109 protein-coding genes and 4 tRNA genes (2 of these 113 only partly in view) are annotated in these 115,343 nt (G+C 51.4%); 56 read left to right on the top strand and 57 right to left on the bottom strand.

The features are described from left to right. From BM231_RS03595 to BM231_RS03560, 8 genes are all read right to left on the bottom strand, one after another. A protein-coding gene (locus BM231_RS03595) for a Gfo/Idh/MocA family protein (protein ID WP_093516745.1) crosses the window boundary here: on the bottom strand, positions 1–800 show its 5' portion. It extends 193 nt beyond the left edge of the window; only the first 800 of its 993 coding nucleotides appear in the window; it begins with the start codon at positions 798–800; its stop codon lies beyond the left edge, outside the window. A gap of 163 nt (positions 801–963) precedes the next feature. After that, positions 964–1,851: a peptidylprolyl isomerase gene (locus BM231_RS03590; protein ID WP_093516743.1), complete on the bottom strand. Its 888-nt coding sequence runs from the start codon at positions 1,849–1,851 to the stop codon at positions 964–966. Positions 1,852–1,857: 6 nt separating this feature from the next. Further along, positions 1,858–2,571 carry a respiratory nitrate reductase subunit gamma gene (gene narI, locus BM231_RS03585; protein ID WP_063299431.1) on the bottom strand — a complete coding sequence of 238 codons (714 nt, stop codon included), beginning with the start codon at positions 2,569–2,571 and terminating at the stop codon, positions 1,858–1,860. A gap of 2 nt (positions 2,572–2,573) precedes the next feature. Continuing rightward, positions 2,574–3,296: a nitrate reductase molybdenum cofactor assembly chaperone gene (gene narJ, locus BM231_RS03580; protein WP_093516737.1), complete on the bottom strand. Its 723-nt coding sequence runs from the start codon at positions 3,294–3,296 to the stop codon at positions 2,574–2,576. Beyond that, positions 3,293–4,834 (bottom strand): nitrate reductase subunit beta, encoded by a 1,542-nt coding sequence (narH, locus tag BM231_RS03575; protein ID WP_063299433.1) that lies wholly within the window; start codon positions 4,832–4,834, stop codon positions 3,293–3,295. The genes narJ and narH overlap by 4 nt, the downstream gene beginning before the upstream one ends. Continuing rightward, positions 4,831–8,580 carry a nitrate reductase subunit alpha gene (locus BM231_RS03570; RefSeq protein ID WP_093516736.1) on the bottom strand — a complete coding sequence of 1,250 codons (3,750 nt, stop codon included), beginning with the start codon at positions 8,578–8,580 and terminating at the stop codon, positions 4,831–4,833. The genes narH and BM231_RS03570 overlap by 4 nt, the downstream gene beginning before the upstream one ends. A 25-nt stretch (positions 8,581–8,605) precedes the next feature. Then, positions 8,606–9,991 carry a NarK family nitrate/nitrite MFS transporter gene (locus BM231_RS03565; protein ID WP_093516735.1) on the bottom strand — a complete coding sequence of 462 codons (1,386 nt, stop codon included), beginning with the start codon at positions 9,989–9,991 and terminating at the stop codon, positions 8,606–8,608. 62 nt (positions 9,992–10,053) lie between these two features. Next, the gene (locus tag BM231_RS03560) at positions 10,054–11,400 is read right to left on the bottom strand and encodes an MFS transporter (RefSeq protein ID WP_093516734.1); all 1,347 of its coding nucleotides are present in this window, start codon (positions 11,398–11,400) and stop codon (positions 10,054–10,056) included. 235 nt (positions 11,401–11,635) lie between these two features. On the opposite strand from BM231_RS03560, the gene BM231_RS03555 reads away from it, so the two are divergent. The 4 genes from BM231_RS03555 to BM231_RS03540 all read left to right on the top strand — a co-directional run bounded on the left by BM231_RS03555 (position 11,636) and on the right by BM231_RS03540 (position 15,765). Further along, positions 11,636–12,577, top strand: coding sequence for a LysR family transcriptional regulator (locus tag BM231_RS03555; protein WP_093516733.1), 942 nt, complete (start codon positions 11,636–11,638; stop codon positions 12,575–12,577). 314 nt (positions 12,578–12,891) lie between these two features. Continuing rightward, complete coding sequence (locus BM231_RS03550; RefSeq protein ID WP_093516732.1) at positions 12,892–13,776, top strand: bifunctional allantoicase/(S)-ureidoglycine aminohydrolase; 885 nt, start codon at positions 12,892–12,894, stop codon at positions 13,774–13,776. A 6-nt stretch (positions 13,777–13,782) separates the two neighbouring features. Beyond that, positions 13,783–14,289: an ureidoglycolate lyase gene (locus BM231_RS03545; RefSeq protein WP_093516731.1), complete on the top strand. Its 507-nt coding sequence runs from the start codon at positions 13,783–13,785 to the stop codon at positions 14,287–14,289. A gap of 30 nt (positions 14,290–14,319) precedes the next feature. Beyond that, positions 14,320–15,765 (top strand): uracil-xanthine permease family protein, encoded by a 1,446-nt coding sequence (locus tag BM231_RS03540; RefSeq protein ID WP_093516730.1) that lies wholly within the window; start codon positions 14,320–14,322, stop codon positions 15,763–15,765. A 43-nt stretch (positions 15,766–15,808) separates the two neighbouring features. Here the strand turns inward: BM231_RS03540 and BM231_RS03535 are convergent, their stop codons facing one another. Beyond that, positions 15,809–17,005, bottom strand: coding sequence for a Gfo/Idh/MocA family protein (locus BM231_RS03535; RefSeq protein ID WP_093516728.1), 1,197 nt, complete (start codon positions 17,003–17,005; stop codon positions 15,809–15,811). Positions 17,006–17,193: 188 nt separating this feature from the next. Here BM231_RS03535 and BM231_RS27450 point away from each other — a divergent pair, with 188 nt between their 5' ends. Continuing rightward, the gene (locus BM231_RS27450) at positions 17,194–17,325 is read left to right on the top strand and encodes a hypothetical protein (protein ID WP_275507193.1); all 132 of its coding nucleotides are present in this window, start codon (positions 17,194–17,196) and stop codon (positions 17,323–17,325) included. On the opposite strand, the gene BM231_RS03530 is transcribed toward BM231_RS27450, so the two are convergent. The 3 genes from BM231_RS03530 to BM231_RS03520 form a co-directional block, all read right to left on the bottom strand. Continuing rightward, a complete protein-coding gene (locus tag BM231_RS03530; RefSeq protein ID WP_063309277.1) occupies positions 17,322–18,707 on the bottom strand; it encodes a hypothetical protein in 1,386 nt (461 codons plus the stop codon). The two genes, BM231_RS27450 and BM231_RS03530, sit on opposite strands and share 4 nt — an antisense overlap. 56 nt (positions 18,708–18,763) lie before the next feature. After that, positions 18,764–18,853: transfer RNA gene (locus BM231_RS03525), tRNA-Ser, on the bottom strand. A gap of 167 nt (positions 18,854–19,020) precedes the next feature. Then, entirely contained in the window at positions 19,021–21,015 is a 1,995-nt protein-coding gene (locus BM231_RS03520; RefSeq protein ID WP_208860029.1) for a methyl-accepting chemotaxis protein, read from the bottom strand. 583 nt (positions 21,016–21,598) lie between these two features. Between BM231_RS03520 and rplU the strand changes: the two genes are divergently transcribed. The 10 genes from rplU (at position 21,599) to BM231_RS03470 (ending at position 27,493) form a co-directional block, all read left to right on the top strand. Then, on the top strand, positions 21,599–22,174 hold the full coding sequence (rplU, locus tag BM231_RS03515; RefSeq protein ID WP_057461735.1) for a 50S ribosomal protein L21: 576 nt from the start codon (positions 21,599–21,601) through the stop codon (positions 22,172–22,174). Positions 22,175–22,220: 46 nt separating this feature from the next. Beyond that, entirely contained in the window at positions 22,221–22,490 is a 270-nt protein-coding gene (rpmA, locus tag BM231_RS03510; protein WP_057461576.1) for a 50S ribosomal protein L27, read from the top strand. Positions 22,491–22,646: 156 nt separating this feature from the next. Then, entirely contained in the window at positions 22,647–23,252 is a 606-nt protein-coding gene (locus BM231_RS03505; protein ID WP_057461575.1) for a GNAT family N-acetyltransferase, read from the top strand. Between the two features lie 233 nt (positions 23,253–23,485). After that, positions 23,486–24,076: a GNAT family N-acetyltransferase gene (locus BM231_RS03500; protein ID WP_093516726.1), complete on the top strand. Its 591-nt coding sequence runs from the start codon at positions 23,486–23,488 to the stop codon at positions 24,074–24,076. Beyond that, complete coding sequence (locus BM231_RS03495; protein WP_093516724.1) at positions 24,073–24,639, top strand: GNAT family N-acetyltransferase; 567 nt, start codon at positions 24,073–24,075, stop codon at positions 24,637–24,639. Before BM231_RS03500 ends, BM231_RS03495 begins: the two co-directional genes overlap by 4 nt. Beyond that, positions 24,636–25,196 (top strand): GNAT family N-acetyltransferase, encoded by a 561-nt coding sequence (locus BM231_RS03490; RefSeq protein WP_093516722.1) that lies wholly within the window; start codon positions 24,636–24,638, stop codon positions 25,194–25,196. Before BM231_RS03495 ends, BM231_RS03490 begins: the two co-directional genes overlap by 4 nt. A gap of 1 nt (position 25,197) precedes the next feature. Further along, positions 25,198–25,746 (top strand): GNAT family N-acetyltransferase, encoded by a 549-nt coding sequence (locus BM231_RS03485; protein WP_093516720.1) that lies wholly within the window; start codon positions 25,198–25,200, stop codon positions 25,744–25,746. Positions 25,747–25,751: 5 nt separating this feature from the next. Further along, entirely contained in the window at positions 25,752–26,318 is a 567-nt protein-coding gene (locus BM231_RS03480) for a GNAT family N-acetyltransferase (protein WP_093516718.1), read from the top strand. A gap of 9 nt (positions 26,319–26,327) precedes the next feature. Next, positions 26,328–26,873 (top strand): GNAT family N-acetyltransferase, encoded by a 546-nt coding sequence (locus BM231_RS03475; RefSeq protein WP_093516716.1) that lies wholly within the window; start codon positions 26,328–26,330, stop codon positions 26,871–26,873. Positions 26,874–26,944: 71 nt separating this feature from the next. After that, positions 26,945–27,493, top strand: a complete 549-nt coding sequence (locus BM231_RS03470) for a GNAT family N-acetyltransferase (protein WP_208860028.1) — start codon at positions 26,945–26,947, stop codon at positions 27,491–27,493. Between the two features lie 48 nt (positions 27,494–27,541). Here the strand turns inward: BM231_RS03470 and BM231_RS03465 are convergent, their stop codons facing one another. From BM231_RS03465 to BM231_RS03450, 4 genes are all read right to left on the bottom strand, one after another. Then, positions 27,542–28,267 (bottom strand): hypothetical protein, encoded by a 726-nt coding sequence (locus BM231_RS03465; protein ID WP_109316268.1) that lies wholly within the window; start codon positions 28,265–28,267, stop codon positions 27,542–27,544. Between the two features lie 109 nt (positions 28,268–28,376). Further along, a complete protein-coding gene (locus BM231_RS03460; RefSeq protein WP_159437946.1) occupies positions 28,377–28,964 on the bottom strand; it encodes an OsmC family protein in 588 nt (195 codons plus the stop codon). A gap of 100 nt (positions 28,965–29,064) precedes the next feature. Next, positions 29,065–29,697, bottom strand: a complete 633-nt coding sequence (locus BM231_RS03455; RefSeq protein ID WP_093516710.1) for a TetR/AcrR family transcriptional regulator — start codon at positions 29,695–29,697, stop codon at positions 29,065–29,067. Between the two features lie 293 nt (positions 29,698–29,990). Further along, the gene (locus tag BM231_RS03450) at positions 29,991–30,197 is read right to left on the bottom strand and encodes a cold-shock protein (protein WP_057461563.1); all 207 of its coding nucleotides are present in this window, start codon (positions 30,195–30,197) and stop codon (positions 29,991–29,993) included. An 857-nt stretch (positions 30,198–31,054) separates the two neighbouring features. On the opposite strand from BM231_RS03450, the gene BM231_RS03440 reads away from it, so the two are divergent. The 12 genes from BM231_RS03440 to BM231_RS03385 all read left to right on the top strand — a co-directional run bounded on the left by BM231_RS03440 (position 31,055) and on the right by BM231_RS03385 (position 43,657). Then, positions 31,055–31,600: a GNAT family N-acetyltransferase gene (locus BM231_RS03440; protein ID WP_063286535.1), complete on the top strand. Its 546-nt coding sequence runs from the start codon at positions 31,055–31,057 to the stop codon at positions 31,598–31,600. Between the two features lie 276 nt (positions 31,601–31,876). Next, positions 31,877–32,923, top strand: coding sequence for a GTPase ObgE (gene obgE / locus BM231_RS03435; RefSeq protein WP_093516706.1), 1,047 nt, complete (start codon positions 31,877–31,879; stop codon positions 32,921–32,923). After that, complete coding sequence (proB, locus tag BM231_RS03430) at positions 32,923–34,053, top strand: glutamate 5-kinase (protein WP_093516704.1); 1,131 nt, start codon at positions 32,923–32,925, stop codon at positions 34,051–34,053. The genes obgE and proB overlap by 1 nt, the downstream gene beginning before the upstream one ends. 52 nt (positions 34,054–34,105) lie before the next feature. Continuing rightward, complete coding sequence (locus BM231_RS03425) at positions 34,106–35,401, top strand: glutamate-5-semialdehyde dehydrogenase (protein ID WP_093516702.1); 1,296 nt, start codon at positions 34,106–34,108, stop codon at positions 35,399–35,401. Next, positions 35,398–36,063 (top strand): nicotinate-nucleotide adenylyltransferase, encoded by a 666-nt coding sequence (locus BM231_RS03420; RefSeq protein WP_244527135.1) that lies wholly within the window; start codon positions 35,398–35,400, stop codon positions 36,061–36,063. Before BM231_RS03425 ends, BM231_RS03420 begins: the two co-directional genes overlap by 4 nt. 126 nt (positions 36,064–36,189) lie before the next feature. Beyond that, complete coding sequence (gene rsfS / locus BM231_RS03415; RefSeq protein WP_208860027.1) at positions 36,190–36,621, top strand: ribosome silencing factor; 432 nt, start codon at positions 36,190–36,192, stop codon at positions 36,619–36,621. A gap of 156 nt (positions 36,622–36,777) precedes the next feature. Continuing rightward, positions 36,778–37,260 carry a 23S rRNA (pseudouridine(1915)-N(3))-methyltransferase RlmH gene (gene rlmH, locus BM231_RS03410; protein WP_093516700.1) on the top strand — a complete coding sequence of 161 codons (483 nt, stop codon included), beginning with the start codon at positions 36,778–36,780 and terminating at the stop codon, positions 37,258–37,260. Between the two features lie 188 nt (positions 37,261–37,448). After that, complete coding sequence (locus BM231_RS03405; RefSeq protein ID WP_093516698.1) at positions 37,449–38,630, top strand: hypothetical protein; 1,182 nt, start codon at positions 37,449–37,451, stop codon at positions 38,628–38,630. A gap of 296 nt (positions 38,631–38,926) precedes the next feature. Then, positions 38,927–40,303 (top strand): murein hydrolase activator EnvC family protein, encoded by a 1,377-nt coding sequence (locus tag BM231_RS03400; RefSeq protein WP_208860026.1) that lies wholly within the window; start codon positions 38,927–38,929, stop codon positions 40,301–40,303. Continuing rightward, positions 40,300–41,634 (top strand): S41 family peptidase, encoded by a 1,335-nt coding sequence (locus BM231_RS03395; RefSeq protein ID WP_093516696.1) that lies wholly within the window; start codon positions 40,300–40,302, stop codon positions 41,632–41,634. Before BM231_RS03400 ends, BM231_RS03395 begins: the two co-directional genes overlap by 4 nt. Positions 41,635–41,809: 175 nt before the next feature. Beyond that, positions 41,810–43,033, top strand: a complete 1,224-nt coding sequence (locus BM231_RS03390) for a divergent polysaccharide deacetylase family protein (RefSeq protein ID WP_208860025.1) — start codon at positions 41,810–41,812, stop codon at positions 43,031–43,033. Between the two features lie 123 nt (positions 43,034–43,156). Continuing rightward, positions 43,157–43,657: an RNA pyrophosphohydrolase gene (locus BM231_RS03385; RefSeq protein ID WP_093516694.1), complete on the top strand. Its 501-nt coding sequence runs from the start codon at positions 43,157–43,159 to the stop codon at positions 43,655–43,657. A 111-nt stretch (positions 43,658–43,768) separates the two neighbouring features. Here the strand turns inward: BM231_RS03385 and BM231_RS03380 are convergent, their stop codons facing one another. Continuing rightward, entirely contained in the window at positions 43,769–44,086 is a 318-nt protein-coding gene (locus BM231_RS03380; RefSeq protein ID WP_093516692.1) for a DnaJ family domain-containing protein, read from the bottom strand. Between the two features lie 115 nt (positions 44,087–44,201). On the opposite strand from BM231_RS03380, the gene BM231_RS03375 reads away from it, so the two are divergent. From BM231_RS03375 to BM231_RS03365, 3 genes are all read left to right on the top strand, one after another. Beyond that, positions 44,202–44,654, top strand: coding sequence for a MarR family winged helix-turn-helix transcriptional regulator (locus BM231_RS03375; RefSeq protein WP_093516690.1), 453 nt, complete (start codon positions 44,202–44,204; stop codon positions 44,652–44,654). Between the two features lie 57 nt (positions 44,655–44,711). Continuing rightward, a complete protein-coding gene (gene hisC / locus BM231_RS03370; protein WP_093516688.1) occupies positions 44,712–45,767 on the top strand; it encodes a histidinol-phosphate transaminase in 1,056 nt (351 codons plus the stop codon). 132 nt (positions 45,768–45,899) lie between these two features. Continuing rightward, a complete protein-coding gene (locus BM231_RS03365) occupies positions 45,900–46,382 on the top strand; it encodes a helix-turn-helix domain-containing protein (RefSeq protein ID WP_093516686.1) in 483 nt (160 codons plus the stop codon). Between the two features lie 6 nt (positions 46,383–46,388). On the opposite strand, the gene BM231_RS03360 is transcribed toward BM231_RS03365, so the two are convergent. After that, positions 46,389–47,078, bottom strand: coding sequence for a TetR/AcrR family transcriptional regulator (locus BM231_RS03360; RefSeq protein WP_093516684.1), 690 nt, complete (start codon positions 47,076–47,078; stop codon positions 46,389–46,391). A 118-nt stretch (positions 47,079–47,196) separates the two neighbouring features. On the opposite strand from BM231_RS03360, the gene BM231_RS03355 reads away from it, so the two are divergent. Then, positions 47,197–48,111, top strand: coding sequence for an oxidoreductase (locus BM231_RS03355; protein ID WP_093516682.1), 915 nt, complete (start codon positions 47,197–47,199; stop codon positions 48,109–48,111). 97 nt (positions 48,112–48,208) lie between these two features. On the opposite strand, the gene BM231_RS03350 is transcribed toward BM231_RS03355, so the two are convergent. The 3 genes from BM231_RS03350 to BM231_RS03340 form a co-directional block, all read right to left on the bottom strand. Further along, a complete protein-coding gene (locus tag BM231_RS03350; RefSeq protein WP_093516680.1) occupies positions 48,209–48,868 on the bottom strand; it encodes a sulfotransferase family 2 domain-containing protein in 660 nt (219 codons plus the stop codon). Between the two features lie 143 nt (positions 48,869–49,011). After that, complete coding sequence (queG, locus tag BM231_RS03345; protein WP_244527140.1) at positions 49,012–50,106, bottom strand: tRNA epoxyqueuosine(34) reductase QueG; 1,095 nt, start codon at positions 50,104–50,106, stop codon at positions 49,012–49,014. A 59-nt stretch (positions 50,107–50,165) separates the two neighbouring features. Beyond that, positions 50,166–50,858 carry a glutathione S-transferase family protein gene (locus tag BM231_RS03340; RefSeq protein ID WP_057462740.1) on the bottom strand — a complete coding sequence of 231 codons (693 nt, stop codon included), beginning with the start codon at positions 50,856–50,858 and terminating at the stop codon, positions 50,166–50,168. 149 nt (positions 50,859–51,007) lie between these two features. Here BM231_RS03340 and BM231_RS03335 point away from each other — a divergent pair, with 149 nt between their 5' ends. Then, positions 51,008–51,817, top strand: a complete 810-nt coding sequence (locus tag BM231_RS03335; RefSeq protein ID WP_093516678.1) for an undecaprenyl-diphosphate phosphatase — start codon at positions 51,008–51,010, stop codon at positions 51,815–51,817. 48 nt (positions 51,818–51,865) lie between these two features. Here the strand turns inward: BM231_RS03335 and BM231_RS03330 are convergent, their stop codons facing one another. After that, positions 51,866–53,062 carry a DUF8038 domain-containing protein gene (locus BM231_RS03330; RefSeq protein WP_093516675.1) on the bottom strand — a complete coding sequence of 399 codons (1,197 nt, stop codon included), beginning with the start codon at positions 53,060–53,062 and terminating at the stop codon, positions 51,866–51,868. 226 nt (positions 53,063–53,288) lie between these two features. Next, complete coding sequence (locus tag BM231_RS03325) at positions 53,289–54,275, bottom strand: complex I NDUFA9 subunit family protein (RefSeq protein ID WP_093516673.1); 987 nt, start codon at positions 54,273–54,275, stop codon at positions 53,289–53,291. Between the two features lie 230 nt (positions 54,276–54,505). Here BM231_RS03325 and BM231_RS03320 point away from each other — a divergent pair. The 8 genes from BM231_RS03320 to ptsN all read left to right on the top strand — a co-directional run bounded on the left by BM231_RS03320 (position 54,506) and on the right by ptsN (position 60,585). Continuing rightward, positions 54,506–54,592: transfer RNA gene (locus tag BM231_RS03320), tRNA-Leu, on the top strand. A 112-nt stretch (positions 54,593–54,704) separates the two neighbouring features. Continuing rightward, the gene (locus BM231_RS03315; RefSeq protein WP_063309252.1) at positions 54,705–55,325 is read left to right on the top strand and encodes a ribonuclease D; all 621 of its coding nucleotides are present in this window, start codon (positions 54,705–54,707) and stop codon (positions 55,323–55,325) included. 252 nt (positions 55,326–55,577) lie between these two features. Continuing rightward, positions 55,578–56,240: an LPS export ABC transporter periplasmic protein LptC gene (gene lptC / locus BM231_RS03310; protein WP_208860022.1), complete on the top strand. Its 663-nt coding sequence runs from the start codon at positions 55,578–55,580 to the stop codon at positions 56,238–56,240. A 56-nt stretch (positions 56,241–56,296) separates the two neighbouring features. After that, positions 56,297–56,806 carry a lipopolysaccharide transport periplasmic protein LptA gene (lptA, locus tag BM231_RS03305; RefSeq protein WP_208860021.1) on the top strand — a complete coding sequence of 170 codons (510 nt, stop codon included), beginning with the start codon at positions 56,297–56,299 and terminating at the stop codon, positions 56,804–56,806. Positions 56,807–56,825: 19 nt separating this feature from the next. Beyond that, on the top strand, positions 56,826–57,620 hold the full coding sequence (lptB, locus tag BM231_RS03300; RefSeq protein WP_057462735.1) for an LPS export ABC transporter ATP-binding protein: 795 nt from the start codon (positions 56,826–56,828) through the stop codon (positions 57,618–57,620). Between the two features lie 74 nt (positions 57,621–57,694). After that, complete coding sequence (gene rpoN / locus BM231_RS03295; RefSeq protein ID WP_093516667.1) at positions 57,695–59,233, top strand: RNA polymerase factor sigma-54; 1,539 nt, start codon at positions 57,695–57,697, stop codon at positions 59,231–59,233. A gap of 218 nt (positions 59,234–59,451) precedes the next feature. Next, entirely contained in the window at positions 59,452–60,042 is a 591-nt protein-coding gene (gene hpf / locus BM231_RS03290; protein ID WP_084403556.1) for a ribosome hibernation-promoting factor, HPF/YfiA family, read from the top strand. Positions 60,043–60,117: 75 nt separating this feature from the next. Further along, positions 60,118–60,585 carry a PTS IIA-like nitrogen regulatory protein PtsN gene (ptsN, locus tag BM231_RS03285; RefSeq protein WP_057462732.1) on the top strand — a complete coding sequence of 156 codons (468 nt, stop codon included), beginning with the start codon at positions 60,118–60,120 and terminating at the stop codon, positions 60,583–60,585. 152 nt (positions 60,586–60,737) lie between these two features. Here ptsN and BM231_RS03280 read toward each other — a convergent pair whose 3' ends face one another. After that, positions 60,738–60,998, bottom strand: a complete 261-nt coding sequence (locus BM231_RS03280; RefSeq protein ID WP_008548441.1) for a BQ00720 family protein — start codon at positions 60,996–60,998, stop codon at positions 60,738–60,740. Positions 60,999–61,159: 161 nt separating this feature from the next. Next, a complete protein-coding gene (locus tag BM231_RS03275; protein WP_063294901.1) occupies positions 61,160–61,588 on the bottom strand; it encodes an Hsp20 family protein in 429 nt (142 codons plus the stop codon). A 351-nt stretch (positions 61,589–61,939) separates the two neighbouring features. Here BM231_RS03275 and BM231_RS03270 point away from each other — a divergent pair, with 351 nt between their 5' ends. Continuing rightward, complete coding sequence (locus tag BM231_RS03270; RefSeq protein ID WP_093516665.1) at positions 61,940–62,506, top strand: MAPEG family protein; 567 nt, start codon at positions 61,940–61,942, stop codon at positions 62,504–62,506. Positions 62,507–62,611: 105 nt separating this feature from the next. On the opposite strand, the gene hutX is transcribed toward BM231_RS03270, so the two are convergent. From hutX to BM231_RS03210, 11 genes are all read right to left on the bottom strand, one after another. After that, positions 62,612–63,106 carry a heme utilization cystosolic carrier protein HutX gene (gene hutX / locus BM231_RS03265; protein ID WP_093516663.1) on the bottom strand — a complete coding sequence of 165 codons (495 nt, stop codon included), beginning with the start codon at positions 63,104–63,106 and terminating at the stop codon, positions 62,612–62,614. Further along, a complete protein-coding gene (hutW, locus tag BM231_RS03260; protein WP_093516661.1) occupies positions 63,103–64,473 on the bottom strand; it encodes a heme anaerobic degradation radical SAM methyltransferase ChuW/HutW in 1,371 nt (456 codons plus the stop codon). Before hutW ends, hutX begins: the two co-directional genes overlap by 4 nt. A gap of 198 nt (positions 64,474–64,671) precedes the next feature. After that, positions 64,672–65,775: a sn-glycerol-3-phosphate import ATP-binding protein UgpC gene (locus BM231_RS03255; protein WP_093516659.1), complete on the bottom strand. Its 1,104-nt coding sequence runs from the start codon at positions 65,773–65,775 to the stop codon at positions 64,672–64,674. Positions 65,776–65,777: 2 nt separating this feature from the next. Next, on the bottom strand, positions 65,778–66,620 hold the full coding sequence (gene ugpE / locus BM231_RS03250; protein WP_093516657.1) for a sn-glycerol-3-phosphate ABC transporter permease UgpE: 843 nt from the start codon (positions 66,618–66,620) through the stop codon (positions 65,778–65,780). Between the two features lie 10 nt (positions 66,621–66,630). After that, positions 66,631–67,512, bottom strand: coding sequence for an ABC transporter permease subunit (locus BM231_RS03245; protein ID WP_057462725.1), 882 nt, complete (start codon positions 67,510–67,512; stop codon positions 66,631–66,633). Between the two features lie 177 nt (positions 67,513–67,689). Next, positions 67,690–68,997: an extracellular solute-binding protein gene (locus BM231_RS03240; protein ID WP_093516655.1), complete on the bottom strand. Its 1,308-nt coding sequence runs from the start codon at positions 68,995–68,997 to the stop codon at positions 67,690–67,692. A gap of 686 nt (positions 68,998–69,683) precedes the next feature. Further along, entirely contained in the window at positions 69,684–70,172 is a 489-nt protein-coding gene (locus tag BM231_RS03230; protein ID WP_063304302.1) for a fasciclin domain-containing protein, read from the bottom strand. 121 nt (positions 70,173–70,293) lie between these two features. After that, positions 70,294–71,709 (bottom strand): cryptochrome/photolyase family protein, encoded by a 1,416-nt coding sequence (locus BM231_RS03225; protein WP_093516651.1) that lies wholly within the window; start codon positions 71,707–71,709, stop codon positions 70,294–70,296. 258 nt (positions 71,710–71,967) lie between these two features. After that, positions 71,968–72,043, bottom strand: a tRNA-Ala gene (locus BM231_RS03220). A 104-nt stretch (positions 72,044–72,147) separates the two neighbouring features. Continuing rightward, positions 72,148–72,223, bottom strand: a tRNA-Ala gene (locus BM231_RS03215). A gap of 132 nt (positions 72,224–72,355) precedes the next feature. After that, complete coding sequence (locus tag BM231_RS03210; protein WP_093516649.1) at positions 72,356–72,733, bottom strand: TIGR02300 family protein; 378 nt, start codon at positions 72,731–72,733, stop codon at positions 72,356–72,358. 205 nt (positions 72,734–72,938) lie between these two features. Here BM231_RS03210 and aroA point away from each other — a divergent pair, with 205 nt between their 5' ends. The 3 genes from aroA to rpsA all read left to right on the top strand — a co-directional run bounded on the left by aroA (position 72,939) and on the right by rpsA (position 76,816). Beyond that, on the top strand, positions 72,939–74,294 hold the full coding sequence (gene aroA / locus BM231_RS03205; RefSeq protein WP_208860020.1) for a 3-phosphoshikimate 1-carboxyvinyltransferase: 1,356 nt from the start codon (positions 72,939–72,941) through the stop codon (positions 74,292–74,294). Next, complete coding sequence (gene cmk, locus BM231_RS03200; RefSeq protein ID WP_063286511.1) at positions 74,291–74,926, top strand: (d)CMP kinase; 636 nt, start codon at positions 74,291–74,293, stop codon at positions 74,924–74,926. The genes aroA and cmk overlap by 4 nt, the downstream gene beginning before the upstream one ends. A 195-nt stretch (positions 74,927–75,121) precedes the next feature. Then, entirely contained in the window at positions 75,122–76,816 is a 1,695-nt protein-coding gene (gene rpsA / locus BM231_RS03195; protein ID WP_093517072.1) for a 30S ribosomal protein S1, read from the top strand. Positions 76,817–76,978: 162 nt separating this feature from the next. Here the strand turns inward: rpsA and BM231_RS03190 are convergent, their stop codons facing one another. Continuing rightward, positions 76,979–78,181, bottom strand: a complete 1,203-nt coding sequence (locus tag BM231_RS03190) for a GNAT family N-acetyltransferase (protein WP_208860019.1) — start codon at positions 78,179–78,181, stop codon at positions 76,979–76,981. A 445-nt stretch (positions 78,182–78,626) separates the two neighbouring features. On the opposite strand from BM231_RS03190, the gene BM231_RS03185 reads away from it, so the two are divergent. From BM231_RS03185 to lhpI, 6 genes are all read left to right on the top strand, one after another. Beyond that, complete coding sequence (locus BM231_RS03185) at positions 78,627–79,331, top strand: SDR family oxidoreductase (protein ID WP_093516645.1); 705 nt, start codon at positions 78,627–78,629, stop codon at positions 79,329–79,331. An 868-nt stretch (positions 79,332–80,199) separates the two neighbouring features. After that, complete coding sequence (locus BM231_RS03180) at positions 80,200–80,511, top strand: chorismate mutase (RefSeq protein WP_063286507.1); 312 nt, start codon at positions 80,200–80,202, stop codon at positions 80,509–80,511. Between the two features lie 222 nt (positions 80,512–80,733). Continuing rightward, a complete protein-coding gene (gene sppA / locus BM231_RS03175) occupies positions 80,734–81,741 on the top strand; it encodes a signal peptide peptidase SppA (protein WP_208860018.1) in 1,008 nt (335 codons plus the stop codon). After that, positions 81,734–82,036 (top strand): integration host factor subunit beta, encoded by a 303-nt coding sequence (locus BM231_RS03170; protein ID WP_057462715.1) that lies wholly within the window; start codon positions 81,734–81,736, stop codon positions 82,034–82,036. Before sppA ends, BM231_RS03170 begins: the two co-directional genes overlap by 8 nt. Positions 82,037–82,171: 135 nt before the next feature. After that, positions 82,172–82,402, top strand: a complete 231-nt coding sequence (locus BM231_RS03165; RefSeq protein ID WP_063304296.1) for a LapA family protein — start codon at positions 82,172–82,174, stop codon at positions 82,400–82,402. A gap of 43 nt (positions 82,403–82,445) precedes the next feature. Beyond that, positions 82,446–83,408, top strand: coding sequence for a bifunctional Delta(1)-pyrroline-2-carboxylate/Delta(1)-piperideine-2-carboxylate reductase (gene lhpI, locus BM231_RS03160; RefSeq protein WP_093516643.1), 963 nt, complete (start codon positions 82,446–82,448; stop codon positions 83,406–83,408). A gap of 9 nt (positions 83,409–83,417) precedes the next feature. Here the strand turns inward: lhpI and BM231_RS03155 are convergent, their stop codons facing one another. The 7 genes from BM231_RS03155 to BM231_RS03125 form a co-directional block, all read right to left on the bottom strand. Then, a complete protein-coding gene (locus tag BM231_RS03155) occupies positions 83,418–84,056 on the bottom strand; it encodes a trimeric intracellular cation channel family protein (RefSeq protein WP_063309236.1) in 639 nt (212 codons plus the stop codon). A gap of 272 nt (positions 84,057–84,328) precedes the next feature. After that, positions 84,329–84,967 (bottom strand): nucleotide exchange factor GrpE, encoded by a 639-nt coding sequence (gene grpE / locus BM231_RS03150; RefSeq protein ID WP_063309235.1) that lies wholly within the window; start codon positions 84,965–84,967, stop codon positions 84,329–84,331. 203 nt (positions 84,968–85,170) lie between these two features. Further along, entirely contained in the window at positions 85,171–85,491 is a 321-nt protein-coding gene (trxA, locus tag BM231_RS03145; protein ID WP_063286502.1) for a thioredoxin, read from the bottom strand. Positions 85,492–85,603: 112 nt separating this feature from the next. Further along, positions 85,604–89,074 carry a double-strand break repair helicase AddA gene (gene addA, locus BM231_RS03140; protein ID WP_093516641.1) on the bottom strand — a complete coding sequence of 1,157 codons (3,471 nt, stop codon included), beginning with the start codon at positions 89,072–89,074 and terminating at the stop codon, positions 85,604–85,606. Next, positions 89,074–92,196, bottom strand: coding sequence for a double-strand break repair protein AddB (gene addB, locus BM231_RS03135; RefSeq protein ID WP_093516639.1), 3,123 nt, complete (start codon positions 92,194–92,196; stop codon positions 89,074–89,076). The genes addA and addB overlap by 1 nt, the downstream gene beginning before the upstream one ends. 150 nt (positions 92,197–92,346) lie before the next feature. Next, complete coding sequence (locus tag BM231_RS03130; protein ID WP_093516637.1) at positions 92,347–92,793, bottom strand: GNAT family N-acetyltransferase; 447 nt, start codon at positions 92,791–92,793, stop codon at positions 92,347–92,349. Between the two features lie 74 nt (positions 92,794–92,867). Next, the gene (locus BM231_RS03125) at positions 92,868–93,308 is read right to left on the bottom strand and encodes a winged helix-turn-helix transcriptional regulator (protein WP_208860016.1); all 441 of its coding nucleotides are present in this window, start codon (positions 93,306–93,308) and stop codon (positions 92,868–92,870) included. Between the two features lie 136 nt (positions 93,309–93,444). On the opposite strand from BM231_RS03125, the gene BM231_RS03120 reads away from it, so the two are divergent. Further along, entirely contained in the window at positions 93,445–93,822 is a 378-nt protein-coding gene (locus tag BM231_RS03120; RefSeq protein WP_093516633.1) for a VOC family protein, read from the top strand. Positions 93,823–93,994: 172 nt separating this feature from the next. Further along, positions 93,995–95,290, top strand: a complete 1,296-nt coding sequence (locus tag BM231_RS03115) for a glycosyltransferase (protein WP_093516631.1) — start codon at positions 93,995–93,997, stop codon at positions 95,288–95,290. Between the two features lie 366 nt (positions 95,291–95,656). Here BM231_RS03115 and BM231_RS03110 read toward each other — a convergent pair whose 3' ends face one another. The 10 genes from BM231_RS03110 to BM231_RS03060 all read right to left on the bottom strand — a co-directional run bounded on the left by BM231_RS03110 (position 95,657) and on the right by BM231_RS03060 (position 106,977). Next, a complete protein-coding gene (locus BM231_RS03110) occupies positions 95,657–96,391 on the bottom strand; it encodes a nucleotidyltransferase family protein (protein ID WP_093517068.1) in 735 nt (244 codons plus the stop codon). A 31-nt stretch (positions 96,392–96,422) separates the two neighbouring features. Further along, positions 96,423–97,934: a tRNA (adenosine(37)-N6)-threonylcarbamoyltransferase complex ATPase subunit type 1 TsaE gene (tsaE, locus tag BM231_RS03105; protein ID WP_093516629.1), complete on the bottom strand. Its 1,512-nt coding sequence runs from the start codon at positions 97,932–97,934 to the stop codon at positions 96,423–96,425. 250 nt (positions 97,935–98,184) lie between these two features. Continuing rightward, positions 98,185–100,701, bottom strand: a complete 2,517-nt coding sequence (locus BM231_RS03100; RefSeq protein WP_208860015.1) for a PAS domain-containing sensor histidine kinase — start codon at positions 100,699–100,701, stop codon at positions 98,185–98,187. A gap of 317 nt (positions 100,702–101,018) precedes the next feature. Beyond that, entirely contained in the window at positions 101,019–102,419 is a 1,401-nt protein-coding gene (ahcY, locus tag BM231_RS03090) for an adenosylhomocysteinase (RefSeq protein WP_167550257.1), read from the bottom strand. A 176-nt stretch (positions 102,420–102,595) separates the two neighbouring features. Continuing rightward, the gene (locus BM231_RS03085) at positions 102,596–103,048 is read right to left on the bottom strand and encodes an NUDIX hydrolase (protein ID WP_093516623.1); all 453 of its coding nucleotides are present in this window, start codon (positions 103,046–103,048) and stop codon (positions 102,596–102,598) included. A 25-nt stretch (positions 103,049–103,073) separates the two neighbouring features. Further along, positions 103,074–103,358, bottom strand: coding sequence for an HPr family phosphocarrier protein (locus tag BM231_RS03080; RefSeq protein ID WP_093516621.1), 285 nt, complete (start codon positions 103,356–103,358; stop codon positions 103,074–103,076). 6 nt (positions 103,359–103,364) lie between these two features. Continuing rightward, positions 103,365–103,769 carry a PTS sugar transporter subunit IIA gene (locus tag BM231_RS03075; RefSeq protein ID WP_057462958.1) on the bottom strand — a complete coding sequence of 135 codons (405 nt, stop codon included), beginning with the start codon at positions 103,767–103,769 and terminating at the stop codon, positions 103,365–103,367. Between the two features lie 108 nt (positions 103,770–103,877). Then, the gene (locus tag BM231_RS03070; RefSeq protein WP_093516619.1) at positions 103,878–104,372 is read right to left on the bottom strand and encodes an HPr kinase/phosphorylase; all 495 of its coding nucleotides are present in this window, start codon (positions 104,370–104,372) and stop codon (positions 103,878–103,880) included. Then, on the bottom strand, positions 104,369–106,198 hold the full coding sequence (locus tag BM231_RS03065; protein ID WP_093516617.1) for a sensor histidine kinase: 1,830 nt from the start codon (positions 106,196–106,198) through the stop codon (positions 104,369–104,371). The genes BM231_RS03070 and BM231_RS03065 overlap by 4 nt, the downstream gene beginning before the upstream one ends. Before the next feature lie 80 nt (positions 106,199–106,278). Next, complete coding sequence (locus BM231_RS03060) at positions 106,279–106,977, bottom strand: response regulator transcription factor (protein ID WP_037036395.1); 699 nt, start codon at positions 106,975–106,977, stop codon at positions 106,279–106,281. A gap of 424 nt (positions 106,978–107,401) precedes the next feature. Between BM231_RS03060 and BM231_RS03055 the strand changes: the two genes are divergently transcribed. The 4 genes from BM231_RS03055 to BM231_RS03040 all read left to right on the top strand — a co-directional run bounded on the left by BM231_RS03055 (position 107,402) and on the right by BM231_RS03040 (position 112,498). Next, positions 107,402–109,012 (top strand): phosphoenolpyruvate carboxykinase, encoded by a 1,611-nt coding sequence (locus BM231_RS03055; RefSeq protein ID WP_093516615.1) that lies wholly within the window; start codon positions 107,402–107,404, stop codon positions 109,010–109,012. Between the two features lie 199 nt (positions 109,013–109,211). Then, positions 109,212–110,270, top strand: coding sequence for an XdhC family protein (locus BM231_RS03050; protein WP_093516613.1), 1,059 nt, complete (start codon positions 109,212–109,214; stop codon positions 110,268–110,270). 1 nt (position 110,271) lies between these two features. Next, positions 110,272–111,900, top strand: coding sequence for an NTP transferase domain-containing protein (locus BM231_RS03045; protein WP_093516611.1), 1,629 nt, complete (start codon positions 110,272–110,274; stop codon positions 111,898–111,900). Between the two features lie 382 nt (positions 111,901–112,282). After that, entirely contained in the window at positions 112,283–112,498 is a 216-nt protein-coding gene (locus tag BM231_RS03040; RefSeq protein WP_093516609.1) for a hypothetical protein, read from the top strand. A gap of 134 nt (positions 112,499–112,632) precedes the next feature. Here the strand turns inward: BM231_RS03040 and BM231_RS03035 are convergent, their stop codons facing one another. The 3 genes from BM231_RS03035 to BM231_RS03025 all read right to left on the bottom strand — a co-directional run. Next, on the bottom strand, positions 112,633–113,040 hold the full coding sequence (locus BM231_RS03035) for a F0F1 ATP synthase subunit epsilon (RefSeq protein ID WP_093516607.1): 408 nt from the start codon (positions 113,038–113,040) through the stop codon (positions 112,633–112,635). A gap of 79 nt (positions 113,041–113,119) precedes the next feature. Further along, positions 113,120–114,544, bottom strand: coding sequence for a F0F1 ATP synthase subunit beta (atpD, locus tag BM231_RS03030; protein ID WP_057462966.1), 1,425 nt, complete (start codon positions 114,542–114,544; stop codon positions 113,120–113,122). A 25-nt stretch (positions 114,545–114,569) separates the two neighbouring features. Next, positions 114,570–115,343 carry the 3' portion of a F0F1 ATP synthase subunit gamma gene (locus tag BM231_RS03025; RefSeq protein ID WP_057462967.1) on the bottom strand. Its footprint extends 114 nt past the window's final position, so only the last 774 of its 888 coding nucleotides appear in the window; its start codon lies beyond the right edge, outside the window — the gene reads right to left on this strand; the stop codon is at positions 114,570–114,572.

The raw sequence follows: 115,343 nt of genomic DNA, 5'->3' as shown, positions 1-115,343 counted from the left end.
GTAACCGTGAAGATATTCCCCTCAGCTTCCGGTAGCCATGGGTTGGAATTCAACACCAGACTTGCCTTGGAACCAAGCACTGTAAAGCCAGCATGCAGACCGTAGTCTTCTGCCGTGTGAAGCTGGCAGACAACACCGTTATTCAACCGTAACGTCGCTGCAGACTCGCAGATATTCCCGTCCGCACCGCGTCGACCCATCGCCGAAATGTTATAGTTCTCAAAAATATGAGTTGGGAATGCGGTCTGTAAAAGAAGATGCATTAGTGAGGTTGGGTAACAGCCAAGGTTATAAAGTGCTCCCTTGCTGTGCGGGTTCACGAACCTGGCAATTGATGCGCAGTACTGAGCTGTAATCGACTGGATCTCACCCAACTCACCAGAGGCAACCACATCGCGAATAGCTGCTGCAAACGGGTGGTTCAGGTACATCAATCCTTCCACGAAAAACACACCGTTCTCAGCAACCGCTTTCAGCGCCTGATCGGTTTTTTCCATGTCGATAGACAGCGACTTTTCGCAGAGGATTGCCTTCCCCGCATTTGCTGCCTTGATCACATACTCATGGTGAATATGGTTTGGGAGAGCGATGTAAATGATATCAACGGCTTCGTCTTCAATCAGCTCGTTGAAATCATCAAAGGTATGCTCAACATCGTACTTTTCTGCGAAGACTTTCAGAGGCACTTCTGACCGGCCTGCCACGGAATGTATCCGCGTCGATCCTTCCGCTTGTATAGCGTCTGCCATTGTCAGCGAGATGAAGCTTGTTCCGAGAAAGCCCCAGTTCAGTTTCGACATTGTTTTTCTCCAGAACACAGGATCCCGAGAACATCACGGGAAGAACTCCAGAAATAACCCTAATCACATTTAAGGAAGGAGAAAATACCGGAGATCAATAGCTTACTGCTTATCCAAGTTTATCGATAAAAGAGCAGGTACTCTTTGCTAAGTACTTACAATTTTACTGAACCAACGGGCTGTCAGAACCAAGTAAATCAATACCTTTAATCTCAGCAGATCCTGCCAGAATACTGATGTATTGAGAGACTGCTTTAGACCAGCTTGCAGCTTCTAGCCATGCTCGGATGGTTTCCTCAACATGCTCAAATGGCAGGGTGTTCCCTTCAATCTTCCTGTTCAGGAAAATGATGTGGTAGCCAAATTTGGTCTCAACAGGTTCCCCTGTCATCTGGCCTGCTTGCATCGATTGGAGTGCTTTTTCAAACTCAGTTACTGTGCTACCCTTTGTCAGTTGGCCCAGATTTCCGCCGGTTTCTTTTGAAGGGCAAGCGGAATATTCCAGCGCCAGATCTGCAAAGGCCTCTGGTTTATCCTGAAGTAGTTTGATTACATCGTGAGCTCGCGCTTTGGCTATGCTACGGGCAGTGTGTTGGTCTGGCCCAGCTGCAAACAGGATATGGCTGGCCTCGAAGATTGGCTCTGAGCTGAAGCGGTTCTTGTTGTTTTCATAGTAGCGCTGGCACTCATCCGTGGCGGCTGACGGGATATCGACTTCTTGCTCAATCAGCTCTCTGATCGCTGCATCCTCAGGTGTCTCACTTCCGTCATTCATCTGTTCTGGTGCCGCCTGAATGTTCAAAGACCTGGCTTGCTGCAACAGCAACTCTCGGACGACTAACGCTCTGGCGGCAGCTTGCACGGCTTGACCAGGGTTCTCAGCTGGATGGTTTTGGGCTTCTGCCAGAATATTCTGCTCTGAGATCTGAACGCCGTTAACCGACACATCCGTGATGATCGGCTTGCTTTTAGGCGGCACCTTGGTGCTCGGCAGATCCACGTCTGCCGGAGCCCCCTCACTCAGGTTTGGGTTGGTGTAGAGATTGGCCATTTCACCTCACTCAGCAGGATTTCGTGAATTGGTGGAGTTGCGCTCACGCACGATCTGGTAACCAGGACGCCACAAGTATCTTGCCGGAACGCTGAGCATGTGCACCAAGCGCGTGAACGGGAAGATGAGCAAGATCGACAATCCCACAAACAGGTGCAACTTGAAGATCCAGGAAGCATCAGCGACATAGGTTGCTGCATCACCGCGGAACGTGAAGATGCCTTGTGCCCATGTCATCAGTTTGACCATCTCCTCACCATCCAGATGCTGCAAGGAAATCGGAATAGTTGCCAGACCCAACAAGAGCTGGAAACCGAGAAGGCAGATGATGAAGGTATCCATGGCACTGGAGGCTGCCCTCACCCGCGCATCGTAGAGCCTGCGGTGAATGAGCAATCCAGCTCCAACAATTGCCATCAACCCCGCTATGCCACCAACAACAATCGCTAATACCTGCTTTGCGCCATGGCTGATGCCGAGCATTTCGAAGATTGCGATTGGTGTGAGCATTCCAAAGAAATGGCCAAGGAAGATGACGAGTACGCCCACATGGAAGAGTACCGACCCCCAGACCAATTGTTTACGGCGGAGGAGCTGGCTTGAACCAGCACGCCAGCTGTAAGGCTCACGGTCATAACGGATGATTGTGCCTACAATCAAAACCGATAGGGCGATGTATGGATATATTCCGAAGAACAACGTGTTGAAGAAGCCAGACATTTCTAGGTCTCCCCTTGGATGTTCTGTGGCGTTGGATCAGAGGGACGTCTGTCCGCAGCTCTCATTTGCATTCTTAAGCGATCAGGGCCGCAGCTGCCTTCTCCTACATTGCCACCAAATTTGACGACCTCTTCTTGCCAAATGCGATCCATGGCCTCGAGATCATTTGGATCATCTTCGGGCTCTGCAAGAATGTTTGAGAGGAGCTCCTTGGAAGGTGACGCTTTGCTGATTTCAGCAACAGCCCCAAATGCATTGGCGTAGATTGAGCCTTTCTTTTTGAGACGCAAACGAAGGGCTTCGAAGATATGCGCGGTTTGACCAAGCAGTTCCTGCGCCTCAATAAAAGGCTGATGCGCCAAGTATTCGAGGAATAGCGGGATGTAGTCTGGGAGTTCCGTGGTTTCTACTGCGAAACCGTTTGTCAGATACATCTCACGCAGATCGACGAGTGCTTGTCCGCGATCCCTACTCTCACCATGCACATGCTCAAACAAGTGCAGTGAATGTGAACGCGTCCGATCGAACAGGAATACGTACTGTTCCTGTACCTCGTAGAGATCTTTACCAGCCAGATCATCGCAAAGAGTGCAGATCATTTTTTGACCTTTTGCAGAGAGCAAACGGTCTGAGTTTACTGCGTCTTTCAACGCCGGCAGGTCATCTAAAAACTCTTGCGTCGGGTAATTGAGCAGAAGAGAGAGGGTTTTTAAGGAGACTATCATCCGCGCATCTCCTTAAAAATATCCGTTGGTGTTTCGACGGTTTTCTTACGGGATCCACCGAACAGGTCGGTTCCATCACTGCCGCCTGAACAACCATTGCCGAAGGAGAAGCCGCAAGAGCCACGAACATCATAGGCATCCTCGGAAACTTCACGGTGTGTGGTTGGAATGACGAAGCGATCCTCATAGTTGGCAATCGCCATGATCTTGTACATGTCTTCAATCAGTTCTGGTGTAAGGCCAACTTGCTTTGCAATCTCCTCATTGACCACACCATCAATGCTCTTGGAGCGCATATAAGAGCGCATGGCTAGCATGCGTTCTAGCGCCGAGACGACGGGCTGATCTTTGCCTGCAGTAAGCAGGTTGGAGAGGTATCGAACCGGGATACGCATGCTCCGGACATCCGGTAGCTCACCGTCCCATCCAATCTTGCCAGCTTCAGCGGCATTCTGGATTGGCGAGAGAGGTGGGATGTACCAGACCATCGGAAGCGTGCGGTACTCTGGGTGAAGTGGGAAAGCCACTTTCCAGTCGATGGCCATCTTATAGATTGGCGAAGCCTTGGCAGCTTTGAGCCAATCCTCAGGAACACCATCCTTGCGGGCCTGCTCAATCACTTTTGGATCATGCGGATCAAGGAAAACCTTTAGTTGCTCTTCGTAGAGGTCCTTTTCATCCTTTGTAGAAGCGGCTTCCTCAATCTTGTCTGCATCGTACAGGATTACACCCAGATAGCGGATGCGGCCTACGCAGGTTTCTGAGCAGACTGTTGGCTGTCCGGATTCAATGCGCGGATAGCAGAAGATGCATTTTTCTGACTTGCCTGAAGACCAGTTGAAGTAGATCTTCTTGTAAGGACAGCCAGAGACGCACATGCGCCAGCCACGGCACTTTTCCTGATCAATCAAAACGATACCGTCATCTTCGCGCTTGTAGATAGCGCCTGATGGACAAGCTGCAACGCATGTTGGATTGAGACAGTGCTCACACAGGCGCGGCAAATACATCATGAAGGTGTTTTCGAATTCGCCGTAGATTTCCTTCTCGACGCCTTCGAAGTTGTAATCCTTTGAGCGCTTGGAGAACTCACCCCCGAGAATTTCTTCCCAGTTTGGTCCCCATTCGATTTTTTCGATACGCTCTCCAGTGATCGCCGATTTGGGTCGAGCTGTTGGGAACTGAGCGCTTTCAGGAGCGCCCTGCAGATGCTCGTAGTCGTAATCAAACGGCTCGTAGTAGTCGTCGATTTCCGGCAGATCAGGGTTAGCGAAGATCTTCGCAAGAATGCGCCACTTAGCACCCATCTTGGGAATAATCTTACCGTTGCGCTTACGAACCCAGCCGCCGTTCCATTTCTTTTGGTTTTCCCAGTCTTTGGGGTAACCAATGCCGGGTTTGGTTTCCACGTTGTTGAACCAAGCGTATTCAACACCTTCTCGGTTGGTCCAAACGTTTTTACAGGTCACTGAACAGGTGTGGCAGCCAATGCATTTATCCAGATTCAGCACCATTCCAACTTGTGCGCGGACTTTCATTCTGCTGCCTCCTGACCACTGTCATCCAGTGGTTCTTCCATCCAGTTCACTTCTTCCAGTTTGTGAACCACAACGAACTCATCGCGGTTGGAGCCAACCGTTCCATAGTAGTTAAAGCCGTAGGATTGTTGTGCGTATCCACCAATCATATGCGTTGGTTTGGTGACGGTTCTGGTCACCGAGTTATGGATACCACCGCGTTGTCCGGTGAGCTCTGATCCCGGTGTATTCACGATCTTTTCCTGAGCGTGATACATGTAGATCGTGCCTTCCTTCATGCGCTGCGAGACCACCGCACGAGCAACAAGCGCACCGTTGATGTTGAAGACTTCAACCCAGTCATTGTCTTCGATATCAGCCTTCTGCGCATCGACTTCTGAAATCCAGACCACCGGACCACCGCGGTTGAGCGTGAGCATCAACAGGTTGTCGGTGTATGTGGAGTGGATGCCCCACTTTTGGTGTGGGGTGATGAAGTTGAGGACCAACTGCTTTCTGCCGAGAGACTTATCGTCAATCACCGGTTTGACGCCTTTGGTGTCTATCGGCGGCCTGTACACGCAGAAACCTTCGCCAAATGCTCGCATCCAGAGATGATCCTGATAGAGCTGCTGGCGACCAGAGATGGTGCGCCATGGGATCAGCTCATGCACGTTGGTGTAGCCTGCGTTGTAGCAAACATGCTCGGACTCAATGCCAGACCACGTTGGTGACGAGATAATCTTGCGTGGCTGAGCGACAATATCGCGAAAGCGGATTTTCTCCTCTTCCTTCGGTATCGCGAGATGGGTGTGGTCTCTGCCGGTGAACTCAGAGAGAGCAGCCCATGCTTTCACAGCGACTTCGCCGTTGGTTTCCGGGGCAAGTGACAAGACCACTTCGGTCGCGTCGATGTCCGTTTCGATCCTCGCGAAGCCTTTTGTCAGTCCGTCTTCAAGGACCTCACCATTGAGGCCTTTGAGAAGGTCTACTTCGTGTTCGGTATTCCAACTGATGCCTTTGCCTCCGTTGCCGAGTTTATTCATCAACGGGCCAAGAGCTGTGAAGCACTTGTAGATGTTTGGATAATCGCGCTCAACAACCACAACGTTCGGCATTGTCTTACCGGGTTGCGGGTCGATATCGCCTTTCTTCCAATCAGCAACGTCGAATGGCTGGGCGATTTCGCCTGCGGTATCGTGCAGGATTGGGACAAGAACAACGTCCTTTTCCTTGCCGAGAACTTCCTGAGATACCTCAGAAAAGGACTTGGCAATTCCCTTGAAGATCTCCCAGTCACTGCGAGCTTCCCATGCAGGATCTGCTGCGCTGGAGAGCGGGTGAATGAAGGGATGCATATCCGAAGTGTTGAGGTCGTTTTTCTCGTACCATGTAGCTGTTGGCAGAACGATATCCGAATACACGCAGGTGGTGGACATACGGAAGTCGAGCGTGACGAGCAGATCGAGTTTTCCTTCGGGCGCATTGTCATGCCAGACAGCTTCTTTTGCACGCTGACGGCCTTCTTCACCGAGGTCTTTGCCAAGTACACCATGCTCAGTACCAAGCAGATGGCGGAGGAAGTATTCATGGCCTTTACCGGAAGACCCAAGCAGGTTGGAGCGCCAGACGAAAAGGTTGCGAGGCCAGTTGACTTCGTTGTCGGGGTCCTCACAAGACAGTTTGAGGCCACCAGACTTCAGCTCCTGAGCAATGTAGTCTTTAGCTTCTTTGCCGCTCTCTTCTATCGCTTTAGCAACTTGAAGCGAGTTGGTCTCAAGTTGCGGTGCTGATGGCAACCACCCCATACGCTCTGCGCGGATGTTGTAATCAATCAGCGATGCATCCCAATCCCCATCAGGGGCGGTTGGCGACAAGATTTCATCTACCTTGAGCGTCTCATAACGCCACTGATCGGTGTGGGCATAGAAGAACGAAGTGGAGTTCATATGCCTTGGAGGGCGTGTCCAATCCAGTGCGAAGGCAAGAGCTGTCCACCCAGTTTGTGGGCGGAGTTTTTCCTGCCCAACATAGTGGCTCCAGCCACCGCCGGATTGACCAACGCAGCCGCACATCACCAGTAGATTGATAATGCCGCGGTAGTTCATATCCATGTGGTACCAGTGATTCAGACCAGCACCGAGGATGACCATGGAGCGTCCGTTGGTCTTTTCAGCATTGGTCGCAAACTCACGGGCTGTCGTGATGATATGGTCCTTGGGAACACCTGTGATTTGCTCTGCCCATGCAGGTGTGTAAGGCAGCTCCTCATCATAAGACTTGGCCGAGTTTGGATCATCCAATCCGCGATCCAGACCGTAGTTTGCGATGAAGAGGTCGAAGACAGATGCAACAAGCGCTTCACCTTCTGCCAGCTTCACTTTCTTTGCAGGGACTTTGCGTAGCATCACGCTTTCATGGTTGGTTCCTGCAAAATGATCATGCTCGCGATTGCCGAAATACGGGAAAGCAACTTCAGCAACTTCATCATGATCAGCTTTATCAATGAAGGTCATGGCGAGGTCGGTGTCTTTGCCTGCACCGTCCCTCTCTTCGAGATTCCACTTTCCTTTTTCACCCCAGCGGAAGCCGATGGAGCCATGCGGAACCACAATCTTTTTCGACTTGCGGTCTAAGGCGACAGTTTTCCATTCCGGGTTGTTTTCTTCACCCAGCTTGTCTGCGAACTCGGAGGCGCGCAGGAGACGTTCCGGGATGTATTTTCCATCTTTTTTGACGAGGCGAACCAACAAGGGCATGTCGGAGTATTTGCGACAGTAGTCCTCAAAGTACTCTGCTTGCCTGTCCAAATGGTATTCGCGAAGGATAACGTGGCCCATGGCCATTGCCAGTGCGGCATCAGTGCCTTGCTTTGGATGGAGCCAGAGATCAGAGAACTTGGCCGCTTCCGAGTAATCCGGACAGACAACAACTGACTTAGTGCCTTTGTAGCGTACCTCGGTGTAGAAGTGTGCATCCGGTGTACGCGTTTGCGGAACGTTGGAGCCCCACAGCATCAGGAAACCAGCGTTATACCAATCTGCGGACTCTGGGACATCTGTCTGCTCTCCCCAAGTTTGCGGCGATGCAGGAGGGAGATCGCAGTACCAGTCGTAGAATGACATGCATGTACCGCCAAGTAAGGACAAGTAACGCGTGCCAGCTGCATAAGAGATCATAGACATGGCCGGAATTGGTGAAAAGCCAACAACGCGGTCAGGACCCCATTTCTTAGCGGTATAAGCATTCGCCGCTGCGATGATTTCGTTGACCTCTTCCCATGTCGCTCTGACGAACCCGCCATGGCCGCGAACTTTTATATAGTCCGAACGTTTAGCAGGATCTTCCTGAATAGCTGACCACGCAGCGACGGGAGATTTCACCGTGCGTTCTTTGCGCCATAACTTAAGCAGGCGGGAGCGCATGAGTGGATGCTTCACGCGGTTTGCTGAGTACATGTACCAGCTGTAGCTGGCACCACGGGAGCAACCACGTGGCTCATGATTTGGCAAATCCGGGCGAGTGCGCGGATAGTCTGTCTGCTGGGTTTCCCAAGTGACAATTCCGCCTTTGACGTAGATCTTCCAGGAACAGGAACCAGTGCAGTTCACACCATGGGTCGAGCGTACGATTTTGTCGTACTGCCATCGCTTTCGATAGCTGTCTTCCCAATTTCGGTTCTCATTGGTTGTAACACCGTGCCCGTTTGCAAAGGTACCAGTGTCCTGTTTTGCGAAGAAGTTCAGTTTATCGAGTAGTAGAGACATCTGAAATGCCCTTCACGTTATTTGCTTAGCACGGAACGGATGCACCCTTGCGGGTGTAGAAGAACCACGTGATCACCAGACAGATCACGTAGAAGATGCCGAAGGCCCAAAGCGCGGCATCCGGACCACCTGTGTAGGCGATAGAAGTTCCGTAGGCTTTGGGGATGAAGAAGGCACCGTAGGCTGCGATTGCAGAAGTGAAGGCGATGATGGCCGCACTTTCACGTTCTGACTGACGCAGGTGAGCTGTTGCATCCAGCTCTGGCATCAAGAGGCCGACCTGTTGGCGCATGATGGTCGGAATCATCTGGAACGTAGAGGCGTTGCCTACGCCTGTCAGGAAGAACAGTGCCATGAAGCAGGCAAAGAAGCCCCAGAAAGCCCCCGGCTCTGTTTTGATGGACAAGAAGAACAGCACACCGCCAACAGCAACAGCCATGAACAAGAAGGTCCAGAACGTTACGCGGCCACCACCATATTTATCTGAGACCCAACCGGTGCCAGCGCGGGAGAGTGCGCCAACGAGAGGTCCAAGGAATGCGAAGGTGAGTGCGTTTACTTCCGGAAACTGTGTTTTCATGAGCAACGGGAAGCCTGCGGAGTAGCCGATAAAGCTTCCGAAAGTCCCAGTATAAAGAATGCACATGATCCAGTTGTGCGCTCTTGAGAAGATGATGGATTGCTCTTTAAAGCTCGCTTTGGCATCAGCTATATCGTTCATGCCGAGCCATGCAGCCAGCGTGGCGATAATGAGGAATGGAACCCAAACAAAGCCAGCATTCTGGATCCAAAGCTGCGATCCGTCTTCAAGGATTTGGGGAGCGCCACCGATCGCGCCGAAGACACCTGCCGTGATGACAAGTGGTACGACAAACTGCATGACGGAAACCCCGAGGTTTCCGAGGCCTGCATTGAGCGCAAGCGCATTCCCTTTTTCTTTCTTTGGGTAGAAGAACGCGATGTTCGCCATTGAAGAAGCGAAGTTACCACCACCAAAGCCACAGAGCAGAGCTAACAGAAGGAATATGCTGTAAGGCGTGGTGGGGTCTTGAACTGCGTACCCGATGCCCAAAGCCGGAAGAAGTAGCGATGCTGTGGTTAGGGTTGTCCAAAGGCGACCGCCAAAGATCGGGACCATGAAGGAATAAAAGATCCTAAGCGTCGCGCCAGAAAGACCCGGCAAGGCCGCCAGCAAGAAGAGCTGGTCTGTTGTGTAATCAAAGCCAATGGCAGGTAGCCGTGCGACAACAACACTCCAGACCAGCCACACTGAGAAAGCAAGCAAAAGTGCCGGAATAGAGATCCAAAGGTTCCGAGAGGCAATCGCCTTCCCTTTGGTTTCCCAGAATTCCGGATCATCCGGTCGCCATTCAACTAGTGTGTGCCCTTTTTGAGTATTGTTATCAGACATACATTCATTCCTTTTGGCTACATGCCCTCCCCAGACCGAATGTCCAGAAAGGGCTTCGCTGGTTACGGATACTTTTCTGCGCCTGCAGGTCCGTCCGGACCTTCAACCGGCTCGTCCGGGAGATCAGAAAGATCTGTTTCGTCTTGCAATTCTGGATAACGCTTGCGCTCCATCCTGCGGATTGCGACGTGCATCCACACAGTTGAAACCGCAACGATGATGAAGAGAAGCATGAAGGGCGCTGTCCAAACGCCAGTCCAGTCGAGCAGAACTCCAAAGGCAATTGGCAGGAAGAAACCGCCAAGGCCGCCAATCATGCCTACGAGGCCTCCGACAGCACCAACATGGTAGGGGTAATAAACCGGGATGTGCTTGTAGACTGCCGCTTTACCAAGGCTCATGACAAATCCAAGGACGACGGTAACGGAAACGAAAGCGCCCACGCCGAGGCCGAAGTTAAACTCGATTGGGCCGTCAATACCGCTGACAATATATGAGGTTTCTGGATAGCTCAGCAGGAAGAGGCAAAGAAGAGAGACAAAAAATGTGAGGTACATGACAAAGCGTGCACCCCATCTGTCTGACATCCAACCACCCAGCGCTCTGAAAACAGACCCGGGTAGTGAATAAAGGCCAGCGAAAACGCCAGCCGTTGTCAGCTCCAATCCGTACGCCCCGGTGTAGTATCGCGGTAGGAATGACGCGAGCGCAACAAAGGCGCCAAAGACGAAGAAGTAGTAGGTCGCAAAACGCCAAACTTGCAGATTCTTCAACGGAGCGAGCTGTTCTGCTGTAGACACAGCTTGCTTGCCTTCTTTCTTACGCTCCTGCTGAGACGGATCATCTTTACTGAGCAGATAAAACAGAACGGCTGTGACTGCCAAAACAATTGCGTAAACGCGAGCTGTACCTTCCCAGCCAACTGCGACTACCAGAAATGGCGCTACGAAGTTGGTAACAGCTGCGCCGACATTACCGGCACCAAAAATGCCGAGTGCAGTGCCTTGTTTTTCTTTTTCAAACCACTGGGAGACATAGGCTACGCCGATAATAAAAGAGCCGCCCGCCAATCCAAGGCCCAAGGCAGCTAACAGAAACACTTCATAGGTTTGTACTGAGGTGAGCAACCAGACACAGACTGCTGTAATGAGCATCTGCAGTGGGAACATAATTCGTCCACCAAACTGCTCTGTCCATACTCCAAGGAAAATTCTGCTCACAGAACCGGTGAGCACTGGTGTGGCGACCAATAAACCGAACTGAGTATCGGACAACCCAAGTTCGCCTTTAATGCGCACACCGATGATGGAAAAAATGGTCCAAACTGCAAAACAGATAGTAAAAGCAAAGGTGCTGAGACCCAATGCCCTATATTGATCGGAGCGAGTAACACCCTCAAGTGAATGCATAGTATTTGATCCTGAATTCTAGCAGGTAAGACAGTCCACATAGAATCTCAGGAGCTTTAGCACCCAAAAGTAGAGCAACTCATAGAAAGAACAGGATTAAACGAGTAAAATTGAAATACAACTTGGAGTAAAACTATGTTTTATTTCCAACTCACGACGCAATGAAAAACACCTATCCAGACTACTTTGATGCTGGTATGTTTCGTGTAGAGGCGGGGATTTCAAAGTTAAAGCAATGTCTTACATCAACAATGTCAGGATGTTTGTGCGCGTGTTTGAGCTTGGCAGCATGTCTGCCGCGGCAAGAGACATGCATGTTTCTCCTGCGGTTGCTTCCTTCCGTATTGGAGAGCTTGAGAAGCACCTGGGCATTCGCTTGTTTAACCGCACCACTCGCACCATCCAACCTACTGAGCAAGGTAGCATTTTTTACCCCGGTGCCCGTAAGATGCTGGAAGCAATGGAAGAGGCTGAGGCAGCTGTGCAGGAGGTGACGCACACTCCACGCGGCTCAATCTTTGTTTCTGCTCCACTCGGGATAGGGCGGCGTTTGATCGCACCGCTTATTCCTGAATTCCACGATGCTTATCCTGAAATTCATGTTCGCCTCAGGCTTTCAGATCGTCCTCTCAACATTACGGGAGAAGGGTTGGATCTGGCTTTCATCCTGGGACAGTTACCAAACTCTGAAATGAGGCTGAAAAACCTGCTGGACTGTCCTCGGGTACTGTGTGCATCCCCTGACTATTTGAAGCAGCGTGGTGAGCCACTGCAAGGGGCCGATCTCCAGCATGGAAAGCATGATTGTCTTCTGCTCCAGTTTCCCGGTTCCTCTGAAAGCCGATGGACGCTTCAAACTTCTGAGGGCTTACAGAGCTTCACAGTTGGTGGACCTTTCACCTCTGATGACGGCGATGTGTTGGTGAACTGGGCACTCGGCCATCACGGCCTCATCAATGCACCCTTGTTTGATGTTGTCGACCATTTGCTCAGTGGAAACCTTATCGCCGTCTGCACTGCTACCCCTCCCGCTGATGTGCATTTGGCATGTCTTTTTCCGCACAAACGCTATCAAGATCCTAAGATCCGGCTTTTTCTGAATTTCATCAGTGAGCGGTTGAAGGCGTATTTAAAAGACAAGAGTTATCAATACTCTAGTCACCTTCAAAACAAGTAATTCCCGACTGAAAAGTCGTTTATATACCTGTTTCTTTTTCCAGTTATTCGCAAAACACTTTCAAAATAATTTTGATAATCCAACTCATTTATTAGGCTAAACTGATAAATGGGAGGAGTTTGGTGGCCCTGCCAGCTGACGAGCTTTAAGGACACGGTTGATACCAGCACATTTGCCCAGTGTTTCGAACAGTGCCTCGTCGATCCCTAATTCGACGAGTGCACCTCCCCGGCAAGGAATTCAACTTAATTCGGGTTGCTGCACTTACGCGGACTGCAATTGCGTGAGTGTCGTACAAGGAAGTAAACTTACATATGAGTACTCAAACACTGCCACCCCGCATCTTTGATGCACCTTCTGAGGGCATATCACCTTCTTCTTTCTACGCACCTTCGGGAGGCTTGCCTCCACAAACACAAGTAATGACAGACCGGGCAGTGTTTACTAATGCGTATGCCGTTATTCCCAAAGGCGTGATGCGGGACATCGTGACCTCAAATCTACCTTTCTGGGAAAAGACGCGTGCCTGGATTATTGCCCGGCCACTCTCCGGGTTTGCTGAGACGTTTTCGCAGTACATCATGGAAGTTCAGCCAGATGGTGGCTCTCTTAAACCTGAGCCAGATCCTGAAGCGCAGGGCGTGATGTTCGTTGTTCAAGGTGAGATTACGATCACAATGGGCAATGAGGCTTTCACACTTACCGAAGGTGGCTACGCCTATCTGCCTGCTGGTGCCCAATATGAAGTCCGCAACAATAGCTCATTAGCTGCCACTTTCCATTGGGTTCGAAAGCGCTATGAGGCTGTCGAAGGCATTGCAAAGCCCGACGCCCTGTTTACCCATGAAAAGAATGCTGTGGTTGCTCCCATGCCAGATACCAATGGAGCCTGGACGACGACCCGCTTTGTCGACCCCAGTGATATGCGGCACGACATGCACGTGAACATCGTGAACTTTGAGCCCGGTGGCTGCATACCGTTTGCTGAGACCCACGTGATGGAACATGGTTTGTATGTTTTGGAAGGGAAAGCAGTATACCGACTGAACAACGATTGGGTTGAGGTGGAAGCCGGCGACTTTATGTGGCTGCGCGCTTTTTGCCCGCAAGCTTGCTATGCAGGCGGCCCTGGCCGTTTCCGGTACTTGCTTTACAAAGACGTCAATCGACATGCCCAACTTGGCTCGTTCCAGAGGTGATTAGGTATGGGTAATCGAGCCACGACAGAGCAGCGCACAATACGGATTGAGAAACTCACCTCTGAGGTTTTTATGCCGTTTGGTGAACTGATTGAGACCGGTGGGACATCGCCTATCGTAATCAATGAAGGTCGGTGTGAGCGTTTTTCTGATTTGGCTGGTGTTGAGTTTATTGGTGGTCGCGCCGGCGTAAGCCTGTTTCAAGCAGAACTTCGCCGTCTTCCGCACACGCTGACGATGTTGGAGCGCCATCCATTGGGATCGCAATGCTTCATTCCGATGAACCAATCAGAATATCTTGTCATAGTCGCCGCAGATGAAGGTGGACGGCCTTCAACACCACGTGCGTTTATGGCGAGTTCAACCCAGTCCATCAATATCAAACGGAACACATGGCACGGCGTTCTGACTCCCATCAACGGGTCAGGACTGTTCGCTGTTGTCGACCGGATTGGGGACGGAAATAACCTAGAAGAACACTGGCTGAAGGAGGCCTACCTCATAACGGAATAACACTGTGCGTCATTAGTAGGAGGGGACTAAATGACCAGCAATTCCATCGGGACACCAGAACAACTGCATGACCCGAACTACACACCTGCCTTACATAAGGCGGTTCCACTTGGCATTCAGCATGTGCTTGCCATGTTCGTCTCAAACGTTACTCCGGCGATCATTATTGCCGGTGCTGCCGGATTTGGATTTGGCTCTGATGCCGGGGCACAAGGCTTCCCGGACATGACATACATGATCCAGATGTCCATGCTATTTGCCGGAATAGCAACGCTTTTTCAAACAATCGGAATGGGGGCAGTCGGCGCCCGCTTGCCGATTGTGCAAGGCACTAGTTTTGCTTTCATACCCATCATGATCCCACTCGTTGCTGGTAAAGGTGTTGAGGCCTTACCAGCTCTGTTTGGAGGCGTGCTCATTGGTGGTTTGTTCCATGCCATCCTTGGGATGTTTATTGGTCGCATTCGCTTTGCTTTGCCACCGCTGGTGACTGGCCTTGTCGTAACCATGATCGGTCTGGCGCTGGTGAAAGTGGGCATTCAGTATGCTGCGGGCGGTGTGCCTGCTATTAGCAAGCCTGAGTATGGAAGCATGCTCAACTGGTCTGCTGCGCTCATTGTCATTCTCGTCACCCTTGGCTTGAAATTTTATGCCCGCGGGATCTTAGCTGTATCCGCCGTGGTAATTGGGATCCTTGCAGGATACCTTTACGCAATGATGGTTGGCATGGTGACCGTGGACGGTATTGCCGCAAGCGTTGGCCGCTCTGCATCTTTTGCCCTGCCGATGCCGTTTGCCTATGGTTTTGATTTCAGCCTTGCTGCTGTGGTTGGCTTCTGTCTCATGGCATTTGTGAGTGCTGTTGAAACGGTTGGCGATGTCTCTGGCATCACAAAAGGCGGCGCAGGACGAGAGGCGACAGACAAGGAAATTCAAGGCGCGACATATGCCGATGGTTTTGGCACAGCTATAGCCGGTGTTTTTGGCGGTTTGCCGAACACATCCTTCAGCCAGAATGTGGGTTTGATTGCCATGACAGGCGTGATGAGCCGCCATGTGGTGACCATTGGTGCCTTGTTCCTCATCGTGTGTGGACTGATACCCAAGGTTGGAGCGATCATTCGCACAATTCCTATTGAGGTGCTCGGCGGCGGTGTCATCGTTATGTTTGGCATGGTGGTCGCTGCCGGTGTCTCCATGCTCTCCGATGTCAATTGGAACCGCCGGAACATGGTGATCTTCGCGATTGCGTTATCAATCGGCCTTGGTTTGCAGCTGGATCCAAAAGCTGTTCAGTATCTGCCTGACACACTACGCATTTTGATGACGAGTGGCTTGCTTCCTGCAGCCCTGATCGCAATTGTGCTCAATCTTGTATTGCCAGAGGAGCTTTCCGCCGAAGCAACGGAAGAAGTTTCAGGTGGCCTGGCCTCACAAGAGGATGCACCACTAAAACCAGCAGGTTCCCAAGCCTAAAGAAACTCCCCTCGCCGTTCCGCTACAGCGAGGGGAGTGCCTCTTATAGTTTCCGCCATGAACTGCCGCTTTGGGAGCTTTTCACAGCTGTTTCGATGAAGTTCAATCCATCCAGTCCATCAGCTACAGTTGGAAGCAGCTTGCTGCAGTCTGGTGCTGACTGGCCTAAAATGCGCGCAGTCAAAACATCCGCAAATTCGTTATAGATCGTTGCGAAAGCTTCCAGATACCCTTCAGGATGACCACCTGGGATGCGAGAGACTGCATTAGCGGCCTCTCTTGCATCTGGACCGCCGCGTGTGATGCGATAACTTGACTTTCCATAGGGTGAATATACCAAATGGTTCGGGTCAGCCTGCACCCATTCAACGCCGCCTTTGTCTCCATAAACGCGCAGTCTCAATCCATTTTCGTTGCCCGGAGCAACCTGTGACGCCCATAACATTCCTTTGGCACCATTTTCGTAGCGCAGCAGCATCTGCACATCATCATCCAGCACTCTGCCCTCTACAAAGCTTGTTAGTTCCGCCAGCACTTCTGTTGCTTTCATGCCGGATACGAAGGAGGCAAGATTGTAAGCGTGCGTGCCAATATCTCCGATACAGCCGCCTGCTCCAGATCGTTTTGGATCAGTGCGCCAGCTGGCTTGCTTTTGGCCTGATTGCTCAATCGGCTCCGTCAGCCAATCTTGCGGATACTCCACTTGAATCAGACGAATTCTCCCGAGTTCGCCCTCCTCAATCATAGCTTTTGCCTGCCGGACCATCGGGTATCCGGTGTAATTGTGCGTCAAAAGGAAAAGTTTGCCAGTTTCCTCGACCAGTTGAACAAGTTTCTCACTTTCTTCACTGGTGGTGGTCATCGGCTTATCGCAGATGACATGGATACCAGCTTCCAGCATCATGCATGCTGCCGGATAGTGCATATGGTTAGGTGTGACGATTGCAACTACGTCGACCGGATCATCCCGAAGCGGCTCTTTTTGTGCCATTTCTTCAAAGGATGTATAGGCCCGATCAGCTGGGATATAGAGTTCTTCGGCTGATGCCTTTGCTCGCTCAGGATCAGAAGAAAGGGCACCGGCAACAAGTTCATAGCGATCATCCAAACGCGAAGCGATGCGGTGAACTGCACCGATGAATGCTCCCTGACCACCGCCGATCATTCCCAGACGCAGCCTACGCCCCAGTTTTTTCGGAGTATCCAAAACTTGTTGTGGTTCAGCTGCTTCAACGGTCATTATGCATTCTCCATATTTCTCAGGCGCAGATATCGGTTAGCGCATCAGCACCACCAGAACCTGTAGGATCATTAAGTTTGTGATCGTTAATTGCAAATACTCTTTTGCAAAAGTGTTGGCCATTTCAAAGAAACTGCTTCAAAATCTAGACTGATTTGTTGCTGACCTAAGAGAGGTTTGTAGCTCTTATGCCGAACTCATCAGAGACCACTCGAGCCTATTATGAGGAAAATGCAGAGAGCTTTATCGAGCGTACGTTGCATCTGGACATGGAGGAAATTCCCTTCACTGTAGATGAACAGCAAGGGAGGCTGGGTTAGAAAACTTGAAGAAGATTGGTGTCATCAGGGGATGAGAAATAGGATTCGTAGCTCGTCTCCGACACTTCCAGTTCATCAAAAGCATCTGCAGCTTCTTGCGGGCTGTCAATTCGTTTCATTTCCCTACGATGTATAAAGCTTTCCAACAGCTCCCAGCCAGCAAATGGAACCACTAACGTTTTTGCCCCAAACCCCAAACTCTCAACCAATGTAGTGCTTGCAACACCCATTACATATGAAGCCTTCGCCATTAATGCGTAACTGCTGGTGTCCTTATCGACAACCTCCACATTTTCTGGAATGCGACCTACATAATTGGCTAATAATCGCTGAGGTTGTTCAAATGGATGCATTTTGTACTGGAATAATAAGTCTGGACGCTTCAATGCTGTTTCAATAACAAACTCAAACAAGACAAAACTTATCACTTTCTGCGAAAAGGCAACAACCAGATTATCTTGTTTCTTGATATGCTTGTGCTTGTCCAACATTGCCTGCATACGCGTTGATCCTACAGAAACCATTTTCGCATCTTCAGGAAGATGAACTTCTTTTTCCCAGCCGGGACCAAATGTTAAAAGTCGATCTGGGAAGTATGGTACTGACGCTATTTCAGGAAGTGCATATTGACTATGATAATGTCCGATAATTCCGTGCTGGAACTCGCTGGTGGGGACACCCAGATCCTCGCAGGCTGCAAGCAACGCATAATAGTGCTTATTCCAACAAACATATACCGAATGCGTTTTCTTGCGAGCTAACAAAAACTTAAAGAACGCTTTATTTTTTGCAAAACTACTTACTTGGTGCCTAACTAGCTTTGAAATATTTTCTTCTGGGATCTCATAAGTTTCCGATACAAGTTTGCTAAAGGCTACAATTTCCTGCTCAGGAATACTGTAAGAGAAGAACTTAGAGATCCAATCAATTGACGCGGTATCGACTTGTGGAAACGGAAACATCGTGGCAGATGTTTCACCTAATCGCAACGCTGACCCGCCATAATGCTGTTCAATCGGTAACGTGAACCTCTGACTAGCAATAGACTTGCGACCAAATGCCAAAACTAAAACCGGCTTTCGATTCGGAGCGAAAGTTAGAAAGGTAGCTGTCAACAGATTAAATGGAAACTTTACTCGCCGTTTGAAATTTCTTAGATATTTTGATGATTTGCGTTTCAGCTTTTGCATCCGCGTCACGCGTACACGCTGTGTGTCATTTAATATATCTCTCTGTCGCATATAAGACAGAAATAGCTCCCCACGAACAAGGCGCCAAGCGCAAACATTACCAACGCGCAAATCGAACAATCCACTTGTGCGTTCAAGTTCAGTGAACTTTTTATAGGCTTCAGAAAATCTGTTGTCGGGCAGGCAGCTCATTGAATACATTTCCAGAAAAAAACATAATTATAGTAAGGTTTTATGTAAATATACAATGGCGGAGAGTGAGGGATTCGAACCCTCGGAACACTTGCGTGCTCAACGGTTTTCGAGACCGCCCCGTTCGACCACTCCGGCAACTCTCCTAATTGATCCTCGTGGTGAGGATTGCCGGACCATATAAAGAAGCTTTCCCTTCGGCAAGCCCTGCGACCGCTATGCCGCAGATAACTCACAGCTCACGCATCACCTCCCAATAAAAAACGCAGTGAGCGAACTCACTGCGTTGAAATGACTGTCCATTTCTGGAGAATTATGCGGCTTGAACGTTTTCAAGGAAGGCTTTGATCGAGCGATTAAACTGATCAGCTTCTTCAGAGATGCTGTCGGCCTGATTGTTAATGTCTTCTGCCGTTTTGGTGGAGTTCTCAATAGTGCTGGCAACTTCCCCCATTTCGGACTCACCAATACGAGACTGATCAGAAGCATCGGTCACAGAACGCGCGATTTCGCCAACAGTTACAGACTGCTGTTCTACAGCTGCTGCCACTGCTGAAGAGCTGGTGGACAACTTCTCCATCATGCTCGTCACTTTCTCAATGGAACCAACGGCATCAGTAGACACCTGTTGGATCGCATGAATCTGCTGCGAGATTTCTTCCGTCGCCGTGGTGGTCTGGTTTGCCAGGTGTTTCACCTCGGAGGCCACAACCGCAAAGCCTTTGCCCATCTCACCAGCACGCGCCGCCTCAATGGTGGCGTTAAGAGCAAGAAGGTTGGTCTGGTCTGCAATATCCTTGATCAGACTGACAACTTTTCCAATACGGGAGGCAGTTTCAGCCAGCTCCTGAATTGTCTTGGACGTGTTGATGACAAGCCCGCCAACTTCATCCGCAACATCTTTGGAGTTTACGGCTTCAGACGCGACTTCCTTAATGGAAAGAGACATTTCCTCACTGGCAGATGCAACAGTTGCCACTGATGTAGATGCGTGGCTTACCGCATCACCTGCTTTACCAGCTTTATCAGAGACGCTTTCGACTGTGACGTTCAGAGCGAAGGAGGCTTCATGCAATGACTGGATTGCGGAGTTGAAACCGTCACCTGCAGCCGTTGCTGCTTTCTCGAACTCACGCACAAGAAGCGCAACTTTTTGCTCACGCTCCTGGCGGCGCTTGTTGTCTTCATCACGTTCATCGTTCAGCTGATTTCGCTCAATGGCGTTGGCACGAAACACTTCGAGGATCTTCGCCATTTTCGCGAATTCATCCCGGCCTTTGGTGCCTTCAATGTTGATTGAGACATCCCCGTTTGCCAACACGCCCATGGCTGTATGCAGGTTTGCGAGAGGGCGGGAGATACGCCATGCGATGTAGCCAGCAATCATCAGGCCGACAATGCCCATCGCAGCAGCCTGCAACAAGAAGCGCTGCATGCTTGCAGCTGATGCATCGTTGTGAAGTGCCCTTGCTTCGGTCTCACCCGCTATACCAATATCATTAAGCTGTTGCGCAGCTGGGATCATTTCGTCCAACTGCTCCAGAGCGAAGACCATTTCTTCCTGAATGTCAGCATTCAGAGTTTCAATCTGCTCCAGCGTCTCTGTGTAGGTTGCCCAGAGTTCGCTTACTACCTGAGATGTTTCTTCTGGCATTTTCGCTGTTTGAATGACCATGCCAAACTGCTCAATGCGACTTTTGAAGGTGCTCTTTTCAATTTCATATCCGTCAACGCCAATGGTCCATTCCATGGCCTGAAGATCTTTTAGCAAACCAGCAACACGATGCGTGTCTTTGCTGACGTTCAGTTGCCGACGAGCCTTGTTGATTTCGAGCTGCATTGTGGAACTAGCACCCTGGAGGACTGAAATGAGACCTCCATCTGAGCTGGTTCCACGCTCTAGTGTCGCTTCAACCACAGCGCCAAATGTCTCAGAAAATCCGTAGGCATAGCCTTCCAGATTATCATAGAGCTCGTCTTCAATGCCCGGAACGCTTAGTGCGCGTGTTTCTTCAACCAGTACAACAACGCGTTCGCGTGCGTTTGCTGCAATGTCAGATGCTTCTACTTTCGGGTGAAGTAGAAACTCTCCACCAATTGCGCGCATACGATCAACTGCAGCGCTGATCGCCTGTGCGTTTTGCATCAGCAGGTTATAAGTCTGCGTATTTCTTTGAAACTCAGCATTCTGGCTATTCATTTGGGAGAGAAAAATCAGTGCCCCACCCAGCACAAGTATCGGCAACAACCCAAGAGCCATAACTCGAGTTACGACGGAATGTATCCAGGCGAACTTTGGAATGCGCATTTTATGCCCCCCGCACGTATGCGGTTTAATTCATTGGATGATAATGATCGCGAGATTGTCACATACATTCCATATTCGGCGCTCATTTCTCCCCTAAGCACTTGTATGGAACATGCACAAATCTCTTTGCGCTATTGTTGGCTGGCGAAGGTTTATCGATCCTTAAAACAATCATAGAATGAACCTTAAAACGCAGCGTAATAGGTATTTGAACGTAACAATTAGATCGTAGGTATAAATCTGACAGCGCAACCATAGCGCGAATCACTCCTGCATAGGAGCGTTCTTTGACAGTTGAGTATTCGTGATATAAATCTCACCTCTCGTATTTCTAATATAAATGGCGAGATTCTGCGTTGACATTCCAGAATGCCTGCGTATATTCCAGCAGCTCATAAATTGCGGGGAAACCCGTGTTTTCGCGCTGTCCGAGGCAAGACATCGAAACCGCCTTCTGGTTTTTTCAGAGTTTGCGGTCGATCTCCCCGAAACGGGACGTTCCTAGAGCATAAAGGAAACGGTCGACAAAGTTCGCAGTTTGCTGCGACGCCAAAGGGTGCGCTTAGATAAGAAGGACATGCGCATGTTCGCAGTCATCAAAACAGGCGGTAAACAGTACACTGTTGCTGCTGACGATCTTCTGAAGATCGAAAAAGTTTCTGCCGAAGCTGGTGAAACAGTAACTTTTGACGAAGTTCTCATGGTTGGTTCAGATGCTGAAACCACCATCGGTGCACCAACCGTTGAAGGCGCTTCTGTTGTAGCTGAGGTTGTTGAGCAGGGTCGTGATCGTAAGATCATCATCTTCAAAAAACGTCGTCGTCAGAACTCCCGTCGTCGTAATGGTCATCGTCAGGCTTTCACTACTGTGAAAATCACCGACATCCTGACCAGTGGTGCTAAGCCAGCTAAAAAAGCCGCTGCTCCTAAGAAAGCTGCCGCTGCACCAGCTGCTGAAGGCTCCGACGATCTGAAAAAATTGCAGGGTCTTGGCCCAGCAATTGAGAAAAAGCTGAACGCTGCAGGTATTTCTACCTATGCACAGATCGCAGCTCTTTCTGCTGAAGACATCGCCCGCGTTGAAGAAGAAACTGGCACTAAAGGCCGCTTCGAACGTGATAACTGGGTTGCACAGGCTAAGGAACTCGCAGCGAAGTAATTCGCGCAAGTTTCTGTCCTAGAGATTAAACGAGGAGTACTTCGTTATGGCTCATAAAAAAGCTGGCGGTTCATCCCGCAACGGTCGCGACTCAGCTGGTCGTCGCCTTGGTATCAAGAAGTTCGGCGGCGAAGCCGTGATTCCTGGCAACATCATTGCACGTCAGCGTGGCACTAAGTGGCACCCAGGCGCAGGTGTTGGCATTGGTAAAGACCATACCATTTTTGCGACCGTCGAAGGCAAAGTTGCATTCGAAGAAAAACGCAATGGCCGAACATTTATTAATGTGATGCCGGTGGCACTCGCCGCCGAGTAACGCTGACGTGATAATCCAAATCGTCGGCGTCTCATCAGACCCCGACGGATTTGGAAAAATCCGGTTCAGATCGAAAGATCAGAAAAAGGGGAGATGGGACGCCATCTTCCCTTTTTCTTTGCCCAGTGGGATGGGCAGTAGACCGGAGTTAAAACCATGGTAGTTGAATACGAAGAAATCCCAGAAGAAAGCAGTTGCGTTGCGGCCGGGTCGCCGCAGGACACCGCGCGTCTCGTCATCGACCGAGCGCGCAAGGATGATTTGGCTGACATCCTGTTTTTAGCCAACAACCGTCGGATCGCTGAGAAGCTGACGAACATGCCGCATCCATTCACGTATGAAGACGCTAAAGCGCTCGTGAAACGGTGTGATGTGCAGTTGCCGTCTCAAGCGACATTCGCGATCCGCATGAAGAACACTGGCCGTATTATTGGCGCTATCGGGTTCAATCCGCTTGCCGAAGACTTTGGTGCTGTGCACCTGGGTTATTGGGTAGGCGAACCATTCTGGAACCAGGGATATGCGACAGAAGCTGTTCAGTCTGTTATCGAATTTGCGTTTGCTAACGGTGTTAAGGAGCTCTCCGCTTCTTGCCGCGTGAGCAATCCTGCCTCGCACCGCGTGCTGACCAAGTGCGGCTTTAAGCAGGACGGAACGACAAAGCTGCATTCTCTCGGCGCTATGGCCGTGGTGGATGCCACACGCTTTACACTGACCCGCAGCCAATGGATCGCGAATACGCGATGGGGCTCTGCTGGTTAAGTGATGCCAGATCAGCAGGTTGCAATGACAGCAACCTGCTTTCGGCAGCGTGATTGTTGTTTGGCTGTAACGGCTTACCCTCAACCACATAAAACCAGCGGGCTTTAATGTGATCCTGATGCAGTCGCTCTGTCTGCAATCCGGATCATCGGGGCATGCTGCGTTTTACCCTCACTTACCTACTCCAACGAACGATTAGAGAAATATGAGTTTGATTTACAAGGCCTTTTACAATGCTCACTACAACTATAGATACCCAAAGGCTGCAACTGCGCCCGTTCCAATCTGACGATCTCCCTCGCTTTTGGGAGATCGGACCTTCTAACTATGAAATAGCACGCTGGCTCACCGGGTTAACGTGGCCTCCAATCATGATGGAAGCCGAAGCCTTTGTGGAACAAGCGCGCCTTGCAAATGCTAAAACGGACTCATTTCCGTTTGCCATCGACTGTAACGGACAGCTTATAGGTGGCGTTGAAGTCCAAAAACCCGGTGATCTCAAAGAGTTCCCGGAACTGCCAACCATTGGCTATTGGCTTTCCGAAGCTGCACATGGCCAAGGCTATATCACTGAAGCATGTGTTGCTGCGCTGCATTGGGGCTTTGCGCGCGCTGCATGTGACACCTTCGCTGCTCGTGTATTTGCGACGAACTATCCTTCACAGAAGGTATTGAAAAAGCTAGGCTTTGAGCCTGCTGGTGTTTGCCTTCGGTACTCTAAACCTTTGCAACAAGACATTGAGAATATCATCATGCATCTGCCGCGGGATCGGTTTGAGGCACTGCATGGTGATGCGCATGTGATGATGGGAGCAATACTATGACCACTTTTCCTCGTTTGAGAACAGCCAGCCTGACACTTCGGGAATGGAGAGAGACGGATGCGCCGCGCATTGTGGAATTGCTGCAAAATCAGAATGTTACGCGTATGCTGGCGAGTGCTCCGCATCCTTATACCAAAGCGGATGCTGAGGTCTTTCTGCAAAGGTTTATGCCCGGCGACCTTGGCCATGGAGTGAACTGGGCTGTCGAGCTTCAGGGGGAAGTGGTTGGCGGCGTTGGTGCTGGTCATCTTTCCAGAAAGCCAGAGCTCGCCTTTTGGCTTGCGGAAGATCATTGGAAAAAAGGCATTATGTATGAAGCGGTTAGCGAGGTTCTTCGCTACTTACTGCTGGAGCGTGAGCTGCCTTCTATCTTTGCCGATGCGTTTAGCGACAACGCAGGCTCTCAGGCGCTGATCCGAAAGCTTGGGTTTGTTCATACTGGACAGAATGAAGGGCGAAGTCGAGCTCGTCTCGCCGGAAATTATCCGACAGAAGAGTTCCTTATTTCCCCCCTCGATTTTATCGGCGCACAACAAGCCAGAGCGCAGGAGGTAGCGCAATGATCTTTCCGGAATTACAGACCAACCGGTTGATTTTAAGAGCACTTCAGCCGGACGACTATCCGCGGCTGCGGTTCCTGTTCTCTGACTTTGATGTGGCGCGGATGACTGCCAGTTTTCCGCATCCGATCACTGATGAGTGGGCGCATGAGTTTATCACTCGTAACCATTCTAATGATCTGAGCACGGATGTGGTGTGGGCAATTGACAATGGTACCGGCTTCATCGGGTCCATTGGTGCGCACAGGATCGGTAAATCCGCTTCTATGGGCTATGCGCTTGGAAAATACTACTGGCGGCGGGGTTATATGAGTGAAGCTGTGCAAGCCGTTGTAAACTATCTACAAAATGAGCGTTGCGTTGAAAACGTTGATGCGTGCGTTTTTTTGGAGAATCCTGCGTCATTCCGCGTTCTTATGAAGAATGGCTTCGTTCCAACCTCTGTCTGCACGCACTCCTGCGTTTCCAGAGAGGCCGATGAAATAGAGACCCAGAATTTCGAGCTCAAGCTGGCGCAGTCTGCGGAGCAATCACAGTTTGCGGTGGCGGGGATAAGATAGGATGGTTTTTCCAGAGCTGAAAACAGACCGCCTTCGATTGCGCATGATTGAAGACGGTGATCTGGAGCGCCTTGTCCAGCTGGCAAACTCTTATGCAATTGCGAGCATGCTTTCGGGCATGCCGCATCCGTTCACGGAAGAGACTGGCAGGTTCTACATCCATCGCGGCAAGACCAATGATCCTGAGAGTGTGGTGTTGTGGGCCATTGACGACGGGACTGGTCTAATTGGCTGTATCTGGGCAAAGTTTGAGGATGTAACTGGCTGGACCGGTTATTGGATGGGTGAGCCTTATTGGGGGCGTGGTTACATGAGCGAAGCGCTTCGCGCAGTTTTGCGTTTCGGGTTTGAACAGCACTCCATCAGGAGCTTTGAGGCTGGCGTGTTTGCAGACAATCCCGCCTCCTCTCACCTGTTGGATAAGATGGGCTTCAGCAAAGTTGGTGAAGAAACTATCCCCTCCAAAGGCCGCGGTGATACCATGGTTCCACATGTTCGGCTTGCATTGCCTAAGGCCGATTTTGTGGACCTTGCAGAAGCGGAAGGTTGAGCGCCATGACAACACTAAACACCTTCCCCGCTCTTCGCAGCGAGCGGCTTGTTTTGCGGGAGATGCGGGAAACCGACTTGGAGAAGCTTTGTGCGTACCTAGGGGATTTTGAGGTCTCTAAATCTCTGAGCAGTCAACCGCATCCGTTTTTGGAAACAGACGGGCGGGATTATATTGAGCAGGCTCTTGCAAACAACACAGCTGAGAATGTGACCTGGGCGATTGAGCTTGATGGACAATTTATTGGCGGGCTTAAAGCTAAGGAACTGCAAGGTGCTGCGAGCGTTGGCTATTGGCTTGGGCAGGAGTATTGGGGCAAAGGCCTGATGAGCGAGGCTTTGCGTGCTGTCCTTACCTACCTTTTTGAGGACCGAGAGCTGTTTGTCGTGCGCACGGGGGTTTTTAAAGAAAACCCTGCCTCTTTGCGAGTGCTGACCAAGTTGGGTTTCAAGATTACTGGTGAGGCCAAGCACGTCTGCCGCGCGCGGGGCAATGTGGAGCTCGATGAGATCCAGCTGCAAGTGACCGGCAATGACTTTCTTCGACTGACTAATTCAGACGTGATTTCGTGAGTATTCAAGATGTTTCCTGACCTAAAAACAGACAGGTTGATACTGCGCCAGTTCAAGCACACGGATCTGGAGCCGCTTTGCATGCACACCAATAACTTCGCAGTAAGCAAAACACTCTCTGAGGTGCCTTACCCTTATTCCAAAGCAGACGGAGAATGGTGGATCAACTACTGCCTGAACACGCCACTTTCTGAAAAGATCGCCTGGGTAATTGAGGGGCCTGCAGGCTTTTCCGGCTCGATCACTCTGATGAAGCTTCAAAGCGGCAAGCCAATTCTTGGGTACTGGCTTGCTGAGCATCTTTGGGGCAAAGGCTATATGAGTGAGGCTGCTCAGGCCATTACTACATATGGATTTGAGGTACTTGGCCTGCCCACGATTTATACCTCTGCACTTGAAGAGAACCCCGGAAGCTTGCGTGTTCTGAGCAAACTGGGCTTTCAGGAGATTGGAAGAGGCTTTTCAACTCCGCGTTCCCGGCCAGAAGAGAAGCTGCCGAATATTTCTCTTAGTTTAACGCGGGAACAGTGGGCTGCACGGCATGCCCCTGCCTAACGACCATTATGGAATTACAGAGTACTTGCGGTGCACTGACCGAGTACTCCAAAATGCAACAAGTTGGACTAATGATGTTTCCTGAACTCAAAACAAATCGCCTGACACTCCGCCAGTTTCAGCAGGATGATCTGGAGCCGATCTGTGAGTACATCAGCAATTTTGAAGTCAGCAAGATGCTGACTGTGGTGCCCTACCCTTACACAAAAGCAGATGGGGAATGGTGGTTGAACCACATCCGTGAAACGCCTCAAAATGAAGCGACCAACTGGGTTATTGAATCCGAACACGGTTTCTCAGGCGTCATTGGAATACGCATCCCAGAAGATGGCTTCCCCCGCATTGGCTACTGGTTGGGGCAACCATTCTGGGGCAAAGGTTATATGAGTGAAGCAACTGAGGCGGTGGTCAATTACTGCTTTGAGGTACTGGGCTCCACCAAAGTGACCTCCGGCGCGTTTGAAGAAAATGACGGGTCCCTGAATGTGCTGGCGAAGAACGGTTTTCAGATGATCGGCTCGCAACCAGAAAAAAGTCGCGCTCGCGGAGAAGAAGTCACTCTCATCAACGTGGAGCTCACCCGGCATTTGTGGGAAGCCATGCGGGCGGTGACGGTTTAAGCATGATTAGCTTGTCGCGTGCCGTTGGGCGCGCGACAAGTTTTGAGATCAGTCGAACAGCAGCGGTATCATGATGTGCATTGCGCTGTGCATGAAGATGAGAAAGCCCGGACCGACCAGAAAAAACAAGCTCCCCATTATGATGCCGGGAACGAGAATGCGCGTGGCGACCAAGTTCCACAGCAGGACGCTATCGACTTCTCCAAGCTCATGCAGAAAGACAAAAGCAAGTGCTGCTATGAGGATTGCAGTGCCAGCAGACCAAAACACGCGATATCTGTACTCAACGCCTGACAGCAGCTTGAACATTGCGAAGAAAACCAGTGCGCTCAGTATCATACGGAATACGAGCTCTTCACCATATCCAGCGACCATACCAAATAGATAGCCGGGCCGTGAGCTTTCTTCTGCCGGGACAAAGTCAGGCAGATCACTCCCAAAGAACGCCCAGATGATGCAGGTTATTATGATTGCTGTGCTTACACCGCTCACGATCTGCAAACCTGGTGTGTGTTTTATCAATCCTGCCCAACCGAGCTTGATGAAGCAGGACCACCCTAAAAGCAAAGAGGTGAGAATAATGAGCCAGGTTGAGACGTAGATTGGTACAATCTTGATAAACGGGTCTGCCCAGAAGATCTGGCTTTCATTCTGTTTGGTGAAGATCAGAAGCGCGATGCAGTAGAGAACAAAAACCTGAGCCCAGACAATTGTTGCCATAAGCTGATTGCGGAATGTGATGGGGAAATAGTGGTTTTGGGTTGAGGATGTCATTGTATTTCCTCCGCCCTTCTCGGAGTCATTGTTGAGAAGGTGAATTGGAAAAGAGGGCAACTTCTTAAACTGTTTCGCTTGAGAGGCTGCCCTGCGCATCAATTCCGGCTCAGAGTTTCTGGCCGTTGTTGATGATTGTGGTCGATGCCGGGATCGCATTTACGACGGTTTGAAGCGCCATGCAGGCTTTCTCACTTGCCTCCACCAAAGATGCGATCAGAGAAGGATCCTCTTGCGATTCGATGATGATGACTGTCTCGACGCCTTTTGAAACACCGAGCATTTCCGTGCCTTGTTCTGCGGTCATTCCCGGAATTCTGGATTGGAACTTCATCTTCTGCTCCAGTTTGATGGAGGAGATGTTCAGCCTGCGAGACTGGGCCAACCCATGCACATGCGTCAGCAGGCAGAAGCCTATGCCAGCAGCCAGGTAGGACAGAGGCGCCGGAGCTGTATCTGTTCCGCCGATGGATGAGCCTTCATCGCAGAGCACTTCAAAAGCACCAAAGCCGGGAACATTGGGCTGAACCACGCCGGTCTTGACCAAGCCCTCGCCGGTGAGCTCAGCGATGAAATCAACCTCAAGCTCCATACCGTCTTTTGACTTTTTGATTTTGTTTAAGCTGATGTGCTGGGGCGTTGGCATGGCTGCTGCCCGGGTCACGATGGGGTGTGTCACAGTGTTATTGTCAAGCATCTCTACCTCCATAAGTGTACGATACTGTATCGTACACTTAGCAGATATGAATCGCCTTCGTCAAGCTGGGCAGTTTTCTATGGGTCCCCGCTGGTTGGTGTCAGACCCCATATGCCTTCATGAAATCACGCACACACTGGCGGACATGCTCTGAGACTTCCTGTTCATTCGGCGCGGTTTGAACGCCCAACAGAAGAGCGAGATGAGTGTCCTCTCGCAACATACCCATGAATATGGCCGCTGCGTTTTCAGGATGTTCAATGGCAACGATGCCAAGGTCGCTCGCAAGCTGAAGCTGCTGTGCAATGCTGGAAGTTGCCCGTTTGGGACCAAGCTGGAAAAATGATTTGGTAATATGCGGAGCGCGACTGCCCTCGCCTATCAACATGCGCCAAAGGCCCAGAGTTCTGTCATCATAGATGAGGGTTAGAACAGCCTTGCCGAAGATAAAGAGAATCTCTTCGAGTTCCTGACGGGACCCGCCATCTGCATTTGAGTCGAGAGGCTTGATGGAGAGGACTGGCCCCTCAGACAGGTTGCTGACAATCTCCGCCAGCATTGCTTCTTTATTTTTGAAGTGCCTGTAGACTGTGGTTTTGGAGGCACGGGCGCGTCTGACGATCTCATCCATTGAGGTGTTGGCATAGCCAAGCTCAATGATGGCGTCAGCTGCGATTTCCAAAAGCTCTTGTTTCCGCTTTTCGCCGCGCGATACCTTTTTCTCTGATTCCATACAGGTTTTCCGTCTCTCACGTGGGTACGATACCGTATCTTACACTAAGCTCTAGTAAGTTTGGTGAGGAGAAACAAGATTGCAAGGGAATGGAATGTGAAAACGGTCAGCTGACATCACAGCAAAGCATGATGTGAGTGCTGGTTTTGGGAGAGGGTATTTTGTAAGGGGGGCGTTTTGGCTGAATGGTGGCCCGTTGGCTCTCTCATTGTTGGTTTATCTGTGTCTGGGCCAAACTCCAGACAAAAAAAAAGAGCGCATTGCTGCGCTCTTTTTCACTGAAACAGCTCGAATTATACGGTTTCGAGGTTTACAGCGCTCTGACGGCCATCACGACCAGCTTCCAGTTCGTAAGTTACGTCCTGGCCATCAGCCAGAGTAGACAGACCGGAGCGCTCTACTGCAGAGATGTGAACAAATACGTCTTTGCTTCCATCTTCAGGTGCAATAAAACCGAAACCTTTAGTGCTGTTGAACCATTTCACGGTGCCTTTAGCCATCGTGATATCTCCTAGTTAGTGTGCCGCTGCGACATGCAGATGGCGATTTGTTGCGTCAGGGCGAAATCGAGTGCACTGACGCCTAAAAAGGAGACAGGGTCGACAGTCTTAACGTAGAGACGGCATTCCACATATTGACTGATAAGTAAAGATCCAGCTTTCCATTTGATGCCTGTAGAACCAATTTTTTTAAATTCTCTGTGTTTTTACTGAGTCAAATCCTAACTTATTCCCTGATGTTTTCACAAAACCCATAAAAATTGAGGGAAAACCCGATGTTAGGCCACCTAGCGGTTGCATTGCAGGATTTGTCGATATTCGTGCGAATATTCCTCACTATGTGAAAAAAATTCCACGGATATGCTCTAAGCGCTTGCAATGGGGAGTGGTCCGAGATAGTGACCGCCCCCAAGCTTTTAAGTTCCTCTCGGATTTTGAAACCTCCAAGATGCTGTTGCCTGCTTACTTTGTTCCCCCTGTGAATAAAGGTGCAGGCGTCGATCACCTTTGATTCTCCGATATGTGTGTGTTTATCGGGCAATGAAAGATGGGTCCTGCTCTTCTGATCTGGCTGGCGCGACTGTTTATGCGTTCCGCGACTTTCAGCAGATGGCAGGATAGGGTCTTTGAGCAAGGTTGCGGCAACAGCCTTTAGCTCCCTCGTCCCTTTGTGATTGCACCCAGCACTCGTGGCAGAGTTTCACTTGAGATCTCAGGAACCAAAAGCAAGGGTTGGATAGCACCGGCGCGTTGCGAGCATATGGTTCGACGGGTTTGACGCTATCTTCGTGTACTTAAGAGAAAGAGCGCCAGCGACAATAAGCCAAGCGCTCCAAGAAGAATAAGAAGAGATTGTCATGTTCCCGGAGTTACAATCCGAGCGCTTGATCCTACGCGATTTTCGCGAAGGTGATTTTGATATTCATAACGCGTCTTTGAACGATTTCGATGTGAGCAAGATGCTGACTGTCGTTCCGCATCCTTATACAAAGGATGATGGTGACTGGTGGTTCGACCATTGCCGCACGACACCTCACTGCGAAGAGATCAACTGGGTGATCGACAATGGCGAAGGCCTTGTCGGCGTTATCGGCATCCGCAATGTCTCGACAACACCTCACCTCGGTTACTGGCTAGCTAAATCCCAATGGGGTAAAGGTTATGCCAGTGAAGCAACCAATCTGGTTTGCGATTATGTATTCAACCGGCTGAATGCGGCTGCGATGAACACTGGCCTGTTCACCATCAATCCAAAGTCTCTGAATGTGCTTCAGAAGAACGGGTTTGAGGTGACTGGCGAGACCAAAGAGAAGAACCGCGCACGTGGTGACCTCGAAATGGATTACACCACAGTTACGCTGACCCGGGACAGATGGACGTCAATGCAGGCGATTGCCGCCTGACGTTTCAGTCTCCAAAGCAAATTGTCTTTAGAGATCTGTTCTTGCGCATCTGATTATTGAAAGGCTTGCGAATTGATGTTCGTGAGCCTTTTGGCTGTTCAAGGCAGCAAACCATAAACCAGATTGCTTATTCTTTTCCGGAAAGCGCTAGACACTTTTCGGGAACACGCTTAAGCAATAAAATTAGCCAGATTTGCCGTTCCGCCCTTGGCGGGAGCGCAATAGGGCTTTATGACGTCCTCCAAAGAACGTCACAGGTGGACGAAAGAGAATAAAATGAAATTCCTCGATCAGGCAAAGATCTTTGTAAAGTCTGGTGATGGTGGCGCGGGCAGCGTCAGCTTCCGCCGTGAGAAATATGTTGCCGAAGGTGGACCCGACGGCGGCGATGGTGGCCGTGGTGGTGATGTATGGGTTGAGTGCGTTGATGGCCTCAACACACTGATCGATTATCGCTACGCGCAGCACTACAAAGCTAAAATCGGCATGCATGGCATGGGCCGCAACAGAACCGGCGCCAAGGGCGACGATGTTGTGCTTCGCGTTCCTGTAGGCACTCAAATTCTTGAAGAAGACAATGAGACCGTTCAGGCAGACATGACTGAGATTGGTCAGCGCTTGTTGCTTATGAAAGGTGGTAATGGCGGGTTTGGTAACGCACACTTCAAATCCTCAACCAACCAGGCACCACGCCATGCAAATCCTGGCCTTGAAGGCGAAGAAAAGTGGATCTGGCTGCGTCTGAAACTGATTGCGGATGCTGGCCTTGTTGGTCTGCCAAACGCTGGTAAATCCACCTTCCTCTCCGCTGTTTCTGCAGCACGCCCGAAGATCGCAGACTATCCGTTCACCACGCTGCACCCGAACCTGGGTGTGTGTGAACTCGACAATCGCGGCTTTGTACTGGCTGACATTCCGGGCCTTATTCGTGGTGCGCACGAAGGTCATGGTCTTGGCGACCGTTTCCTTGGCCACGTGGAGCGGACGCGCGTTCTGCTGCATCTGGTGGATGGCTCTGGCGAAGAAGACCCGGCAGATTCTTACCGCACCATTCGCGGTGAGCTGGAAGCTTATGGCCATGGTTTGGATGAGAAGGCTGAGATTGTTTGTCTTTCCAAAGCAGATGCACTGACAGACGAGTTGCGCGAAGAGCGCTTTAAGTCTCTTGAAGAAGCCTGCGGTCAGAAGCCTTTGATCATTTCGTCTGCCAGTGGTGAAAACATCGACACTGCTCAGCGCATGATCATTCGTGCAATTGACAAGGATAAGCAAGACGAAGCTAATTCCATTCCTTCTGATGGAATTGAGGAGTGGCGCCCGTAATGGCTCGAAGTCTGAGCGACTATAAGCGCATCACCGTAAAAATCGGCTCTGCCCTTCTGGTAGAAAAGGGCCGATTGAAGCGTGAGTGGTTGGAATCGCTGGCAGATGACCTTCAGGCTCTTTCCGAAGCTGGGAAAGAAGTGCTGGTGGTGTCTTCCGGTTCCATTGCTCTTGGACGTGGTGTGCTTGGTCTGCCAGCTGGTCCGCTCAAACTGGAGCAGGCGCAAGCCGCCGCTTCTGTGGGCCAGATTGCACTTGCTCAGGCTTACTCTGAAATTCTCGGTGCGCGTGGTTTAACGGCAGGTCAGATTCTGCTGACGCTCGGCGATACGGAAGAGCGCCGCCGTTACCTCAATGCGCGCGAGACGATTGGCACTTTGCTGAAGATGGGCGCTGTGCCGATCATCAACGAGAATGACAGCGTTGCAACCTCCGAGATCCGATATGGCGATAACGACCGTCTGGGCGCCCGTGTGGCGACCATGGCGAGCGCGGATCTTCTTGTGCTGCTGTCTGATGTGGACGGGCTTTACACTGCCGCTCCGCAGACAGATCCTGATGCCATCTTCCTGCCTGTGGTTCCTCAGGTGACGCAGGAGATTGAGGCTATGGCCGGAGCACCGGGAACCGCCTTCTCCTCTGGCGGTATGAAGACCAAGATTGATGCGGCCAAGATTGCGCAGAGTGCAGGCACGTCCATGATCATTGCCAGTGGCAAGACCATGAACCCGCTCAACGCAATTGAAAATGGCGCGCGGGCGACATGGTTCCCTGCTCCATCTTCACCTTCCCGGGCCCGCAAAACGTGGATCAGCGGTCACCTGAAGCCGCATGGCACCATTCAGCTGGATGCAGGCGCGTTGAAAGCTGTGAAGGCAGGTAAAAGCTTGCTGCCAGCAGGGGTGACCAAAGTGGATGGCACATTCACACGTGGTGATGCGGTGCGTATTATAGATGCGGACGGGCACGATGTGGGTCGCGGGCTTGTGGCCTATGATTACGGTGAGGCTTCTCTCATCATCGGGCGCAACAGCAAAGAAATTGAAGCCATTGTTGGCTATCCGGGACGCGCAGAGATGGTCCATACGGACGACCTTGTGCTCTCTACATCTGATTTGGACAATTCATAGAAACTGTTTAGGTTGACCAAGTTCAACCAGTGATGACTTAAGGGTTTTGCAGATGCTGAATACTTCTGAAGTGGCAAATGCGGACAACACCGATGTTCGCGACTTGATGGCAACTCTTGGCAAGAAGGCACGCGCTGCTGCACGTACTCTTGCGATTGCCCCCACAAGCCAGAAGAACAAAGGTCTGGAAGCGATGGCAGCTGCCGTTCGCTCTGCAACCCCTGAGATCCTCAAAGCGAATGCGATTGATCTGGAGAGCATGCAGGCCAATGGCCAGCTGACATCCTTTATTGATCGCGGCACATTGAACGAAGAGCGCATTGAGGCCATTGCCTGCGCATTGGAAGACATTGCCAAGCTGGATGACCCTGTCGGCTCCACAATTGCAGACTGGAAACGCCCGAACGGTCTGGACATCTCTCGTGTTCGCACGCCTCTTGGTGTGATCGGCGTTATCTATGAGAGCCGCCCGAACGTGACTGCGGATGCAGGAGCACTGTGCCTGAAGGCTGGTAATGCTGTTGTGCTGCGCGGCGGTTCTGACACCATCAACTCCAACCTTGCTATCTATAAAGCTTTGCAAACTGGCCTTGCAGATGCTGGACTGCCAGTTGATGCAATCCAGATTGTACCGGTGAAAGACCGTGCTGCTGTTGGTGAAATGCTGAAAGGCCTGGACGGCAATCTTGATGTGATCATTCCGCGTGGTGGCAAGAGCCTTGTTGCACGCGTTCAGGATGAGGCGCGTGTGCCTGTTTTTGCGCACCTTGAGGGGCTGGTTCACATCTTCATCGACAAAAAGGCTGATCTGGATAAGGCGATTGAAATCACCGTCAATTCCAAGATGCGCCGGACGGGCATTTGTGGTGCTGCTGAAACGCTGCTGGTTGATGAAGCTGTTGCAGCAACTATTTTGCCGCCAATTCTTGCTGCTCTTCAACAAAAGGGCTGTCAGATTCGCGGCGATGAAGAGGTCATGATGCTGTGTCCGACCGCTTCTGAGGCGAATGATGACGACTGGTCTACGGAATATCTGGACGCGATCATCTCTGTGAAGATTGTTGGCGGTCTGGAAGATGCGATTGAGCACATAGGGACATACGGTTCTAATCACACGGACTGCATCATCACAGAAGACCAGATTGCGGCCCGCAAGTTCCTTGCAGAAGTGGATTCGGCTATCGTTCTTCACAATGCATCCACACAGTTTGCGGATGGTGGTGAATTTGGCATGGGTGCTGAAATCGGCATCGCGACTGGCCGCATGCACGCACGTGGGCCCGTTGGCGTGGAACAGCTGACCAGCTTTAAATACGTTGTCCGCGGGAATGGCCAAACGCGTCCATGACGAACCCCGACCCCAAAATGGGCGATAGCCACGGCAAGCTTGGGATTGTGCAACCAGACTGGATGCGCCTTCCCTATGCTGCTCCGGGCAATCGCATTGGTTTGTTTGGCGGGTCGTTTAATCCCCCACATCCCGGCCATCTCATGGTGGCAGAGACAGCGTTGCGGCGCCTAAACCTGCATCAGATCTGGTGGCTGGTCACGCCCGGAAATCCGCTGAAGTGCCACCGAAACCTCGCGCCCTTGGAAGAACGTGTTGCCGCCGCGCAGGCTTTGGCACGGCATCCACGCATGAAGGTGACGGCCTATGAGAAGGTGCTTGGCACCTCTTACACGGCAAGTACGGTGGAGCAATTAAAGCTGCGCAGACCGCATCTGAATTTTGTCTGGGTTATGGGTGCAGACAATCTCTCCAATTTTCACCATTGGCAAAACTGGCAGAGCATTATAGAAGGGGTGCCTGTGGCAATTGTTGACCGGCCTAAAGCGACCCTTTCGTCTCTTTCCGCTCAAGTTTGTCAAAGGTATGCCTTTGCTCAATTAAAAGAAAAAAGTGCAGACCAACTGCCTGAGTGCAAAGCCCCGTGCTGGACCATTTTACGTGGTCCGCTGGATGAAACCTCTTCCACCCTCCTGAGGAATAGAGGACACACCCTAGGGTAACTTTACGCTTTTTGCGGCAAGTAGTGTCTTGAAATTGCCATAGGGACCTGAGTATTCTTCTTGACGGAAGGCTTGAGTTTGTGCATTTCAGGCTTTTCGACCGGCAGAGTACTGCTTTCTCTAACCATGGCGAGGGCTCTTAAGCTGACCATGACAACTCAACATGAAGGGACGGACACCATCGCTCCTCTTCAACCGCATGATCCCACTAATGAGGGGGACGTGCTTGCACTGATCCTCAACAGCCTGGAAAATTCCAAGGCTGAGGATATCGTATCTCTAGATCTTACAGGCAAATCTGCTCTGGCTGATCACATGGTTGTGGCTTCTGGCCGCTCTCATCGCCATGTGGGTGCTGTTGCTGATTACCTGCTGCGTGATCTGAAAGATGCTGGCTACGGTAACGCTCGCGTTGAGGGCATGCCGCATTGTGATTGGGTGCTCATCGACATCGGTGATGCAATCATTCACATTTTCCGCCCAGAAGTCCGCAGTTTCTACAATGTAGAAAAAATGTGGTCTGCGGATAGCTCTGCACCGACGCAGTTCATCGGATAGTATCAGTGCTTCTTTGAAGCACTGACTATTACACCAGTCAATTCTCTGCCCCTTTGGGGGATTGAGAGAGTCTGGGCAAATGCCGCTGATGCAGGTGCTGCTCCATCTGCATGAGATCTTTTTTGCGGGTCACGACGATCTAATCCCGGAGACTTCATGAAAGTCACGATTGCCTGCGTCGGCAAAATGAAAGCTGGCGCGGAAAAGGACATGCTTGAACGCTATCTGGACCGAGCCCGCAAAGCTGGCCGTTCCGTTGGCATTACTTCTGTGTCCGTGGTGGAATTTTCAGAGAGCCGAGCCTCCCGCACAAATGATCGAAAAGACGAAGAGGCGCAACTGCTGCTCAATGCGCTTCCTTCCGGTGCGATCCTGATTGCACTGGATGAGCACGGCAAGGCACTTTCCAGCGAAGTCTTTGCCAAAAAGGTTGGCGGTTGGGCCGATCAGGGTGTTTCAGACATGGTGCTCGCCATTGGCGGTGCCGACGGCCATGGCCAGGCGCTGCTGCAACGCGCAGACCTGAAGCTCGCTCTCGGCTCCATGACATGGCCTCACCAACTCGTCCGGATCCTCTGCGGCGAGCAAATCTACCGCGCCATCACGATACTGACAGGACATCCGTATCACCGGGCGTGAGTGATGTGGAGGTTGCACAAACTCCTTTGCGAAAACCGATTATCGAGCGAACAACTGGTAATAGTGCAACAGTATTTATCTTAGTGACTGACACAAGATTGATCAGAGAAAACCTATCTATCTAACAGGCTAGAGCACAGGTAGAACGAACCAAGCTCAATCCTTTCTATAGACTTAAAGATTTCTCTATGTTGACGTATCTTACCGACAGCGCAGTACAGCTGGAAACATTTGGCCTAAAACGTATTTTTCCAGCAAGCAAAAAGCATAGAGAAGAAGATTTCCAAGACAAGTTTGACTCATCGACCTTATTCTATGATTGCTTCAGGTCCTTTGATGGCAAGAACATAATTCTCGTTGGTCCTAAACCATTGGGTTTTGAGAAAGAACTTGCAAAAGCGACGTTCTCGATAAGCGATAGGAAACTTCGCACTAAACATCGAAAACTAAAGCAGATTCACGAAATCTGGATCAAAGTAGCACCTGACCAAGTTATCGATACGGTGGATATGACGCTAAACGGTGTCCGAGCCCAGATCAACGTGAGCGCGAGCGCTGCAAAGCGGTTTGAAGGTAAACGTACACTCTCTACACTATGCAAAGAGACCCCTGTGTGCTGGATCCTCGACTGGATCAAGTTTAACGTAGTGAACCACGGCGTGAACGCGCTCGTTCTCTTTGAAAACAGCCAGGGTGTTCAACGCGTACAGGAAATTTATCAGGCGCTTGAGCAATCCGGCCTCGATATTGAATTTGAAGTGGTCCACGCGCCTTTCCCGTATGGACCGCCTCAGATGCGTGACATCAAATTCCTACAACGCTCAATACTTCAAATACTTCGTTGGAAATATGTTCAAACTTCTGACGCACTTCTGTTTTGCGATGTCGATGAGTTTGTCATTTGTGAAAAAGGCGTATCTATATTTTCCGGTTTAAAAGATAGCTTTTTGGGTTATTTCCTTATTCCCGGGGTTTGGATCGAGCCAGTGACTAATGCAAGTATCAATGAGCTCAAATCTCTTGATGATCGTCGCCATAATATGTTTTTGCACACAACCAATCCACCAACGGCGACACATCGAAAATGGGTGGCAGTTCCTTCGCGGATTCCCCAGAGTATTCAGTTCAAGGCCCACGGCGTTCGGCCCGAGCCGAAACACGCTGCTTGGCTACACCCATTTTTTACGCGCCTAAAACCGTTTTTGCGGTCAGCAACACTCTGCCATTTCAATGCTATTAGTACGAGCTGGAAGACAGATCGAGATGAAATTGGGCCGGTTGACGAAAGCAAACATACTTTGCACGAAGACCTTCGCAATGCTTGTGATGCGGCATTTTCTGACAAGACCAAGACACCTGAACTTTCATAAGTACTGAGGACTGGTGTTAATTCAGAAGCTACCCTATTTCGTCCTTCCTTTTGCTTCTTCACTACAAAGCACCTGATAGGTACAGCTGAATATTACAAATCAATTGCAGATATTGATGTTTTTGCTGGAAGTCGGTAAGCCTGCAACGTGGTTGACACTTCCTTAACGCTGTTAGGAGCATTATCCTCGGCGTTAACTTTGGGGCTGCGTTCCTGTGTTTTAGCAGGGTTGGTCTGCGTCGATATTTTAGTATTAAGGTCAGCGGTTCAGTCGGTTGCTGTACTTTGGGAGTTCAGTTGTTGCGTTTTAGGGGAAACCTGATCCTCCGATCGGTGACAAGCTTTGCCTTGTTTTTTGCGGTTGCGCTTGTTCTGCCGCTGCAAAGTACTGCGCAAAAACTGACGAACGTCTCCTTTAAAATTGAAGATGGCAAGATTGATCCCGAAGACCCGGCTGCACTTGCTCTGCTCCAGAAGCAGGAGCGGGAAAAAGAACTTCGCAGCTTGAATGAAAACATCTCCCTTTCCAAAGAGAAGCGTGAAGAAATTCAACGGTCCATTCGTGCGTTGGAGCGCGATGGTGAGAGCCTGAGCGGAGAGTTAATCCGCACGGGTGAGCGCATGAAAAAACTCGAAAACCAGCTGGAAGCCACTGAAGCACGGTTAGGCCGACACAGAAAAAATGAGCAATCTGTCCGGGCGTCATTGAATGAACGTAAAGATGTTTTAGCTGAAGTTTTAAGCGCTTTGCAAAGGATCGGTCATCGCCCACCGCCAGCTATGGTCGTGCGTCCTCAGGATGCTCTTGGTGCGGTACGCAGTGCGATCCTGCTCAACTCAATCATGCCGGAAGTGCGGATTGAAGCAGAAGCGCTAGCGAGTGATCTTGCTGAACTGTCTCGGCTTCGAGCAAAAATTGAAGCAGAGCGCAACCGGGTTCGAAGTGGTGCAATACAGATGGCGGAAGAGCGTCATCGTGTTGAATTGCTTTTGGAAAAGAAGAAGGCAGCACGGCAGGAAAGCCTTGCAGCGCTGGAAGCCGAGAAGGCTCGCGCCAAGGAACTTGCCGAAAAGGCAACCTCTTTGAAAGAGTTGCTTGCTACCCTTGAGCGAGAAGTGAAGAGCAGCCGTCGTGCAGCGGAAGCAGCGCGACTTGCGGACATTGAGCGGCAAAACCGGATCGCCTCTGGTGATCCGTTTGCTGATCCGAGCCGATTGAAACCGGTTGTTGCTTTTTCGGAGACCCTTGGGCTTTTGCCTGATCCGGTGTCCGGAACACTCCTGCAAGACTTTGGGGTTGCAGATGGATTTGGCAACGTAACCACTGGCCAATCCATTGCAACACGCCCGAATGCCCAAGTCACCTCCCCCACTGATGGTTGGGTGGTGTATGCAGGGGATTTCCGGTCTTACGGGCAGATGGTAATTGTTAATGCAGGCGGCGGATACCATGTCCTTATGTCCGGGCTGGACGATGTCATGGTGGAGTTAGGGCAGTTTATTCTTGCTGGAGAGCCAATTGCTAAAATGGGAGAAACGCGCCTCGCAAGCGCTAATAACCTTAATTTTAGTTTGGACCAGCCAGTTTTATATGTAGAATTCAGGAAAGACGGCACTGCAATCGACCCCAACCCATGGTGGTCACGCGCCGAAAACGAAAAGGTTCGCGGATGATACGGAAAGCATCGCTTTTGTTGGTTGGCGTAGTCATGGGGGCTACGGCGGTCGTAACATATTCTCAGGCACCATTCAGATTTGCTGAACCAGCTTCTGCTGCGTCTCCTGATACATACAATCAGCTCAATCTGTTTGGCGACGTGTTTGAACGTGTCCGCTCTGATTATGTAGAGGAGCCAGCTGACTCCAAGCTGATCGAGACCGCTATCAACGGCATGCTCACCAGCCTTGATCCGCACTCCAGCTATCTGCCTCCAAAAAGCTTCCGCGACATGCAGGTGCAAACCCGCGGCGAGTTTGGTGGCCTTGGCATTGAAGTGACCATGGAAGACGGCCTTGTGAAGGTTGTTGCTCCGATTGACGACACTCCCGCTTTCAAAGCAGGCGTACAGGCAGGCGACCTGATTACCCATCTTGATGGGGAACAGGTTATGGGCCTTACCTTGAATGAGGCTGTCGAGAAAATGCGCGGTCTGGTCAATACAGACATCGTCATTACAGTGCGTCGTGAAGGTATCAACGAACCGACCGATATCACCATCACCCGTGATGTGATCCGCATTCGCTCTGTTCGCTGGAACAAAGAAGACGACATCGGTTACATCCGCATCACGCAATTCAACGAACAGACCTTTGATGGCCTGGAAAACGCTGTTGATGAGCTGACTGCTGAAATCGGTGAAGATAACCTGAAAGGCTTTGTGCTGGATCTGCGCAACAACCCAGGTGGTTTGCTGGATCAGGCGATTGCTGTTTCTGATGCGTTCCTGAACCGTGGTGAAATTGTTTCTACCCGTGGCCGTAATGCTGAAGAGACCCAGCGCTATAACGCTCGTAATGGTGACTTGACTGAAGGTGCGCCTGTGATCGTTCTGGTGAATGGCGGTTCTGCGTCGGCTTCCGAGATTGTAGCCGGTGCTCTGCAGGATCATCGCCGCGCAACTATTTTGGGTACACGCTCCTTCGGTAAAGGTTCTGTCCAGACCATCATTCCACTTGGTGCAAATGGTGCGATCCGTCTGACAACTGCCCGTTATTACACGCCGTCTGGCAACTCTATTCAGGCTAAGGGTATCCGCCCTGACATCATTTCCTTGCAGGAACTGCCTGATGAGCTGAAAGGCCGTGCTGAAACCAAAGGTGAAGCGGGTCTGCGTGGTCACCTTCAGGCTGAAGAAGGCGATGAAGGTTCTGGTAGTCAGGCTTACGTGCCACAGGACAAAGACAAAGACGTACAGCTGAACTTGGCAAAATCCTTGCTCCGCGGCGAGAAGACTGATGCCGCCTTCCCGCCAAGTGCAGACAGTGCAGCAAACGAATCCAAATAATTCAGAGTATCGAGCGCTTCATCCGGAGCGCTCGATTTCTATCTATTTGTTTTCAGGCATATACCTCTCCGAAAACCGGTAGCTACATTTCGGGGATATGCTATAAAGTGATTAAGGACGCCGCGCTAAACCTTCGTTTGGCGCGGCGGAATTTTATGACAGGGTGGGGGCACCAATGGTTAGGAGCGATTTGACAGCTCCGCTTGGAATGAACAAGCGTCGGAGCATCGGGCGATTGCCGCTCGGCCTGATTGGTGTCGCCATCATGACTGTTATTTTCACCACCGGCTTTATCTGGATCGGCATTGTTGATGACCCTAACGGTGGTGAGCCAATGGCGACCATCGAGCTTTCCAGCGCTCTTGATGGTGTTGCTCCCAGCGATATCGAGATTGTTGATCTACCGGACGGTTCTCAGTTGGGCCAGATTGGCTCTGACCAGTATGATACCAGTGGCTTCGGGCCAGATGGCAACTATCGCCCGACTCGCCCGACAGGTACAAACGCGCAAGATCAGGCCAGCGGACCAACATCAATTGTCGATCTGGCACGACGTGTTGACTATGAGGGGCTTGATGGAGGTTTCTCAAGCGAGTCACTTTCTACCGACCCGATTGATCAACTGCTTGAGCCCAATAAGTTTGGCTCCCTTCCAAAGATCTCTGCTGAGGGTATTCGTCCACTGGATGCCTATGCACGCCGACCTAATCCTGCAGCACTGACTCAGGCGCGGATTGCTATTTTGATCAATGGTATCGGGCTCAACTCCGACATGACACTCAAAGCCATTGAGGATCTTCCCGCAGACATTTCACTGGGACTTTCTCCCTATGGCGATGACATCAACAGCTGGATGAAGTCTGCCCGTCTTTCCGGGCACGAAGTGCTTCTTCAAGCTCCGATGGAACCGTTTGATTATCCTGACAACGATGCTGGCCCGCAAAGCCTGCTGACCAATCTTGACAGGAAGCAGAACGAGGAGCGCCTCTCCTGGGTTCTCGGGCAGACCAGCAATTATGTTGGACTTGTCAACTTCATGGGCGACCGCTTCACCTCCAACGAGACCCGTATGAGTGAGTTCCTCAGCAAGGTTCGTGATCGCGGCCTGATGTATGTTGATGATGGTTCTTCACCACGCTCCAGAGCGAGCGAAGTTGCCGGAACACAGAAAGTACCATTTGTGCAGGCTGACCTGGTTCTGGACCAGAACCTGAGCGCCGAAGCCATTGGCACACAGTTACTGGAACTGGAAACAATTGCCCGTCAACGCGGAATTGCCGTCGCAACCGCGACTGCTTTTCCTGTTACGTTGAATGCTTTGGAGATGTGGTCACAGCGGCTGGAGGAGCGCGGTCTTTCTCTTGTTCCAATCAGCTCTGCCATCAATTCCACGCGCTAGAACCTGTCGCATTTATGGAACGTCACGCATGATGCTTCAGCTCTTTACTTTGCGCGTATTCCTATCTGAGAACCGAAGCCACGTTTCTGGAATATACTCTTAACTCTCTTTATTGGACCAGACATGACCGATTACAGTGCCCTTCCCTTCCGTCCTTGCGTTGGCATCATGCTTATCAATCGGGATGGGCTTGTCTGGGCTGGCAAACGCTATGGCGACAAGCTGCCTATTCCTGAAGAGTTTGCCTGGCAGATGCCACAGGGTGGTCTGGACAAGGGTGAAGACCCGCTGGAAGCCGCGAAGCGTGAGCTTTATGAAGAGACTTCTGTAAAGTCCATCACGCTGCTGGCTGAAGCGCCTGACTGGTTTTCCTACGATTTTCCTGAGGAAATTCAACGCCAAGTGCGTAAGGCTAAGTATCGTGGCCAAACACAGCGCTGGTTTGCATTCCGCTTTGATGGCGATGACAGCGAAATCAACATCCTGACACCACCTGATGGGCATGCTCAGGAGTTTTGCGAGTGGCGCTGGGAAAAGGCCGAGAACCTTGCTGGTCTCGTGATCCCGTTCAAGCATCAGGTCTATCTTGATGTGGTTGAGGAGTTCTCTGAGTTCACGACCTGACGCTGCTTTGAGGCAGCAATACAGAATAATCTCACCGGTCTGGGAATTTCCTAGCTGAACGTAAGAGATCGACATCTGTTTCGCGCCTTCATTTTGAGTGCGCTCAGCAACTCACGTGAAGAACTTTCTTCGAGCTTCTTGTTCAATAGCATGGCGGAGTTGCAGGTCCGCCAGTTTTGCCATTGCGACTTTCCAGTCTGGCGTACCTTCTGCTTTTTGAACAACAAGCCGCTGAGCATCTATCTCTTTCTTCAATTCAATCTCACGCGGCACAGCCCCGGCATCAGCCATGATCCTCATGCCTGCAGCTGTATCAAGAGAACCGGGCGCACGCGCTGGCAGTGGTTTGCCCTCTCCCTCAAGATTGTCCAGTTGCCCTTCTGCTTGTGCTTTCAGTATCTGACGCTCTGCGAGATTTTTAAAACTCATGATCTGTACTCATTTTCCTTTGAGATCACTTGAAAATCTGTAGGTTAGGAATAAGACAGGATGTAGTATTTGTCAATTTTATTGACAATATAGGAAATTAAATCAAGTAATTCAGATGCTTAAAAAACCAAAAACCAAACCTGAAATGCTCTATGCTGGCATACAGATGACCCGCCCGTTGCTCCGTACCATCAGCAATCGGGTTGAGGCGGATCTAGAAGGAACCGATCTTACTGTCGGTCAGCGTGCTGTGCTGGAAGCTGCGCTTGCTTTGGAGCAGGCAACAGCACCGCAACTGACTGATTTTCTACAGCTGAAGCGCCAGTTTGTGGCCAAGGTCCTCAAAGAATTGCTCGACAAGGAGCAAGTGGAACAAATGAGTAATCCGCGACACAAGCGGTCCGTGTTCTATTGTTTGACACCATCAGGCAAAGCGCTGATTAAAAAAGTTCGCAAGGCCGAGATGAAACGGATAGAAGAGTTCGCGAAGGTATTTTCCGAGGAAGAGGTGGAAACCTATTATCGCATGCAATGCGTGTTGAATGACGCGTTGTCCAAGCGCTCTTAGGCTCTACCGGTTTAAAGATGCACTCTTGATTGCGATGTGCTGAGATTGGATTGAGATATGAGCAGGTTCTGGAGCCCGATTGTCCAAAAACTGGAGCCCTACACACCGGGTGAACAGCCGAAGCATCAGACCTTTATCAAACTGAATACCAATGAGAACCCATGGGGTCCCTCTCCACGTGCATTGGAAGCGATTGCTGCTGCCACAGGCGATGCGTTACGGTTGTATCCCGACCCATCAGCCTCTGATCTCAGAGCAGGCATTGCATCCTCTCTTCAGCTGACCTCTGATCATATCTTTGCAGGTAATGGCAGTGATGAGGTGCTGGCGCATGCGTTCCATGCCTTCTTCAGTGGGAAAGAACCGATTCTCTTCCCGGAGATCACCTACGCCTTCTACCCAACCTATTGTAAGCTTTACTCGATTGAGTATCAGCTGGCCCCTCTCGACAGTGACTTCTGTATCAATCCGAGTGACTTTTCCGGGGCTTGTGGTGGTGTCGTCATCGCAAATCCGAATGCGCCAACCGGGCTCGCTATGCCACTTGAGAATATCGAGGCAATCCTCAAGGCAAATCCGGATGTCGTGGTTCTTGTCGATGAGGCTTACATCGATTTTGGCGGGCAAAGTGCAGTTCAGCTGGTGCCGGACTATGACAACCTTCTGGTGGTGCAGACCTTCTCGAAGTCACGCAGCCTTGCTGGAATGCGTGTCGGGTTTGCGGTAGGGCAGCCGCACTTGATTGAGGGATTGCACAGGGTCAAGGACAGCTTCAACTCCTACCCGCTCGACAGGCTTTCGCTTGCAGGCGCGCTTGCTGCCTGGGAGGACACGGAATGGTTTGAGAAGACGCGCGACCAGATTGTTGCTGATAGAGAGAAGCTTACCGAGAACCTCCAGACACTCGGCTTTACGGTGTTGCCATCTTCAACGAACTTCATTTTCGCCTCTCATGCCCATGTGCCGGCGGAGCGGATACATGCAGATTTGCGAGAGCACGGCATTCTGGTTCGGTACTTTAAGAAAGAACGGATCAACGATTGGCTGCGTATTTCTATCGGAACCACTGAAGAATGCACCGCATTGGTGAAGGTGCTTCGGACAATGCTCTGAATAAATTCTGTTATTTTACAGGGCATTAGGTTGCGATGTCCTGCTCGTGTCGTGATCATGTCGGCTGTTTGTCGTGGTGTTTTATTTAAGAAGCTTCCAGATTGTTCCTAGTTGAAGAACAGGATTTTTTCCGTGATTGTCAGAAAATTACGCATTGAAAAAGGGCTTTCTCAGGAACAGCTCGCACACATGGCAGGTATTAGCACGCGGACGCTGCAGCGCATTGAACGTGGCGCGAATGCAAGCCCCGAAACCCTGAAATGCATTGCTTCTGCTCTGGACACGGATTTTGGTGATCTCAGGAAGGAACAGGACATGCCCTCAGCATCCAATGGAATTTTACCCGAGCTTTCCGGCAAGGAGCAGGAAGCCATGGAGTATGTGCGGGATATACGAAGCTTTTACATGAACCTCATCCAGTACGCCGTTGTGATCACAGCTTTGGCGGTACTGAACCTGCTCACTTCTCCAGGTTACCTCTGGTTCCTGTGGGTTGCTTTTGGGTTTGGCATCGGCCTCGTTGCTCATGGTTTGAGTGTGTTTGAGGTTATCAATCCATTTGGTGGTGATTGGGAGAAGCGCCAGATCAAGAAACGGTTGAGGCAGCGGCAGTAGCCGCTGTTATTCCAACATAGGCTCCCAGTTCTGCTCTTTCGCCAGAATACCGAGCAGGCACAGTTCAATTGCGCTGGCCAGCGTATCCTCAAAGTTTGTCTTCAAATGAGCCAGTTCAGGATGTTCTAGCGCTGCCAGTGCATGTTTGCGTTCTGCCTTCATCGGCCAAAGCCCTGCAACAATTGTGAAAACGTACTGAACTGCAGCAAGAGCCCCTGCCTCACTGATGTACGGTAGGGCAGCGCCCAGTATCTTTGCCATCTGGTGGTGGCGCTGCAGGAACTGTAGTTTGGCTTCCACAATGCGCTGCGTTGAGAGGTTGTGCTCCAGAATTGGGGAAAGCTGACTGACCAACAAGCACAGGCGCGGATGCGCGAAGCAAACCTTGGCCCAGAGCTTTGCAATGCTTGTCAGGTCTTGCTTGCTTTTCGGCTCACTCAGAGACTTCTTGAAGTCAGCGATCATAAGATCTGCCTCCTCCTGAAGCAATGCTACCAGAATTTGCTCCCGGCTTTCATAATATCGATAGAGGCTGGATTTTGCGAGACCAACTTCCCGAGCGACAGCGGAAAGGCTCGTGTTTTCAATACCTTCTCTATCCATAAGAATACGCGTTGACGTCAGGATCATCTTCTCTCGTTCAGCAAAATGTTCTGCTGTACGTGCACGCTGATAAGCTTTTGATTTTTCTTTCATATTCTTAATCACTCTTCCGCATGGCACATAAACGACCATCGGTCGTTTATTGACTCTCGCAAACTCTCCAAATAAACTACCGCTGTTCTGTTATTTTAACAATCTCAGGAGAGATACTTTGCAACAACAGCCAAATAATAAAAACAGTCAAGACCTCGCAGGCAAAACGGCTGTGGTTACGGGCGGCAACATCGGCCTTGGTTTTCAGTCCACGTTGGAACTAGCAAGGCGCGGTGCACATGTAGTGATTGCTTGTAGGTCCATCGAAAAGGGTGAGACTGCGATCACACGTGTCCGCCAGAAGGTCAGCTCAGCTTCTCTGGAGGTGCTCCCTCTTAACCTGACAGACCGGAAGAGCATTCACCGGTTTGCAAAGGCTTTCACTACAAAGCATCAGCAGTTGGATATTCTGCTGAACAACGCAGGTGTCGTAAACCTAGAGCAACGAATGCACACCAAAGAAGGTTGGGAAATGCATATGGCAACCAACCATCTGGGTCACTTTTTACTGACCGGATTATTGTTTGAAACACTCCTTGCGACGCCAAATGCTCGCGTCGTAACCGTTTCCAGCGGCGGTTACAGAGCAGCAAAACTGGATCTTGAAGATTTGCATTCAGAAAAGCGACCTTATTCTCGCTTGGGGTTCTACGGTAATAGTAAGCTTGCAAATCTACTCTTCATGTTTGCATTGCAACGGCGTTTTGAAGCGGCAGGCTCTTCAGCCAAATCAGTATCTGCACACCCTGGCCTGACAGCAACGGAACGTCAGCAGTCCATCGGGATGGGAGGATGGCTGTCTCGGTTTCTGGCACGACCGGTTGAGTTTGGATGTCGCCCACAATTAGCTGCAGCAACGGCTCCAGATATTGCGGAATGCGCCTTTCTGGGACCACGCTTCGGGCTATGGGGCAACCCGAGTCCTGTGAAACTTTCTGGCCCAGTAGTGGATGCAGAGCTTCAGGAAAAACTCTGGGCACTCTCTGAGAAACTCACTGAGTTTAAGTATGTGAAGGCAAGCGACACTGCCTGATTGACAAGGCGCCTCAAGAAGAGGTGCCCTGACATCACTCTGCTTCATTGGAGTACAAAGCGCTGATTAACACTCATGAGATGAAGAGGTTGGATAATTAAAACTTGTAGCCAAGCGCTTCGATATCTGGTTTGTAAGCCTGTTCTATAATTCCAGCCAATTTGGGAGAAAACCAATCATGATAAGGCTGAGGTTTGGAGACAAACCCATTCAAACAATTTGCTACTTCTTTGGGTAACACCTTGATATCTTCCAAGAAACTCTCGAATCGTAGAACATGGGTCTTTACGCACTGATCAGACTTTACCCAATCTAACTGCTGGCGCGGCAAAGTCCCCTTTTCTTTCAGTCTTTGATACCTAATCCTTTCTTTCACATTGTAGTCAAATGAACAAAGGTAGCGCTGGCGCAGTATATTCAGATCCCCCAATAATGACGTATCGCGTTTCACCTCTTTACCCAACAGTCGATCCTTTACCCTACGACGCACTGCCGTCCGCACGAACTTATGCATTGAAACAGCCTGATCCCATGGATTGCGGACAACGCAAAATGCTTCATAGTCCTGTATCTCTCTTTCAAGAAAATTTTTATGGACCTGGAGTTTTCTGAGAGAGATATGCGTCGAACACCCAAAGTGCTCCACGCCTCCGAGCAAACCTTGGTTTTCTTTAAAGCGTTCTGTAATATAGCGACCTCCTGTTTTGGGTATATGTATAAAGAGGAGCTTGTGTTTATTCAGAAATATACAGGGCATCCACACCTACCAACCAATCTATTTAGGTGCAGGGTAAATAAATTGGCCTCGTGGCAAAGCCTTCAAATTTCCCTTAAACTTTCAAAGGGACAATTAGTGCTGATTGTACGTACCTCTAACGATTTGAGCTAAGCGCCACGGCCTTACGAGATGCCTTGTTCCCATTCAGCTTTGACCACATCACTTTGTTCATCCACCAACAATACTGACTTGTGCTTCTCGAAATCGGTGGTGGAGGCAAGTTGGGCTAGGGCCCAGACTGCGGTGGCGCGGACGGTTTCGTCTTTGTCTCGCAGGTGGTTCAGCACCTGGGGGATGAGCTTTTCTTCTGCGCTGTTGCCTGCTGCGATGAGGCAGTTGCGGATGAAGCGGTTGCGGCCAATCCGTTTTACCGGAGAACCGGAGAAGAACTTGCGGAAGGTTGGATCATCCATTTGCAGCAGATCTGCAAGGGCTGGTTCCATCAGGTCTTCGCGGGCTTGCAATTTGGCTTCGCTGGCAGACTGAGCAAACTTATTCCACGGGCAAACAGAGAGGCAGTCATCACAGCCATAGATGCGGTTGCCTATTGGCTTGCGAAATTCCAGTGGGATCGGACCATGGTGCTCGATGGTCAGATAAGAAATACACCGGTTGGCATCCACTTGATACGGCGCTGGAAAGGCCTCAGTCGGGCAAACTGTGAGGCAGCGTTTGCAGTTGCCACAATGGTCGACTTCAGGCTCATCCAGTGGCAAATCCAGGGTTGAGAAGATCGCCCCAAGGAAAAACCAGGAGCCAAGCTCTCTGGACACCAGATTGGAGTGTTTGCCTTGCCAGCCAAGCCCAGCGGAATGAGCCAAAGGCTTTTCCATTACCGGAGCAGTGTCGACAAATACTTTTACATCCCCACCACCTTTGGAGACCAACAAGCTAGCCAGCTCTTTCATTTTGCCTTTGACTATGTCGTGGTAATCACGATTACGAGCATAGACCGAAATGTGCGCCTTATCTGGCTTGTCGCGCATTTCCATCGGGTCGACATCCGGCCCGTAATTCATCGCCAGCATAACAACAGAGCGGGCTTCCGGCCACAGTTCCAACGGGCTTGAACGCCGGACTTCTGTTTCCGGCATCCATTCCATTGTGGCGTGATAACCTTGCTCGATGAAGTGATGCAGGCGCTCTGGCGCGAGCGGGATCGCATCAGCCGTGGTGATACGGACGTCATCGAACCCAACTGCACGTGCACGCTTGATCAGGTCTGCTTTAACGCGAGCAGCCTGCTTTTCCGTTAGCTGTGTGTCTGAATGAGGTTTTAGAAGTCCAGATCCGCGTAGGTCTTCGCCGCTGGCATGCCGAGCATCTTGTCCGCCAGAATTGGGCGGAAGCTCGGACGAGATTTCATCCGCGCGTACCAGCTCTTCACGTTTTCGTCCTCGGACCATGGAACTTCACCAAGATAGTCTGCACAGGAGAGAAGACTTGCTGCGGCCAGATCAGCGAATGTGAGCCGATCACCAGCCAGCCACTTACGTGTCGCGGCAAGGTATCCGATGTAGCGCAAGTGGTTCAGCATATTGACCCGTGCGATCCGAAGAATGCTTGAGTCTGGCTGTCCGCCACCCTGGCTATCCGGCATCTCCTGTTTGTAAATGCGTTCTTGCACGATGTAGCCAATAACCTCACCGAGGAATTTTTGCAAAAACCAAGAGACGAGACGACGCGTTTCTGCACGTGCTTCAGGATGATCTGGCAACAAGCGGCTGTTAGGAATCGCATAGCCGCGAGTTTCGTCCAAGTATTCCATGATAACCATGGGCCCGCACACAGCAGGGCCATCATTTTCCTTCAGAACGGGAAGCGTTCCTGCTGGGTTCATCATGAGGAAGTCGTGACGACGTGCCCAAGGGTACTCCGTCTGACATTCAAACGGAGTTCCATATTCTCCGAGCGCTAAGCGTGCGAAGCGCGATTCAGGAGAGAAAGGATGATGATAGAGCTTGAGCATTGTTCTGATTTATGAGCAAACCTGTAACCAAAAGGTTGCTATAGAAACGTAATTTGTCTCAAAAGAGTCTTGAGACGGTAAACCATACGAAAACACGGGGACAACCTCACCAATGACATCTGGGGAAAATTCGTGGAGACCATCGTTTAATGACAACTGAAAGTATCGTCGGCGCATTGCTGCTCGGCATCATTGAAGGCCTGACTGAATTCATCCCAGTTTCCTCCACAGGGCATCTGCTGCTGATCGGGCATTTTATCGGGTTTAAAAGTGAAGGTCGCGCCTTTGAGGTGATGATCCAGCTTGGAGCTATCGCAGCAATCCTGAGTGTCTACTTCACACGGCTCACAAGAATTGCAGTTGCACTGCCAACAAGTGCAAAAGCCCGGCATTTCACAATAGGTGTTCTGCTTGCGTTTCTACCTGCTGCAGCGATTGGCGCGCTGGCCTACGATTTTATCAAGGCGGTTTTGTTTGAAACTCCCGCTCTGGTCTGCGTAACGCTGATTTTCGGTGGCATCATTATGCTGCTGGTTGATAAAATGCCTTTGCAAGCACGCTATACCAACGTGGAAGACTATCCGCTTTCGCTTTACATCAAGATTGGCTTTGCACAGTGCATGGCGATGATCCCGGGCGTGTCTCGTAGTGGCGCTACGATTGTCGCATCCTTGCTGATGGGCACTGACAAACGGTCAGCGGCGGAGTTTTCATTCTTCCTAGCAATGCCAACCATGGTTGGTGCGTTTGTTTTTGACTTTCTGAAAAACAAGGACGCGTTGGGGCAGGATGACTGGACCCTGATTATCATCGGGCTGGTCTCTTCCTTTATTGCCGGTTTCTTTGTTGTACGCAGCTTGCTTGATTATGTCTCCAAACATGGCTTCGCGTTGTTCGGCTGGTGGCGCATCATTGTAGGCGGGCTTGGACTACTAGGTCTCATCCTCACTCAGAGCTAACCGCATCTACAATTCATCTTCAAAGCGTCGCAAATATGCGGCGCTTTTTTATTTCAGGTCGGAAGCTGGGGTGTGTTTGAAGCTGTATCCCTTGTTCAACCATTCCTGGAACCTGTTTTGCGTGTCGGGATCACTGAGTTCATAATGTGTCACCAATCCTGCTTTCGGGATATTCTGCGCTTTACCTAACAAGGCCATATCCAGCGTTTGACAATTGGTGTGATAAAGCTCGACAGATCCTTTGTCCGTCTTTTGAAGATACGCTGTATGAGAAATATGGCCGGTTCTATCATCAACAAAATTTAGAACTCCGGACTCTTCCACTTTGGTGTGGTCGAACTCTTTTTCAATTGTTTCAGGAGATATTCCCATCAGTTCCGGATAACCTTCCGGATAGCCATTCACCTTGTTCTCACCCATCAGACTTGCTCGCATAAATTCAGGCAGGTTGCCTTCGATAACCCCAACTTTCATTGCAGCGTTGTAGCAAACCTGAGGGCGCCAACTCTCTCTCTTCTTGTCATAGTCAGAAGTCAAATTGCCCTGAAGTTTTTCATCACCCATGCGTTTGCTTTCGGACTTGCTTGCTTCTGAAGTGTCGAGCCAATCCATCTCTTTGCGCAGTTTTTGAAGGCTTTTGGTGGATGTTTTGAGAGCTTTGTTGACATCATCAATGTTACGAGCCTGGACGCTTGCTTCAGCGTGGGTGAGCTCCTTGCTCACATCCTCACAAGCTGAGGAGAATTTGCTGAGCTTTTTGGCGTTGGTCTTACTAAAGTAGGCGCGCTTCACAAACTCAGCCTTACGGCCTGCGTGTTCATTGTATTCCTGTCGCAAGCCATTAACTTCATCTGATAATTCAGAGAGCGTTCTTTCGGCATCACTGATCAGTTCAGAATGCTCTGAAACGCACTTTTGCAATGCAGACACTGCGGAAACAACGGCTTGCTTGTCTTTCTCATGGATAGCAGCCAGTGCCGCCTTGAGGGCAGACTGCGTTGCTTTATCAAGCTTTTTGAAAGAAGAACTAAGCGCCTTATAATTTCTCAGAATATCGCTTTTGGTACTTAGCTCAGAAATTGAATGCTCAAGCTGAGAAAAATCCGCAGGTGTGTCAACGGATGCAGCGCCCCCCGCTGCTGCGCCTCCTTCTGCGCCCTCTTCACCACCTGCATTGATGCGCAGGAGTTTGAACATCTCCTCCGTCCATTGGTGCTCTTCTGGGGTCAGGTCAGTCAGTGGCATGGTCTTCTTCCAGCTTTGAAGGCTCTACATCTAAAAGGACACTTCATTATCGAGTAATATGCGTTACTCTGATGAAGGTGGAACGGCTTTTGAAGCTGGTGGTGAATATATGCTTATGCCAAGTCAGAGAGCTTAGATTAAAATGGAAAGAGCGCGCTACTGTAGCCTCAGGCATTAAAAAACCCCGCTTGAAGCGGGGTTTTGTGTCTTCGCATTTGCTTGATCGTTATGACTTCGAGGGTCTTTTCGCGTCGTACTGTCCATGCGGGCGGAACTTATCAAGATACGTCGGCAGAATTGCTTCCATGGAGTGCGGCTCAATGCCTAGTCCCTCAAACGTACGCTTTTCCGACTGCGCTTCCTTACTCACCACATTATCGCTCTTCAGCAGATTAACCTGATCGACTGTCAACATTGGCTTTGGCAGCATCTGCATGAATTTTGCCTGAATACGGGCGATCAGGAACGGCAAAGTAACCAGCATGCGTTTGCGATGTATGACCTGCATCAGCAGCTGCAAGCATTCTTTAAAGGTCGCAACCTGAGGGCCACCCAGCTCGTAAATTTTGCCAGCTTCAGCCTTGCTTTCGATGGCATTTGCGATAGCGAGCGCAACATCACCCACGTAAACAGGCTGGAACTTAGTATGACCACCGCCGATCAGAGGCAATACCGGGAAGAGCTGCGCCATGCTGCCGAAGCGGTTGAAGAAGTCATCTTCTGGACCGAAAACGATGGAAGGACGAAAGATGACTGCATCTGGCATTGCATTCAGAACAGCCTTTTCGCCTGCAGCTTTTGTTCTTGCATAAACAGCCGGGCTGTTTTCATCTGCTCCAATTGCAGAAACGTGAACCAGCTTCTCAATGCCTTGCTCTTTACAGACCTCAGCCACCGTTGCCGGGCCTTTTGCCTGAACACTGTCAAACTTCTGAGCACCGCTCTCATAGAGAATACCCACAAGGTTGATGACTGCGCAGGCACCTTCTACAGCGCGCTCGACAGATTTTTTGTTTCGCACACTCGCAGCAACAGGCATGATCTGCCCCACAGCCCCCAGCGGCTGCAAATGCTCTGCCAGATCAGGATGACGCACAGCGGCGCGGACGCTGTATCCGCGCTCTGCTAATATCCTGATGACGTGACGACCAATAAATCCTGACCCGCCAAAAACGGTTATAAGTTTCCCGTTAAGCGCTTGCGCCATTTTCATCCACCTTTGCCAAAATTTTGCAGGTACGCGTATTAGCGCGCATAACCCTCAAAAAAGCTATAATTCATGGGATGTTAATACGCTCAAGGATTTGGGATGTGAAGGCACTCTGTGGAGAAATTAAAACTCTTTGCAAATGTGCGATTGACAATCTTAGCCCGGATCACTAGAACCCAGCCTCACAGAGCGGCGCTGCCAAGCAGCAACCCTCTGAAAGAAAAAGATGATATGCCCAGATGGCGGAATTGGTAGACGCGCTAGCTTCAGGTGCTAGTGCCCGCAAGGGCGTGGAGGTTCGAGTCCTCTTCTGGGCACCATCTTTTCTTCACAAAGCTCTCCCTAAAAATTACAGAGTAACTTGACCGTTTGGTGTAGAAGAGACAAAACACGTCTCATGTACCAAATCGCGCTTATTCTTCGAGAGCAACAATGACAATCAGATATCACAAGAACGATCTTCCAGACCTTTCCAACTATGCTTCAGCTGAGGCCGTTGCAGTAGACTCTGAAACTCTAGGTCTGAATCCGCACCGGGATCGGTTGTGCGTTGTGCAGCTTTCCTCTGGCGACGGCTCTGCTGACGTGGTGCAGATTGAACGCGGCCAGTTGGTTGCTCCTAATTTGCAAGCGCTGTTTGAAGATGAAAGCAAGCCAAAGATTTTTCACTTTGCCCGCTTTGATGTTGCCATATTGAAAGAGTATCTGGACATTTCCGTTTCTCCGGTTTGGTGCACAAAAATCGCTTCCAAGCTCGTGCGAACTTACACAGACCGCCACGGACTGAAAGATCTTTGCCGCGAGTTGATAGGTGTTGACCTTTCCAAACAGCAGCAAAGCTCTGATTGGGCTGCTGAAAAGCTGACCGATGCACAGTTGGCCTATGCTGCATCAGATGTTTTGCACCTTCATAAGCTTAAAGAACGCCTTGAATTTATGCTGGAACGTGAAGAGCGCACTGAGATTGCACAGAAGTGCTTCGAATTTCTGCCAACACGTGCACAGCTTGACCTCGCAGGATGGCCTGAGAACGATATTTTCGCACATTCTTAAGCGAAACTCGAGTTTTCTACCAGTATTTGCGGTTTAATGGGCTTCAGCATTTGTAATTTGTTGAAGCCCCCCCATTTAGGCAGCTAGTGTGTACTTACTGCTTCCTTTCGGGTTTTTACCTGAAAATTTGCGTATCAACGGAAGCGGTTTGTGCCTGTAAGATACTGGTTACTCCTTGAGAGTGAGACCGGAAAATGGCAACCGGACAGCGGTCCCTATCTGTATCGCGTCCAGAATGTTCCAGGACTATGAATGACAACAATGGAAAACATGCCCAAAGAGTTTGCGAGTGAAGCGCAAACACGGCTTGAAAAAGCGCGCAAATCTGCGCGTCGACATTCCATTCTCGTTCGCATCCTCCGATTTGCTCTTCCTGCTGGTGGAATACTGATCGCCGCTGGTGTGGTTGGCATGATCGTTTTCCAAAACATTCTTGCCGGCCTGAGCATCGGAGATATCAGCCTGACAACCGAAGGTTTGGTCATGTCCAACCCGCATCTGTCAGGAAATGATGGCGACCGTTCATACAACGTTCAGGCCGACCGGGCTATTCAGCGTATTACAAACCCGCAAGTGATTGATTTGGAGAATATTGTGGCTGAAATCACAATAGCTCCCGGGGAAACTGTTAGTATCACCTCGCGAAACGGGACGTTTGATACGGAAATGGAAACCCTGAATCTCACCAATGGGATTACGGTCGCGTACAGCAAAGGTTATTCCGCAGAATTTGAGTATCTCGATATCGATATGAAGACAGGTACAATCCAGACCAACGATACAGTTGATGTCATGTCAGATGGTGGCTATATCGATGCTGGATCTATGGAATTTGATCAGAAAAACAATGTTTTGAATTTTCGCCGGGGCGTCAAAATGAAGCTTCTGCCCTGGGCACTGGAGAACGGTCAATGATTAACCGGATGAGAATATTCTCTCTATCTTGTCTTATGGCATACGGGCTGGCTGGAATGGCCCACGCACAAACGTTCTCCGATTCATTTGCCGGGTTTGGTTCTAACAATAAAGAACCTATTGAGATTGAAGCGACTAACCTTCAGGTTCGTGACAAAGACAAAAGCGCTATCTTCAGTGGCAACGTTGTTGTTACCCAAGGTGAAACCAAGCTGGAAACCCAGCGGTTGATCGTGTTTTATGCTGGCTCCATGGCCAATGGCACAGCGGATGGCCAAGCCGTCCAACAGTCCATTTCCCGTCTTGAAGCAAAAGGTAAGGTACTGATTTCCTCCAAGGATCAGGTCGCAACCGGTGACGATGCCAGTTTTGATATGGACAAACAGGTTGTTGTGATGACCGGCAAGCGCGTTGTTCTCAGCCAGGGACCGAACGTGATTGTTGGCAAGCGCCTTGTGATCAATCTGGAGACAGGCAAAGCAAATCTGGATTCCAGCGAAACTGGCGGTAACACTGGCCGTGTGCGGATGCTTTTGCAGCCGAACAGCCTTGAAAATAAGAACTAAAGCAAAATAGGCCACGCTCTTGAGTGCACACCCAATTGATCCTCAGATCCCAACGCACCAGCCAGAAGGCATCAAGTACGCTGACCCATCAGAGGCGGTGCTGGAAGTTGATGGCATCGGCAAGAGTTACGGACGTCGTCAGGTTGTCAAACACGTTAGCTTGAATGTACGCCGTGGCGAAGCTGTGGGGCTGCTGGGTCCAAACGGAGCTGGTAAAACAACCTGCTTTTACATGATCACCGGTCTTATTCGTCCGGACCATGGTTCAATTCGTCTCGACAACTTCGATATGACACAGCTGCCAATGTACCGCCGTGCGCGTTTGGGTGTTGGCTATCTGCCGCAGGAAGCCTCGATTTTCCGTGGGCTTTCTGTTGAAGACAACATTCGTGCTGTGCTGGAAGTGGTGGAGCCGAACAAGAAGCGCCGTGAGGAAGATCTTGACTCGCTCCTGACCGAATTTGGTGTCACGCACTTGCGCAAATCGCCAAGTATCGCACTCAGTGGTGGTGAGCGCCGCCGCGTAGAGATTGCGCGGGCTTTGGCAACTCGCCCGTCCTTTATGCTGCTTGATGAGCCGTTTGCGGGTATTGACCCGATCGCAGTGGGCGACATTCAGCAACTCGTACGTCATTTGACCCAGCGTGGAATCGGCGTGCTGATTACAGACCACAACGTTCGCGAAACGCTTGGACTGATTGACCGCGCTTATATTATCGCGGCAGGTGAAGTTCTAACCGAAGGCAAGCCACATCAGATCGTTGCTGATCCAGATGTAAGGCGTTTGTATCTCGGGGAACAGTTCACTCTTTGATTTCCAACCTATGCCGAATTGCGTAGAAGAGTGTTGCAGGCTAGCTTGCAGCACTTGGAGGACGAAACAACTCTATGGCAATCGGTCCAAAATTAGAATTCAGACAAAGCCAACAGCTTGTCATGACGCCGCAACTGATGCAGGCGATCAAGCTGTTGCAGCTGTCGAATGTGGACCTGATTGCCCACGTTAATAGTGAGTTGGAAAGCAATCCTTTTCTAGAGCGAGACGATAGCCCGGATGGCGCTGGACCAGCTATAGAAACTTCTCACTCTGAAAATACTCCAGAAGCTGACAGTAGTCCTGCAGAGATGCAGGAAGGGGATTGGCTCAATAACGAGTTGGAGACAACTCCGGAAGCAATTTCGAGCAATCTGGATTCTGAACTCTCCAATGTTTTTCCTGATGATAATGGCGAGCACCAATCAGTTGATCCGGTTCAGCAGAAAGCGGATAACTGGCAGGCACCAAGCCACAGCACCTCATCAGGTGCTTCTGACTACAATCTTGAAGCGTTTGTCGCCGCAGAAATCTCCTTGAGTGAGCACCTTCAGGAGCAACTCGGTTTTGTGCTTACAAATCCTGCCGATGTTCTGGTCGCTCATCAACTCATCGATTGTATTGATGAAAATGGCTATCTGCGCATTGATGGCGCAGAGATGTCTGAACGCCTCGGAGTTTCGGGACAAGGCCTAGAACGGGTTATTCTTGCTTTGCAGGGGCTTGATCCGGTTGGTGTGTTTGCGCGTGATTTGTCTGAGTGCCTAAAACTGCAACTCAAAGAGAAAGACCGCTACGACCCTGCCATGCAGGCGCTGGTCGAGAACATTGAGTTGCTAGCCTTACATGACCTCGTAAAGCTCAAACGTATTTGCAAAGTGGATGATGAAGACCTCAAGGACATGATCCTTGAGATCAAGGAGCTCAATCCGAAGCCTGGCGCTGCTTTCAATACTGAAATTACGCAACCGATTGTGCCAGATGCGTTTGTTCGACCTGCTTCAGATGGTGGCTGGACCGTTGAGCTCAACACAGAGAGCCTGCCAAAGGTTTTGGTTAGCCAGAGCTACTATTCAGAGATTTCTCAGGGCTCTAAGAACGATAAGGAACTGGCTTACTTCACCGATAGTCTGCAGACCGCAAACTGGCTGGTCAAAAGCCTTGATCAGCGGGCGCGGACAATCCTGAAGGTGTCCTCTGAAATTGTTCGTCAACAAGACGGTTTTCTCACTTATGGTGTCCAGCATCTTCGACCAATGAACCTGCGCGTTGTGGCAGACGCCATTGGCATGCATGAATCCACCGTTAGTCGTGTGACATCCAATAAATATATCGCCACACCACGAGGTATTTTCGAGCTGAAATACTTTTTTTCTGCTGCAATCGCCTCTTCTGAGGGCGGTGAATCGCACTCAGCGGAATCAGTACGCTATCGGGTAAAGCAACTTATTGACGCTGAAGATCCGAAGAAGATTCTTTCAGATGACGCTCTTGTGAAAATTTTGAAAGACGACGGTGTGGATATAGCGCGACGAACTGTAGCTAAGTATCGGGAAGCATTAAAGATTCCGAGCTCAGTTCAGCGTCGGAGAGAAAAGAAAAGCCTGACCTAACCCACTGATATTTCTCATGGTTTCAAAGAGACATAATAGGGTCTCGATCAGTTAATAACCTCTATAGGATGTTTTTCTGTTCTCATAGATTTTTCTAAGAACTCGAAAACAGTAGCACTTTAAACTTAGCTGGTCCAAACTACATGTGTTGAAGGGTTCTTTGCTCTTTGGCTGAAGAACCTGTCAGCGAATAAGTCGACACAACATAAGAGGTTCCCATGACAATTAGAATTTCGGGGAGGAACGTGGACATTGGTGACGCAACCAGGACACACGTTGAAGACCGGATTTCCGATGCACTGGATAAATATTTCCCAGGAGCATACACGGGTCATGTGACAATCGCTCGCGAAGGCTCAGGCTTCCGATCCGACTGCACAGTCCACCTCAGCACGGGAGTCGTGCTTCAGGTTTCAGGCGACAGTCAGGATCCGCGACAAAGTTTCGACAAAGCAGCCGAACGCATTGAGAAAAGGCTAAGGCGCTACAACAGAAAGTTAAACGACCACCACACAAATGGCCTCCCTGCAGAGTGGGAAACGTACGGCGCAACATCGTATGTTCTTGCTGATCCTGAGCAGGAAGAAGAGGTACCCGCCGACTACAACCCACTTGTGGTTGCAGAAACCGAAGCGAAAGTGAAAACACTGACTGTCGGAATGGCAGTTATGGAGCTAGATTTAAGTGAAGCTCCCGTTGTAGTGTTCCGCAACGCTGGTAATGGTGAGGTAAATGTCGTATTCCGTCGTCACGATGGAAACGTTGGCTGGATTGATCCAAATCTCGCTAACGGGGCTGCTCCTAACTGATAATCATGGTCATCGCGACCCTGTACAAAGCCGGTTTTTACCGGCTTTGTATTTTGCATGGACACGGATCAAGGAATGGATCTGAACGAACTTCTTCGTCCTGAGGCTGTCATTGCCAACCTCAAGGCAAACAGCAAGAAACAAGCCCTGCAGGAACTTGCAGAACGGGCCTCTGAGATTTGCGGAGAAACTGAGCGCGATATCTTTGATACGCTGCTGCAACGCGAACGTCTCGGCTCTACAGGTGTCGGAAACGGCATTGCAATTCCGCATGGAAAAATCGTGGACCTTGACGGGTTGCACGGCCTGTTTGCGCGTCTGGACAAACCGATCGAGTTCGACAGCTTGGATGACCAGCCTGTTGATCTGATCTTTGTTTTACTCGCGCCAGAAGGCGCTGGGGCGGACCACTTGAAAGCTCTGGCACGCGTTGCCCGACTTCTGAGGGATTCTGATGTTGCTAGCAAGCTGCGCGCGACAACAGACGCTGCTGCAATTTATTCTATTCTGACCCACCCACAGGCTTCGCCTAACGCAGCCTGAGGCACGTCAGCTCAAAAAATAAAAAAGCCTGGATCGGACGCATTCCGATCCAGGCTTTTTCTCTGCCTAATTCACTGGGTTCGAAGAGCATTTCTATGCCTTGAAATGCTAATCTTCTTTTTCACTCGCTCTTGGTGTTCCCAAGAATTGGTTTAATGGACGCTCAGAGCTTCCAGATCGTTCTCAATTGCGTTTGCAATTGCTGCGTTGCGTGTGTCAGTCAGAACCAGCGGAGTTCCGTCAGCCGCCAAAAGAGCCCATGCAGGGAGGTCTGCATCCTGCAGCTCCGCATCAGGGAACATCTTCTTCAGGTCATTTGGAGAAACCCGCCTAACATAGGCGACCTCACCAGCTCCGAGTTCTTCAAAATTTTCGTACGGGTCGTCGGCCAGCACAGAAGGGGCGCGTGTCATCGCCTTCTCCTTGAGAGTTGTTAGAGCAGGCCGCGTATGTTCACGCTTCAAACTCTAAGTCTTTATTGTCGCGCGCATCCTTTCTCGAAAACCGGGTTTCCGTTTTCCGGAGATACGCTTCAATATTCAGATCAGCGCGAAGAAAGGATTGCTCCTTAAATTCAGTCCCCCGCCGAGATTTCAATCCGGCGAACGATACGCTCTGGCTCAGGACGAGCAAGATCAATAGACAACAGACCATCTCTCAGGTCTGCCCCTAAAATCTCAATGCCTTCGGCCAACACAAATGCGCGTTGGAACTGTCGTGCAGCTATACCCCTGTGTAGGTATTGGCGAGTTTTGTCTTCTTGTTGGCGACCACGGATTACCAGTTGGCTTTCCTCAACAGAAACATCTAGTTGGTCGCGTGTGAAGCCAGCAACCGCAAGTGTGATGCGGATGACTTCACCTTTTTCTTCGGTGGCAGCGAGGCGTTCAATATTGTAGGGTGGGTAGCCATCATTGGCTGCCTTGCTTACCCTATCCAATACGCGCTCAATATCATCGAACCCCAACATAAATGGGCTCGAAAACGCAGATACTCGCGTCATAATCCAAGTCCTTCTTCAAGCGACCCAGCTCCAGACCCTCATTAGGCATCCGGTGTGAGAGCATCTCGCTCTCGGTCTTTCTTCTGGAATATGGCGGTTAGCGGCGAAGGTTTCAAGTTAACTTAATGATACTCAATTAATTCTCCCGGATCGCAACGGTATTCTCAGGCCCCACAACAAGCTTGGGTGGTAAACTTGCAGGACTTTAAACAGTGCTGCTTTGAGCCCTTGGTCTGTTTGGTCCTTCGTTTCCCTTCTCTGCTGCCATGCCGGGAATGACAGGTTTACGTCCCCCTTAAGAAATCGTAGCGTCTGCTTTTGGAGAATGTTGCCTCAAGGGGAGTGATAGGAATGTACATTGCTGAGGTAGATAACTCACGTGCCACTTTGATGGTGAAGGCTTATCCGTTTGCGCTGATCGCTATCAGCCTTCTCATCAACCTGTTCGTCTTCGGCATTAAACCGCTCGTCATCACTCTTCCCACTCCAGAAGCAATCGAAGCCTTGATCATCGCTGCGGTCCTGCTTCTTGGCAATCATACCTGGCTGATGACTGTCACGGAGCTCACACGCGCTAAGTATGATCTGGCGACAACACCAGAAGAGTGGGAGCAAAAAGGCGGGCGCCCGTCTTCAATTGCTCAGGATGCTCGTGACGCGCTGGAACGTCGTCACAATGCTCACCGCAACACCACCGAGAACATGGTCTACTTTGTGCTGTTAGGAACTGTTGTGGCTGTCGTTTCACCTGTGACTCTTATGGTGCAGGTTTGGGTGGTCGGGTTTGCCGTTGCCCGGCTTGGTTACACTTACAGTTATCTGTCAGCCCAAACCGGCCTACGAGGCCTGTTTATGAGCCTGAGCTTGCTCAGTCTTTACGGGATGGCCAGCTACCTTGTTATGGCAATGTTTGCTTAATCCTCATCGTACAAACAGAAAAGCCGGGGCAATGCCCCGACTTCTGCTTTTCACAGGTCACCGGGAGCGAAAACGGTGGCCTGTGATTTTTGATGTCTCACAGCCTCACCAGCTCGCGAGTGCATCAAATTTTTCAAGCTGATCCTGCTTAATCTGGCCTTCATCATCGCGGCCAAGGAAGATTTTCAGGTAGCTGTTGCCATCTGCATTCAGGAAATTGATGGACACAGCCAACTTGGAGAAAAATGGACGCTTCAAGAAGATGATGGAATGGCACGCATCTGCCTTGATGTGACCGGAGAAGCCGCCCTCTGTCTGCTTGAGGTTATAGAAGCCGCGTGCATAGCTACCTTCTGGGAACGGACCTTTCACTTCAAAGATCATGTCTCCGGTATTTGCAATGCTTGTAACATTGCCCCAAGCAGGGATGGCTTTGATCACTTCGTCAAAGCGTTCGCCTGAATGTTCACGCCACATTTCTTCTGGCAAGCAACGGATTGTGTCAGCCATTGAGAGATTATGCTCCTTAGCAATGCTCTCCAGAATGCCTGCTGGATTTTCTGCAAGCTTCTCTTTCAGCTCTGTGATTTGTGCGTTCATGCAGCCTCTTCTTGATAGGTTTTGGTTTCTGGCTGCAAGCTTGCGGAGTGCAGCTTAAATGCAGCCTTGAGATAAGTGAGAAGGGTTTGGTGCCAAAAGCGCCCTGCTGTGGTGAGGGAGATGATCTCCTCACCTGCGATCAAGCCGGTACGCTGCCAATTGCTCAAAAGTGGATTTATAGAGTTGCGAAAGCCGCCAGCGCCAGGTTCGATACGCTCCAAACGCCCTAAGTCGAGGCGCATCTCTTCTATTCCAGCAGCCAGGAAATTGAGGGGAGAAGACAATGGATCGGTCCTGTGCAAACGCGACAATGGCTTCTCCCCCTCCTCCAGGCACCGCATGTAGTCCACGATTCCTCCATGGATGCCGTAGGAATATCCGTTGATGTTGCCGCCTGCTCCCGAGCCGAATGCAAGGCAGTCCGCGCCGGACTTGATCAATGTGTTGTAAAGATTGCGCTCGCGGGTCTGTCGGCCCCAATGACTGGAAGAGATCTGTTTCCAACCTTGGCGGTGCATGTACTCTAAACCCTCGCCGTACATGGCTCCCTGTTGCGGCAAGGGCGCAGCTGGGTCGCAGGCCCCCTTATCAATCGCTTTTGAGAGAGTACTGCCAGGAAAGACAGCGAGGGTGTATAGATCAACGCCGTCCAAACCCAAATCGACAACAGTTCGCAAGTCATCGCGCCAAACCTCTTCGGTTTGATAAGGCAGGCCTAGTATCAGGTCACAGACGATTGCAGCACGGTTGCGGTCTCTCAGGCCTTCAAAAAAGCGGATTGCTTCTGATCCGCTCGCCTTACGGCCCTGTCGCTTGCGGACTTTGGTGTTGAAGGACTGAACACCGGTTGAAAAGCGATTTGCACCCGCATCCAGACAGGCATCTATCTTGTCATCATCAAAGTGGAAGATACGTCCCTCAACTGTGATCTCACAATCGGCTGAGAGAGGATAAAGCTCTCGGATACGACGGATCACTCTTGCGAGGTCTTTCGCATGAAGGGCTGTCGGAGTGCCTCCGCCGAAATAAACGGCGTTGATTGGTGAACTTTGAGAAGCTTTGGAAGATGCCTCCAGCTCAAGTTCCTTGATTAATGCATCAGCATATGGGGCTGAGTGTTCTTCATGCCATTTGTTACGGTAGAACCCGCAGAACAGGCAGTGATTGGCGCAAAACGGGACATGCAAATACATGACGGCCATGCCTGACCGTTTAGATTGTTGAATTTCCTGCCAAACAAGCTGGTGTTCCTCTTCCAACACAGCCTCACCAGCAGAGCCGGGCATATGCGCGCCACGTCGCTGAAATGCGTAACGGAGAGGATCATCTGTTTCCTGAGCAAAGAACTGTTCCAGCGCTGCTTTCATCGGTCAACCTGCATTATGAAATTGGTTGGCTCGCAGTGCGCTGGCTAAATATGAGTATTTACATCAAGTTTTGTTTTTGAGAAGAGAAGTTCGCTCACGTGCGATAAAATGGCACAGGTTTTCGACTGCATCTATGTGTACCACACGAAAAAGGCCCAGCAGATGCCGGGCCTTTTGAAAGTTATATCTGAGCAGCGTTTAAGCTGTTTCAAGTGCGCCTTCCAGCTCGATACGTTTGCCGGATTTGGTGTCAAACGTATGCAGCTTTTCTGGCTTTGCTGTCACTTTCAGGATCTGGCCTGGTTCGAAGTGCAGTTTACCAGGAGCACGAACAACAACGTCAACACTGCCTTCACCGATGGTGCCGTGAACGTAGCTCTCAGCGCCCACAGGCTCAACAACATGCACAGTCAGTGCAGTATGCAGTCCGGTGTCGAACTTCTCACTCAGCTCTTCAATCACCAGATCTTCCGGGCGAACGCCGAGGATCAGGTCAGACAGGTCTGTGTTCAGCTTCACGTCAACGGTTGCGCCATTGTCGAGCTTCCACTCATTGCCACTCTTTGCCAGAGGCAGCAGGTTCATTGCAGGAGAACCGATGAAGGTCGCAACAAATGTAGACGCTGGCTTTTCGTAGACATCAATCGGAGAGCCGATCTGCTCTACAACACCGCCGCTGAGAACGACCAGGCGATCTGCCAGTGTCATTGCTTCCAGCTGGTCGTGGGTCACGTACAAGCTAGTGGTGCCGAGTTCTTTCTGAAGCTTCTTGATCTCCATGCGCATCTGCACACGCAGCTTTGCATCAAGGTTGGACAGAGGCTCATCGAACAGGAACGCAGCAGGTTCGCGAACAATCGCGCGACCCATTGCAACACGCTGACGCTGACCACCGGAAAGCTGACGTGGCCGACGATCAAGGAAATCTCCGATCTCCAGAATTTCAGCCGCCTTGCGAACCCGCTTTTCGATCTCATCCTTAGGGATGCTACGATTTTTCAGGCCATACGCGAGGTTGTTGTAAACCGTCATGTGCGGATAGAGCGCATAGTTCTGGAACACCATTGCGATGTCACGATCAGCGGGCTCTACATTATTGACCAGACGATCCCCGATAAACAGCTCACCATCTGTGATGGTTTCCAGACCTGCCACCATGCGCAGCAGAGTGGACTTACCGCAACCGGAAGGGCCGACGAGAACAATGAACTCACCATCCTTAATGTCGATGGAGATGCCTTTTACCGCTTCTACGTTGCCTGCGTAGATTTTGCGAAGGGTATTAAGTTGAATGCCTGCCATTTTTATTTCTCGCTTTCCACGAGCCCTTTAACAAACCAAGACTGGAAGATCACCACGATGAGAACAGGTGGAAGCATTGCAAGTACTGCAAGTGCCATTGCCTGGTTCGTATCCGGGATCTGCGCACCAATCCACACCTGCAGAATCTGCTTCATACCACGCACCAGCGTGAAGAGGCTTTCATCTGTGGTGATGAGTGTTGGCCAGAGGTATTGGTTCCAACCAAACACGAACATGATGATGAAGATTGCAGCAATCATGGTCTTGGAGAGTGGAACAAGAATGTCGATGAAGAACTTCAGCGGTCCCGCACCATCGATACGCGCTGCTTCAACCAGCTCATCCGGAACGGACTTAAAGAACTGACGGAAGTAGAAGGTACCTGTTGCAGACGCAATCAATGGGATGATCAGGCCTGAATAGGTGTTCGCCATACCGAGGCCCTGCACGATCTCGTAGGAAGGCAGAATGCGCACTTCCAGCGGCAGCAGCAGGGTGGAGAAGATGATCCAGAAGAAGAACGTTCCAAGCGGGAAGCGGAAATACACGATTGCATAAGCCGCAAGCATGGAGATGATGATCTTACCGAAGGCAAAACCCAGGCCGAGGACCAAAGAGTTCCACAGCATGGTCAGACCGGTCACGGACTTGGTGAAGCCACCTGCTTCAGTCAACACTTGCTTGTAAGTGTCAACGAAATGGCCGCCTGGAGAGAGCTGAAGACCCTCTTTGTAAATGGACACAGCATCATGACTGGAGGTCATGAGTGCGTAGACGACTGGCACCAGCATAAAGAGGGCGCCGAGAACGAGGATCGTGTGATCCCAAAACTGTGAGCGTTTCATCTATCCCTCCTTAACTGTAGTGTACACGACGTTCGATCATGCGGAACTGAACCACAGTGAGAGCGAACACGAGTATCATCAAGATCACAGACTGTGCTGAGGACCCACCAAGGTCGTTTCCACGGAAGCCATCAAGGAACACCTTGTAAACGAGCGTTACAGGGTTGTTGCCTGGCTCACCCTTAAGCACCAGATCGATAATACCGAATGTATCAAAGAGCGCGTAAGTGATGTTGATGATCAGCAGGAAGAAGCTGGTTGGAGCCAGCAGTGGGAAAGTCACGGTCCAGAAGCGACGTGAAGAAGATCTACAATCAACCGCAGCTGCTTCCTGAACGGATTTTGGAACACTCTGGAGGCCAGAGAGGAAGAAGATAAAGTTGATCGGAATTTGCTTCCAAACCGCAATCACGGTCATAGCAAATGCAGTATCAAAATAGTTCACACCGATCTGCATGTTCCAGCCAAGGGCGTGGGCAAGATCGTTGAGTGGGCCAATGTGCTGGTCAAACAGCATCACGCCTACAAGGCCTGCGACGGGAGGGGCGATCGCATAAACCCACATCAGCAAAGTGCGGTATGTGGAGGCGCCTTTGATAACGTTGTCTGCTTTGACTGCCAGCAAAAGTGCAATGCTGAGAGAAAAGAATGTCACCGCAGCTGAGAAGATCAGCGTGAACCATGCGGTTCTGCTGTATTCGCTCGCGGAAACAACGTCTTTAAAGTTGTCTAGGCCAACAAAGGTGGAGCCGAAGCCAAACGGGTCTTCAAGATAGAAAGACGCCCTGATTGCTTCTGCGGCTGGCCACAGAAAGAAGACGCCAACAATGGCCAACTGCGGAAGCAGCAGCATGTATGGCATCAATGGATGTGAGAATTGAACTCGTTTCATGGACTGGCCTGGTCGCTGTTTTCGTTGTGGTGGCCGGTTGCTTAGCAAGCCTGACCGCTTGTTCAGAAAAGCTCACTGCGCTCTTTGACGCATGGGAACATTCTATTTCCAAAACAACCTGAGACCGGAGACACTTAAAAGCGTCTCCGGTCTTAGCGAAAGTCTCAATGCTAAGTCTTAGTTAGACGTCTTAGCAAAGCGAGCCAGAAGCTTGTTAGCTTCGTCTTCGATGGTCTGGAATGCGTCGTCTACTGACTTTTCACCAGAGAAGATTTTACCGTATTCACGGTTCATCACGTCACGCACCTGAACGTAGAAGCCCATGCGGTAACCTTTGGTGTTTTCGCCACCTGGCAGTGTCAGCTGCTTGATGCCGATTTCTGCAGCAGGAACGCGGTCGTAGTAACCATCCTTAGTTGCCAGCTCATATGCAGCGTTGGTGATTGGCACATAACCAGTTTCCTGGTGCCAGTAGTACTGCATGTCTGCGGAAGTCAGGAAGGAGTAGAAGTTCGCAACACAGTCGTTCTCGCCTTTTGGCTTACCGGACATTGCGAAGAGTGCAGCACCACCGATGAAGGTGTTGGTGCCTGTTTCGCTAACAGAAGCCCAATGTGGCAGGTAGGTTGCGGAGAATTTGAAGTCTGTGGATTTAGTCAGGCCACCGAAGGAACCTGAAGAACCGAGCCACATTGCAGCGGAGCCGTCCTGGAATACCTTCTGGTTGTCACCCCAGCCAGTGCCGTAGTAACCGAACAGCTCAGCGTCGAGCCAGCCTTTAACCTTGGTGAAGTGCATTTTGATCGCATCGTTGTTCACGAGGATCTTGGTGCCTTTCGCGCCGTCGTAACCGTTGTTGTTGGTTGCGAATGGCAGGTTGTGGCGGGACATGAAGTTTTCGGTGAAGATCCATGGCAGGTGAGACTGTGCCAAAGGAACATAACCAGCAGCTTTCAGCTTAGGAGCGATCGCTTCGAACTCTTCCCAAGTTTTAGGAGCTTCAACGCCTGCTTTCGCCAATGCTTCTACGTTGTAGTAGAGGATTGGAGTAGAGGAGTTGAACGGCATGCCGATCATTTTGCCAGCTGCGTCAGCGTAGAAGTAACGAACGCCAGCAATGTAATCTTCGATATTGAATTCAACGCCAGCGTCTTTCAAAAGGTCTTCAGCTGGAACAACTGCGCCTTTTGCACCGATGATAGTAGCGGAACCTGCATCAAATACCTGAAGAATGTTTGGCTGTTCGCCAGCACGGAATGCCGCAATACCAGCAGTCAAGGTTTCTTCGTAGTTACCTTTATAGACTGGGGTTAGCTGACACGCGTCCTGAGACGCATTGTATTTGGTGGAGATTTCGTTGACAACTTCACCCAGACGGCCGCCCATTGCGTGCCACCAGTTGATTTCTGTCGCAGCGAAAGATGCTGTTGAAGACATTGCGAGTGCTGCAAAGGTTGCGACACCAGTTGCTTTACGAAGAGTCATTTTTGTTGCCCCCCAGTGGGAAAGTTGAAAAAATCTAACATGCGAAGCGGAGTTAACACCTGATCCATCGCAGTGACGATCCATCCCCTACGCCTCATCTGCGATATCACTTAGGTGTTTCACACTAGGATGACAGTTTCTTGAAGTTTCGATGAATTGCAATTGGATCTTCGTTTTTTTTCATAATTATCATGAGATTGTCATGTTTCGGAAAAGCGAAACCGATCTAAGGCGACTGTTTTTTATGCAATATTTTCCACCATTCAGCATGGGTGAAGTGTCTAAAATTGGAAGTTTTGTTTCGAAAAAATTCGATACGAAAGATTTCGAATGTTGAGCATTTTGCAAAGATTTGTCGGCTAATCACTTGATATAAAGGAGAAATACCTAGACGGCGAATAAATTCTATTTTTGCGCTTTGCACGTTTGTGCGGATGAGCTGTCTTAATGCTTTAAGGCGCAGATTTTCGAATGCGAAAGGCGCTCAAACTTATCCACAGGCGCACTGTGTGCAACTCACCGAATGCAACTTCTAATGCAAAAGTTTGCATGCTCGAAAAGATGAAATGTATTCGTTTCAATCAAATAGAGTCATCTAACGGCGTTTTATGACAGCACTGAGGGCGCGAAACTTATGCTCAACGCCCTCAGGATGATCTCTTCCAGACTATAGCAATGCACCCAGACTAGTTGGAGGGTAATAATACCGCGTCGACGACATGGATAATTCCGTTATCTGCAGGAATATCGGCACTGATCACATTTGCTTTGTCGACGGTCACGCCCGATGAGGTTTTGGAGACGGAAAGTGTCTTGTCGCCCGAGCCCTTGATTGTCTTTACATGGATTGTCCGTCCAGGCAGGTCGGTAGATGCAAGCTTTCGTGGCAGAACGTGATAGCTTAAGACCGCGATCAATTGATCCTTATTCTCAGGCTTCAGCAACATTTCTACTGTTCCATCCGGAAGAGCAGCAAACGCTTCATCGGTTGGAGCAAAGACAGTCAGGTTTTCACCGTCCGCTAACGCGCCGTCCAAACCAGCCGCCTGAGCTGCAGCGATAAGGGTATTAAACTGCCCTGCCCCTTGAGCTACCTCTACAATAGTTCCAGCATTAGCACTTACTGATCCAGCAAGAACAAGCGAGCTTACAAAAGATATCATAGATAAACGCATAGAACCCTCCACTTCCCAGAGATGTAAATCGGGGAATTACATAAGTTTTGACTGCGACATTCTGCCGCGCACAAGTTCTTATACTGACCGGGATTGAAGGCAGATCACTCTGACCTGAATTTTATTTTGTTTCCTCGAATGCACGCAATGCTTCATCTCGTGATTTTTTGAGATCAACGATTGGCAGCGGATACGTTTCTCCCAGCACAACGCCTGCATCCTGCAGGATATCTTTAGGAGCTTCCCATGGTTTGTAGAGATATTTGTCCGGCAATTCTTTAAGTTCCGGGAGAAACCGGCGGGTGTAATCGCCATGACCATCAAACTTCTCGCCCTGTAGGACGGGATTGAAGATACGGAAATATGGGGCTGCATCAGCTCCACAGCCAGCAATCCATTGCCAGCTTGCACAGTTGTTGGCGAGGTCTGCATCCACCAGGCAATCCCAAAACCATGCTTCACCCAAGCGCCAGTCCAATAGCAAGTTCTTTACGAGGAACGAGCCAACGACCATCCGCAGGCGGTTATGCATATAACCAGTTTGCCAAAGCTCGCGCATGCCTGCATCGACAATCGGGATGCCCGTTTGGCCCTTTTGCCAAGCCAGCAAGCGTTGATCATCGGAGACCCACGGAAAGCTGTCGAATTTGGTGTTGAGATTGATTTGAGGAAGCGTTGGGTTATGGAACAACAGGGAGTAAGAGAATTCGCGCCAGCCCAACTCACTCCGGAAATGATCAATGTCGCGTGTTTCTTCGTGCATGTTGAGCGCCGACCAGATTTGGTTGGGCGAAATCTCACCAAAGTGCAAGTGCGGAGAAAGTCGCGAAGTGTGCATGAGAGCGGGGGAGTTTCGCCCTTCTTTGTAATTGGAGATACCGTTGTCGAGAAACGCATAAAGCCTGTTTTGCGCCGCTTGCTCTCCGTGCCTCCAACAATTGCTTACTTGCGCTGACCATGGACGGTTGTCGATCAGTTTCAGCTCATCAACAGACAGAGCGCCATTGGCAGTCACTTGATGCAGTTGCATTGGCTTAGGAACAGGCAAGGGCTTACGTGGCTCGGAAGCCTGCAGACAGCCCTTGCGATAAAACGGGGTGAAGACCTTATAAGGGTCGCCATCTGGCTTCGACACCTGCCATGGTTCCCACAGGAGCAAGCCGTTGAAGCTTTTTGCAGTTATACCGGCTTCTTCCAGCTCTGACTTCAAATGAGCATCATGCTCAATGCGCCATGGTTCATAGCATCTGTTCCAGAATACACCCGTCCCTCCTGCCTCCTGAAGAAGGTTCTTGATGACCACAGCCGGGTCACCCCGCATTATCAACAGCTGCCCTTTCAAGCTTTTATTGAGAGCTTTTAAAGAATGGTGCAGCCAGTTCTGCGCCGCGCCGCCATGTTCGCGCGCGCCTCTTTCACCGTCATTCAGGATGTAGAGTGGAATAACCGCGCCCGCCTCGCAAGCTGCAGTCAGGGCAGGATTATCGCTCAAACGAAGATCTTGACGGAACCAATGGATAACGACGGGTGCAGTCATCGACAGCCTCTGCTCAAAATAAACAGTTACGGCAGATGTATAGCAATTTCCTTGCGTATCAATGGCGATAGAACTTCAATTCTCGCAGTGTGCAAAGCGTCACTAGCGCGAGACTGGCCTTGTTTATCAAACACGCTCCAAAGCCACGTAAAGACAGCACAAAGATGCCAAGAGGACGATCAGGTATAATCTAAAAACATTGTTGGGATTTTTGAGTAAGAACCAGACATTCTTAGCCGTTTTTTGGCAAAATGTTTTTGGTGGAGCCTAGGAGGATCGAACTCCTGACCTCTTCGCTGCCAGCGAAGCGCTCTCCCAGCTGAGCTAAGGCCCCATACCATGCAGCATTTAAAACGGGCTTGGGTTGCCCTGCTGCGCAGTCTTCAAGGAACGTATACATTCCTCGCGAAATGCCAGACACTTTTTGCAAAATGTCTTTGGTGGAGCCTAGGAGGATCGAACTCCTGACCTCTTCGCTGCCAGCGAAGCGCTCTCCCAGCTGAGCTAAGGCCCCATCATTTCTTCCTTAGGCACTGAAACTTCAATGAAGTTCGTGTGCCGATGGAGGCGGAACATAGATGGGCCGCCCCCACATTTCAAGAGAATACTCTCTTAACAGCCTGCTGTTTCACAAGCTGTGGAAATTTTAGACTTCGTCGTCGTCGCGAGCCACAACGATGCCTGGTACGGAAGAGTCTTCGTCGTCTTCATCGTCCAAGAATACATCGGAGTCATCACCACTGATATCGTCGCTGATGTTTTCATCTTCCAGATCAGGGATGTCTTCACCAGATGCCTCAGCGTCTGCTTCTTCCAGAGAAACCAGTTCTGCATCGTCTTTGACCAATGCTTCCTTAGCTTCTTCTTTCTGAACAGCTTTTACAGCCTTGGCTGTTTTTGCTGTCATGCCCAGATCAAACATGTCGCCGCACTTAGGACAGATGATCGGGTCACGTTTCAAATCGTAGTATTTAGCGCCACACGCCGCGCACAAGCGCTTGGTTCCGAGTTCCGGTCTTGCCACGGTTCTCACCTTTGTTTGTATCTCGTTGACGGCCCCCTTAGCCTCAGGTTGGCCATCATGTCAAAGATAAATCTTAGAAATCTACCCGAAGTCGTACATTCACTGCTTAAATTTCGCAATAGTTCAATGCGCCCTAGGGTGACTGTCTTTTTCTTCCGTGTTAGGAGGAACTAGTTTTTTCAGTCTCGCAACCCCGGAAATGAACATGTCCCATAATTCGTCACCGCAAATTGTGACCGCTCACAGCGGCTCTCCGCTAAACGGTCAAATCAAAGTTCCAGGTGACAAGTCTATCTCCCATCGTTCTCTGATGTTTGGCGCCTTGGCGCTTGGCAAAACTACCATCTCTGGCCTTCTCGAATCAGAAGATGTGATTGGCACTGCAAATGCAATGAATGCCGTTGGTGCCAAGTGTGTTCGTCAGGAAGATGATACATGGACGGTTGAAGGTGTTGGACTGGGTAGTCTGCTTGAGCCGGAAGCTCCAATTGATTTTGGAAACGCGGGTACAGGCGTACGTCTGGCAATGGGTATTTTTGCGAGCCACCCGATTGCCGTCACCATGACTGGCGATGCCTCGTTGTCTGGACGCCCAATGGGCCGCGTCCTTAATCCGTTGCGTGAGATGGGTGTTCAGGTTGTTGCGCGTAACGGCGACCGCCTGCCAGCCTCTATCCGCGGTAGCGACACTCCAATTCCAATCACCTATCGCGTGCCAATGGCATCTGCGCAGGTGAAATCCGCAGTGCTGCTAGCTGGTTTGAATACTGCTGGTACAACAACTGTTATCGAACCTGTTGCAACACGGGATCACACAGAGAAGATGTTGGTTGGTTTCGGTGCTGACCTGAAGGTTGAGGTAAACGAGAGCGGTGAGCGTATCATTACGCTGCAAGGCCAGCCGAAGCTACAGCCTCAGGACATTACGGTTCCTGGCGATCCATCTTCAGCTGCCTTCCCAATTGTTGCTGCTTTGATCACACCGGGTTCTGATGTCACTGTTGAAGGCGTGCTTTTGAATGAGCATCGCATTGGACTTATTACTAGTCTGCTTGAAATGGGCGCTGACATTACCATCTTGAATGAACGGGAAAGCGGCGGAGAGAAGATTGGTGATATTCGCGCCAAGTATTCACGATTAAAGGGTATTACGGTTCCAGCGGACCGGGCACCTTCTATGATCGATGAATATCCAATTCTGTCCGTAGCTGCTGCATTTGCTCAAGGTGACACTGTCATGTTTGGTCTTGAAGAACTGCGTGTGAAAGAGTCAGACCGCCTGGCTGCTGTTGCACGTGGTTTGGAAGCAAACGGTATTCCGTGCGTTGAAAAACAGGACAGTCTGACTGTTACTGGTGGGGCAAACAATATTGGCGGTGGCACTGTTACAACACATCTGGATCACCGGATCGCAATGAGCTTCCTTATTCTGGGGCTCGCTGCACACAAACCGGTACAGGTTGATGATGCAGCGCCAATCGCGACAAGCTTCCCGACCTTCCTCTCCATGTTTGGTGAGCTGGGTGGCAAGCTTGAAAATAAAAATGAGGAAGCTGCATGATTATTGCTCTGGATGGACCAGCGGCATCTGGCAAGGGAACGCTCGCACGCCAGCTCGCTGCGCATTTTGGACTCCGCCATCTGGATACTGGTTTGACGTATCGCGCTGTCGCCGCTGCGCTGCTTGCGCGCGGCCTGCCACTTGGTGATGAGAACGTTGCAATCTCTGTTGCCCAGAACCTTGATCTTGGGAACCTGGATCGCAATCAGCTCTCTTCCCACGAAATTGGTGAGGCAGCCTCTCGCATTGCGGTCCTTTCCGGTCTGCGCGAGGAACTGGTGAGCCTTCAGCGTGCATTTGCAGAACAAGAGCCGGGTGCTGTTTTGGATGGCCGTGATATCGGGACTGTTGTGTGCCCGGACGCGACGGCTAAGCTATTCATTACCGCGTCTCCAGCAGCCCGTGCAAAGCGTCGTACAGACGAGTTGAACGGCAAGGGAATTCCAGCAGATTTTAATGAAATCCTAGTGGATTTGGAGCGTCGCGACGAGCGCGATAGCACCAGAAAAGACTCTCCATTAAAACCCGCTGAAAATGCACACTTGCTTGATACGACAGAAATGGATATAGACTCCGCATTTCGTGCGGCTGTGGATATCGTCGAACGCGCCCGGAATTCAGCTGTTTCATAACAGCCTTCGGAGCTCGCGTTTGTTATATCAAGCGACTGTAACGATACCGAATTTGGACAAGTGTGACCGCTTTCGCCGGCCCACTTACTCGTAAGTGGTTGTTTTTCAACGCGAGTTGAGAACCGGGAGCCCTTGTCCTTTAGTGTTAACACAAACCCGCCGGCGAGCGCCATTCTTATGGCACCAGGAGATTTCATGGAAAATCAGAACTTTGCTGCTGAAGATTTTGCAGCTCTGTTGGAAGAATCTTTTGCGACTTCCGACCTTTACGAAGGCACCGTTGTAAAAGGCACCGTTGTTGCTATCGAAAAAGACCTCGCTGTTATCGACGTAGGTCTGAAGGTTGAAGGTCGCGTTCCTTTGAAGGAATTCGGCGCAAAAGGCCGTGACGGCGAAATGGCCGTTGGTGACGAAGTAGAAGTTTACCTTGAGCGCGTTGAAAACGCGATGGGTGAAGCTGTTCTGTCCCGCGACAAAGCACGCCGCGAAGAAAGCTGGGTTCGCCTTGAAGTTGCTTTCGAAGCTGGCGAAAAAGTTACTGGTCAGATCTTCAACCAGGTTAAAGGTGGCTTCACCGTTGATCTGGACGGCGCAGTAGCATTCCTGCCACGCTCTCAGGTAGACATCCGTCCAGTACGCGACGTTACTCCTCTGATGCACACTCCACAGCCTTTCCAGATCCTGAAAATGGACAAGCGCCGTGGTAACATCGTTGTGTCCCGTCGTACCGTTCTGGAAGAAACACGCGCTGAACAGCGTTCTGAACTCGTTCAGAGCCTGGAAGAAGGTCAGACCGTTGAGGGTGTTGTTAAGAACATCACCGACTACGGTGCATTCGTTGACCTTGGTGGCATCGATGGCCTCCTGCACGTTACCGACATTGCATGGCGTCGTATCAACCACCCAAGCGAAGTTCTGACAATCGGTCAGACCGTGAAGGTGCAGATCGTTCGTGTGAACCAGGAAACACACCGCATCAGCCTCGGCATGAAGCAGCTGGAAACAGATCCATGGGATGGCATCGAAGCCAAATACCCACTGGATTCCAAGTTCTCCGGTCGTGTAACCAACATCACCGACTACGGTGCATTCGTAGAACTGGAGCCAGGCATCGAAGGCCTGATCCACGTCTCCGAAATGTCTTGGACCAAAAAGAACGTACACCCAGGCAAAATCGTTTCTACTTCCCAGGAAGTTGAAGTGGTTATCCTTGAAGTGGACGCTTCCAAACGCCGTATCTCCCTGGGCCTCAAGCAGACTCTGCAGAACCCATGGGATGCATTCGCACAGCAGTACCCACTTAACGCCACCGTAGAAGGTGAAGTTAAGAACAAGACCGAATTCGGTCTGTTCATCGGTCTCGAAGGCGATGTTGACGGCATGGTTCACCTGTCCGATCTGGACTGGAACCGTCCGGGCGAGCAGGTCATCGAAGAGTACAAGAAGGGCGACGTTGTTAAAGCAGTCGTTCTTGACGTTGACGTTGAGAAAGAGCGTATCTCTCTCGGCATCAAACAGCTCGACGCTGATCCGTTCGAATCCGCTGGCGACGTTCGCAAGGGCGCAATCGTTAAGTGTGAAGTGACTGAAATCAAAGACGGCGGTCTCGACGTTAAACTCGTAGACGGCGACCTCTCTGCATTCATCCGTCGCGCTGACCTGTCCCGTGAACGTGGTGAGCAGGATCCTTCCCGCTTCAACGTTGGCGATGTGATCGAAGCTCGTATCACTCAGTTCGACAAGAAGACCCGCCGCGTTGGTGTATCCATCAAGGCACTTGAAATCGCTGAAGAAAAAGAAGCGGTTGCACAGTACGGTTCTTCTGACGCTTCCTCTTCTCTCGGCGACATCCTCGCTGCAGCTATGAAGAAGCAGAACGACGACGAATAAGATCTAGCAATAGATTTTGCGAAGAAGCCCGCTCATTTGAGCGGGCTTTTTTGTTGCGTTGATGAGTGCGTTCGTTTGCGTTGCTTCGCGTTATTTTGCGCGCTTATGTCTGAGACGAGCTTGGGAGCGGCCTGTTTCAGGGAGTTCTGCCTCTCAGCAGAGTTAGCCCCTGATCTTCTTCACGGAGCTCATCAGGAGCGCTCTCGGACCTTTTGGCATTGCGAGTACGATGCGCTTTGCTAAGGGGCGCAGGTTCTTGAGCCAGAGACTGGCATAGAGCTGTCCCTTGAATGAGAGCGGACTGACTGCATCGAAGACACTGGCGACCTGTGAGGTCCATGTCATTTTGTAGCGGGAGGCTGGCTTGAGGAAATCGACTTTATCGATCCCAAGTGCAAAACACGCTTCGATGACGTCCATCTGGTGAAGTTTACCGGGACTGGATTGTTCGTAGTCCGGGTTCCAATCGGCCATGTAAGCAGAATAGCAGCCTTCGAACAGGAAGCCCCATTCGGTAGAGATTGGCCGATCACCGTGCTTCAGTTCGAAAGCGATGAGCTCACAGCCTTTGGCAGTGCCCTTGCTTAATGAGAGAAGGAAGTTCTGCAAGCCATCACCTTCCAGCGCGCGCGATGAGTAGCCCATGGCTTCGACCCAGTTTTCACGCCCATTTAAGGTTCGTAGAAGCAGGGTTTCGAGTTCCGAATCTTCTTGCCGGACAACGCGATGTGTCAGGCCTGCGGATTTGTGCAGGCGATTGCGTTGGTTGCGAATGGTTTTGCGAGAGCGCGCGGAGATGGATGTTAGATAATCCTCAAAGCTGTTCCACTGGTTCAGCTCCAGCCATGGGGCGCCATCGGTTTCTCCGACCTCGGTGAAATAAGTGCTGGCATACTCATAAAGCGCGCCGCCTTCTCTGATCTGGCGGAGATGAATAACATCAGCGCCAGCTTTTTGCAGGTATGGCTTCAGGTGGTCCAGCACGTCAGCAGGACTATAGGCTGGATCAAGCAACATTTCTGAGTACTGCTGAAAAGGCTCTCCTAAACCAGTCAGCGCTTTCAGGGACTTTTGCTTCTCAATGCGCAGCGGCAGAACCGCGATCAGGCTTTGTTGGTCGTAGACAGCGAAGATTTTGGCTGACTGGACCGATGCAGGATTTTCAAGCATCGCTATGATCCAAGCATAGCTTTGAAAGACCAGATTACCTTTGGAGGCCTGCTCCAGTTGGTGCCATTGTTGCTGGAGTTCTGCTACCTCGACAGCAGACTGCAACACGCGCACAGACGGATTTTGAAGTGCTTTTGTTGCAGAGCTCAGCCGCACAGAGGCGAGCTCGTTCGATGTGATAACATCTGCCTGCAACAAACTTCTCCCTTATCGATGCATAAAATGACTTTAACTAAAGCAGTTTGCGTATCTTTAGCCGAAAACCAGTGTCTACTGTTCGACAAAACACTTTAAATGACTGAATCTCATGGCTCTCGCCCTAGAGCACGTCGCGTTCATTAGCATTCACGCACCGTGCTCCAAAATCTTTGTTGGAGCGAATTCTTGTCGTTTGATTGAATCCAATCAAACGGAACGCGCTCTAACTCCTGATATTTATACATAGTTGTTTTCAACCAGTTAAAAGTAGAAGTATTTTATAGAAATCTGAGCATTTGAGTTTCTCACGTTTCCGTTAGGAGCATCAGCACTAGAAATACTGTCTCCTCAGCATGGTTTCTCTCAGGGTGATGACAAATCGTCACTTGATTTATTGCCCCACAGAAAATGGAATACACTTGATTTAATTCAGGAGGGTTTCATGAGTGATTTGAAAGTTGCGCTGATTGTTGCTGGTGGCAGTGGTATGGGTGCTGCTGCTGCACGTAAGCTGGCAGAGGACGGTTATAAGGTCGCCATCCTCTCTTCCTCTGGTAAAGGCGAGAAGCTGGCTGAGGAACTTGGTGGTGTCGGCGTTACAGGCTCCAACCTTGAAACTGCGGATCTCCAGCGTCTTGTTGATGTTGCGATGGAGAAGTGGGGCCGTATTGATACAGTTGTCAGCAGTGCCGGTCATGGTCCAAAGGGGCCGATCCTTGAGCTCACCGATGAAGACTGGTCTAGAGGGATGGACTTCTACCTCCTGAACGTGGTGCGCATCACCCGTATTGTTACTCCAATCATGGAGGCACAGGGCAGAGGCAGCTTCGTCAACATCTCAACCTATGCTCTGTTTGAGCCGGAAGAGCTTTTCCCGACATCCGGTGTGTTCCGAGCTGGCCTTGCTGCGTTTACGAAGCTGTTTGCGGACAAGTATGCATCCTCGAATATTCGCATGAACAACGTCCTACCAGGCTTTATCGATAGCTTGCCAGAGAAGGAAGAACGCCGCGATCGCATTCCAATGGGGCGTTATGGCACCTCACAGGAAGTAGCTGATCTGATTGCTTTCCTTGCCGGGGATACCTCCAGCTACATGACGGGACAAAATATCCGCATTGACGGCGGAATTACGCGCTCAATTTAGGCTGGACAATTTTGCGAAGGTATCTGTCGCAATTTGCGTGATGTCATTTTCTCTCGATTAATCGGAGAGATCTTAAACCTGTACGATCAGAAAGGGGCGGAGACGCCCCTTTTTTAACGACGCGCCTGTACTTCACCAGAAGCAAACAAAGCAAATTGTGTGATATGGAGCATTTACATGTGCTCAATTTTAATTAATGTAAATATTAATTCACTTTAATCAAAATAAACATAATAGATAAGCAATAGTAAATTGATGATAAGATTCGATAACAACCTTTAATTTGCTATACACCACCTAAGATAGAGTCGTTTTTCGAAATTTTCTATTTCTGATTTCTATTTATCTTCAAGTAACATCTGTATATTACTTTACATGGCGAGCAAGAGAGTATCCCATTCTCTCGAACTCCACTGTGCTGTTTGTCTTGAAACATCGTTGAGGCCAATAAAAAAAATAAGGTCCGGCAGCTTCAAGACTTCGGAATGCCCTAGCGGTCCGCCCGAAACCGCAGGGCTAACTGGAAACCCGTTTTACGCCGTCCTTGCAGCAATCGGCTTTGGGTTTCCAACAGCGCGCGGTGAACTATGCCCCTAGTTCTCGCGTCAAGAATTAAGATCACTGAACCTATCGGTTTTCAGAGCAATCGATAAAACAGTGGCCCAAAAAAGACGAAAAGTCCAACTGGCCCCATGGCCATACAGATCCCGTTCCGTTCTCAGCTCCCCCCCACCTCCTGATGAACGGAACGGATTTTTTATGCGATAAACATATGCTAGTTGCGACCAAGCATTTATTTCGGGTATGACATTTCAAAAGGTGGCACTCCCCCGCCACGTCATTCAATCCGATAGGCAGCAAAAAACTAATGAAGAACTCTGCTAGCGAATGTCACGATATGACTCAGATCCGCGCAGAAATTGATCGTCTGGATTCCGAGCTAATTTCCCTGTTTGCAGAGCGCTGGACTTACATCACACGCGCCGCTGAAATCAAAAAACCAATTGGCCTGTCTGCCCGCATTGAAAGCCGGGTTGAGGAAGTTGCCAGCAACGTAAAAGCCCATGCCCGAGCGCATGGCCTGAATGCGCAGACCTATGAGACCATGTGGCGCGCACTGATGGAAAGTGCGATTGCGCACGAGGAAGACCTTATGGAAGCAGAGGAAAACGCAAAATAACATAGTATCGCCATTTTCTCTGGCATCTTAGTCGACTAGCATTGCAACCAGAAATTTTCGGAGAATTAAGAGCCTACTTCCCCAAATTAACCGTTTGGCAGGGACAAAGCTTAATTTATGGTCGTGTTTTTACCGCCTGCAGAGAAAGAACACTTGGCTTATTCAAAAGCTTAGGTATTGTTTCCCTATAGTCGCTTAAATGAGTTTGACCGGGAAGACCCCATGAGTCTAGACAGTGACGTTCTTATTGATCGCAGACGCCTGAGACGGAAAGTTTCGTTTTGGCGTGTCGTTAGTTTTTTAGCACTTGCAGCTTTGCTGTTGTGGGCAGGCGCCGAGGCAACTGGCCTTGGAGAGCTGGCCCGTTCTGAAAAGCATATTGCTCGCATCGAAATCAACGGACCGATCACCTATGATCGCCGTCAGTTGGAGATGCTTGAAGCAATCGCCAAGGATGACACCGTGCAAGGCGTTATCGTCTCTATTAATTCTCCAGGTGGTACCACCTCTGGCGGTGAAGCGCTTTACAATGCGCTGCGCAAGATTGCTGAGAAGAAGCCTCTGACTGCGTCCATCACGACGCTTGGCGCTTCAGCTGCTTATCTTTCCGCTATTGCCAGTGATCACCTTGTCGCTCAATACACCTCGTTGACCGGCTCCATCGGTGTTCTCTTCCAATATGGCAATGCAAAAGGGTTGCTCGACAAGATTGGCGTTGAAATGGATGCAATTAAAAGCGCACCATTGAAAGCTGAGCCAAACTTTTATGAGCCAGCCACGCCGGAAGTGAAAGAAACTTTGCAAGAGCTGATCGACGATACTTATATGTGGTTCGTTGGACTTGTTGCAGAGCGCAGAGGCCTTTCTAAAGAGCGTGCACTTCAGCTGGCGAACGGTCAGGTTTACACCGGACACCAGGCAAAAGACCTTGAACTGATCGATGAGATTGGTGGCGAGCAGGCCGCGCATCAGTGGCTTATTGACGAAAAAGGGCTTTCCAGTGATTTGGAAATCATCGACTGGAAACCAGAATCAGACGAGCGGTCACTCCCGTTCCCTGCAAATTTATTAGGCTTTTTGGGTAGTGAGAACCAGAATTTGATCATCTCACTTCTCAAAACAGCAAAAAGTGTCGTAGATTCAAGCCTACCGCTTGACGGTCTCGTGTCTGTTTGGCAGGCTCCGGATGCGGCAACAGTCTCAGCACTTGGGGGGGCAAAGCATGATTAAATCGGAATTAGTACAGACTATTGCGGAGCGTAATCCGCATCTCTATCAACGCGATGTAGAGAATATCGTAAACGCCATTCTTGATGAAGTTACCGAAGCGCTGATGCGCGGTGACCGCGTTGAGCTGCGTGGCTTTGGTGCGTTCTCAGTGAAGAACCGCCCGGCACGCGTTGGACGCAATCCAAGAACTGGCCAAAAAGTTGAAGTTGGCGAAAAGTTCGTTCCGTTCTTCAAAACCGGCAAAGAAATGCGCGAACGACTGAACGACGGTACGGATCACGGCGAAGACGACTGATCCTGGAGTAATAAATTGGCTCGTTTCCTTCGGAATTTGCTGCTTATACCTATAGCAGCTCTACTTGTTGTACTTGCGGTTGCGAACCGGCATTCCACGCTGATTTCGCTTAACCCCTTTAACCCAGAGGATCCGATGTTGACGTTCAACATCCCGGTTTTCTGGTTGCTGTTTGGCGCTGTTGGACTGGGCGTGATGCTTGGCGGTGTGGCGACCTGGATGCGACAAGGACGGTTTCGTAAAGAGGCTCGTGTTCAACGACGAGAAGCGAACCAACTTAAACATGAAGCGGATTCACTGCGTAAGGTAGCGCAGGGTGACATTGCACCCGGCCTGCCTGCACCAGACCATAAAAAAGCAGCCTAACCGCTTTATTAGTCTGCCCTGACGTTTAACACGGGGATTGCGAATGCGGATCATCACAGCTCAGGACATTGAGGAGGTGATGAGCTTTCGCGATCTTCTTGAGACGCTGAGACGTGCATTTCGTGTTGGTGTGGTGGCCCCTTCCCCGCATACACAGAGGATTGCACGTCCAACCGGCCTTGATGACGGCTCTCTCACCATCTCCTCTGCATGGCATAACTTTGCGGCTCAAGACACTGTTGAGCGCGGGTTTATTGGCACGCGCTTGGAGAGTTGTCTTCCCACATCACTGGAGCATGATGCACCTGCTGTTGCGGGCGTGTATCTTTTGCAGTCTGGTAAAACCGGAACACCGCTTGCGCTTCTGGATGGCAAAGCACTTGTTAATTGGCGCACAGCCGCGACATCGGCGCTGGCCTCCTCGTATCTTTCACGAGAAGACTCTTCCCGTTTGCTCATGGTGGGCGCTGGAAACCTTGCCCCTTATCTGATTGATGCGCATGCTTCCGTACGCCCTATCAAGGAGGTTCTGGTCTGGAACCGAAGCCCTGCCGCTGCTCAGCAGTTGGTGGAGCATATGCAGGGACAACCCTTTAAGGTTTCAGCGACAGCGGATTTGGGCGGCGCTGTCAGAGGCGCGGATATTGTGTGCTGTGCGACGAGTGCAAATACGCCGATCATTCAAGGGGAATGGCTACAAGAGGGAACGCATCTGGATCTGGTTGGCTCCATGCATGCTGATCAGCGTGAGTGCGATGATACCGTCATTTCTCAGGCACGGCTGTTTCTGGACAGCTATGACAACACTCCAACAACCACCGGGGACCTCAAAGAGCCCCTTGCGGATGGCGTTTTGAGCCTGCAGGACATTGCTTCTGATTTGGCGGAGTTGTGTCAGGGGGATCGGGCAGGACGGCGCTTTTACGAGCAAATCACGCTTTTTAAATCAACGGGCACTGCTCTGGCAGACCTTGCAGTTGCCGGACACGTTTATCTGCGCGTTTAGCCGAGGGACTTAGTCCAACTCATCCATATCGTTCTTCTTTGGGGGCGTATAGCTTGGTAGATACCAGTCTCTTGCGATTGCGCCACCACGTAAAATCATCGCCGCAGCAAAACCCAAAGCAGCAGCGAGGTTGCTTTCTCCCGTTGCCATGAGCGTAGAGGTGTACGTGATCGCACCAGCAAGCGCAGCCGCAAGGTAGATCTCTCTTTGCAGCAATGCAGATGGCTGGCCAGCGATGATATCACGCAGGATTCCACCAAATGTCGCCGTAGCAACACCCATGAGGACAGCAACCGCGGCAGTATCACCCAGTGAAATCGCTTTTGCAGCGCCCATTACCGAATAGGACGCGACACCAATCGCATCGAGCCAACGCAACGGGCGGCCCCATGCTTCGACCTTATGGGCGATGAACCACATGGCAATTGAGACGGCCACACAGACATACAGGTAGCTCTCGTCTTCGATCCAGAAGACCGGCACATCAAGCAGGGTGTCCCGCAGGGTGCCGCCACCGATACCCGTCAAAGAGCAAAAGAACAGAAAAGCGATAAAATCCTGACGCAGACGTGCAGCGACCAGCCCACCAGTCACGGCGAATACGGCCACGCCAAAAAAGTCCAGGTACTGCCAGATCTCAGAATGCATCTACGTCATGCCCGCAAAGTCGTTGAATTCAAGTCTGCTGGTATTAGACAGCCATCTTAAAAAATCAACCGGAGAACTACACTACTTCATTTGTGAGATTTAAATAGCCTTAGATCCTGTGAAGCGTTTGGGGACAGCGCCGAGAAGTTCAAATCAGCCCTGCGTTTCTTGCAGAGCTACGGGCATAACCGCACAAAAAAGCGGAGACCAAATGCTGGCCTCCGTTTTGGAATTCTTTTGAGAAGCCCTCAGTGTCTTGAGGGCTTTCTTTTTTAGGCTTCTTTGTCGATTGTGGAGCCTGGCTCTGCTGCTTTGTCGGCAACTGGAGCAATTTTTGGGCCGCCTTTGGACACGCCAACCATTGCAGGGCGCAGGACGCGCTCGCCGATGACGTAGCCAGCCTGAACAACCTGAACAACAGTGTTGTTTGGAACTTCTGTGTTCGGCACTTCAAACATTGCCTGATGGAAATGCGGGTTGAACTTATCGCCTTCAGGTGAAAGACGCTTCACGCCGTGCTTTTCCAGGTGGTTGAGCATTTCGCGCTCTACCATTTCAACGCCTTCAACCAGTGCCTTCAGGTTTTCGTCGTTTTCACGTGCGTCATCTGGCAATGCTTCGATTGCACGGCCAAGGTTGTCATTGACCACCAGCATGTCACGCGCGAAGCCTGCGACTGCGTAGGCTTTAGCGTCTTTGACTTCTTTTTCAGTCCGACGGCGCAGGTTTTCCATTTCTGCCATGGTGCGCAGAGCGCGGTCCTTCAGGGCAGCGTTTTCTTCTCTCAGCGCCTCGATTGGATCTACTTCCGCAGCAACTTCTGCCTGCTCGGCTCCATTCGCAGTTTCGTCAACCACAGCTTCCGGATTTACCTGCTCTTCTGCCTGCGGAGTTTTATTTTGATCGCTCATCGTCATCCCGTCTCTTAAAACTTGCTCTCCGTTACAAAGAGCAAAGCATTGCAGGGCTGCCCAAAGGCGCCCGTACAAAAAACCTAGTCGGTCCTTATTTAGTCGTTGTTTGCCAAAAACAAAAGACCTCCGGCCACTTCCGTGACCGGAGATCCTCAGAATGCCCGATTTTACTCAGCATTTCGTTGCAGATACCCTCAAAATTAAGAGTACTGCTTGATCCAATCAGCAATTTTGCCCTTAGGCTGTGCGCCTACGAGGGTCGCAGCTGGCTGACCATCCTTGAACAGGATCATGGTTGGGATAGAACGAACGCCGTAATTCATTGCGCTCTGCTGGTTGCTGTCGATATCCAACTTAGCAACTTTGACCTGACCAGCCATTTCCTCAGAGATTTCTTCCAGGGACGGCGCAATCATTTTACAAGGACCACACCAGGTCGCCCAAAAATCTACGAGAACAGGGGTCGAGCTCTGAAGTACTTCAGCTTCGAAGTTACCGTCTTCAACATTCACAGTGGCCATTTTTGCCTCTTTTCATAGTGCAGGTTGAGTCGCCCCAACTGAGCAAACTCTGTTGCCCTGAAAGTAAGAACGCAAGTGCCGAGCGTCAAGCGAACGAATTCTCAACATTCGACTAGAATTTAAAAGATTTCATCAGTTCCACTGGTATTTCTACCAAATGAGGACCTGACGTATAGAGGAGCAGCGCTCTTATTCTCCGATCAGGATAAAGCTCAGAAAGCAATTTTCTATAAACAGCCAGCTGCGCAACATACGTTTCGGAGACATCGTGCACGCTCCTTGGAACGTAGGCATTTGTCTTGAAGTCGAGAATGATCACTTCTTTGTCATTGACCAGCAAACGGTCAATCAGACCGAAGATTTCAACCGGCTTGCCATCCTCACCCGTGAGCATGCCCTGTATTGGAACTTCGGCCCTGCCATTAGCGCTGAACAGTTCTGCAAACTCTGGGTTGCCCAGCGTACCCAACACATCATCCAGCAGACGTTCCTTGTTGTCCGCAAAGCGCTCCGGCAGAGAGCTGGCAAGGAACCTTTCGGCAGATACCACGCGTTGTTCTTCGGCCAGATCAGGCAGAAACTCCAGCAGGCGGTGAACGATGCGGCCACGGACCAGTGGCCAGTCTTCTGGTTGGCGCGCTGCCTCCAAAGCATCTTTCGGATCTTGCTGCTCGATATTCTCTTTTGCTTCCATCTCCTCAAAGGCGGCAGATGGTTTTACACGGCGGATACGCTCCGGTGTGCTGACGTTTGTTGAGACCCAGTCTGGCATAACCGCCTGTTTCCGGCTCTCAATCTTTTCAGATTGCGGCAGGATCGGCTCTGGCTTTTCTATGCCGCCCTTGGTCCAAATCCACGCCGACACTTCGCCGTTTACATCTGTTTGCTCGCGTGCTTCTTCAATCAATCCGTTGCGGGTGAGTGTGTACCAACATTCATCATGCGGGCCACGCTTTGGTGACCAACCACACACGACAAGCCGATCCTTGGCACGGGTGAGAGCTACATAGAGCAAGCGGCGGTATTCTTCTTTCTGCTCTTCTGCCAGCAGTTCCAGCGCTTCTTCATGCCACTCGGTGCGCTGCGCTTTGTTGGGCAGCCAGACGAGAGCGGGAGCCGCTTCTATATCCCCTGCCCGTTGTTTTTCAACCATCACCGGCGCATGCAGGCTGGAGACGGGTGCGTTGCAGCCATCAGCGAGAATAACATAGGGCGCTTCCAATCCCTTTGAGCCATGGACGGTCATGATGCGAACCATGCCTTTAGCGGCGTTGAGCTCTCGTTTGATCTCAGTTGGCGCTTCTGCAAGCCATGCCAGGAAGCCTTCCATGCCGGGTGTGCCGCTCTTCTCATAGGTGAGCGTTAATGAAAGGAACTCATCAAGCACGTCATCCACTTCTGTGCCGAGGCGCTCACGAAACTTCTGGCGATAGCCATCGGTTCCCATGATCTTGGCGAAAAATTCGAAGGGTGGAACGAAGTCGGCGCGGTCACGCCAGACAACCAGCTGCTTGCGAATTTCTTGCCACTTCTCGCTGCTTTCTGACTTTCTCAGCAGCTCATGCCAGAGAGTCCCCGGTCTTGGGACACCCGGTGTTTCGTGGGCGATCTCAAAGAGGTCATCATCCAGCAAACCAAAGAGCGGGCTTTTGAGAACGCAGGCGAGAGAGAGGTCATCTTCCGGCAGCAGAATAAAGCGGCCCAGCGCGACAAGGTCTTTGACGGCGATGTGATCCGTCAGGACAAGACGGTCAGACCCCGCTGCGGGTACATCCAAGCGTTTGAGTTCACGGTTGAGCGCTTCCACAAACTGACCGCGTTTACGGACCAGTACCAAAACATCACCCGGGCCTGCTATTTTGCGTTGGTCCCAGTCCTTGATCTGCTCTGCAATGCGGGTGGCGAGGCGCAACATCGGGTTGCCTGTGCCGATTGCATCAATGGGCTGGGTCCAATCGTCTGGTTCCAGCGTTTCAACGGCCTCTTCCAGTGGCCAGATTTCAACACGTCCCGGATCGTTGTGGCGGATCGCTTCGTGAACCGGTGCGACATTGTCCTGTGACAGGCCTTTGTAGGTTTCCGGTGTGTCGAACACCTTATCAACTGCGCCCAAAACATCTGGCGTGGAGCGGAAGGAGAGGTTGAGCTCGATGCCTTCAAAGTTCTTCTGCGCTTCTTCAGCTCTGCGGGCGAAGAACTTGCGCATTTCGGCAAAGTAAGCTGGCACAGCCCCTTGGAAGGAGTAGATGGATTGCTTCTCATCCCCCACCGCAAAGATGGTGCGGACTTTCTCTCGTGCACTGTCACCAGCGAAGAATTCTTCTGCCAGTGCGCGGATCACCTCCCACTGGCGCGGGCTGGTGTCCTGTGCTTCATCGACAAGGATGTGGTCGAGGCCCTGATCCAGTTTGTACTGCACCCATTGTGCGGCTTCAGCACGGGACAGGAGCTGCGCAGATTTTACCACCAAATCTTCAAAGTCGAGGTAGCCGCGACGGAGTTTTTCCGTCTCGTAATAACGCAAAACCGCATCGGAGAGGGTGAGGATCGCTTTTGTACCAGAAACCGTTATGACGGCATTCAGGTGCCGCAGAGCTTCCAACACACGCATTTGCTCAGCGAACAAGCGCTCGACAACTTCCGGGAAGGCGGTTTGGACCTTCTTGGTGGCGAGAGACTTGCGCGGGCTGAGGGTTCCGGTGAGAAAGATCTTCAACCAAGCGATGCGCCAGGCTTCGTCGCTTTTGAGTGTGATGGCCTGATCCAGAGCAGCGGCTCGGTCCTGATCTGTCTTGGAGCCGACGCGTAAGGCTTCTGCAAACGCTTTTACTTCGTCGTCACTGAGAGAAGAATTCCGTCGCAACGAAGATGCAAAGCCAGATATATCATCCTCCGGCATGACGGAGAAATCAGCGTATAGCGCGGAAATGGCGCTTTCCAGGTCCCCATAAGGAGCAACCCAGCGATAGAATGCATCGCGGCGGCTGATCAGCTCAGAGAGAGCTTTCTCGACACCTGAATCCGGTAATAGCTCGATAAGCTGGGACAGAGCTGACCCGATGTCGGAGTCTGGCTCAATCTCTGCGCTGTGCAGAACGCTGGCGCGGGCCTCATTGAGCAACTCTTCAGCCAAGCGATCATCCAGCACGGAGAAGTGCCCGGCCACGTTGGCTTCCAGCGGGAACTGGTGGAGCAGCGCTTCACAGAAGGCATGGATGGTCTGGATCTTTAGGCCACCCGGCGTTTCCAGCGCTTTGGCGAAGAGGCGGCGGGCGTTTGCCAGCTGCTTTGTTGACGTCGGTCGGCCTTCGATGTCCTCGATCTCGGCGGCAAGCTCTGCATCACTTAGCTGCGTCCACTTGGCCAGGGAATCGAACACGCGAGTTGCCATCTCCGCCGCTGCTGCCTTGGTGAAGGTGAGGCAGAGGATGCGGGATGGGTCGGTGCCGGACAGCAGCAAGCGGACCACACGGCGGGCGAGCACGAAGGTTTTGCCGGAGCCTGCGTTTGCACTCACCCATGCTGAGTTTTCAGGATGCGCTGCACGTTGTTGGCTATCGAGGGTTTTTGCTGGAATATCCATTATGCATCCTCCCCGTCTTCTCCGAGGGACCATTCCTGCACGCGGGCGAGATGATCATAGGAAGCGGCCCATTCCCTTTCCTTCAGCACACGTGCTCTTGAGAGATAGCCCTTCCTCGGGTTTTCATAGGCCGCGACGAGCTGTTCCAAGCGTTTCCACGCTTCTTCTGCCAATTCTTCGGCGGTGCTTTCCTTTGGCACACGGCTTTCCAACTTCACAGCATCGCTGCCGCCTTTGAGCTGGATGTAGAGCATGTCGGAGATTGGCATGTCATGGGGCAGATCCTCAAAACCCTTACGGCGGATCATGGCGACTTCCAGCGGCAGCTGTGGTGAGAGCAACGCTTCGACCTGTTTGGCAGAGGGCGGTTGGCCAGTTTTGTAATCTACCACGCGCAAGCTGTTGTCTTTCATCTGGTCAATGCGGTCTGCACGGCCTGTGAGCGTGAAGTTGCGCTCCGGGCGTTGCATTTCCACTTTGCCGTACTCTTCAAGGAAGCGGTCGTAGATCTTCGGCGCGACTTCGCCTTCATAAGCGACAAACTCTTCCGCGATACGCTCAAAGCGCGGCCACCACAGGGCACGAATGGCTGGGAATGCATCAAGCGGGCGGAACAGGCGTCCCCCTTCGGTTATCAGGGCACGGACGGCTTTTTCGTCAAACGGGCCATCCCAATCTTCAAGGAAGTTTGCCAGCGCATCGTGGATGATATTGCCTTTGTCGGCAGCTCCTGGCTCCCCGCCAATCGGGTCGACCTCATCCAGCTTCAGCACGTTCTTGGCGTAGATGAGATATGGATCGCGGATCAGGTTTTCGATTGCTGTGACAGAAAGCTGGACTGGTCGGGCTTCCACTGGTGGCTTTGGCTCAGGCCGTTTGGCTGGACGAACCGGTGTTTCTGAGCGGTCGAGCACGAGAGCCAGCTCGGTGTAGCGTTTGCCTTTGGCGCGCATCTGCTGCTCAACACTTTGGCCAGCGAGTGTCACTATGCGCTGAAGCCAGCGGGAGGCCACTGTTGGGGAGCCATCTACACGCTCAGAGCGGGAAAGTACCACTTCCGGCGCGCCAAGGTTCCAGAGGAAATCGTGGGCGGAGGTACCGATTTTACGCTCTGGTGGGTCAAGGCCGATCTGGCCTTTCATCGGGCGGTTGAGCCATGGATCATTGCGGGTGCGCTGCGGCCATGTGCCTTCGTTCAGTCCACCGAGGACGACGAGGTCGTAACGCTGGAGGCGGGCTTCCATGGGGCCGAGCAGATGGATGCGGGGATCGGCAGGTGTGCGGGAGCGGACGGCGCCGCCAGTGATGAGGGCACCAAACACGCCGGGCCATTCATTGGCAGGCACGCAGAGGCCCGCAGCATCAGCTTCCAGCAAGGACGTCAAGGTTTCGGCAAGCGCCTTACCGTTTTCGCCACTGAACAGCTCTTCCGTGGAGCCGTTTTCATCAGCCCCAAGCAGCAGGACCGCATCCACGTGAGTTTTGATGATGTCTTCGACCGGGATCTCATTTGGATTTTGCAGCAGGGCTTCCAGTGGGCCGAGCGCTTGTTCCAGACGGTCCAGCAGGGTGTTGATGGCGTCCCAGTCTTCTTCCACTAATTTGCGCCAGCGGGAGACGGGTCTATCCGCCTTCTCCATAGCTTGATCATGCGCAGCTGCCACCGCTTCACGCAGGCCACTCAGGCCCGGTCTTGGATGTGGGCCGCGCAGCACGCCCCGTTCCAAAGCACGGGCAGCTGAACGGACTTCCTTGGCCTTCATGCCGAGAAAGGCGAGCGGATGTTTGAGCAAGGCCAGCAGGTTGACCGGATCGAGACCTTGTAGGGCAAGCTTTGCGGTGAGGATGGCAAGCACCATGGGCGGTGTTTGCTCCAGCGGGCGACCAGCGGTGTCGTCCACGATGATGCCCCAGCGGGTCAGCTCTGATGCTACGCGTCGGGCCAGTGTTCTGTCTGGTGAGATCAGCGCAGTCGATTTACCCGCTTCCACCGCTTCACGCAGCAGCAGCGCAATGGAAAGCGCTTCTTCGGATTCGTTTCGCGCCGTGATCAGCTGCGTGCCTGCGAAGGCGGTCTCTCTGTGGTCTGCCAGCTCTGAGGTGAAGAAGTTTTGCCACTCTTCCGTTGTTTCTGCGGGGCGGAGTGCTTCGTTGACGATCTCGCAGCGCAGGCGCAAAGCTTCGCTTTCCGGTGCGCCCAGCTGTGTGACGTCTTCTCGTTTTATGCCCAGCGCAAGGAGCAGTTGGCGGAGGCTGTATTGGGGATGACCGGGAACGCGTTGTGGCTCTGTCGGGCTGCCAAGTGCCTGCCAACTTTCGGCATCCATGCCCATGTCGAGTGCAGGAAGGACAAGGGCTCCGTTCTCCAGGCTCAGCACGGCTTTCATCAGCTCGGCGGTGGCTGGGAAGGAACCGGTCGCACCAGCTACAATTACCGGACCGTGTGGCGGTGTTGTGCGCAGGCGGGCGGCTTCTGCGCGGATGAGGGCTGAGCGGCGCTCCTTTGGGTCCATCATGCCGATGGCCTTCAGGTGCTCGGGCCACAGGTCGGTGACGATCTTCAGGAACTCAAGCGTGATTTTCCAGTATTCGGCGTGATCGTCGGGGACAAGGTTGCCCAGCTCTGTCCAGCTGGCCTCTTCTGTCTGCACCTCATCCATGAGTGTGAGCAGGTTGCCCGCGAGCCATGCGGCATCCGCGGAGGACGCTGGAACGCGTGCTGGGTCATCTTCTTTGAGCTGTAGGATCTGACGGCGGAGCTGACCCTTCCATGCCCATACAAGACGCGTCATCGCGAGCTTGCGTTCCATGGTGGACATGGCAGGCGGCAACGCTTCGCCATCCCCATGACCTTTCAGGATGTGCTCTTCTTCGTCCACATCGCCAAGGGGTAGGATCTTGGGCAGTAGGGCGGCTTTGGAGCCCAAAGCTCTGCGCAGGACATCCGGCAGGGTTCTGGCAGCACGGCGGGTTGGCACGTAGATGGTGACATCAGCCAGCACCAGCGGGTTATCATCCGCCTGAAACCCCGGGATCAACTGCCCAGAGAGCAACGCTTCCACGGTTGCCTGCAGAAATGGCGTGGATGGAGAAACGCTGAAAATATTTGGGGTGGCCGCCACCGGAGCCTCCTGAAAAGAACCGAATGCTCCTTTTTAGTTCAGTTTTCGGCGGATCACACAGCAAAAAGCACGACACGGTTTTATATCCCCGCGTGATTGGTGATGAACCTGACTGTTTCCGTTATTGACGATACATCCGCACGCATCATCTCAAAGCTGATCTTCCTGAACTCGTGGCTCCAATGCTTTGCTCAAAACTGAATTGCCTTCCTTGGTTTCGAGAAGCTCCCAGAAGCAACCGGTGTAAAGGGCTGCGTATTCTGTATAAACAAACAGCTTAGTTATGTTCTTCAAAGCAGCTGCCTTTTCTGCTGCTCGTATCAGCGTTGAAGCAACGCCTTTCCCTCTGTGTTCTGGAGCAACCAGCAACGCATTGATCCAGATAGAGTTCGTCGTGCCTTGAGGTTCTGGGGCGATTGTAAACGCCAATCCACCGATCAACTTCTCCTCCTCGCTGATTGCCAGCAAAGGGGATGGCCCTTCAAGATCGCTCTGCCTGAGGTCCATCGGGTCCATCTCCCCCCATTCCTGAGCAAACCAATCACACAGCTGCGTCAGAAAATGAGGTGCATCATCGGAACTCAGGATTAAGGTCATTTATGTCTCCGGTGAGGATCATGATGCCTGGCAGACAACAAAAAGCACGGTGTGATTTTATATCCCCGCCGCACTCACACCCGCAGATCAATTGCGCGGTTGATTTGTTGTCCGGCGTTGGCGGCGCAGTAGGTGGGGAATGGGACGCGGGCAGCAGTGTTGATGTCGCGTTTGATCCACTCTCGCTCTTCCAATTGAACCAACGAGGCTGATAGCGCGCGATCGGTGATTGGCACCAGGTTCGTTCTTATTCCTGAGAAGCGCTGAGGAGCGGCGGTGAGCGCCAAAATGGGGACCGTCCAGCTTTTGCGTAGTAGGGCGAATTCCTTCTCATCCGGAACTGCGGTCACGATTTTGCTGGCGATTTCGGCGGCCTTGATGCCTGCCGGGGTCAAGCGGAACTCGGGGCGCAGCGGATGACCGTGACCTGGGTTCCTCTCCAGGAGTTTAAGCTGGGTAAGATGCTCAAGACTTGCCGCGAATGACGTGCGGCCAGCGCCCGATGCAGCCAACAACGGGGCCTGCCTGCCGGGAACACCGGAATGCAAGAGAGCCAGAATATTTAGAGACCAAGCCCGAGACGTGAGCTTGACAAGCGTCGTAATGTCCATAATGTATAGTTACTTTATTTTTTAGCAAAAGGAAAGTTTGATGTCTCTTGTTTCTTTGGAAAATACGATTACCCTCGCCATTTCTGTTCGTGACCGCCATGTGAGCGCTGAGTGGTACAGCTCCATGCTTGGCTTTGAGCTGATCCATCACATTGATGAAGCCGGCTGGAGTGAAATGAAGACCAAGACGGAAGGCGTTACTCTTGGTCTCGGTGAACAGGCCAAGCCTTCTCCTGGCAATACGGTTCCGGTTTTTGGTATTGGTGACATTGAGAGTGCGCGCGGCTCATTGGAAGCTGCAGGCGTGAAGTTTGATGGCGCGACCGAAACCATCGAAGGCATGGTGAGCACTGCGACCTTCTATGATCCAGACGGTAACGCGATGATGTTGGCACAGGACCTGACAGTGCCTGCGTGATATCTCCACCTGTTACGTACTCCCTCGATGGGCAGCAGGGGAACTCCCCTGCCCATTGAGGGGATGGTATGGTCTGACAAACGACAAATGCTGTTTTCGGCTTTCCTTTCAAGCCAGTGAGAAAGATCATTTGGGTCTGGAGCATCTTTGCAAGAGGTCTATACTCCGGCAGATGTTGCAGCCTGCTAAGATTCTCATTTTGACCTATGGCTCTCGCGGAGATGTTGAGCCCTTTATCGCTTTGGCCTGCGGGCTTACAGCTCGTGGTCACACCGTCACAATCAGCAGTGCTGAGAAATATGGCGACTGGGTCAAGAGTTTCGGTCTGACGTTTGAGCCGCTTTCAAACGACACGATTGATCTGATGACCACTCCTGACGGGATCGCAGCACTGGAGGGGGCCTCCGGGTTTTTAAAGAGGATCGCAGCAGGTGCACGGTTAGCGAAAAAATCCGGAGGGCTGAATGATGGGCTCAACCGTGATGCGTGGCGGGCCGCGCAAGCCGTTCAGCCCGATCTCATTGTCTTCCACCCTAAAGTGATGGCTGCACCTCATATTGCAGAGGCCCTTAACGTCCCTGCTGTGATGGGGTTGCTGCAGCCGATGATCGTCCCGACAAGCGAGTTCCCAGTCGCAGGGATGCCCAGCCTGCCGATACCGGGCTACAACAAGCTGGGGTATTCACTGGTCAAACTCTCTTATTCGGCTTTCCGGAAATCGGTCAATGTGCTGCGAACCGAGATACTGAAACTTCCAGGAATTCGACGTCGCAATGAGGTTTTGTTTCCCCGTGGCGCCCTGCCAATCAAGACGCTTCACGCAATCAGCTCATGGGTTATTCCCCGGCCAAAAGACTGGCCGGATGAAGCGATCATGAGCGGTTACTGGAACTTGAAGTCTGACGAGACCTATGAACCGCCAGCAAGCCTGCAAAGCTTCCTCGAGAGTGGCCCGTCACCCGTTTACATTGGATTTGGCAGTATGACGGTTGAGGACCCTAAAGCGTTGCAAGAGGTTCTTGTTGAGGCCCTGCGAAAGGCAAATGTTCGCGGTGTCCTCTCAACCGGCTGGGCTGGGTTTGATGCCCTTGAGAGTGACGATATCCTGAGTATTTCTGATGTTCCACATGAGTGGCTGTTTCCGAAAATGGCGGCTGTCGTGCATCATGGCGGCATGGGAACTACTGCCCAAGGGTTTCGAGCAGGTGTGCCTTGCGTTCTATGCCCCTTCTTCGGCGATCAGCCCTATTGGGCTCAAAAGAGTGTTGCTCTGGGCGTTGGCGCTCCGTCTGTGCCTCGCAAAGCCCTAACCGCTGACAAGTTGGCGAGTTCAATACACCTTGCTGTCAATGATGCTGTGCTGAAGAAGAACGCACATGACCTTGCCTTGCACCTGCAAAGCGAAGATGGGGTGAGAATTGCGGTTGCTGAGATTGAGACCAGCCTTGCCAAGGTGGTCGAGCGATGATGGGTAGCTGATCCTTCCTGTCTGCGTATTGGTTGGGCAGAGGTCCACTATTCGGTGCCGTGGGTGCTGGCGTTGGTGAGTGGGGCTCTGGGTCCCGGCTCGGGGGCCGGGATGACACCGGGGGAGGAGCTATTGTGAGAGGGGACGTATTTCGCAGCGGGTCAGCAGCGGTTGCTCAAGCGCCATAGGCGGCGGTGCTTCGGTCGTGAGAGTGAGGGAGTTGAGGTGGCCCGCGGGATTGGGCGGGCCAGTCCTGTATTGAGTTTAGAGCACGTCACGTTCACTTACAGTCACGCATCGCGCTCTAACATCTTTGTTGGAGCGAATTCTTGTCGCTTGATTGAAGCCAATCAAACGGAACACGCTTTAGTTTGTGCTGTTGGCGATGGCGCGTTCGGCATCATCGAGGCCTTGAGGCGTTCCAACGTGCAGCCAAAGGCCATCGCCTTCGACACCGAAGAGGCGTCCATTCTCAATTGCTTTGTCGAACAGCAGATTGAGGGAAAATGGGCCTTCCGGCGTATCCTTGAACAGCCGTGGATGGATCATCGCGGTGCCGGAATAAATGAACGGTGCCACAGAACGCTCATCGCGGCGTTCCAGCTTGCCTTCATCATCCATCAGGAAGTCGCCTTTACCGTCATAACCAACCGCATTCACGGCTGGTGCGAGCAGCATTAGCATATCCATCTGATCGTCATCCCAGGTTTCTACGAGGAGATCCAGGTTCGGCTTCACCCCTTCCAGCCAGAAGCTGTCGGAGTTTTTCAGGATGAACGGATCAGTGCCTAACATTGGCAGCGCTTTTTTGATGCCGCCACCGGTATCCAAAAGCTCTTCGCGTTCATCCGAGATCTTTACATTCAAGCCTTCAAACCTGCGAGCATGAGTCTCTACGAGGTCTGCAAGGTAGTGCACGTTGACAACGCATGTTTCGAGGCCAGCCTCCTTCAAACGTGATGCTGCGCGCGCGAACATCGACTTACCGTCCACCTCGATGAGAGGTTTTGGGGTGGTCGCCGTCAGGGGCCGCATACGTTTACCCAGCCCTGCGGACAAAACCATTGCCGATTTAGGGTGGAAGGAAATTTCTTTAGGCATCTCGTTGTCTCTGTTGTTTTGTTCTCTTGTTTCAGTCGTCACTTTGGCTCGTCTCATTTGACGAGAGTATGACAGTGAACATGGGTTTGAGTTTAACTTCCCCTAATTGTGCAAAGCACTGCCGCACGTAATTGCGGATGCGAGGAAGCATCTCCATGTATTTAGGTTTCCCGAGCTGCTTATCAAGACGTACAAACGCCCCGAGGATTTTAGCGTTGCGCTGCAACGCCAACACAGCAACAGCATTCCGAAACGCCATTTCATCAAAAATGGGTTTATGTTTTCTTGCCAAGTCGCAATATCGCTGCAGCAAATGCTCCTGCAGGTCGGCTGGCATATCCACGCGTGCATCGTACACGAGCGAAGCAACATCATAGGCCGCTGGCCCAACCATCGCATCTTGGTAGTCAATAAGACCTAACTTATTGAGGCCTGATGCTTCTGGCAACCACATGATATTCGGGCTGTGGTAATCCCGTAAAAGCAGAGTTGGTTCACTCTGGAGGACAGGCTCTAAGAGCTCTTGCCACGCTTCAACGTAGTCGCGGCCTTGCTGTTCGGTTGCTGGTGCTCCACTGGCGTAAGGCAGATACCATTGGAGGTAGAGGTCTGCTTCCGTGATCAGCACTTCGAAATCGCAAGGCTTCAGCTGATGCGATTTGCCATCCGCCTGCAGCTCTGTTTGCCAGTTGCAGCTGTGGAGCCGGGCAATGTCATCAATGGCCAGCTCGTAGCGCTCTTTGACTGCCTCACCGTTTTCGGTGATGATTTGGTCGCCGAAATCCTCCAGCAGTGCCAGTCCGTTTTCCGGATCGGCAGCCAGACGTTTTGGTACGCGGAACCCATGCTCAGCCAAGGCATTGCCGACGGCGAAGAAGGCAGTGACGTCCTTGGCTCGATGTACGGTTTCGCCATAGGTTTTGCCAGTGGGCAGAAGCGGCTCTGGCCCAGTTGGCGGACTATCCATAAAGACGACTGTCTCACCGTTTTTGTGAAGACGAAAATAGGTGCGCATGGAGGCATCGCCCTGCACATGCTCGCGCTCTGCATCAATCCAGCCTGATTTCTTTAGCAGTGCGCGGCGGGCCGCGAGACGATCAAGGCGATTTTGCCAGCTTTCGGAGTTGGCTGTGAGAATGATTTCGCGCGTATCCGGCTCGGTGCCTTCTGTCAGCTTCAGGTCCAGCGCATCCAGCCAGTAGGAGGGATCTCCCATCTCAGGCCATTCAATCAGTGCGACGCCGGTTTCCAGATATTCGTCAAGCCCGAGCTCCTCCAGCTCTTCCGGCTCTTCGATGCGGTAGAGGTCGAGATGGGCAACAGACATTCTCGGCAGGTCGTAGGTTTGAACGAGCGTAAAGGTGGGGCTTGGGACTTCCAGATGAGGATCAGCTGCCAGATGGCGAAGCAGCGCTCTGCTCAAGGTGGATTTGCCCGTGCCCAGATCTCCGGAAAGAGCAAGTACGTCTCCTTCTTTCAGCAGCTCAGCCAAATCCGCAGCAAAGAGCTCAGTTGCTCTCTGATTGTCGAGAAGTACCTTCATACAATTCGCCTCAAGAGCAGCTGCACTTATTCACGATCGCGCAGAATGCTCTAGTCTTTACTTTCCAAGCGTATCCTCGAAGAAAGTCTGAACTTACTTACCCAGAATACGCACCAATCTATTAGAGCGCTTCGCGTTCATTTACAGACACACGATGCGCTCAGAATTCCTCAAGAGTAAGCACTTGCCAAAACCAGCAAGGGAACTCAAGCCCCAGAGGCATTTATCTGACCGAAAACTGAAGGATGAGTTATTCCGCCGCTTCCAGCGAATGGACATGCGGCTCCAGTGGGAAGGTGCAATCCACTGTGGTGCCCTGCCCTTCGGCAGAGGAAATATCTACTGTCCCGCCGTGTAGCTCGACAAAGCTTTTCACAATCGACAGGCCAAGGCCAACGCCCTGACGGTTTCCACCTGCGCCACGACCTACAAAGCGCGAGAAGACCTGATCCAGCATCTCCTGAGGGATGCCTGCACCATGGTCCTTGATGCGGAAGCGGATTTCGCTTTCATCACGCTGGCAGCTGATGTCTACCAAGCCACCCTTGTCGGAGTAGCTGATTGCGTTGGAGAGCAGGTTGAAGAGAACCTGACGCAGGCGTCGTTCATCTGCTTTGAGATGCCCGATGCCCTCAGGCATGTGGGTGCGGAGCGTGATGTCTGATTCAACCAGACGATCTTTCAGGCCTTCGACAGCCTCAGATACCGTCTGCGCAACATCGACCTCGGAGATTTCGAGTTCCATGATACCGGCATCGACGGTTGCCAGATCAAGGATGTCGTTGATGATGTGCAGCAGAGCAGACGAGGAGGACAGGATGTAGTCGGTGTACTCTTCCTGCTTCGGAGACAGATCGCCGAACTTGGCATCGCCGAGTAGCTGCGCGAAGCCGATGATGGTGGTCAGCGGAGAACGCAGCTCGTAGGACACGTGCTGAATGAAGGCGTTCTTGAGCTGATCAGCTTCCTGCAGCGCATCATTGGTTGCATGGAGGGCACGCTCCACGTTGACCGTATCGGTAACGTTCACGAAGGTGAGCAGCGTTCCGCCATCTGGCAGCGGTACGGTGACATAGTCGATGACGGACCCATCGATGCGCTCCATACGACCAGAGACGCTGGTGCGGTTGTCAGACAAGCCTGTTACGCCACGGGCAAGCTCTTGCCAACGGTCGGACTCGCCCATCAGCTCCTTGCAGGTGTCCAGCAGGTCATTGACGTGCGGGTCTGCTTCGAGGAACTCCTGAGACAGGCCCCAGACCTCGGCAAAGGCCGGGTTAGACAGGCGCATGCGTCCGTTGGAGCCGAACACGGCGACAGCTTCTGTCAGGTGGTCGAGCGTTTCCCGCTGTACCCGGGTGAGTGCGTTGAAGCGGCTTTCCAGATCTAGCTGCTCAGTCACGTTCTCATAGAAGTACGTCACACCACCTTGCGGATGCGGGCTGGCGATCACGCGGAGGGTCCGTCCATCTGGTAAATGCCACCAATACGCCTGTGCATCCAAGGCATGGTAGCATTCCAGATGTTTGTTTCTCCAACCACGATAGTCAGCCTGCTCTGGCAGTTTACGAGCTGCGCGCAGGGCGTCGAGCAGCTCGCCTTCTTCCGGCTTGGTCTCCAGGAAGCTCTGATCGATATCCCATAGGGACCGATAGGCTGCATTGTAGAACTGGAGACGATGATCAGCACCAAACACGGCCACAGGTGTTTGAAGCTGATCGAGCGTGCGCGTATGGGACTCAAGTGTGCGGCGAAGCTGTCCCTGTACACGTTCAAGCTCGGAAATATCCTGAGCAAGGCCGGCATTGCCATGCTCAGAATTCACGTCAGTCAACTCAAAGACGCGCCGTTCGCCTGCTGCCACAACAGGCATTGGCGAATGATAGACCCCGTCGGTCTGGCGCATCATGTTGAGTTTGTTGCGGCCTTTGGCTTCCAGCAGCTCAACCTGCTCCTCAACCACAGTACGGGTGCTTTCGGCCTCGACAGCATCCACATAAGCTGAGTTGACCCAGACGAGCTGGCCATGGTTGTCGCGCTGCCATGCAGGCCCCGGCAGTGCGTCCAACAGGCTATGAAGCGAGGAGATCTGCTCACGCAGTTCCTTGTTTTGCTCAGCAAGGCGGGCGCTGAGCTGACGGTCTCCGGTCAGGTCACGCAGGCGCAGGACTGCCAGTCCACCTGCTGTATGGCCGGATGCTTCCAGATAGACCCCATCGGTGGTCGTTAAGGTTAACCGGAAGACTTCACCGTGGCCGCGCAAATGCTCCAGAAAAGCGCGCAGGGCCTCGGCTGATTTGACATCCAACCATGTCTCGAACTCGACCAACTGCGAAAGACCGCCTGCGAGTTCCAGATTTTCCGGCAGATGTCCGGCAACACCGGGATGTTTGGCCTCACCATCCCAGACTAAAAGGAGACTGTCTTCTGTTTCCAGCAAGCTTTCGAGGCGGTCAATGCGCGCCATCGCATCGGCTCGGTCCTGACGCAGTTGCAGGATGGACAATGAGTCATTCCTGCGGATGCGGACAAGCACGACGGAGGCTGCGACTGCGTACAAGGCTATGCCGGCCGTTGCCGCGACCCAGACAACCTTGAAGGCGTCAACAGAACTACCTGAAAGAGCTGGCAGAATATCCATAGCCTGAGAGAAACCAGCAGCACCCAGGAGAGCAAACACAGCAACGCCCATCAGGTTCAGAACGAGCCTAAACCTTCTACGCCACAGCACGTTAACACGCGCGTGTTTATGCCAGGATGCTGGCATGTTGTGCCCCTTTCTTCGCCGCCTCAGATTCGTGTCACACGCCGCATTGGTGTCACGAATCGCGAATAAGTCGCTCAACTGCCTAACTTAACGACTGATTCGACAATCAACATAACCTGATTGATTTTTGGGAAGAAGAGGATCTTTACAAAAAGTAAACAAATCCTGTGGGCGAAATAATCATCCACCACAATCTGTAGTAAGCCCAACAAGCGCACCCCCAATATATTGAAAGTGTGCTTATTGGGCCTAGTAGAATTCATGGAGCTGTTAACGCTAAGTCCCTTAGCGTTAACAGCAATTACGAAGGACGCGTATCAGTACTTGTAGTGCTCAGCCTTGAACGGACCAGATTTGTCGAGACCGAGGTAGTTGGCCTGATCGTCAGTGAGCTCAGACAGGGTTGCACCAAGCTTCTTAAGATGCAGGCGCGCAACCTTCTCATCCAAATGCTTCGGCAGCACGTAGACTTCGTTTTTGTAGTCGTCGCCTTTGGTGTGCAGCTCCATTTGCGCCAGAACCTGGTTGGTGAAGCTGGCGGACATCACAAAGGATGGATGACCCGTTGCGTTGCCAAGGTTTACCAGACGACCTTCGGAGAGAAGGATCAGGCGCTTGCCATCCGGATATTCGATCAGATCAACCTGAGGCTTCACATTGCGCCATTTGTAGTTACGCAGTGCAGCAACCTGGATCTCGTTGTCGAAGTGACCGATGTTACAGACAATCGCCATGTCTTTCATGTCGCGCATGTGGTCAGCTGTGATGACGTCTTTGTTGCCGGTGGTGGTGACGAAGATATCGCCTTCACCGATGGCCTGCTCCATCGTCTTCACTTCGTAACCGTCCATAGCAGCCTGGAGCGCACAGATCGGATCGATCTCAGTCACGATCACACGGGCGCCAGCGCCTTCCAGAGACTGCGCAGAGCCTTTGCCAACATCGCCGTAACCAGCAACAACAGCCACCTTGCCAGCCATCATTACGTCGGTACCGCGGCGGATGCCGTCTACAAGAGACTCACGGCAGCCATAGCGGTTGTCGAATTTGGACTTGGTGACAGAGTCATTCACGTTGATTGCAGGGAATGGCAGGTCGCCTTTCTTCTGCATTTCATAAAGGCGCATAACACCCGTGGTTGTCTCTTCGGAGACGCCCTGGATGTTGCCCTTAACTTTGGAGTAGAAACCCGGGTCTTTTTCGAGGCGACGCTTGATCGCCGCGAAGAGAGCGGTTTCTTCTTCGTTGGACGGATTGTCGAGAACGGATGGGTCTTTCTCCGCTTTCGCGCCAAGAAGAATCATCAGTGTTGCGTCGCCACCATCATCCAGAATGAGGTTTGCGGTTTGGCCGTCGCCCCAATCGAAGATTTTATCCGCATATGTCCAGTATTCATCAAGGGTTTCGCCTTTTTCAGCGAACACCGGAATACCAGCTGCTGCGATTGCAGCTGCAGCCTGATCCTGCGTGGAGAAGATGTTACAAGATGCCCAGCGAACTTCTGCACCCAACTCTATGAGGGTCTCAATCAGAACCGCTGTCTGGATGGTCATGTGCAGGGAACCAGCGATGCGCGCGCCTTTGAGAGGCTTGCTTGCACCATATTCCTCACGACAAGCCATCAGGCCTGGCATTTCGGTTTCGGCAATTTCAATTTCAGTACGACCCCACTCTGCAAGTGAGATGTCTTTGACGTAGTAATCGTTAGACGCAGTCATTAAATCTTCCTGAAAGCCCGGGCCCATAGTCCCCTCCCGCGTGATTGATGAGTGCTCGCAAAATGAGCGCTCACTGCATGCTGTTATACATCACAGAGAAGTTAGAAAGCAATAAAGATATAAAGGTTTCTTTATATCAATCTAAAATACAAGCAAATGCAGGCATGCGGAATGCTTTATGCATTTCGGGGAAGATAAGGTTCTAGAATTTCTAGGATATTTTCAGGGAAGACTGTCAAAGATGTGGTTTCGAGTTCTTTCCGCGTCCACCAGTGATGCTCTCTCATTACCTGAGTTTCCAACTCTGTGTGGTTGGAATAGTCGATTTTCGAGTCGGAAACGGTGACAAGGAAAAAATGGTCTTCGGCATCCACCATTTCACCGGAAGGTGTCTGAAAAACCGCTCTTCCAACGTGGATCACTTCCCCAACGGGTTCGTTGATTCCGGTTTCTTCCAGAAGTTCTCGGCGGGCGGCTTCTTTAAAGCTCTCACCCGGCTCAAGACCACCGCCAACGGTGGCCCAAATGTCCCGGCCTTTGAGAGGGCCTTTGTCGAACTTGAAATTAAAGAGGAGAACTCGGTCTTGAGGATCAACCACCAACAGGCGGGAAGCAGGGCGCTTTTTCATCAGATCCTCTAGGTGCTGGACTTATTTAGTCTCTCTCACCGAAACCATCTTCCACCAGATGCGCAATCGCGGAAATGGCTTCTTCTTTCTGATTGCCGGTCACGACAACGTGGATTGAGCAGCCAGGGCTGGCTGCGAGCATCATTAGTCCCATAATGGAAGTTCCACCAACAGTTTGGCCGTCTTTGGAAACTTTTACATGGGCATCAAAAGTCTCAACCAGCTTGACCAGCTTAGCTGAGGCGCGCGCGTGCAAACCACGGGTGTTCACGATGGTCAGGTCGCGAGCTAACACTGTGCATTCATCCATATTTTCTTAGCCTTGCCCGGACAGGACCTGCGAAGCTACTGAGATATACTTCTGTCCTGCACTGCGGGCTTCTTCTACCGCTTCGGCGAGCGATTTTTCATTTCGAACGCTTGCCAGTTTTATGAGCATCGGCAGGTTTACACCAGCTACGACCTCAACGCTACCACCATCCATCACAGAAATAGCGAGATTCGAAGGCGTACCGCCAAACATATCGGTAAGAAGGACAACGCCAGAGCCATCGTTGACAGCTTCAACGGAACGCAGGATGTCCTGACGACGTTGTTCCATATCGTCATCTGGGCCGATGCTGATGGTTGCTACCCGGTCCTGTGGACCTACAACATGCTCAAGAGCCGATTTGAACTCTTCTGCCAACCGACCATGGGTGACAAGAACTAGACCAATCATATATTTCCCGCGAACTAACAGAGTGTCTACTCTTAGGTTATTCCAATCCTACTTTGTTGAAGGACACGCTGCAGTGCAAGAAAAATCAGCATGCTCATACACAGAGGGCTAATAGTTGTGCACTGGATTAGTAAAAATAAGTGCATTCGCGAGCCGAAGAGCGGCTAAATGATCTTCTTTAGGTACTTGTTGTCGAATTAATTTGACTGAGCAAAGTTCACAAGTCTGCGCTTGCTCCTCCGGCAATCTATCGATTTCCTCTCGGGCTTCCAGATCAAGAACCATATGGATTACTGCAGTATCGAGATAAGGAACATCGACAACGCCATAGCCTCTCAGCTCGGCCTTTCCCTTAATAGGATTTGGGCAAGACCCTATTAAGCGTCGATTTTTCTCAGCAATGTAGACACGATCATCTGCAACGAGAGCTGCAAAACTGCCTTTAAGGTGCGCGCGCTGTATCAATTCCAGCGCCAACGCTGATTTGCCGGTTCCAGAGGGCCCACGGATCAGAATGCCTTTCGTGCCAACCACCAGACAGGTCGCGTGTATCGCCTGACCTTCTGCTGCCTGTACACTTTGCTTCTGATCCAGAGTCGTCATGAAGTTGTTTTGGCCCTCAGTTTGATCACGAACCGGGCACCAAGCACTTTCGGCTCCTGCCCCTCTTCTTCAGAGGTTCGGTTCATGACCGAGATTTCACCCCGGTGCGCTTCGATAATCTGGCGGCAGATCGAGAGACCCAAGCCGGAATTGTTTCCAAAGCCCTCATATTCTGGCCTATCCGTATAGAAGCGCTCAAAGACGCGTTCGCGGAGTTCTTCTTTAATACCTGGGCCAGAATCTTCAACCCAGATGATAATCTGATTGTTCTTGCGCTTCGCCGTAACTGTAACAGGAGTTCCTTCTGGTGCAAACGAGCGTGCATTGTCGATCAGGTTATTGATGACCTGACCGAGACGCTGGTCATTGCCGTGCATCTGGAAATTCTTGTCAGTCTTGGATGGCTCAAACTTCAAATCGACATGGGCGATATCATCACAAGCGCGCTCATTGGCAATGGATACGACGGCCTGCAACAGCGTTGCCATATCGACATCGTGGGATTCTGCGCGAGACATTTCCGCATCAATACGCGATGCTTCAGAGATGTCTGTAATCAAGCGATCAAGGCGCTTTACATCATGTTGGATGACTTCCAGCAAGCGTTCGCGTGATCGCTCGTTCTTTGCCAATGGCAGTGTTTCAACGGCACTTCTAAGAGATGTCAGCGGGTTTTTCAGCTCATGTGCCACGTCTGCAGCGAAGCTCTCAATCGCATCCATACGGCCATAAAGAGCCTTGGTCATATTCCTCAGCGCACGCGCCAGATGGCCAATCTCATCGTAACGATCTTCAAACTCGGGAATTTCTTCCCGGGTGTTGATCGCCGACTGCACTTTTTGCGCAGCTTCTGACAAGCGGCGGACTGGTCCAGCGATGGTGCCAGCGAGCAATACGGACAAGATCATCACCACAACCGCGGCAACGAGGAAGATCTTCAGGATCGCATTGCGCTCTGCGGCAACGATATCGTCAATATCTCCGCCTTGTGTGGACAGGAGCAGTGAACCAAGGACACCACGGAAGCGCTGAATTGGCACAGCCACGGCGACAACCATCTCGCCTTTTGCACCAACACGCACAACAGATGCAGGAGAACCAGCCAAAGCGGCTTCAACTTCAGGGTATTCGCGACCTTCGGTCCGCCCGACTTCCTTATATGGCGGGTACTCGCCACGACGGATCCAAAGCTTCAACTCCTCCCACATCTTTTGGAAGAAGGGATCTTTGCTTTCGTCCGGCGGAGGCAGGTCAAAGCGGAATATCTGATTTTGGGCATGGAGCTGGCGTGAATCCAGCATCAACATACCTTCGGGATCGTAGATTCGGGCCCGTGTTTTGGTGGGTGATATCAGTCGCCGGAGTATCGGCCCGACAATCTCAGGGTTGATTGGGAAGTCCAGACTTCCCAGCGTTGAGCGAGCACTGGTTGACTCTCCGGCTTCCAGACGCAGCAACATCTCTGGATCGACCATAAGAGAATCGCCATCGCTCGTGGTGGATGCCGCAATGGCGCCTGCAATGATCTCGCCCTGAACCAGCAATGACTGAACGCGTGCATCGATCAGACCGGCTTGAAACTGGTTCAAGTACAGAATGGAGATCACCATCGCCAGAAGACCGACGAGGTTGAGCACCAGAATGCGGCGGGTCAAAGAAGAAAAGGCATAGATACCGGCGAGCGAAATCCAGCGCGTAAAGACGCGTTGGCGCACTTGCCTGCGCCCCAACCAACGGAACGCACCTGTATGTTGCGGGTCAAGAGTGTCAGAAGCGTCGTCTGCTTCGATGTCTTCCCGCTTTTGTTCTTCTTTATTTTCCGACATTCGCTCTTATCGAATTCTCAGGAACAGGTGTTCTCAGGCTTTTCCAACCTTCAGACAGCCCAACATGGGCTGCTTTAAGATTAGTTTTCGCGGAAGCGATAACCTACACCGTAGAGTGTTTCGATCATATCAAAGTCATCATCAACCACTTTGAACTTCTTGCGAAGGCGCTTGATATGGCTATCGATGGTACGATCGTCAACATAGACCTGATCATCGTAGGCAGCATCCATCAGAGCATTACGGCTTTTCACAACGCCCGGACGCTGAGCCAGAGCAAAGAGAATGAGAAACTCAGTCACTGTCAGTGTGACGGGCTTTGCAAGCCATGTGCAGGTATGGCGCTCTTTATCCATGACAAGATTGCCACGTTCCAGCAGCTTGGAAGTCTCAGTCGCAGCACTTGCAGCATCTCGTGGTGCAGCACGGCGCAGAACAGCCTTCACACGCTCAACCAACAGGCGCTGGGAGAATGGCTTACGGATAAAGTCGTCGGCACCCATTTTCAGGCCGAACAACTCATCAATCTCATCGTCCTTAGACGTAAGGAAGATCACAGGCAGGTCGGACATCTGGCGAAAACGGCGCAGCAGCTCCATTCCATCCATACGCGGCATCTTGATATCAAAGATGGCAAGGTCAGGCGGGTCGGCCTGGAGCCCTTCCAGTGCGACTGTTCCGTCTGTATAGGTCTGGACCCGATATCCTTCGGCTTCCAAAGCTATTGAGACAGATGTCAAAATGTTACGGTCGTCATCGACCAGAGCAATCGTTGGCATATCAGAGACCTTATTCCTCTCTTGCACGTTTCGCTACTTAGTTGGGATTTGAGATTAACTTGCGCGATCCCTAACCTCGAAATAAGGCAAAACCCTGTTTTAGCAAGATACTCGGAAAAATTCCTTATTTAGCGCTACTTTTGACAAGGTTTCGCCTGCCAAGTGCCATGTGTTCTTCATGAAGTGTATCGTTAAACGCTTAAAAGTGAAAACCAAGTTTGTGTCGAGTTTATTTTTATAAGCAAAATAAATCTATGCCAGCAAAAGGTCGTATTTCAATCGGTTTAATAGAAAAACGCAGGATTTCTGGTCTTGCTTTTCTAAGTACGACTGCGCCATCCAAGGGGCGTTATCGCTAAATTCACTGGCACAGTGCCATTGAATGACGCAAGGTAAATAGTGAGCCGATTAAGGACTACTGAACATGAAAGAGTTCGGACTACGGAATTCCGCGTTTGGGTGCGACACCTTCGGACTGAAGGGCCTCAACAGTGTGTATTGGAACCTGACCGAAGCTGAACTTTATGAGCATGCTATCAGGAATGGTGAAGCACAGATCGCCGCTGGCGGTGCTCTTTGTGCCGAAACAGGTGCTCACACAGGACGCTCTCCAAAAGACAAGTTTGTTGTTCGTGATACCAAGACCGAAGATACGATCTGGTGGGACAACAGCGGGGCGATGAGCCCGAAGAACTTCAATGTTCTTTTGCAAGACATGCTGGATCATGCTGAAGGCATGGACCTGTATGTACAGGACCTTTATGGAGGCGCTGACCCTGCGCATCAGCTGAACGTTCGCGTTTATAATGAGCTGGCATGGCATAACCACTTTATCCGCAACATGCTTCTTCGCCCGTCCCGCGAAGACCTGAAAAGCTTTGAATCAGAGATGACCATCATCGATCTGCCAAGCTTCAAGGCTGATCCAGAGCGTCATGGTTGCCGGAGCGAGACGGTTATTGCTTGTGATCTGACCAACAAGATCGTTCTGATCGCCGGTACCGCCTACGCCGGTGAAATGAAGAAGTCCGTCTTCTCCATGCTGAACTATATGTTGCCAGAAGACGGTGTAATGCCAATGCATTGCTCCGCGAACGTTGGCGATAACGACGATGCTGCTGTTTTCTTCGGCCTGTCCGGCACCGGCAAGACCACGCTTTCTGCTGATCCAGCCCGTACGCTGATCGGTGATGATGAGCATGGTTGGGGTCCAGAGGGCATCTTCAACTTTGAAGGCGGCTGCTACGCGAAGACCATTCGCCTTTCTGCAGAAGCCGAGCCAGAGATTTTTGCGACCACACAGCGCTTCGGCACCATTCTTGAGAATGTTGTGCTGGATGAGGCTCGTGTTCCAGACTTTGACGATGGTTCCAAGACGGAAAACACCCGCTGCTCCTACCCTATTCACTTCATTCCAAATGCAAGTGAAAGTGGCCGCGCGCCGAACCCGAAAAACATCATCATGCTGACGGCTGATGCGTTTGGTGTTCTGCCTCCAATCGCAAAGCTCAGTGATGCGCAGGCGATGTACCACTTCCTTTCCGGTTACACCGCGAAGGTTGCTGGCACAGAGCGTGGGGTAACCGAACCACAGGCGACGTTCTCCACCTGCTTTGGTGCTCCGTTCATGCCGCGTCATCCATCAGAATACGGCGCTTTGCTGAAGGATCTTATCCGTGAGCACAGTGTTGATTGCTGGCTCGTAAATACCGGCTGGACCGGTGGTGCTTATGGTGTTGGTCACCGTATGCCAATCAAAGAAACCCGTGCCCTGCTTCGCGCTGCATTGGACGGTTCTTTGAACACCGCTGAGTTCCGCAGGGATGAGAACTTTGGCTTTATGGTTCCGGTTGCGGTGCCAGGTGTTGATACCAGCATTCTTGATCCACGGAGCACCTGGAGCAATCCGGCTGAGTATGACGTGCAGGCGAGTAAGCTTGTTGACATGTTCGCTGCGAACTTCCAGATCTTTCAGGATCACGTTGATGATCTGGTCCTCAATGCAGGCCCGATCACCAAGATTGCTGCTGAATAGTAATCATCAGTCCCCCGAAGAGAGCGCTGGAGCGAAAGCCCCGGCGTTTTTTTGTTTTACTGAACACTGTTCTGTTGTTGCATCCTCTTGAAGAAGCAGGCTAGGCTCCTCATTCTATTAGGGCATCGTCCTACGCGAGATCTCTGAGGTTCTTCGCATAGGAGGACGCTTAGGGACCCTGTTTATTTGCGAGCCTGCCATGTCTGTTTCCACTCTGCCTCAAGAGCTTTCCAAAAACCTCGATGTCCTTGGTGTTGCTGAGCGCTGGCAAGCCGAGGGACGCAAACTGGTACTGGCAACGGTGATCGAGACGTGGGGCTCAGCCCCGCGCCCTGTCGGCAGCCATCTCATTATTGACGAGAATGGAGAGTTTGAGGGATCAGTCTCTGGCGGCTGTGTGGAAGGCGCTGTGGTCGCTGAAGCCATGGACGTGCTGGAAGATAGCAAAGGGCGAAAGATTGAGTTTGGTGTCGCCGATGAAACTGCGTGGCGTGTTGGCCTTTCCTGCGGCGGCAAGATTGGTGTGTATCTGGAGCCTCTGACATCAGAGGCGGATCACGGGCATGTTCGCCTGCTGAACACGTCCAGAGCTGCACGCCAACCTGCAGCGCTGCTTACCAACCTGGCAACCGGTCTGTCCTCTGTGATGCTTTATGCAGACGATGCTGAGGATAGCGCCATTGCCATTGCTTTTGAAAACGGTGTTCGCAGTGGCAAGTCTGGACGAGTGCAGGCGAAGGATGGTGAAGAGTATTTCCTGAGCATGCAGGTTCCGGCCACGCGTATTGTGGTGGTGGGAGCTGTACACATCACGCAGGCACTGGTTCCGATTGCTCAGACAGCAGGGTTTGACATTACGATTGTCGATCCACGCACTGCGTTTGCCTCCGAAGAACGGTTTCCTGAGGTCCCGTTGCTTGCTGAATGGCCCCAGGATGTGCTGGCGCAGCTGAAGCTTGATCCGTTCACTGCCGTTGCTGCTGTGACCCACGACCCGAAAATTGACGATGTGCCATTGATGGAAGCGCTGAAAGCAGGTTGTTTTTATGTTGGCGCGTTAGGAAGCCGAAAGACCCACGCAAAGCGCAGTGAGCGCTTTTTGGCCGCTGGCGTGAGTGAAGAGGACTTTGCCCGTATCAAAGCGCCGATTGGTCTTGATATTGGCGCTGCCAACCCAGCTGAGATTGCAGTGGCCGTGCTTGCGGAGATTATTGTGACCCTGCGCGGGACCAAGGCTGACCAGAAGAAGGCGGATTGACGTGAAATTTGGAAGCAGATCAGCTGCAGAGAGTGCAGGATGTTATCTTGCCCACTCCATCAAACATAATGGCCTTTCCTTCTCTAAAGGACATCAGCTCAGTGATGCGGATGTGAACCAGCTGATTGCGGCGGGGTTTGCAGAGGTTGTTGTTGCGCAAGTTGAGGCAACTGATCTGCACGAAGATGACGCTGCTGCTTTGTTGGCCAACCGTGCTTGCGGCGCAGCTGTTTCTGCTTCTCCCCCCTTTACAGGACGATCCAACCTTTATGCCTCGCAAAGCGGAATTCTGCAGGTAGATGCTGATAAAGTGACAGAAGCCAATCTGATTGATCCGGCCATCACGTTTGCTTGCTTGCCACCGTTCACGGAAGTTCGCGATGGGCGCATGCTGGCAACTGCGAAGATTATTCCGCTGGCCGTTGATCAAAAGCTGGCACAGAGCGCTGCTGACAAGATTTCCGAGGCTATCTCGGTGGCTACCTATACGCCTAAATCTGTTGCAGTCATTTCCACGACGCTTCCGCACTTGAAAGAGACCGTCATTGCGAAGAGCCTTCGTGTTTTGCAGGAGCGACTGGACATTGCAGCAAGTAGGATTGCTGCAGATGTACGCGTACCCCATGACGAAGACGCTCTCACGAATGCGCTCGGTAAAGCGCAAGTGCAGGACGCTGACCTGATTGTTGTGTTTGGCGCTTCTGCCGTGGTGGATCAAGGGGATGTTATTCCTGCGGCCCTTCAAGCCGCTGGCGGCAAGCTCATCCATTTTGGGATGCCGGTTGATCCGGGCAACCTGCTCGTACTTGGGGAGCTGAATGGCATTCCAGTTATTGGTGCGCCAGGATGTGCGCGTAGTCCGCAAGAGAACGGGTTTGATTGGATCCTGCAGCGCTTGCTGGCCAATATCCGCGTTACCAGCAGAGACATCATGTCGATGGGGGTTGGCGGACTTTTGAAAGAAATCCATAGCCGGCCTCAACCTCGGGACCATCCTCTTAATGAGGAAGCCGATAGAGCCACCTGCAGCGGCATTCTGCTCGCGGCAGGTAACTCCTCTCGCATGGGTGACCATAACAAGCTGCTCGCTCTTATTGATGGGAAGCCTGTCGTCCGGCATGTGGCTGAACATGCGCTTGCGAGTGACTTGAATGAGCTCATTGTCGTCACAGGCGCGATGGCCTCTAAGGTAGAAGAGGCGCTTTCCGGGTTACCGATCCGCTTCAGGCATAATGCAGAGTACGATGAAGGCATTTCATCCTCCGTCAAAAAGGGAATCGAGAGCGTCAACGATCAATCAAACGCTGCACTCATTCTGCTTGGTGACATGCCTTTCGTGTCCACGGATGACATCAACAAGCTCATAAAGAATCACGACGGCATGCAGGATCAGCTGATCGGCGTCTCTACAACGCATGGCAAACGAGGCAACCCAGTACTTTGGGATCGTGCATTCTTTGATGATCTCCTTAGTCTGCGCGGTGATATTGGCGGCAAACCAATCATTCAGCAGAACCCTTCAGTGGTTTACACTGTTGAGCTTGGAGAAGCGGCGCGGCGTGATTTGGATGATCCCGAAGCACTTCGCAGTGCTGGTGGTGTGCTTGGACGCCACTCGGAAAAACCATAATTTGCCACAATTGATAAATCAATTTGGTGCAGCAATCACAATAATTCAGTAGAATTCGCGTGGTGGTTAATATTGGTGCATACACATACACTTTGCTATCTATTTGTTTTACTTGAACTATTGAAAATCAGAAAAATTTTTTATCCAGATTTTCTTGTGTAAGCATTTTTACACAGCTAAAAATATCTGGCAATTTGGAAAGGGGAGAGATAATCTTTTTCCCGTCCGGTAAATTTGTTTGCTTTTAATGCAGCAAAAGAAAATTCCGGTGATCCCATAATCAAAAATGGTTCCAACGATCCAACGGCGAGCATGGTATTCACGCTCCTCCCGCGTGCATGCAAATGTTGATCGACTGGCTCCAAAAAACAAGGGTAGGTAAATGAAAGCACCAGTTATGCCTAAGGCGGGCCAGTGTAAGTGGACTGAAGGTGACAGCGGGAGCTATACATTCCCTTGCAAGAACCGCGCTGAAAATGGCTCTTATTGCGACTACCATCGCACGATTGTTTACGAGACACCTGAGCAGCGCAAAGCGCGTGCTGAGGAAATGCGCGCTGCAAACGCAGCAGCAAACAAAAAGAGACTTGCAGCCTAATCGACTGGGCTGCTCGTTCATCCTGCGCTCTTTTCTCCCCCTAGCGGTTTAAAGAGCCTGCTTTCTGCATAGGCAGATACAAAAAAGCCTCGGCACTGCCGAGGCTTTTGTTTTTTCTTGGCATCGAAATGCAATCAGGAAGCTTTGACAGCTGCCTGCAGCTCTTGCAGCTGGGAAAGTACCAGCCGTGCAGCCTGACGTGCATCTTCGTCCTTTGCATCAGCTACATCTTCACTCGCATCTTGAATCTGCTGTGCGATGTAACCTGCATCAAGATCGGCCATCGGGATCGCCTGTTCCGCCAGAACAGTCATGCCAGACGCGGAAACGTCAGCAAAACCACCCCGCACGAAGTACTCGTGCTTGGAACCATCTTCGCTGAGCGCTTTAACAACACCCGGACGCATGGTTGACAAGAACGGCGAGTGACCAGCGCCAACACCAAATTCACCTTCAGAACCTGGCACGATTACGTCAGTAACCTTTGCCGAGAGCAGAAGGCGCTCTGGTGAAACCAGCTCAAACTGAAATGCTTCAGCCATTTAGCTCATCCTCTATCCGTTTCTAAGAGTGACGCCAGAAGCGTCACCCAAAGAAGTCACCGGTTCAAAAGAACCGAGATTAAGCAGCGTCCTCAGCCAGCTTAGCCGCTTTCTCGATTGCCTCTTCCATAGAGCCAACCATGTAGAATGCAGCTTCTGGCAGGTGGTCGTATTCACCAGCAACAAGGCCTTTAAAGCCTTTGATGGTGTCTTCGAGCGCAACCAGCTTACCTGGGGAACCAGTGAAGACCTCAGCAACAAAGAACGGCTGGGACATGAAGCGCTCGATCTTACGTGCGCGAGCAACAACCAGCTTATCTTCTTCAGAAAGTTCATCCATGCCAAGGATGGCGATGATGTCCTGAAGGGCTTTGTAGCGCTGAAGTGTTTCCTGGACCTGGGTCGCAACTTCGTAGTGCTCGTCACCGATGATGCGCGGGTCAAGCATACGAGAGGAGGAATCCAGTGGATCCACTGCAGGATAGATGCCTTTTTCAGCGATTGCACGGTTAAGAACCGTAGTCGCGTCCAAGTGAGCAAATGTGGAAGCAGGTGCAGGGTCAGTCAAATCATCCGCAGGAACGTAAACGGCCTGAACGGAAGTGATTGAACCTTTAGATGTGGTCGTAATACGCTCCTGCATGCCGCCCATATCGGTAGCAAGTGTAGGCTGGTAGCCCACAGCAGAAGGAATACGGCCGAGAAGTGCGGACACTTCAGCACCAGCCTGCGTAAAGCGGAAGATGTTGTCCACGAAGAACAGAACGTCCTGGCCTTTATCACGGAAGTCTTCCGCGATTGTCAGACCTGTCAGAGCAACACGTGCACGTGCTCCTGGAGGTTCGTTCATCTGACCGTAAACAAGAGCAGCTTTAGAACCTTCGCCGCCTTTTTCCTTGTTAACGCCGGATTCGATCATTTCCCAGTAAAGGTCGTTACCTTCACGAGTACGCTCACCAACACCAGCGAATACGGAGTAACCGCCGTGTGCTTTAGCAACGTTGTTGATCAATTCCATGATGAGAACGGTTTTACCAACGCCCGCACCACCGAACAGGCCGATCTTACCACCCTTTGCGTAAGGAGCGATAAGGTCAACAACCTTAATGCCGGTTGGAAGGATCTCAGCTTCTGTAGACTGCTCTACAAATGCAGGAGCTTCCTGGTGGATACCGCGTTTGGCATCATGTTCAATTGGACCAGCTTCATCAACAGGCTCACCAATCACGTTCATGATGCGGCCCAGAGTGCCGTCACCAACAGGAACTGCGATAGGTTCGCCAGTGTCGCGTACTTCCTGACCACGAACGAGACCTTCGGACGCGTCCATGCAGATTGTACGTACTGTATTTTCGCCCAGATGCTGAGCAACTTCGAGAACCAGACGGTTACCGCCGTTGTCAGTTTCCAGAGCGTTCAGAATTGCAGGGAGTTCACCTGGAAAGTGAACGTCGACAACAGCGCCGATTACCTGCGTGATCTGTCCGACTTTCGTGTCAGCCATCACTTAAATCCTCGTCTCAACTCGGTCAGAGCGCTTCCGCGCCCGCAATAATTTCAATCAGTTCCGTCGTGATCTGTGCCTGACGCTGACGGTTGTACGTCGTTGTCAGTTTGTCGATCATCTCGCCGGCATTACGCGTTGCACTGTCCATAGCGGCCATGCGCGCGCCCTGCTCGGAGGCACCGTTTTCAAGGATTGCGCTGTAAATCTGAATAGCGACGTTACGTGGCAGAAGAGTCTCAAGGATCTCCTGTTCACCTGGTTCGTATTCATAAAGCGCGTCCTCAGAGGAACCGTCCTGAGCTTCATCTTTCGCTTCAAACTGAGCTGGGATGAGCTGCTTGGCGGTCGGAACCTGACTGATTACCGATTGGAACTGCGCGTAGAACAGTGTGCAAACATCGTATTTCTCATCCTGGAACATTTCCATGACGAGATCGCCGATGTGCTTTGTGTCGCTGAATTCAACAGATTTCAGGCCGCGTAGTTCGATATTCTCTACAATGTACTGACCGTAGCCACGCTTCAGGGCGTCATGCCCCTTCTTACCAACGGTGACGATCTTGACCGTCTTACCTTCGGAAAGAAGTTTGTCTGCGTGTTCACGTGCCAGACGTGCTATCGACGAGTTGAAACCACCACAGAGGCCACGCTCTGCTGTGCAGACGAGGAGCAGATGTGTCTGATCCCGTCCTGTACCCGTCATCAGCTTCGGCGCATCATCCCGACCTTCGAACCCAGCTGCAAGATTGCCAAGTACTGTCCCCATGCGTTCAGCATAGGGACGACCTGCTTCTGC

This window comes from Pseudovibrio ascidiaceicola (assembly GCF_900114245.1).
Classification (GTDB): Bacteria; Pseudomonadota; Alphaproteobacteria; order Rhizobiales; family Stappiaceae; genus Pseudovibrio; species Pseudovibrio ascidiaceicola.
This window is presented reverse-complemented; position numbering and strand designations above follow the sequence as displayed.

Bases quoted from the DNA above. Each gene is read 5' to 3' on its own strand.
- BM231_RS03590 (WP_093516743.1), bottom strand. From the start codon at position 1,851: ATGGCCAATCTCTACACCAACCCAAACCTGAGTGAGGGGGCTCCGGCA.
- narI (WP_063299431.1), bottom strand. From the start codon at position 2,571: ATGTCTGGCTTCTTCAACACGTTGTTCTTCGGAATATATCCATACATC.
- narJ (WP_093516737.1), bottom strand. From the start codon at position 3,296: ATGATAGTCTCCTTAAAAACCCTCTCTCTTCTGCTCAATTACCCGACG.
- narH (WP_063299433.1), bottom strand. From the start codon at position 4,834: ATGAAAGTCCGCGCACAAGTTGGAATGGTGCTGAATCTGGATAAATGC.
- BM231_RS03570 (WP_093516736.1), bottom strand. From the start codon at position 8,580: ATGTCTCTACTACTCGATAAACTGAACTTCTTCGCAAAACAGGACACT.
- BM231_RS03565 (WP_093516735.1), bottom strand. From the start codon at position 9,991: ATGTCTGATAACAATACTCAAAAAGGGCACACACTAGTTGAATGGCGA.
- BM231_RS03560 (WP_093516734.1), bottom strand. From the start codon at position 11,400: ATGCATTCACTTGAGGGTGTTACTCGCTCCGATCAATATAGGGCATTG.
- BM231_RS03555 (WP_093516733.1), top strand. From the start codon at position 11,636: ATGTCTTACATCAACAATGTCAGGATGTTTGTGCGCGTGTTTGAGCTT.
- BM231_RS03550 (WP_093516732.1), top strand. From the start codon at position 12,892: ATGAGTACTCAAACACTGCCACCCCGCATCTTTGATGCACCTTCTGAG.
- BM231_RS03545 (WP_093516731.1), top strand. From the start codon at position 13,783: ATGGGTAATCGAGCCACGACAGAGCAGCGCACAATACGGATTGAGAAA.
- BM231_RS03540 (WP_093516730.1), top strand. From the start codon at position 14,320: ATGACCAGCAATTCCATCGGGACACCAGAACAACTGCATGACCCGAAC.
- BM231_RS03535 (WP_093516728.1), bottom strand. From the start codon at position 17,005: ATGACCGTTGAAGCAGCTGAACCACAACAAGTTTTGGATACTCCGAAA.
- BM231_RS27450 (WP_275507193.1), top strand. From the start codon at position 17,194: ATGCCGAACTCATCAGAGACCACTCGAGCCTATTATGAGGAAAATGCA.
- BM231_RS03530 (WP_063309277.1), bottom strand. From the start codon at position 18,707: ATGAGCTGCCTGCCCGACAACAGATTTTCTGAAGCCTATAAAAAGTTC.
- BM231_RS03520 (WP_208860029.1), bottom strand. From the start codon at position 21,015: ATGCGCATTCCAAAGTTCGCCTGGATACATTCCGTCGTAACTCGAGTT.
- rplU (WP_057461735.1), top strand. From the start codon at position 21,599: ATGTTCGCAGTCATCAAAACAGGCGGTAAACAGTACACTGTTGCTGCT.
- rpmA (WP_057461576.1), top strand. From the start codon at position 22,221: ATGGCTCATAAAAAAGCTGGCGGTTCATCCCGCAACGGTCGCGACTCA.
- BM231_RS03505 (WP_057461575.1), top strand. From the start codon at position 22,647: ATGGTAGTTGAATACGAAGAAATCCCAGAAGAAAGCAGTTGCGTTGCG.
- BM231_RS03500 (WP_093516726.1), top strand. From the start codon at position 23,486: ATGCTCACTACAACTATAGATACCCAAAGGCTGCAACTGCGCCCGTTC.
- BM231_RS03495 (WP_093516724.1), top strand. From the start codon at position 24,073: ATGACCACTTTTCCTCGTTTGAGAACAGCCAGCCTGACACTTCGGGAA.
- BM231_RS03490 (WP_093516722.1), top strand. From the start codon at position 24,636: ATGATCTTTCCGGAATTACAGACCAACCGGTTGATTTTAAGAGCACTT.
- BM231_RS03485 (WP_093516720.1), top strand. From the start codon at position 25,198: ATGGTTTTTCCAGAGCTGAAAACAGACCGCCTTCGATTGCGCATGATT.
- BM231_RS03480 (WP_093516718.1), top strand. From the start codon at position 25,752: ATGACAACACTAAACACCTTCCCCGCTCTTCGCAGCGAGCGGCTTGTT.
- BM231_RS03475 (WP_093516716.1), top strand. From the start codon at position 26,328: ATGTTTCCTGACCTAAAAACAGACAGGTTGATACTGCGCCAGTTCAAG.
- BM231_RS03470 (WP_208860028.1), top strand. From the start codon at position 26,945: ATGATGTTTCCTGAACTCAAAACAAATCGCCTGACACTCCGCCAGTTT.
- BM231_RS03465 (WP_109316268.1), bottom strand. From the start codon at position 28,267: ATGACATCCTCAACCCAAAACCACTATTTCCCCATCACATTCCGCAAT.
- BM231_RS03460 (WP_159437946.1), bottom strand. From the start codon at position 28,964: ATGCTTGACAATAACACTGTGACACACCCCATCGTGACCCGGGCAGCA.
- BM231_RS03455 (WP_093516710.1), bottom strand. From the start codon at position 29,697: ATGGAATCAGAGAAAAAGGTATCGCGCGGCGAAAAGCGGAAACAAGAG.
- BM231_RS03450 (WP_057461563.1), bottom strand. From the start codon at position 30,197: ATGGCTAAAGGCACCGTGAAATGGTTCAACAGCACTAAAGGTTTCGGT.
- BM231_RS03440 (WP_063286535.1), top strand. From the start codon at position 31,055: ATGTTCCCGGAGTTACAATCCGAGCGCTTGATCCTACGCGATTTTCGC.
- obgE (WP_093516706.1), top strand. From the start codon at position 31,877: ATGAAATTCCTCGATCAGGCAAAGATCTTTGTAAAGTCTGGTGATGGT.
- proB (WP_093516704.1), top strand. From the start codon at position 32,923: ATGGCTCGAAGTCTGAGCGACTATAAGCGCATCACCGTAAAAATCGGC.
- BM231_RS03425 (WP_093516702.1), top strand. From the start codon at position 34,106: ATGCTGAATACTTCTGAAGTGGCAAATGCGGACAACACCGATGTTCGC.
- BM231_RS03420 (WP_244527135.1), top strand. From the start codon at position 35,398: ATGACGAACCCCGACCCCAAAATGGGCGATAGCCACGGCAAGCTTGGG.
- rsfS (WP_208860027.1), top strand. From the start codon at position 36,190: ATGGCGAGGGCTCTTAAGCTGACCATGACAACTCAACATGAAGGGACG.
- rlmH (WP_093516700.1), top strand. From the start codon at position 36,778: ATGAAAGTCACGATTGCCTGCGTCGGCAAAATGAAAGCTGGCGCGGAA.
- BM231_RS03405 (WP_093516698.1), top strand. From the start codon at position 37,449: ATGTTGACGTATCTTACCGACAGCGCAGTACAGCTGGAAACATTTGGC.
- BM231_RS03395 (WP_093516696.1), top strand. From the start codon at position 40,300: ATGATACGGAAAGCATCGCTTTTGTTGGTTGGCGTAGTCATGGGGGCT.
- BM231_RS03390 (WP_208860025.1), top strand. From the start codon at position 41,810: ATGGTTAGGAGCGATTTGACAGCTCCGCTTGGAATGAACAAGCGTCGG.
- BM231_RS03385 (WP_093516694.1), top strand. From the start codon at position 43,157: ATGACCGATTACAGTGCCCTTCCCTTCCGTCCTTGCGTTGGCATCATG.
- BM231_RS03380 (WP_093516692.1), bottom strand. From the start codon at position 44,086: ATGAGTTTTAAAAATCTCGCAGAGCGTCAGATACTGAAAGCACAAGCA.
- BM231_RS03375 (WP_093516690.1), top strand. From the start codon at position 44,202: ATGCTTAAAAAACCAAAAACCAAACCTGAAATGCTCTATGCTGGCATA.
- hisC (WP_093516688.1), top strand. From the start codon at position 44,712: ATGAGCAGGTTCTGGAGCCCGATTGTCCAAAAACTGGAGCCCTACACA.
- BM231_RS03360 (WP_093516684.1), bottom strand. From the start codon at position 47,078: ATGAAAGAAAAATCAAAAGCTTATCAGCGTGCACGTACAGCAGAACAT.
- BM231_RS03350 (WP_093516680.1), bottom strand. From the start codon at position 48,868: ATGCCCTGTATATTTCTGAATAAACACAAGCTCCTCTTTATACATATA.
- BM231_RS03340 (WP_057462740.1), bottom strand. From the start codon at position 50,858: ATGCTCAAGCTCTATCATCATCCTTTCTCTCCTGAATCGCGCTTCGCA.
- BM231_RS03335 (WP_093516678.1), top strand. From the start codon at position 51,008: ATGACAACTGAAAGTATCGTCGGCGCATTGCTGCTCGGCATCATTGAA.
- BM231_RS03330 (WP_093516675.1), bottom strand. From the start codon at position 53,062: ATGCCACTGACTGACCTGACCCCAGAAGAGCACCAATGGACGGAGGAG.
- BM231_RS03325 (WP_093516673.1), bottom strand. From the start codon at position 54,275: ATGAAAATGGCGCAAGCGCTTAACGGGAAACTTATAACCGTTTTTGGC.
- BM231_RS03315 (WP_063309252.1), top strand. From the start codon at position 54,705: ATGACAATCAGATATCACAAGAACGATCTTCCAGACCTTTCCAACTAT.
- lptC (WP_208860022.1), top strand. From the start codon at position 55,578: ATGACAACAATGGAAAACATGCCCAAAGAGTTTGCGAGTGAAGCGCAA.
- lptA (WP_208860021.1), top strand. From the start codon at position 56,297: ATGGCCCACGCACAAACGTTCTCCGATTCATTTGCCGGGTTTGGTTCT.
- rpoN (WP_093516667.1), top strand. From the start codon at position 57,695: ATGGCAATCGGTCCAAAATTAGAATTCAGACAAAGCCAACAGCTTGTC.
- hpf (WP_084403556.1), top strand. From the start codon at position 59,452: ATGACAATTAGAATTTCGGGGAGGAACGTGGACATTGGTGACGCAACC.
- ptsN (WP_057462732.1), top strand. From the start codon at position 60,118: ATGGATCTGAACGAACTTCTTCGTCCTGAGGCTGTCATTGCCAACCTC.
- BM231_RS03280 (WP_008548441.1), bottom strand. From the start codon at position 60,998: ATGACACGCGCCCCTTCTGTGCTGGCCGACGACCCGTACGAAAATTTT.
- BM231_RS03275 (WP_063294901.1), bottom strand. From the start codon at position 61,588: ATGACGCGAGTATCTGCGTTTTCGAGCCCATTTATGTTGGGGTTCGAT.
- BM231_RS03270 (WP_093516665.1), top strand. From the start codon at position 61,940: ATGTACATTGCTGAGGTAGATAACTCACGTGCCACTTTGATGGTGAAG.
- hutX (WP_093516663.1), bottom strand. From the start codon at position 63,106: ATGAACGCACAAATCACAGAGCTGAAAGAGAAGCTTGCAGAAAATCCA.
- hutW (WP_093516661.1), bottom strand. From the start codon at position 64,473: ATGAAAGCAGCGCTGGAACAGTTCTTTGCTCAGGAAACAGATGATCCT.
- BM231_RS03255 (WP_093516659.1), bottom strand. From the start codon at position 65,775: ATGGCAGGCATTCAACTTAATACCCTTCGCAAAATCTACGCAGGCAAC.
- ugpE (WP_093516657.1), bottom strand. From the start codon at position 66,620: ATGAAACGCTCACAGTTTTGGGATCACACGATCCTCGTTCTCGGCGCC.
- BM231_RS03245 (WP_057462725.1), bottom strand. From the start codon at position 67,512: ATGAAACGAGTTCAATTCTCACATCCATTGATGCCATACATGCTGCTG.
- BM231_RS03240 (WP_093516655.1), bottom strand. From the start codon at position 68,997: ATGACTCTTCGTAAAGCAACTGGTGTCGCAACCTTTGCAGCACTCGCA.
- BM231_RS03230 (WP_063304302.1), bottom strand. From the start codon at position 70,172: ATGCGTTTATCTATGATATCTTTTGTAAGCTCGCTTGTTCTTGCTGGA.
- BM231_RS03225 (WP_093516651.1), bottom strand. From the start codon at position 71,709: ATGACTGCACCCGTCGTTATCCATTGGTTCCGTCAAGATCTTCGTTTG.
- aroA (WP_208860020.1), top strand. From the start codon at position 72,939: ATGTCCCATAATTCGTCACCGCAAATTGTGACCGCTCACAGCGGCTCT.
- cmk (WP_063286511.1), top strand. From the start codon at position 74,291: ATGATTATTGCTCTGGATGGACCAGCGGCATCTGGCAAGGGAACGCTC.
- rpsA (WP_093517072.1), top strand. From the start codon at position 75,122: ATGGAAAATCAGAACTTTGCTGCTGAAGATTTTGCAGCTCTGTTGGAA.
- BM231_RS03185 (WP_093516645.1), top strand. From the start codon at position 78,627: ATGAGTGATTTGAAAGTTGCGCTGATTGTTGCTGGTGGCAGTGGTATG.
- BM231_RS03180 (WP_063286507.1), top strand. From the start codon at position 80,200: ATGAAGAACTCTGCTAGCGAATGTCACGATATGACTCAGATCCGCGCA.
- sppA (WP_208860018.1), top strand. From the start codon at position 80,734: ATGAGTCTAGACAGTGACGTTCTTATTGATCGCAGACGCCTGAGACGG.
- BM231_RS03170 (WP_057462715.1), top strand. From the start codon at position 81,734: ATGATTAAATCGGAATTAGTACAGACTATTGCGGAGCGTAATCCGCAT.
- BM231_RS03165 (WP_063304296.1), top strand. From the start codon at position 82,172: ATGTTGACGTTCAACATCCCGGTTTTCTGGTTGCTGTTTGGCGCTGTT.
- lhpI (WP_093516643.1), top strand. From the start codon at position 82,446: ATGCGGATCATCACAGCTCAGGACATTGAGGAGGTGATGAGCTTTCGC.
- BM231_RS03155 (WP_063309236.1), bottom strand. From the start codon at position 84,056: ATGCATTCTGAGATCTGGCAGTACCTGGACTTTTTTGGCGTGGCCGTA.
- grpE (WP_063309235.1), bottom strand. From the start codon at position 84,967: ATGAGCGATCAAAATAAAACTCCGCAGGCAGAAGAGCAGGTAAATCCG.
- trxA (WP_063286502.1), bottom strand. From the start codon at position 85,491: ATGGCCACTGTGAATGTTGAAGACGGTAACTTCGAAGCTGAAGTACTT.
- addA (WP_093516641.1), bottom strand. From the start codon at position 89,074: ATGGATATTCCAGCAAAAACCCTCGATAGCCAACAACGTGCAGCGCAT.
- BM231_RS03130 (WP_093516637.1), bottom strand. From the start codon at position 92,793: ATGACCTTAATCCTGAGTTCCGATGATGCACCTCATTTTCTGACGCAG.
- BM231_RS03120 (WP_093516633.1), top strand. From the start codon at position 93,445: ATGTCTCTTGTTTCTTTGGAAAATACGATTACCCTCGCCATTTCTGTT.
- BM231_RS03115 (WP_093516631.1), top strand. From the start codon at position 93,995: ATGTTGCAGCCTGCTAAGATTCTCATTTTGACCTATGGCTCTCGCGGA.
- BM231_RS03110 (WP_093517068.1), bottom strand. From the start codon at position 96,391: ATGCCTAAAGAAATTTCCTTCCACCCTAAATCGGCAATGGTTTTGTCC.
- tsaE (WP_093516629.1), bottom strand. From the start codon at position 97,934: ATGAAGGTACTTCTCGACAATCAGAGAGCAACTGAGCTCTTTGCTGCG.
- BM231_RS03100 (WP_208860015.1), bottom strand. From the start codon at position 100,701: ATGCCAGCATCCTGGCATAAACACGCGCGTGTTAACGTGCTGTGGCGT.
- ahcY (WP_167550257.1), bottom strand. From the start codon at position 102,419: ATGACTGCGTCTAACGATTACTACGTCAAAGACATCTCACTTGCAGAG.
- BM231_RS03085 (WP_093516623.1), bottom strand. From the start codon at position 103,048: ATGAAAAAGCGCCCTGCTTCCCGCCTGTTGGTGGTTGATCCTCAAGAC.
- BM231_RS03080 (WP_093516621.1), bottom strand. From the start codon at position 103,358: ATGGATGAATGCACAGTGTTAGCTCGCGACCTGACCATCGTGAACACC.
- BM231_RS03075 (WP_057462958.1), bottom strand. From the start codon at position 103,769: ATGATTGGTCTAGTTCTTGTCACCCATGGTCGGTTGGCAGAAGAGTTC.
- BM231_RS03070 (WP_093516619.1), bottom strand. From the start codon at position 104,372: ATGACGACTCTGGATCAGAAGCAAAGTGTACAGGCAGCAGAAGGTCAG.
- BM231_RS03065 (WP_093516617.1), bottom strand. From the start codon at position 106,198: ATGTCGGAAAATAAAGAAGAACAAAAGCGGGAAGACATCGAAGCAGAC.
- BM231_RS03060 (WP_037036395.1), bottom strand. From the start codon at position 106,977: ATGCCAACGATTGCTCTGGTCGATGACGACCGTAACATTTTGACATCT.
- BM231_RS03055 (WP_093516615.1), top strand. From the start codon at position 107,402: ATGAAAGAGTTCGGACTACGGAATTCCGCGTTTGGGTGCGACACCTTC.
- BM231_RS03050 (WP_093516613.1), top strand. From the start codon at position 109,212: ATGTCTGTTTCCACTCTGCCTCAAGAGCTTTCCAAAAACCTCGATGTC.
- BM231_RS03040 (WP_093516609.1), top strand. From the start codon at position 112,283: ATGAAAGCACCAGTTATGCCTAAGGCGGGCCAGTGTAAGTGGACTGAA.
- BM231_RS03035 (WP_093516607.1), bottom strand. From the start codon at position 113,040: ATGGCTGAAGCATTTCAGTTTGAGCTGGTTTCACCAGAGCGCCTTCTG.
- atpD (WP_057462966.1), bottom strand. From the start codon at position 114,544: ATGGCTGACACGAAAGTCGGACAGATCACGCAGGTAATCGGCGCTGTT.